The sequence below is a fragment of the Oerskovia sp. Root22 genome, assembly GCF_001429135.1.
GTDB classification, from domain to species: Bacteria; Actinomycetota; Actinomycetes; order Actinomycetales; family Cellulomonadaceae; genus Oerskovia; species Oerskovia enterophila.
Genome location: NZ_LMIL01000010.1, coordinates 1 through 115,343 on the forward strand (window position 1 = coordinate 1; position 115,343 = coordinate 115,343).

Genomic DNA, 115,343 nt, shown 5'->3' on the forward strand with positions numbered 1-115,343 from the left:
AATTGGCATTAACTATCAAGCACACTGTTGAGTTCTCAAGCAACCGACACGCACCGACTCCAACCCGTTTCCAGGCCTTCACTCGGGGCAACTTCTCTAATCTACCAGACTCTTTCCGGCTTCTCAACCCACCGTTTCCGGTGAAGAAGATCTACCTGAGCCGACCTCCCAGGCGATCATCGAGCGACGCACGAGTGCCTCGTCAAGATCTTCAGGGTGGTCACCCGGGGGTTCCAGCCACTTCGCGGCGGCTCCGAGGAGCTTCGCAGTGGTGTCTGTTCCTCCCTGCCGGGCTGACTTCGAGAACATTACGTGGTGCGCCTCGGCTCCGTCAACTCCGTCCGGCTCGGCACCCCGTCGCCCCCTCCCCCTGCCCCGGGCGGGCGGCACGCAGGGGCGAGCGTCCGCGGCGCCGGTGGCTCACGGCCGGCCCGCCTGCATCACGGACCGGACGGCGCCGATCGCGCGGACCGGAACGAGACCTTGTCCCCCGGTCGGAGCTGTGCCGCGGTGTCGAGAGCATCCGCAGCGACCACCGCGATCACCGGGTAGCCGCCCGTGACGGGATGGTCCCGCAGGAACAGCACGAGGTTCCCGTCGGGCGGGACCTGGATCGCGCCGGGCACGAGTCCCTCGCTCGGCAGCTCACCGCCGCGACGGTGGATCGTCGGGCCCGAGAGGCGCAGCCCCACGCGGTTGCTCGCGTTCGAGACCTCGAACTCGCCCGCCAGCAGCGCGGCCCAGGCGTCGCCGCCGAACCAGTCGGAACGCAGCCCCGCACGCACTTCCAGGGCGACCCCCACGTCGCTCGTCGCCGAGGGTACGAGCCCTGCGGGCACCAGGTCGACGACCGGCAGGGCGGAGGGCAGCGGCCCGATCGCCACGAGGTCACCCGCGCGCAGCGGGGCCGGGCCGAGCTCGGCAAGGACGTCGTACGAGCGCGACCCGAGCACCGCAGACGCGGCGAACCCGCCACGCACACCGACGTACGTACGCGTTCCACGGACGGGGAAGCCCAGCCTCAGTACCGATCCGGGCCGCGCGAGGAGCAGCGCCTGCATCCCCACCGGCGTCCCGTCGAGCGTCGCGGGCGCCGGTGCTCCCGCGAGGGCGAACGTCGCCCGTTCGTGGAACCGCACGGCGAGCCCCCCGAGCGTCACCTCGAGCACGGCCGCCGACTCGTCGTTCGCGAGCAGCCGGTTCACCAGGCGGAGGGCGCCCCGGTCCGTGGCACCCGACCGCCCGACGCCCGCGGCGGACCACCCCGGGCGTCCCCCGTCCTCGATCAGCGTGAGGAGCCCGGGCGCGAGGACCTCGACACCGCGCGGCTCGTGGTGCCCGACCGGGGCGGTCCGCTCGGCGGCGCCAGGACTGCCGTGCACGGGTGCGTCCTGGAGGGATCGCCCCAGGCCACCGGCCCCGGCACGGACGACACCGACACCGACACCGACACCGACACCGAGGTGATCACGGCCCCGCACCGGTCCGTCACCGTCATCACCGCCGTCACCACCGACCCTGATCCCGTCCCCCTCGGACGCAGCGCCCGGCCCGTCGTCGTCCAGCCGCTCGACCGCACGGAACCGCACCCTCGTGCCCGCGGTGAGCAGTGCCGGCGGGTCGCGGTCGACGTCGAAGAGCTCGACGTCCGTCCGCCCGAGCAGGCGCCAACCGCCCGGCGTCGCACGCGGGTAGACCGCCGTGAGGTCCCCTGCGAGCGCGACCGACCCCGCGGGCACGCGCGTCCTGGGCGTCGCGAGGCGGGGTGCGGCGATGGCCGGGTCCACCTCGCTCAGGTACCCGAAGCCCGGCATGAAGCCGCCGAACGCGACGACGTACTCGCGTCCCGTGTGGCGTGCGACGACCTCGGCGACCGACAGGCCGGACCACGCGGCGACGTCGGGCAGGTCCTCCCCGTCGTAGACGACGGGGATCTCGACGACCGCGGCCTCTCCCGGGCCCACGTCCGCCCCCGGCGCCACGCCGCCCGGTCCGCCGGCGTGCGAGGCGACGCCCGTCCCCCCCTCCGCGCGTCGGGCGACCGGGGCCCAGGCCGCGCGGACCTCACCCTCGACGCGGCCCAGGTCCGCGGTGGTCGCCACGTCGTCGAGCAGCACGAGGACCGTGCGCGCCGCGGGCACGACGTCCGCGACGCCCTGCACGCGCCGCGCCCGCAGCGCGGCGGCGAGCGCGTGGACCTCGTCGAGCCCGGGCAGGTCGACCATGAGCGCCCGGTCGCCGTAGGGGCGCACCGGCAACCGGCTCGTCCCGTCCGCCGTGCCGCTCGTGGTCGCTCCGTTCGTCGCGGTCTCCCCCGCACGGTCCGCCGGCGTGCCACCGAGCCGCGACCCACCGGCACCGGTCGGCCTGCTCATCCGCCGAACCGCTGCACGACGACACCGCTCGCCTCGAGCGTCCGGCGCACCTCGGTCAGGAGCGCGACCGCCCCGGGGGTGTCGGAGTGGATGCACACCGAGTCGGCCTCGACCGCGATCTCGCTGCCGTCGGCCGCCACCACCACGCCCTCGGTCACGAGGCGCAGCGCACGCTCGGCGACCTCGGCCGGGTCGTGCAGGACCGCACCCGGGGTGCCCCTCGGCACGAGCGACCCGTCGGGCGCGTAGCCACGATCGGCGAAGACCTCGTGCACTACGGGCAGCCCCGCCTCCCGGGCGAGCCGCAGCACCGCCGAGCCGGACATCCCGACGACCGGGAGCGTCGGGTCGTATCCCGCGACCGCGTCCACCACGGCGCGCGCCTGCTCCTCGTGCCGGACGATCGCGTTGTAGAGCGCGCCGTGCGGCTTGACGTACCGGACCCGGTCCCCCGCCAGGCGCGCGAACGCGTCGAGAGCACCGAGCTGGTACACGACGTCGGCCGTCAGGTCCGCGGGAGCCACGGCGAGGAAGCGGCGCCCGAAGCCCGCGAGGTCGCGGTACGCGACGTGCGCGCCGATGCTCACGCCCCGCTCGACGGCGGCGCGTGTCACGGCGCGCATGATCATCGGGTCCCCGGCATGGAACCCGCACGCGACGTTCGCGCTGGTCACGAGGTCGAGCAGGGCGTCGTCGTCCGCGAGCGCCCACGGCCCGAACCCCTCGCCCAGGTCCGCGTTGAGGTCGATGCGGCGCGCGTCGGGCGCCGTGAGGTGTGCCATGTCCCCATCATCGCCGAGAACGCGTGCGCCCAGCAGGGTCCTCGACAGGTGTCCCGCGGGCCTCGGACGACCCTGCGGGGGTCCTGAGCACGGCTGTCGGCCGTGACCTTCGTGGTCACGACCGGCTGTGCCCCGGGTTCGTCCGGCCCCGGTGGCCCTCGTCCTTGCGCTGGGAAGTGTCCTCAGGCCATCGAGGGTTCGGCGTCGACCAGGTCCGCACGGATCTCCTCACGCAGCTGGGGCGTGGGTTCGTGTCCGTGCTTGCTGATCATGTGGTCGTACGCGGCGTCGAGGACTTCCTCCTCCTCGCCGGCGATCGTCAGCGTGCAGTTGATCTCGCTGGGCGTGGTCCGGCAGTCGACCATCTTCCTCATGTGTTCTCACCTCCCCTCACGCGGGTCCCGTCGTCGGGGCTCCGGGCGGGGCGGCGTCCGTGGGCTGGGCGGGCGACGTCTCCGGTGCTTCCACCGTCCTCCGTGCGGGGCGAGGTGTCAACGGACGGCAGCGCTGCGGGCGTGGGGCACGCGCAGCACGCAGGCCCGACGGCGGAGCGCACCTCCCGCTCGTCGGTGCGCCCGGGTAGATTGCCGCGGGTGACGACCTCCCTGCGCCTCGCGACCCCCGACGACGCCGAGCGCCTCGCGGCGCTGGCCGCGATCACCTTCCCCCTCGCGTGCCCGCCCGGTTCCGACCCCGCGGCCGTCGCCGAGCACATCCGGACCCAGCTCTCCCCGGCACGCTTCGTGGCCTGGGCGAAGAGCGCCGACCACGCGCTGCTCCTGGCCGAGGTCAGCGTCCCCAGCCCCGGTACCGGCGACAGCAGCGCAGGACGCGCCGACACCGCCTCGGACTCCCGTCTCGTCGGCTACGCCCTGCTCGTGCGCGGCGTGCCCGACGACCAGGACATCGTGGCGGTCGTCGGCGACGAGCCCACGGTCGAGCTCTCCAAGATCTACGTGCACCCCGATTCCCAGGGCACGCGGGTCGCGAGCGACCTCATGCGGGCCGCGCTCGACGCGGCACCGGGTCTCGTCGCGGACCGCGCGGTGTGGCTCGGCACCAACGGGGAGAACGCCCGGGCGCAGGCCTTCTACCGCAAGCACGGCTTCGCGGTCGCGGGCTCGCGGACCTACGTCGTGGGCGGCGAGTCGCACGACGACGTCGTGATGGTCCGCCCGCTCGGCTGAGCCACCGCGCGGCGCGCGTCGCGCACCGAGGTGGGCGACGTCGTCGGGCGACGGGACGACGGACGGGGCGGGACCCCGAAGGATCCCGCCCCGCCCGCTGCTGCGGTCGACCGGTCGGCGACGCCGCCCGTCACTCTCTCGACGGTCCGGCTGATCGACCGGTCACCCGGTCACCCGCAGCTCGCGGCCCCGTAGGCGACGTCGAAGGTCGTCGTCCGACCCCCGGCCGTCGCGGTGACCTGTGCGACCCCTGCCTCCACCGCGCCGGCACGCGCGCTGAAGGACTGGTGCGCGGACTTCCCCGGCGCGACGCCGAGGAAGGTCTTGGTGCCGAACGGCGTCGTGACGACGATGTCCGCGGGGACGTCCTCGTCGTTGACCACACGGACCGAGACGTTGGCGGTCCGCCCCACGCACTGGGACCTGACCGTCGTGGTGACCTCGACCTCGGGCTCCGGCTCGGCCGTCAGGTCCTTGACCTGGACGTTGCGGAACGAGACGTCGTCACCGTTGCCGTGGTTCTGCAGCCCGATGTAGCCGGACGACAGGTCGCGCGACGGTGCGGTCGAGGTGAAGTCGTTGATCAGGGTCCCGTTGAGGAAGACCCGGATCCGCTGCCCCTCGACCGTGATCTCGTACGAGTTCCACTCCCCCGGCGCCTTGAGGACGGCGTCGCGGGCCGCGAGGTCGGCGCTCTGGAACGTGTAGATCGCACCGGTCGTGCGGTCGTCGGCGTCCGTCGCGTCGATCTGGATCTCGTAGCCCTGGTTGACCGCGACCCACGGGTCGTTGCCCGGGTCGGGGAACCCGACGAAGACGCCCGAGTTGTCGTCCCCGGCCATCTTCCAGTCGAGCGTGAGGCTGTAGGCCTCGAGCTCCTCGGGGTACCAGAGCAGGCCCATGCCCCCGGTGGACAGCATGGAGCAGTCCTCCTGGAGCTCGAACCCGCCCGGCCCGGCCATCTTCCAGCCGGCGAGCGACTCGGCCGTGCCGTCGAAGAGCATGCGGTAGCCCTCCGCGGGCGTGGCCGGCTCGCAGACCTCGGGCTCGTCCTCGACGAACGTGACGTCGCTGAACGCGACCGTCGTGGGAGCCGTCTGGTTCTTGCCGAGCGCGAAAGGCCCCGGCGCGATCCCTGCGAGCGTGTCGTTCGTGACCGGTGCGAGGTCCGTCCAGGTGACGCCGTCGAGCGACCAGGAGCCCGTGAAGGTGTCCTGGTCGCGCGTCAGGCGCACGTGGTACGTCTTGTCGGCCTCGCGGGGCAGGTCGGACACGCCGGGCTGCGGGTCCTGGACCACGTCGCCCTTCTCGCTGCGCGCCTCGAAGCCCACGGTCCCGGCAGCCGCGCCGTTGTGGATCACGCCCACCTTGACGTAGTTGGCCTGGTCCTTGAAGACCATGAGGCCGCCCTGGTGGTAGTTCTGCGTGAGGTCGGACGTGATGGTCGTCTCGACCGTCCACCGGTCACCCGTGACGATCTTGTTGCGCAGGATGTTCGGCACGGTCGAGTTGGTCGCGCCGAACACGTCGTCGTCCGTGGTGGTCAGGCGCAGCGCGCCGTCGCTCACCGCGAGCTTGGACGCGTCGGGGTTGACGACGTACCAGCGGCACGCGTCGAGCTCGGTGCCCTCGAACGTGTCGCTCGCCGTCGTGCCCTCGCACGTGGGCGGCGTGGTGCCGTCCACGAGACGCACGTAGTCGAACGCGACGTCGATCTGCGCCGCGCCCGCGAGCTTGCCGAGCGCGAAGACGCCGACCCCGGCGTCCTGGGCCGCCGGGTTCTTCACGCCGCCCGGCAGCGCTGCCCAGGTCTGGCCGTTGTCGACCGAGACCTGGCCCGTGAACGTGTCACCGGCACGGGACAGCCGCAGCTGGTACTCGCCGTAGACCGGCTTGGCGAGGTTGTCGATCCCCGGCTGCGGGTTCTGCGTGACGTCCCCGACCTCGCTGCGCAGCTCTGCGCGCACCGCGCCGTCGTCGTTGCCGACCACGTCGAGCTTCACGTAGTTCTTCTCGTCGAGGTAGACGATGACACCGCCCTGCTGGGCCGACCGGACGAGCGGCGCCGTGAACGACGTCTCCACGGTCCAGGTGTCGCCCGGCTGGTCGGTCGTGACGATGTTGGGCACGGGCGAGTTCGCCGTGCCGTAGAAGTCGTCGTCGGTCGTGGTGACGACCCACTTGCCGTCGCGCACCTCGGCGAGGTCCGGGCGGTAGTTGTGGACGTCCCAGCGGCACGCGTCGATCGACGCGCCGAGGAACTCGTCCTCCGGCCCGCGCTGCGGGTCGGGCTCGGTGCACTCGAGCGCGCCGAACGTCGTCACCTTCACGGTGCCCGACGCCGAGGCGCCGGCCGGGTCGGTCACGGTCACCTTGGCCGTGAACGCGCCGCCCGTGGTGTAGGTGTGCGCGACCTGGGCACCGGTCCCGGTGCCGCCGTCGCCGAAGTCCCACGCGTAGGTGAGGTCGTCGCCGTCCGCGTCGGTCGCCGTGGCCGTGAAGGTCACGTCGAGCGGGGCGTCGCCCGTGGTGGGCGTGCCCGTGACCGCCGTGAGCCTCGGTGCCACGTTGTTCGCCGCCCCCTTGCCCGCGAAGTGGAGCGAGTCGACGTCGAACATGTCTCCCGTGCCCCCCGACGCCGAGCGCGCGACGAAGAACAACGTGTTCGTGCCGCCCGGGTCCGTGATCGGCACGACGTCGGACGACGCGTGAGTCTCCCAGCTGCCCGTCGAACCCATCGTGATGGTCCCGAGGAGCGGACCGTCCGCCGCTCCGACGCGGACGTCGATCAGGCCGCCCGCGTTGCCCGACGTGTAGCGCGCCGAGATGCCCGTGATGTCCTTGAGGTTCATCCGGTCGAACGCGAACCAGTCGCCCGGGGCGATGTAGCCGAGCTGCTTGGCGCCCTCGGCCGCGGCCTTGTCGACGACCTGGACACCCTGCTGGGCCGTGAAGTACTCGGCCTGCTTGGTGCGCGTGTGCAGGACGGCCTCGTCGTCGCCGGTCAACGAGGGCACGCCCTCGGCTCCGCCGTCGGTGTACGTCGCGTTGACGACCCCGAAGATGTTGGCGTCGAGACCGTGGCCCTCGTCCTTGACCGTCGTGAGGACGCCCTCGCAACCGGTCGCGCTCGAGAGCGGGTGCCCGTGGTTGTCGTGGCCGAGGATGTACTCGACGACGACGTTGTCACAGTCGACCTCTGTCCCGTCCTCGGCGTCCGTGACCGTGACCTTGAACGGCACCTGGTCGCCGAAGTCGAAGAACTGCCCGTCCTGCGGCAGCTCGAGCGTCACCACGGGGGCGGTGTTGCCGACCGTGATCGTCGTGGTCGCGACGCCCGTCTTGCCGTCGGGGGCCGTGACCGTGAGACGGGCCGTGTACTGGCCCTTGGCGGTGTACGTGTGCGTCACGACGGGCTCGGTCGAGTCGACCGTGCCGTCCGAGTCCACGTCCCACGCGTACGTGAGCGGCAGGTTTTCAGGGTGCTGGGAGGCAGATCCGTCGAGGACGACCTCGAGCGGCACGCCGCCGTTGGTCACCGACGCCTCGATCTCGGCGACCGGGGACCGTGAGCCCTTGACGTAGTCGATGCGGTAGACCGCGGAGTCCGCGGCGCCGCCGAAGTAGCCGCTGCCGTAGTCGAGCACGTACAGCGAGCCGTCCGGGCCGAACTCGAGGTTCATGGGCCGACGGATGTTCAGCCCGGTCAGCGCCGGGGCGAAGCCGGCAGGGCTGCCGTCCTCGTTGAGCACGGCCTCCTTGATCCAGCGCCGCTCCCACTCGTACAGCAGGGGCTTGCCGTCGTAGTACTGCGGGAACTTGGTCTCCGAGACGAGCTCGGGGTCGTAGTTGTAGACCACGGCGCCCATGGGCGACTCACCGCCCGAGCCGAAGGCCGGGACGTTGCCGCCGTCGTAGGGCTGCCAGGCGGCGATGGCCGGCGGCAGGTCCACGAGGCCCGTGTTGTTCGGGCTCGTGTTCTTGGGGGCGCTGCAGTCGAACGCCGCGCCCGAGGTGCCCGTCGCGAAGTCGTAGTCGACGTAGGGGACGTTGTCCCCCACGCAGTACGGCCAGCCGTAGTTGCCGGGCTCGGTGATGACGTTGAACTCGACCGATCCACCGGGGCCGCGGTTCGGGTTCGCCGCGCCCGCGTCGGGCCCGTAGTCACCGAGGTGCACGTAGCCCGTAGCCTTGTCGACCGAGAACCGGAAGGGGTTGCGGAAGCCCATCGCGTAGATCTCGGGGCGGGTCTTGTCCGTCCCGGGAGCGAAGAGGTTGCCCTCCGGGACCGTGTACGTCCCGTCGTCCTTCATGGTGATGCGCAGGAGCTTGCCCCGCAGGTCGTTGGTGTTGCCCGACGAGCGCTGCGCGTCGTAGGCCGGGTTGCGCGTCGCCCGCTCGTCGATCGGCGTGTAGCCGTCCGAGGCGAACGGGTTCGTGTCGTCGCCCGTCGACAGGTAGAGGTTGCCCTCGGCGTCGAAGTCGATCTCACCACCGGCGTGGCAGCACGTGCCGCGCGAGGCCTCGACCTCGAGGATCTTCTTCTCGCTCGCCAGGTCGATCGTGTTCTGGTCCGTGAGCGTGAAGCGCGAGAGCTGGTTGTAGCCGTCGAAGGCCTCGAACGACTCGGGGCCGGTCCCGTTCTCCGGGGCGTCGCCCGCGGGCGTGCTCAGCCGCGGTGCGTAGTAGAGGTAGACCCAGCGGTTCTCGGCGAAGTCCGGGTCGACCGCGACCCCCTGGAGGCCGTCCTCGTCGTGCGAGTACACCGGGATGGTGCCCGCGAGAGAGGTCGTCGCGTCCGCGGTCGTGTACCAGACCCGGCCGTCGCGCGAGGTGTGCAGGACGTCGCCCTCGGGCAGGACCGCGAGCGCGATCGGCTCGCCGGTCTTCTCGGCGCCCTTCGCGAGCGTGATCTGCTCGTACGAGCTCTCGACCGTCGCGCCGCACTCGGCGTCGACCGCGCCCGCGGCGGTCTGGATCCCGCCCAGGAGGTGCTGGACGAACGCCGGGTCGCTGTACGACTCCTGCGTGTGGCCACCGCCCGTGTACCAGGAGCGGCCGCCAGCCACGTCCTGGCACCAGGCCGTCGGGTGGTCGGCACCCATCGCGCCACCGCCCGGCGAGTACGTCGCCTCGTCGAGGGTCGCGAGCACGTGCACGTCCCCGCGCGGGTTCTCGCGGAAGTTGTACCACTCGTCGTACCGCTCCCACGTCGCCGGCAGGTGCGCGGTCGAGGGGTGGTCCTTGTCCGCGACCACGACGTTCGCGGTCTGGTTCTGCGGGTGGGCCGAGAAGTACGCGCCCACGAGCTCGCCGTACCAGGGCCAGTCGTACTCGGTGTCGGACGCGGCGTGCACGCCCGCGTAGCCGCCGCCGTCCGCGATGTAGGCCTCGAACGCGGCCTGCTGCTCGCCGTTGAGCACGTCGCCGGTCGTCGAGAGCCAGACGACGGCGTCGTAGCCCGCGAGGTTCTCCTCGGTGAACGCCCCGGCGTCCTCGGTCGCGGTCACGGCGAAGTGGTTGTCCACGCCGAGCTGCTTGATGGTCGCGATCCCGGCCGGGATCGCGTCGTGCCGGAACCCGGCGGTCTTGGAGAAGACGAGCACGGAGAACTCGTCGTGGGCGGCGGCGGGTGTCGCCGTCAGGGCCAGGGTCGGGGCAGCGAGGGTCAGCGCCAGGAGCGCGCTCACCCCTGCCCGTCTCCTTCGGTGTCGTACGGTCACAGCTTTCTCCCTTGAAAGTCGATCGTCGTCCTCGGCGGCGGCCTGGCCGTCCGCCGGTCCTGCGTCCCCGCCTCACCTCCTCCTGCGCGCGGTGCTCCTGGGTGCCCGCCGGGACTCGGCCCACCCGCAGGTGGTCCCGGCGGGCACCGGTCTAGTGGTCGCTCTCCCCCAGGCTCGCGGCGCCGTCGCCCGCGTCGTCCGGGTGGAGCGGGAGGAACACGTGGACGTGCCCCTGGTCTGCGGCGACGCTCAGGTCGTCGAGCTGGGTCGCGGCCATGCTCCACGTGTCCGCGGCGCGCAGGCGCAGGTCGGCCGCGAGCGCCAGGAGCTGCGCCCGGGCCGGCTCGGGCGACCCCTCGGCGAGCTCGAGCGTGTCGAGCGCGTCACCCAGCAGCGCGATCGAGACGCCCAGCCCGTTGCGCGTGACGTTGTACCCCGACGCGCCCGTCGGGAGGGCCTCGGCCTCGGTCGTCAGGGCCGCGAGCTGGTCCCGCCACGCGGCGAGCTGCTCAGGGGTCGCCGGGGTCCCGGGCGCGCCGTCGAGCGGCAGTGCCGCGGACAGCTCGTGCATGGTCGGCACGAGCCTCTCCTGGGCGGAGACCGCGAAGTCGGTCACGACGCCCAGGTTCTCGGCGTCGCGCGCCACCTCGGCGGCCTCGAGCTCGGCCACGCGCGCGGGGTCGACGGCGTACGCGCCGGACGCTCCGTCGTCGGGCCCTCGCGTCACGGCCCAGACGACCGCCACGACGACCGCCGCGACCACCGCGAGGGCGGCGACCACGAGCCACGCGCGACGAGCGCGCGAGAGGTTCCACGGCCACCGGGCGCTCGCGCGCTCCGGTGGCCGCTGCTGGGGACGGCCGGCACCGTCCCCGGACCGGGGTCCCGCTCCCCGAGCGGTCGCCGACCGGGCTGCGAGGTCCGCCTTGCTGCGTCGTGCTGCGGTCTTCTGCGCCACGGGTCGGTTCCTGTCTGTCGGGGGCGGGAGGTTCGTGCCGGCGCGGGCGCCCGGCACGAAGACGGAGGTTGATGCGGGTGTACGGAAGAGGCCTGCCGGGAGACCGGGCAGGGAAGCGCTGTCAGAGCCGTACGCCGTCGGGCCGTCACGGGCGGGACGACGTGCGCGGCAGGCGCCGCCCCCGAGGGGGCGACGCCTGCCGTTCGTGCATCAGCCGCAGGAAGCAGCCGCGTAGTCGACCGTGTACGTCGACGTCCGGTCCCCGATCGTCGTGGTGACCGTGACGGAACCCGCCTCGATCGCCCCGAGACGCGAGCTGAACGTCTGCGACGCGGACTTGCCCGGAGCGACACCCGTGAAGGTCTTCGTCCCGAACGGCGTGCTCACCTTGATCGTCGCGGGCGCGTCGTCGGTGTTGACGACCCGCACGTTGACGAGCACCTTGCCTGCGGTGCACTGGGTCTTGGCCACGACCTCGGCCGAGACCCCGCCCTCGACCGCGGGCACCGAGAGGGTGAGCGGCTCGCTCACGTTCCCGGCGACGTCGACCGCGCGGTACGAGACCTCGACGGCCCCGTCCCCGACCACGAGCGGCTCGCCGTACGTGAGCCACTCGCCCTCGGCCGTGTCGGCGAGACGGTACTCGACCCGCTCGACACCCGAACCTGCGTCGGCGCCCGCGAGGGTCACCGTGCGCTCGGCGAGCTCGGCCGTGGCCGTCGGCACCGTGGCGTCGATCTTGACCACGTGGGCGACCTCCTCGGAGACGTTGCCCGCCTCGTCGGACGCCCGGAAGGCGAGCGTGTGCTCCCCGTCCGTCGTGAGCGCCACGCCGGCCGTGTACGGGGCCCAGTCGCCGTCGGCGACCTTGACCTCGATCGACGGCGTCTGCGAGACGTCGTCGGTGGCCGTCGCGGAGACCGTCACGGCCCCGGTGTTCCAGCCGGACGCGCCGGCTGCCGGGTCCTGGGCGACGGTCACGACCGGCGCCTGCGTGTCCTCGTCACCCGTGGTGACGTGGAACCAGTCGAACGCCACCGTGACCGGGACCTCCTGCTCGGGGCCGATGGCCACGAGACCGAAGGACGTGAGTGCCGCGTCGTTCGTGACGGGCGCCCCGAGGGACGTCCAGTTCACGCCGCCGTCGCTGACCCAGCCCTGGTAGGTGTTGCCCACCTTCTCCATGCGCAGGTACCAGTAGCCCGACTCGGTGGTGTCGGCGATCTCGAGCTGGCGGTTGCCGCCGCTCGAGGCCGCGTTCTTCTCCGACGCGAGCTCGGCACCCAGGTTCAGCGGGGTGCCCGGCTGGTTCTTGGCGACCACGTCGAGCTTGACGTAGTTGTCGTCGTCGCCGTACGCCATCAGACCCGCGTACTGCCAACGGTGCAGCAGCGGAGCATTGAAGCGGGTCTCCGCGACCCAGTCGCCCTCGGGGGCAGCCTGGAGCACGAAGTTGCGCGGGCTGACCGGGTTGTTGTTGTTGATGTCACCCGGCTGGGTGGTGATGCGCAGCTCGCCACCGGCGACCTCGACCTTCGAGGCGTCGTAGCGGACCACGTTGTTCCAGCGGCAGCCGTCGAGCGAGGTGCCGTCGAACTCGTCAGAAGGAACCCGCGTGCCGTCGTCCGTCGAGTCCGGCGTGACCTTGAACCAGTCGACCAGCGCGACCGAGTCGGCCGTGCCCGTGTCGCCCGCGGCGATGACGCCGAAGGTCGCGTTCGCCTTGACCGGGGCAGAGCCCGCGATCGCGGTCCACGTCTGGCCGTCCGCCGAGTACGCAGCCGTGATGGCCGTACCCGTCGAGGTCAGCTTGAGGTACACCGACGACGGGAAGCTCGCGGCGACGTCCGTCTGGCCGTGCCACGTGCGCGCACCGCCGGTCTCGGTCTGGAACTCGAGGAAACGAGCCCCGCTCTGGTTCTTCGTGAACGCGAACTTGGTGTACTCGTTGTCGTTCACGTGCACGAGGAGACCCGCGTGCTGCCAGTGCCGTGCGAGCGGGACCTCGACCTTGGTCTGGATCTCCCACGCCCCGGCAGGTGCCGGCTGACCCAGGTAGCTGATCGGGCCCGGGACCGCCTCGTTGATGTCGCCCTGGACGACGGGCAGGACCGCCTTGCCGTCCACGACGGTGATCGACTTCCCGGGTGCGGTGCGCACCACGGTCCAGCGACCGGTGTTGATCGACGGGGCGTCGAACTCGTCGGACTTCTGCGCCGCGCACTGCGGCGGCGTGCCCGTACCCGGCTCGGTCGGGTCGACCGGGTCGTCGTCGAACGTGAAGTCCTGGAACTCGACCGCGCTCGTGCTCGAGCTGTGCGCCGTCACGAACAGGCCGACGTCCTGGACCGACGCCGCACCCGGCAGGGACACCGGGTCGCCGATCTGGGTGAAGTTCTCGCCGTCCTTGCTCCACGACGCCGTGTACAGGTCGCCGTCACGCTCGATCCGCACCCACGCGGGGTAGCTCGTCGAGCTCGCCGCGGACGACGTCACGAGCTGCCCCGCGGCGTTGCCGCGCAGCCACTCGAAACCACCGTTCGGACGGATGCCCAGGGCCGCGTAGCCCGGCGACTTGCCCGGCTGCGTCACGTCGTTGCGGACGATGAGACCCGCCTTGGCGGACCCGTTGGGGTTGCCCTGGCTGTTGACCTTGACCGTCGCGGACCACTTCTCGTCCGCACCGGCCTCCTTGTAGATGGCCGAGTACTCGTCGGTGCCCTGCCACATGTTGGCACCCGCAGACGTCACGAGGTACTTGCCCTCGGACAGCTGCTCGAACGTGCCGTTCGCGTTGGTGTAGGTCTTCATGCCGGCGAACAGGTCACCGACCTGCGCCATGACGATGCGGGACTTCGTGGTGAGGCCCTTGTCGTTCGTGGCGACCGCGGTCAGCTTGTAGTAGTTGTCCGCCGTCACGTTCCACGTCGTCGTGTACGGCGCGGACGTGTCCGTGCCGATCGACTGGCCGTTGACGAAGAACTCGACCTGCGTGACCGTGTTCTCGGCGTCCGTCGCGTCTGCCGAGACCGTGATCTCGCCCTGCTCGAGCTGGACGCCCGCCTCGGGGGCGGTCACGACGACCTCGGGACGGGTCGTGGCCGAGATGCCCTTGCCGTGCGCCTCGATGAAGTTCAGGCGACGCTCGCCCGCACCGGGGAACACGACGTACAGGGTGAAGCTCTCGCCCGGGTCCGCCACGTCGACGCGCACGTCGGTGAAGGTCCCCAGCCCGGTCTCCGGGACGGAGGCCGTGGCGAGGAGCTCGCCGTCGGGAGCGTCACGACGCAGCTCGACGGTGCCCGCCTGGGCTGCCGAGACGCGCAGCGACAGCGCACTGATCTGGTGGAGGTTGAACGGGTCGTACGAGGACCAGGCCCCGTCCTTGCCCGTGATGACCGAACCGCCGCCCTCGACGTCCCGGCTCGGGAGCTGGGTCGTGCCCTGCGAGGCCGTCTGGAACTCGGCCTCACGCTTCTTGCCGAACACCAGCGTCGTGTCGGAGCCGGTCAGCGCGGGCACGCCGCCCTCGCCGCCACCGTCGGTGTAGCGGGCGTCGAGCACGTAGAAGACGTTCATGTCCTCGCCGTGCCCGCCGCCGAGGCCGGTCTCGACCGAGCCCGTCGTGCCGTGGAGCGGCTCGGACGGGTGCGCGTGCGCGTCGTGACCGAGGGCCGGCTGGATGATGACGTTCTCGTCGACGATCGAGGCGTCCTCGGCGTCGGTGACCGAGACGTCCCAGTCGATCCGGTCGCCGAAGTCGAAGAACGACCCGGTCGGCGGCAGGTTGAAGTCGACCTCGGGGCGCGTGTTGCCCACCGTGATCGGCGCCGTGGCGGTACCGACCTTGCCCGAGGGGTCCTTGACCGTGAGGCGGGCGTCGAACACGCCGTTCTCGGTGTAGGTGTGGGTCGGCTTGGCCTCGGTCGAGTCCGTCGTGCCGTCACCGTCGAAGTCCCACGCGTACGTGAGCGCCTCGTTCTCGGGGTCCGTGCTCGCCGAGCCGTCGAACGTGACGGTCAGCGGGGCCGTGCCCGAGTCCGGCGTGGCGGCCGGCTTGGCCACCGGGGAGCGCGAACCGGAGATGTAGTCGATGCGGTGCAGGCCCGAGTTCGGGTTGTCACGGCCGAAGCCGCCGCCCCAGTCGAGCACGTAGAGCGCGCCCTCGGGGCCGAACGTCGAGTCGATCGGAGCGAGGAACTGCTCGTTCGACAGGAAGGGGTTGACCTTCTCGACCGCTGCGCCCTGCGGCGTCGCGTCCTTGAGGTCGATCGAGTACATCTTGTTGCGTGCCCACTCGTAGAAGAAGGGCTTGCCGTCGTAGTACTCCGGGAACTTGGTGTCCGACACGAGGTCGGCGTCGTAGCTGTAGAACGGACCACCCATGGGTGCGAGACCGCCACCGGCGTTGATGACGCCGGGGGCCGAGGTGCGCTGGTAGCCGTAGTACATGTCCGCGGGCTGGGCCGGCGGGAGCTGCGTCAGACCCGTGTTGAGGATCGAGTCGTTGACCGGGTTGGCGCAGTCGAAGAAGGCGCCGACCGTGACCGGGTTGGTGCGGTAGTCGACGTCGCGGAAGGGCTCGTTCTTGCCCATGCACAGGGGCCAGCCGAAGAAGCCCGGCTCCTGGATGTAGTTCCACTCGGCGATGCCCGCAGGGCCGCGGTTCGCGAGGTTGTCGGAACCGTTGTCGGGCGAGTAGTCGGCCACGCCGAGGTTGCCCGTGGCGGGGTCGATCGTGAACCGGAACGGGTTGCGGAAGCCCATGGCGTAGATCTCGGGCAGCGTCTTCTCGGTGCCCGGGGCGAACAGGTTGCCCTCGGGGATCGTGTACGTGCCGTCGGCCTCGGGGTGGATGCGGAGCACCTTGCCGCGCAGGTCGTTGGTGTTGGCCGACGTCGCGCGGGCGTCGTGCTGCTGCCCCGGGCGCTCGGAGATCGGCGCGTAGCCGCCCGAGGGCTCGGAGTGCGGGTTCACGTCGTCGCCCACGCCGATGTACAGGTCACCGGTGCGGTCGTCGAAGATCAGGCTGCCACCGGTGTGACCCGGCTCGTCGGGCAGACGCCCGGCCGGGACCTCGATGAGGACCTTCTCCGACGCCGGGTCGATCACGGTGCCACCGGGACCGCCGTCGGTCACGGTGAAGCGCGAGATCCGGTTGAAGAAGTTCGCCGGGTCGGAGTCGTTGGCGCTGGCCGGCGAGTAGTACTGGTACAGGTACCCGTTGGTCGCGAAGTCCTTGTCGAGCGCGATGCCGAGCAGGCCGTCCTCACCGCCGGAGTACACGGGGATGGTGATCGCGGTCGAGGTGTTCTGGGTGCGCGGGTCGTAGACGCGGATCTGACCGCGCACGAGCTCGGTGAAGAACACGCGGCCGTCGGGAGCGACGTCCATGCCGAACGGTGCGCTCGTGTTCGTGTCGAGCGCGACCTTCTCGAACTGGCCCCAGTCGGTGCCGCCGCAGTCGCCCGCGACCTGGCCGGACGCCCACTGGACGCCGCCCACGATGTGCTGGACCAGGTCCGGCTCACCGGTGAAGTGCGCACCGAAGTGGCCCATGCCGGTCATCCAGGCGCGGCCGCCGTCGTAGGGCTTGCACCACGAGATCGGGTGGTCGGCGCCCATCTTGTTGCCGCCGGCGTCGTAGGTCGACTCGTCCATCGTGGCGAGCACGTGCGCGCTGCCGCGGACGTTGGCCGAGTAGTTGTACCACTCGTCCGCGCGGTTCCAGCGCTGGTCGAGGTGGCTGGTCGAGGGGTGGACGCGGTCCTCGACGCGGACCGTGCCGGGCAGGCCGGGGCTGTTGCCCGTGGCCGCGTGACCGGGCATGAGCGCCCCGATCATGTCGTCCCACCAGCCGTAGTTCCCGCGCATGTCGGTCGCGTTGTGGATCGCGACGATGCCGCCGCCGGCCTGCTGGTAGCGCTCGAGCGCGGCCTTCTGGTCGGCGTTCCACGGGTCGCCCGACGTCTGGAACATCACCAGCGCGTCGTACTCCGCCAGGCCCGCGTCGGTGAACACCGAGGAGTCCTCGGTGTGGTCGGACGCGATGCCGACGTCGGCGAACGCGGCCTCGAGCACCGGGGTGCCCTGCGTGATCGCCTCGGAGTGCCGGAACTGGGTCGTCTTGGTGAAGATGAGGACCTTGCGGTCGTCACCGGGTTCGTGTGGTCCGTCGTGGGCAGCTGCCATGGTCACGGGCGCGAGGGTGAACGCCAGTGCTCCGATGGTCAGCGCCGCGACGGCTCTTCCCCGCAGGGGAAGTCGCGCAGCCTTCATGTGTCTTGCCTCCAGGGCAGTCGGCACGTGGTTTGCGTGCCCTGTTCGTCGGTGAACGGGGCGCACGTGCTGTGAAGAGATACGTCGTCCCACGGCGTGCCGGCGCCGTCGGTGTTCCTACCGATCGATCAGCCGCGCATCAGTCCTTTCAGGAAGTCCAGGCCATCGACTGCGATGGCGTCCTGGGTGGGGGCGAGCGGACGCCAGATCGAGGCGGCCGTCGCGATGGTCGCGTTGTCGGCGGTGAACGACTCGATGCACAGGGAGCCGTCGTAGCCCGTGGCGTCGAGCGCGCCGAGGAACGCGTGCCAGTCGAGGTGGTCGCTGCCGGGGGCCCCGCGGTCGTTGCCGCAGACCTGCACGTGCGCGATCCGGTCCCCGGCGCGCGTCACTGCGGCCGCCAGGTCCGTCTCCTCGATGTTCATGTGGTAGATGTCGAGCATCAGCCCGATCCCGGCCGACGGCAGCGGCGCGACGACCGCGAGCCCCTGGTCGACCGTGTTGACGAGGCTCGTCTCGTAGCGGTTGAGCGGCTCGAGGCCGATCCGTACGCCCGCGGCCATCGCGTGGTCGACGACGGGGGCGAGGTGCTCGACCAGCTCGGCGTTGGCCGCCTCGCGCTGGGCGGGGGTCAGCCGCCACGTGCGCCCGACGGACGCGTACGCGGGTCCGCCGATCACGCCCGAGCCCACGGTGGCCGCCATGTCGATCACCTGGCGCAGGTAGTCCTGGGTCCGGCGGACCGTGCCGGCGTCGGCCGCGACGAGCTCGCGGCCGGGGCCCATGACGAGGGACACCGACGCACCGAGGCCGTTGTCCGCGAGGACTCGCGCGGCCTGCTGCGGGTTCCAGTCGGTCACGTCCTCGACGGGCAGCTCGAGGACGTCGAATCCCCACCCGGCGACGCGCGGTGCGATCTCGCGGAGGGAGCCGTCGGTCAGGGGTGAGGTCCACACCCAGGTGTTGACCCCGAGGGGGCGCGTGCGAGCCACGTTGCTCTCTTTCGTCGGTGGGTGCGTCACCCGGGTGCCCGACGCCGGAGCTCGCCCTCGCGCGGAGGGCGGGCTACGTCGTCGGGCACCGTGGGTGGGACGTGCGGGTCGTGCTCGGGTGGGCCGTGCCCGGCCCTCGAGCTGGTCGAGGGGCCGAGCCGCGGGCTACCCGTGGTGCGGTCGGGCCGTCGCTGGGGTCAGCGGTCGGTCCAGGCCTCGGGGTAGCCGGGCAGGTCCTCGCCACCGAACTTGGCGTAGTGCAGCGACGGCATGTCCTTGTTGGCCTCGAGGTAGGCGTCCAGGTCCTCGCCCGTGATGGGCGACTGCGGCAGGACCCACTCGGCCGGGACCTGCTCGCCGTTCCAGATCTTCTGGGCTGCGAGGATCGGGGTGCGCCACTGGAAGTTGGAGTACACCGCACCCAGGGCGGTCATGTCCGTCTCCTGCCACTTGCGCATGAAGCTCAGCTCGTCCTCGCCCATGAACACGGGGTAGGGCTTGCCGGCGTCCTCGAACGCCTCGACCGCCGCGACGGCGCCGTCGCCGGCGTCCATCCANCCAGCGCGGTCATGTCCGTCTCCTGCCACTTGCGCAKGAAGCTCAGCTCGTCCTCGCCCATGAACACGGGGTAGGGCTTGCCGGCGTCCTCGAACGCCTCGACCGCCGCGACGGCGCCGTCGCCGGCGTCCATCCAGATGCCGTCCACGTCACCGCGCTGCAGGTACTGCGTCACGATGTCCTTGATCTTGGCGCCGTCACCACCGGTGAACTCCTGGCCCACGACCTCGATCTCGCTCTCGGAGAAGATCTTGTCCGCGGCGGCCCANGTCACGATGTCCTTGATCTTGGCGCCGTCACCACCGGTGAACTCCTGGCCCACGACCTCGATCTCGCTCTCGGAGAAGATCTTGTCCGCGGCGGCCCAACGGTTCTCGAGCACGTCGACACCGGGGAGGATGCGCAGCGCCAGGACCTTCGAGCCGGGCTCGAGGTTCTCGACGAGGAACTCGGCGCCGTCGGCGCCGTAGGCGTAGCCACCGATCGGGTGGATGTAGGTGACCATGCAGTCGGAGTTSACGCCGCGGTCGAACACGATCACGGGCTTGCCGCTCTCGCACGCCGCCTCGACCGCCGGGGTCAGGGTCGCGGTGGTCGAGGGCGAGATGATGATCGCGTCGCAGTCACCGGCCTCGACGAACGCCTGGATGTCGGWGATCTGCTTGTTGTCGTCGTCGGCCGCGTCCGAGACGCGGAACTCCGAGATCTCGCCCGAGGCCTTGAGGACCTCGACCTGCTGCTGCATCGTGATGAAGNGGTCGAGGGCGAGATGATGATCGCGTCGCAGTCACCGGCCTCGACGAACGCCTGGATGTCGGAGATCTGCTTGTTGTCGTCGTCGGCCGCGTCCGAGACGCGGAACTCCGAGATCTCGCCCGAGGCCTTGAGGACCTCGACCTGCTGCTGCATCGTGATGAACCCCGTGACACGCCACGGGTTGGAGACCGAGGCGTTGGAGAAGCAGAGCTTCTTGCCCCCCTCCTTCGCGTACTGCGCGGTGTCCACGAACTCGGGGTCGATCGCCTGCAGCCACGGCTGGTCGGCCGGGCCCTCGGGGACCGCCGAGCGCTGCGCGAGCTGGCGCTCGTAGTCGGCCTGCACGAACNTACTCGGGGTCGATCGCCTGCAGCCACGGCTGGTCGGCCGGGCCCTCGGGGACCGCCGAGCGCTGCGCGAGCTGGCGCTCGTAGTCGGCCTGCACGAACCACTGGCTGTTCGCACCGGACTCGTTGGACTCCTCCGTGGACTCCTCGGTGGCCGCGGCACCCGCGTCCGGGGTGTCGGCGGGCGCGTCGGTGGTGCACGCAGCGGTGAACAGCAGTGCCGCGGTCGCGGCCCCTGCCATGAGAACTCGAGAGCGTCGCATGTTCCTTCTCCTGATGATCGAGAGACTTCTTTGTCCTGCCGTCGCAGCGGGTGCGACGACCTGTCGGGGACGGATCTGTGTGGCGTTCCGGGGGGTGACCGGAGGACTAGGGCGCTGCTGGCTGGGGCTCCTTGGGGACGGTGGGTTCGGGGACCCCTGCCGGGGTGGTCGGGGCGCTCGGAGACGCTGCCTTGGACTTGCGCGGCATCGCGGCGTAGGCCACGGCCGCGATGATGATCACGCCCTGGACCGCGGGGCGGATCGTCGACGGCAGGCTGAGCTGGTTGAAGAGCGTGAACAGCGCCTCGAGGGTCAGCGCGCCGGCCATGGCCGCGACGACCGACCCACGGCCGCCACCCAACACCACGCCGCCCAGGACGACCGCCGTGATCGCCATGAACTCGAGCCCCTCGCCGACCTGGGCCGTCACACCGGCGTAGCCGCCGATGAGGATGCCCGCGACCGTGGCCATGAAGCCCGAGAACAGGAAGGCGCGCGTGCGCACCCACCAGACCGAGGCGCCCGAGTAGGAGGCCGCCACGTCGTTGTCACCGGTCGCGACGAGCGTGCGACCGTACGGGCGACGCATGACGATCACGGCGACGACGCCGAGGACGAGCGTGATGAGCACCGCGTACGGCACCTGGAACTGACCGGGCGTGTCCGGGAACCCGCCGCGCCCCCACTGGCGGAAGCCCTCGGTCAGGGAGCCCGTGGGCGCCCCACCGGTCCAGAGGCGGATCGCCCCGTAGAGGACGAGCATCATGCCGAGCGTCGTGATGAACGACGGGACCTTGAGCAACGTGACGATCAGACCGTTGATCAGCCCGATCCCCAGGCCGAAGAGGACCATCAACCCGATCACGGGCCAGGTCATGGACTCCTCGCCGTCGATGAGCTTGGCCGCGATGACGACCTGCGCCCCCACGAGCGAGCCCACCGAGAGGTCGAACTCCCCGGAGACGATCACGAAGTACTGGCCGATCGCCAGGACGATCAGCGGCGCCGCCTTCTTGAGGAAGGCCATGAGCGACATGGGCTCGCCGAACGACGGGTTCATCACGAGGATCGCGACGAAGACGACGATCAGCAGGGCGTAGACGGTCCAGGAGCTGCCCGACGTGGCGCGCTGCACCAGGCGGGAGAAGCCGCTGGGCGAAGACCCCGGCTGCGGTGCGCCGGACGCGCCGGTGCCGCTCGGCGTGGTCGCGGACGTGCTCGCGGTCATCGGGTGGCCTCCTTGCCGGACGAGGTGGACGTGGACGGGGCGGACGTGGACGTGGAGCCCGGAGGGGCCTGCCCGCCCCGCGCGCCGCCAGGACGGACGGACTGGGCCAGTGCCCGGAACCTCGCCCTGCTGCTCGCGGGGTCGATCTGACGACGGGCGTACATCGCGACCGCGGCGATGATGATCGCGCCGCGCAGGACGTCCTTGAAGAACGGGCTGACGTCGAGGACGTTGAACACCGTGTCGAGCGAGGCGAGGATCAGGACACCCGCGATCGTGCCCATGATCGAGCCGCGCCCACCCATGAGCAGGGTCCCGCCGAGCACGACGGCCGCGATCGAGTTGAGGTCATAGCCGTAGGTGTAGACCAGCGCGTTGCCCGTGCCGAAGCGAGCCGCGATGAGGAGACCGGCGACGCCCGCGCACAGCGAGCACAGGACGTGGGCCAGGATGATCGACCGGTCGGTGCGGATGCCCGAGAGCCGGGCGACGTCGATGTTCCCGCCGACCGCGAACATGTGATAGCCGGGGCGGGTGCGGGTCAGCAGGACCACACCGAGCACCATGACGACCGCGAGCACGATGACCGAGATCGGCACCGGGCCGATGCGCGTGTAGCCGAAGGACTGGAACGCCTTGGGGATCTCGCCCGACGGGCCCTTGTACTGGGTGTCGAGGTAGCCCTTGATGATGAGGCCGACGCCGAGCGTCGCGATGAACGAGTTCACGCGGAGCTTGGAGATCACCAGGCCGTTGACCAGGCCGACTCCCGCGGCGACCGCGAGGGCCGCGACCACGCCGAGCCAGATGCGCGACGGGTCACCGGCCATGGTCGTGGCGGCGACGAGCGACGACCAGGCCACGACGTAGCCGACCGACAGGTCGAGCGACTTGCAGAGGATCACGAACGTCTGCCCGATCGCGACGAAGCCCAGCAGGCTCGTCTGCGACAGCAGGTAGAACAGGTTGCCCTGGCTGAAGAAGTTGCCGCCCTGGGCCGCGACCAGTCCTGCCGAGATCACGAGGATCCCGACGAGGGCGAGGTAGACGATCCCCGTCGAGCCGAGCCGGCGCCGGCGCGGGCCGGAGGTCGACTTCGCGCTCCCCGTCGAGGGCGAGGCGGTGCTCACCGCGGTGCTCATTGGTCCTCCTGGGTGGTGTCGCGCTGCGCGTGCCGGGGTGAGGCGGGCTCTCCGCCGGGCAGCACGGACTGGGGTGCGCGGGCTGCGTTGCCCACGGGTACGTCGAGGGCGGAGAGGTCGACCTCGACGTGCTCCGAGGTGTCCCCCGCCCCGGTGGCCATCGCCATGATGGTCTCCTCGTCGCTGCCCGCGGGAAGCTCCCCGGCCAGGCGGCCGTCGCGCATCACGAGGATGCGGTCGGCCATGGCGACGACCTCGGGGAGCTCCGAGGAGATGAGCAGGATCGCGACCCCGCGAGCCGTGAGGGTCCGCATGAGGTCGTAGACCGCACGCTTGGCGCCGACGTCGATCCCTCGCGTGGGCTCGTCGAGCACGATCACCGAGGGGTCGGTCACGAGCCACTTGGCGAGGACGACCTTCTGCTGGTTGCCACCCGAGAGGTACTGCACCTCGGCGTCCTTGGAGCGCGAGACCAGGTCGAGCGACGAGAGGATGCCGGGGATCGCCTTGGCGCGGCGGTCGGAGGACCCCGGGGTCACGGAGTCGAGCACGAGCCGCGCGTTCGCGGAGATCGACTGCTCGAGCGCGAGCCCCTCGGCCTTGCGGTCCTCGGTCACGAGCGCCAGGCCCTTGCGGACCGCCTCGCGGGCCGAGGAGACCGTGACGGGCTTGCCGTCGAGCAGGATCGTGCCGCGCGTGAAGGGGGCGACGCCGAACACGCCGTGCGCGATCTCGGTGCGGCCGCTGCCCTGGAGGCCCGCGAGCGCGACGATCTCGCCCGCACGGACCTCGAGGTCGATCCCGTCGACCTGGGTGTTGCCCGCGCCCTCGAGCGCGAGCTTGACCGCGCCGGGCACCGTGCCGGGGTCCTTGTCCGGGTAGTAGCCCGCGAACTCACGCCCGACCATGGTCCGCACCAGGCGGTCCGGGGTGATGTCGGCCGTCGCGGTCGTCAGCACGAAGTCGCCGTCCTTGAGCACCGTGATGGTGTCGCAGAGGTCGAAGATCTCCTTGAGCCGGTGCGAGACGTAGAGGATCGCGACGCCGCGCGCCCTCAGCTGCTCGACGAGCGCATAGAGGAGCTCGACCTCCTGGTCGGCGAGCGCGGCCGTGGGCTCGTCCATCGAGATGATGCGCGCGTCGTAGGAGACGGCCTTGACGATCTCCACGATCTGCTGCTCGGCGACGGACAGCGAGCCGACCCGCATCCAGGACGCGAGGCCGTGCAGGCCGAGGTCCGCGAGCAGGGCGTCGGTGTCACGGGCCATGCGCCCTGCGTCGACGATCCCGAGCCGGCGGGGCTCCCGGCCGAGGTAGACGTTCTCGGCGACCGTGCGCTCGGGCAGGAGGTTGAACTCCTGGAAGACGGTCGAGACGCCGGCGGCCTGGGCCGCGAGCGGCGAGGCGAACGCGACGGGCTTCCCGTCGAGCTCCATGGTGCCCGAGTCGGGCTTGTGGACCCCGGCGATGATCTTCATGAGCGTGGACTTGCCGGCGCCGTTCTCCCCGACGAGCGCGTGGACCTCACCGGGCCGCACGTCGAGGTCGATGCCGCGCAGGACCGAGTTGCCGAAGAAGACCTTGCCGATGCCCCGCAGCTGCAGGATGGGCGCGCCCGTGGTGCTCGCGCCTCCCGCTGCCGTCGATGCGGTCATGCTCCTACCTCCACCCAGGTGCCGGTGCGTGCGGATCGGGCGACGGCCTCGGCGAGGTGCGCGGCCCGGAGCCCGTCGGCGAACGTGGGCAGCCCGTCGGGCGTCTGCCCGTTGATGGCCGCCGCGGTGTCGCCGACGAGGGCGTTGAAGCAGTCCTGGTATCCCTGCGGGTGTCCCGCGGGGAGCCGGGAGTAGCGGGCAGCCTCGGGCGAGAGGGCCTCGGGGTTGCGGATGAGCAGGCGGCTCGTGTCGCGGCGACCCTCCCAGAGGGTCTCGGGACCCTCCTGGTCGAACGCGAGCGTCGACTCGGAGCCCGAGATCTCGAGGAAGAGCCGGTTCTTGCGGCCGGCCGAGACCTGGCTGATGACCGCCGAGCCGAGCGCCCCGCCGTCGGTCTCGTACTGCAGGGTCACGGCGTCCTCGGTGCGGACCGCGGCGGGGCGCCCGTCGGCGCCCGTGCGCTCGGCGTTGATCGTCGCGGTCTGCGCGACGAGCCGCACGATGCGCTGGCCCGTCGTGAACTCGAGGAGGTCGCAGAAGTGCGAGCCGATGTCCCCGAACGCGCGGCTCGCGCCGCCGAGCGCGGGGTCGACGCGCCAGTTGTCGTCGCTGGCCCGCAGGAGCCAGTCCTGGAGGTAGGAGCCGTGCACGAGGCTGATGGTGCCGACCGCGCCGCTGCGGACCCGGGCGCGAGCCTCGCGGACCATGGGGTGGAAGCGGTAGGCGAAGGGCACGACGGCGACGCGGCCGTCCGCGGCTGCGGCCTCCTCGGCGAGACCGGCGAGGGCTACCGCGCCCTCGAGGTCCATCGCGAGGGGCTTCTCGCACACCACGTGCTTGCCCGCGGCCAGCGCTGCCGTGGCGAGCGGGACGTGCAGGAAGTTGGGGGTGCAGATGTGCACCACGTCGATGTCCGGGTCGTCGATGAGCTCCTGCGACGTGGCCGCGTACCCCAGCGCCCCGAGGTCGGCGGCGGCCTCTCGCGCCCCCGGTGCGTCGATGCCGGCGACCGAGACGAGGTCTCCCCCGGCCGTGCGGATCGCGCGGGCGTGGACCTCGCCGATGAACCCGGTCCCGATGATCCCTGCGCGGTAGCCCGCGGCGGGCAGTCGGCTCGGGAGCAGGTCGCTCGCGGGGTGGACAAGAACTGGGGTGGTCGCGGCGTCCACGACGGCACGGCCGTTCAGGGAGGACGGCTCCGTCCTGGTGGTGGGGGCGCTGACAGCCCCGTGGTCCCGCGCGACTTCTTCGGCTCGCATGTCCCATACCGTAGGGCCGACTTATGTCGAGCGTCAAGCAAAAGCCGAATGTTGGATGTCACCGTTAGGTAACTCCATCGGTTAAACAATTGCCGAGGCCTACTGTCGTGCGGTGGAACCGTGACGCACAGCGTGCCGGGACGTTCTGAGCCCGGGTGCCGAACCCTGTCCAGGGCACGCAGGAAGGGCGCCCTCCCTGGTGGGAGGACGCCCTTCTGGTGCTCGTGTGCTGCCTGCTCCTGCGTGCTCCGGCCTACTCCTTGGTCGAGAACGCCGCGTCGAACGCCGCGTCGGGAGCCTCGAACGCGTACTGCTTGACGAACGCCAGGGCCTCGGGCGCGCCCACGAGGCGGTCCATGCCCGCGTCCTCCCACTCGACCGAGATCGGGCCGTCGTACCCGATGCTGTTGAGCATCCGGAAGCTGTCCTCCCACGGGACGTCCCCGTGGCCCGTCGAGATGAAGTCCCACCCACGACGCGGGTCGGCCCAGGCCAGGTGCGAGCCGAGACGGCCGTTGCGGCCGTTGTGCATGCGCTTTTTGGTGTCCTTGCAGTCCACGTGGTAGATCCGGTCCTGGAAGTCCCAGAGGAACCCCACCGGGTCCAGGTCCTGCCAGACCATGTGGCTCGGGTCCCAGTTCAGGCCGAAGGCCTCGCGGTGGCCGATCGCCTCGAGCGTGCGGACCGTCGTCCAGTAGTCGTACGCGATCTCGCTCGGGTGGACCTCGTGCGCGAAGCGGACCCCGACCTCGTCGAACACGTCGAGGATCGGGTTCCAGCGGTCCGCGAAGTCCTGGTAGCCCGCGTCGATCATGGCCTGCGACGCCGGCGGGAACATCGCCACGTACTTCCAGATCGAGGACCCCGTGAAGCCGACGACCGTCTTGACGCCCAGCTTCGCCGCGAGACGCGCCGTGTTCTTCATCTCCTCGGCCGCGCGCTGACGCACGCCCTCGGGGTCACCGTCGCCCCACACCCGGTCCGAGAGGATGTCGCGGTGACGCTGGTCGATCGGGTCGTCGCACACCGCCTGTCCCTTGAGGTGGTTCGAGATGGCGTAGACCTTGAGCCCGTGCGCCTCGAGCAGCGCGAGCTTGCCCGCGACGTACTCGTCGTCGTCCCAGCGCCAGGGGTCCAGGTGGTCGCCCCAGCAGGCGATCTCCAGACCGTCGTAGCCCCAGCCGGACGCGAGGCGTACGACCTCCTCGAAGGGCAGGTCGGCCCACTGGCCGGTGAAGAGGGTGATCGGTCGTGCCATGTCGGTGTCTCCTTCGTTCCGTCGTGCTGCGGGTGCGCCCTGGTGCGGCGTGCACCCGGGTGCGCTGTGGTGGGCTGTGGTGCGGCGTGCTCGGTGGTCACCGCCGCGCCTGGGTTCAGGGGCGCTTGGCCGCCGTGGCCCGACGGCGGAGCACCAGCACGGCTCCGGCGGCAGCGAGCAGCACGACCGCACCGACGACGATCGCGGTCGTCGGGACACCGGTCCCGTCGTCCTCGCTCGTCGCCGAGGCCTCGTCGCCCTGGCCGGCGGCGTCCGCCTCCGTACCGGCGTCCTCCGCGGGAGCGGGCGGGGCCGCCGGGGGGACCACGTCGATCTGCGTCGTCGCGGTCGTCGCGACGGGCGTCGTGGTCGTCGCGGTCACGGTCCAGTTGCCCTCGCCCAGGACGTCCGGGGCGGACGTGTACCAGCCGACGCCCTCGGAGGCCGAGGAGAGCTGGATCGGGCCGACCTCGGTGCCCTCCGCGGAGACCGCGGTGACCATGACGTCGACGATCTCCTCGACGGGGTGCCCGTCGGTCTTGTACGTCACGTTGACCGACACCCCGCCGGCACCGTCGCCGCCGATCGACAGGATGATCTCCCCGCCGTGGGCGCTCGCGGGGGCTGCGCCGAGCACCGAGGCGAGCAGCAGGACGGCCCCTGCCAGGACCGCACGCAGCGCGTGCGAGAAGGGGCGGGGGCGTGGGGTACGCGTCCGGTCGGGACCGGAGCTCCGGTTCGCCTGCTGAGTCATGTCGCTCATCACCTCGTCGTGAAAGAAAGGGGTCGTGCGTCGGGCTGCGCGGCCCGGCGGGCCGCGCGGTGGTGCTGGTCCTGCGGGTGGTGCTGGTCGTACGGTAGGTGGCTCCCGGCACCAGCCGGAGCACCGGGTTCCGGTGCCGGGAGCCGGCACCTCCTCGTCGTCGACGCGGAAGTGCCAGACGTGCTGACGAGCCTCGGCCATGGTGCCGACGTCCCGGCCGAAGGGTCGTCGACGCCACACGTCGGTCGAGGCTCCTCAGCCCGCCCGTCAGGGGCGGTGGGGCCGCGGTTCACCGCGGCCCCACCGGTGATCGGTCAGCCGCAGCTCGCCGCGGCGTGGTCGATCGTGTACGTGCTGGTCCTCCCCTCGGCGTCGGTCACCGTGACGGTGACCTGACCGGCCTCGATCGACGCTGCACGGGTCGCGAACGACTGGTGGGCGGACTTGCCCGCCGCCACGCCCGTGAAGGTCTTGGTGCCGTAGGCCGAGCGCACCACGATCGTGACCGGGGCGTCGCCCGTGTTGACCGCGGTGACGCCGAGCGTCACCCGGTTCGCCACGCACTTCGGTGCGGCCGTGACGGTCGCGGGGACCAGCTCACCTGCCGGCACCTCGAGCGAGGAGGCCGTGACGTTCCCGGCCGCGTCCGTGGCCCGGTAGGCGAGGGTCGCCGCGGCGTCGCCGACGGCGACCGGTGCCTCGTACGCGACCCAGGTCGTGCCGTCGAGCGAGTACTCGACCGACGCGATCCCCGAGACGTCGTCCGTGGCCGTGATCTCCACCGTGCGGTCCTCGCGCAGCGTCGCCGCCGCGGTCGGTCCGTCGCCGTCGATCTTGACCGCCACGTCGGCGCCCGTCACGTTCTCGGTGCCGGCCGAGGCCCGCACCTTGATCGTGTGCTCACCCGGTGCGTCCACGACCACGGGGGCCGTGTACTCGGCCCACGCTCCGCCGTCGAGCTGGTACTCGCGGTAGACCTGCTGGCCCGCCGCACCGCCCGTGGTGGCGACCGTGACGGTCACCGGACCGGTCCACCAGCCGTTCGCGCCCGACGGCGAGGCCGGGTCGAGCGACCCGCTCACCGTGAGCGGCTCGGCCTGGGGTCCCACGACGCGGAAGTACTCGAACGTCGCGGTCGCGGAGGCCTTCTGGCCCGCCCCGAGGGCGTAGAGACCGATCTTCGCGTCCGCCAGACCGGGGTTGGTCACCTTCTGGGTGATCTCGGTCCAGGTCACGCCGTCGGCGCTGTAGGACCCCGTGAACGTCGTGCCCACCTTGGCCATGCGCAGCCACCAGACACCCTGCGTCAGGCTGTTGACGTTGGGCTGCGGGTTGAGGACGGTCGAGCCGGCCTCGCTGCGCATCTCGATCCCGCGGTCGATCGCCGCGCCGGGCTGGTTCTTCGTGATGAAGTCCAGCTTGACGTAGTTGTCGTCGTCGCCGTAGAGGATCAGACCACCCTGCTGGTACTGCTGGTCGAACGTCGAGCCGTCGACCTTGGTCTCGACTGTCCAGTCACCTGCCGGCTGGTCCTGCAGGACGATGTTCGGCACGTCGGTGTTGCCCGTACCGAAGATGTCCGTCGGGGTCGTGTCGATCTCGAGCTTGCCACCGGCCACCCGGAGGCCCGACGCGTCAGGACGGACCACGGAGCTCCAGCGGCAGCCGTCGAGCGACGTGCCCTCGAACTCGTCGTCCGGCCCGGCCGCGGTGGCCGTGTCGTCCGGCGTGATGTGGAACCAGTCGAACTTCGCGTCGACCACGTCCGGGACGGAACCGTCGTTCGCGAACGCGACGAGCCCGATCTTCGGGTTCACGAGCCCGTGCAGCGACTTGGTCTCCGACATGGCCGTGAAGTCCAGGCCGTCGGCCGAGTAGTACGCCCGCAGGTTCGACCCGTCGCTCGTGTAGCGCACGTAGAACGTGTCCGGGAAGTCCGTCGTGATGTTCACGTTGGATGCCGCGACCTCGTTCGGCGCGCCGTTCTCCTCGCGGATGAACTGGAAGACGCGCGAGTTCGGGTTGGCCCCGGTCCCGCGGCCCTGGATGACCATCTTGGCGTAGTTGTCCCCGTCGCCCCACAGGAGCAGACCGGCCTGCTGGTACTGCGCGCGTGCCGGGAAGGTGACCTTGGTGGTCGCCGTCCACGGACCCGAGGGCAGGTCCTGCAGGACGATGTTGGACACCGGTCCCTCGCCCTGGCCGTAGAAGTCCGCCTTGCTCGCGGGGATCACCAGGTGACCGTCCGCGACCGCGAGCTTCTGGTCCCGACGGATGATCGTGGACCAGCGGTCCTCGTCCACCGCGGTGCCCGTGAAGTCGTCCGAGCGGCCCGAGAAGCACATGACCGGACCGGACTCGTTGACCTTGATGTTCACGTACTTGACCGTGTAGGCGCCGCCCGCGTCGGTCACGCGGACCTGCAGACGGTAGGTGCCCGCCGCGGTGTACGTGTGCGAGAACTCGGGGCCGCCGTCGACGAACCCGCCGCCCAGCCCGTCGTCCCACGCGTAGACCAGGTCGGAGGCCTCGCCGTCGGGGTCGGAGCCCGTCGCGGTCGCGGTGACCGTCAGCGGGGCCGAGCCGACCAGGGTGGGCACGTCGAGCTCGACGTCGGGACGGATGTTGTCCGTGACGCCGCGGCCGTCGATGTCCATCCAGTTGACGTTGATGCCGCCCGAGAGCAGGACGAAGTAGAGCGTCCCGCTGCCTTCCGGCACGTTCGTGAGCGGCGTCGAGACGTCGCGGTAGACCTGCCAGTCCCCCGTGTTCGGCACGGTGATCCGGCCGACCTCGGGGCCGTCCGGTGCGTCCCAACGCAGCGAGACCACGCCGTTCGCGTTGGGCGAGGCGACGCGCAGGCTGATGGCCTCGACGTTCGTCAGGCTCACGGGCTCGTGCGCCCACCAGTCACCGGGCTCGATGTAGCCCAGGTTCTGACCGCCGCCCGCGGAGTCCGCGGTGGTCTCCTTCTGGACGCCGGGGGTGCCGCTGGTCCCGATCGAGGTCTCGCGACCCGTCGAGGTGTAGAACTCCGACTGGACGCGCTTGGGCTGGAGCACCTGGAGCGCGTTGCCCGTGAGGGGCACGCCGGCCTCGCCGCCGTCGTCGGTGTAGGAGCCCTCGATGACCCAGAAGATGTTCGACTCGATGCCGTGACCCTCGTCGCGGGCGGTCTGGAGGACCCCCTCGCAGCCGTACAGCTCCTCCATGGGGTGAGCGTGCGAGTCGTGTCCGAGCGAGGTGCGCAGCGCGACCGACGAGCAGTCGACGTCGCCGTCGGGGTCCTCGACCGTGATCCGGTAGCGGACCTGGTCGCCCCACTCGAAGAACCCGCCGTTGTCCGGGAACTCGATCTTCACCGTGGGCGCCTGGTTGCCGACGACCACCGTGACGTTGGCGACGGCGAACTTGCCCTTGCTGTCGGTCGCGGTGAGCTGGGCGGTGTAGGAGCCGTTCTCGGTGTAGGTGTGGGTCGGGTTCGCCTCGGTCGAGGGCGCGGAGCCGTCGCCGAACGTCCACTGGAGGGCGATCGGTTCGCCCGCCGGGTGACGCGTCCCCTCGGAGGAGAACTGGACCGTCAGGGGAGCCGCACCGCTCGTCACGTCCGCACGGGCGTGAGCGATCGGCGAGGGGTCGCCCTGGACGTAGTTGACCTTGTAGACCGCGCTCGAGTCGTTGTTGCCGCCGAAGCCGGAGCCCCAGTCGATCACGTACAGCGCGCCGTCGGGCCCGAAGTCGAAGTCCATGGGGCGGTCGAACCCGTTGGACGGGTCGAGCACGCCCGGCATGATCCGGTTGATGTCGACGATCTGGTCACGCTTCTCGCCGTCGAGCTGGATCGAGAACATCGTGCCGTGGTTCCACTCGCCGAACAGCGCCTTGCCGTCCCAGTACGCGGGCCACTTCACGTCGGAGTCGAGCTCGGGGTCGAACTCGTAGACGGGGCCGCCCATGGGCGCACCGCCGCCCCCGATCTCGGGGAACTGCGGGTTGGCCGCGCCGGTGTACCAGATCTCGGCGGCGATGGCGGCCGGGAGCTTCTGGATGCCCGTGTTGTTGGGCGAGTCGTTGGTCGTGCCTGCCGCGCAGTCGAACGACGCACCGGACTGGCCGGTCGCGAAGTTGTAGTCGACGTACGACGTGTTGGCGCCCGTGCAGTACGGCCAGCCGTAGAAGCCCGGCTCGCTCACGACGTTCCACTCGACCGCGCCGCGAGGACCGCGAGCGGGGTCGGCCGCACCCGAGTCAGGACCGTAGTCGCCGACCAGGACGTTCCCGGACGCGTTGTCGATACCGATGCGGAACGGGTTGCGGAAGCCCATGGCGTAGATCTCGGGCCGTGTCTTGTCCGTGCCCGGGGCGAACATGTTGCCCTCGGGGATCGAGTACGTGCCGTCGTCCTCGGGCGTGATGCGCAGAACCTTGCCGCGCAGGTCGTTCGAGTTCGCCGAGGAGCCCTGGGCATCGTAGTTCTTGCGGCCGGGACGCTCGTCGGTCGGCGTGAAGCCGCCGGACTCGAACGGGTTGGTGTTGTCGCCCGTCGCGAGGATCAGGTTGCCGTCCTCGTCGAAGATCATGTCTCCGCCCGCGTGGCAGCACGTGTCGCGCTGCGTGGTCACGGTCAGGAGCTTCTTCTCGCTCGTGGGGTCGAACGTCCTCGACGCGGTGTCGTAGGTGTAGCGCGAGATCCGGTTGTGCGGGCCGTCCGACCCTACGTTCGCGGGCGACCAGTAGGCGTAGAGCCAGCCGTTCGTCGCGAAGTCCGGGTCGAGCACCAGGCCCAGCAGCCCGTCCTCGTTGGCCTGCGTCACGTTGAGGCTGAGCGCCGTCGTCGTGACGTTGGCGTCGTGGTCGATGCGGCGGACGCGACCGTCACGCTCGGCGTAGAACACCGTGCCGTCGGGCGCGACGTCGAGCATCATGGGGTTGCTCGTGTCCTCGTCGAGCGCGACGCGCTCGAAGCTCGCGCTCTGCGTCGCGTTGCAGTCCGAGTCGACGACGCCCGCGGCGGTCTGGATGCCGCCCAGCAGGTGCTCGACGAATCCCGGCTCGGTGTAGCTGGCCTGGGTGTGCCCGCCACCGGTGTACCAGGAACGGCCGCCCTCGTAGGTCTGGCACCACGCGATCGGGTGGTCCGAACCCATCTTCGCGCTGCCCGCGTCGTAGGAGGTCTCGTCGAGGCTCGCGAGCACGTGGACCGTGTCGCGCGGGCTCGTGCGGAAGTTGTACCACTCGTCGTGGCGGTCCCAGCGTGAGGGCAGGTGAGCGGTCGAGGGGTGGACGCCGTCCTCGACCTTGATCGTGGCGTCCTGGTTCTGCGGGTGCCCCGAGAAGTAGGCGCCCACGAGGCCGCCGTACCAGGACCAGTCGTACTCGGTGTCGGACGCCGCGTGCACGCCGGCGTAGCCGCCGCCGTTCGCGATGTACCGCTCGAACGAGGCCTGCTGCTCGGTGTTGAGCACGTCCCCGGTCGTCGAGAGCCAGATCACGACCTCGTACTGCGCGAGGTTCTCGTCGTTGAAGGCGGCCGCGTCCTCGGTGACGTCGACCGTGAAGCCGTTCTCGGTCCCGAGCTTCTCGATCGCGGCGATGCCCGCCGGGATCGCGTCGTGCCGGAACCCGGCGGTCTTGGAGAAGATCAGCGCGTCGAAGGGGGCCGCGGCGGCCTCCTGGGGCACCACGACGGACGTGGTGGCGGACTGGGCGGCACCGGGGGTGGCGGCGAACGCCGCCGCCCCGGTCGCCATGGACAGTGGGAGCGCCACCGCGGTAGCGGCGACGGCCGCGACCGTGCGCATCGTTGCGCGCGGGGCTCTCCAGAGCACGTTTCTCACCTAGGACTCCTTGTGATGATGGGACAAGGGTGCTGCGCTCCGGGGTGTCGACGGCTTCGGCCGTGACCCGTCGTCACCGGTGGCGGACCTGCTCCGCCGGGCACCGTGCACCACGTCGCGCGTCGGCGCGTGGCCCCCGCTCGTGGCGGGTCGAGGGACCTCCTCTCAGATCTGCTGCCAGTCGCTGTCGGACGCAGCGCTGCGCTCGACGGCTTCGAGGATTCGCTGGACGGCCAGGCCGTCGGCGAAGGACGGGGTGGGCTGGGTGCCGGCCGCGACGTCGCGCACGAGGTCGACGGCCTGGTGCGTGAACGCGTGCTCGTACCCGAGCCCGTGACCGGCGGGCCACCAGCTCGCGATGTACGCGTGCTGCGGCTCGGTCACGACGATGCGCCGGAAGCCCGCGACCTGCGCGTCGTCCGAGGCGTCGAAGAAGTGGAGGACGTTCATGTCCTCGAAGTCGAACGCGACCGACCCGCGCGACCCGTTGATCTCGAGGCGGATCGCGTTCTTGCGGCCGTAGGCGAAACGGGTGGCCTCGAAGACCCCGAGCCCGCCGCCCGTCAGCCGCGCGAGGAAGACCGCGGCGTCGTCGACCGTGACGGGGCCCTTCTCGGTGCCCCCCGTGCCGGACAGGCCCGAGAAGTCCGTGGCGATCGGCCGCTCGTCGACGAACGTCTCGAGGATGCCCGAGACCCCCGTGATCGACTCGCCCGTGATGAACTGCGCGAGGTCGATGATGTGTGCGCCGATGTCGCCCAGGGCACCCGAGCCGGCCTTCGTCTTGTCGAGGCGCCACGAGAGCGGCACGTTCTCGTCGGCGATCCAGTCCTGGAGGTACTGGGCACGTACGTGGCGGATCGTGCCGATCCTGCCGTCCGCCACGAGCTGGCGGGCGAGCTGGACCGCGGGGACCCGACGGTAGGTGAAGCCCACCGTGGAGAGCACGCCACGCGCGGCGGCGGCCTCGGCGGCCGCGACCATGAGCTCGGCCTCGGCGACCGTGTTGGCCAGCGGCTTCTCGCACAGGACGTGCTTGCCCGCCTCGAGCGCCGCGATCGCGATCTCGGCGTGCGTGTCGCCCGGTGTGCAGATGTCGACCAGGTCGACGTCGTCGCGCGCCACGAGCTTGCGCCAGTCCGTCTCGACGTCGTCCCAGCCGAGCTTGTGCGCAGCCGCCGTGACGGCTGCGGTGTTGCGGCCGGCCAGCACGCGCATCTCGGGCGCGAGCGGCAGGTCGAAGAACCGCGGTGCGGTGCGCCATCCCTGCGAGTGGGCAGCCCCCATGAACGAGTACCCGACCATGCCGATCCCGAGGGTCGGGTGACCGTTTTCTGCCATCTCAGGCACTTCCTTTCGTGGTGGACGTCGCGGCGGGGCGCCCGCCGGGGCGCTGCGCCCCGCCGGCGACGTCAGGGGTGGGTCGTGCTCAGGACTCGAAGGCCGACGGCAGGTACTCGTCGACGTTGTCCTTGGTCACGACCGGCGCGAAGAGCTGGATCTGACGCGGCACGCCGATCGAGGCGAGGTCGCTCATCGACTTGCCGTGCTCGATCAGACGGGCCAGCTTGATGCCGTCGGCCGCCTGGGTCGAGGGGTAGATGACCGTCGCCTGGAGGACGGTGTCGTCGGCCTCGATCGAGCGCATGACGTTCGCCGAGCCGGCACCGCCGACCATGAAGAACTCGTCACGGCCCGCGTTGTCGATCGCCGCGAGGACGCCGACGCCCTGGTCGTCGTCGTGGTTCCAGATCGCGTCGATCTTGGGTGCGGCCTGGAGCAGGTTGGCAGCGGCCTGCTCGCCGCCCTGGACCGTGAAGTCTGCCGCGACGCGGTTGTTGACCTCGAGCCCGCAGCCCTCGAGCGCGTCGGCGAAGCCCTTGCTGCGGTCCTGGGTCAGGGGCAGCGAGTCGATCCCGGCGATCTCCGCGACGACCGCGTCCTTGTTGTCGCCCAGCTGCTCGCAGATGTAGGTGCCGGCGCTCACGCCCATGCCGTAGTTGTCGCCGAGGACCGTCGAGCGGGCCGCGAACGGGCTCGAGAACTCGCGGTCGACGTTGATGACCGTGATGCCGGCCTCCATGGCCTGGGTCGCGACCTCGGTGAGGGCCGCGCCGTCGAACGGGAGGATGACGATCGCGTCGACGCCGTCGTTGATGAACGTCTCGATCTGGCTGATCTGGAGGTTGACGTCGTTGGTGCCCTCGGCGACCTTGAGGTCGACGTCGTCGTACTTGGCGGCCTCTGCCTGGGCGGCCTTGGTGATGGCACCCATCCAGCCGTGGTCGGCGGCGGGGGCCGAGAAGCCGATGACGACCTTCTCGCCCGAGGCGTCGTTGTCCGACGACGCGCCCGGGGCTGCGGCAGCGGCGCTGGTCTCCGCGGGGGCCGGCGTGTTCGAGGTGCAGGCCGAGGCGAACAGCGCGACCGAGGTGAGCGCGACGGTCGCGAGGGCCAGGCGGCGTGGCATCGGGGTACGGGTACGAGCGGACATGAGGATCTCCCTTGATTCTGGTCCTGCTGGTGCTGGTTGGGACGTGCTGGACGTGCTGGGGGTCCGGCCCCGCGGGGCGGGGTCGTCGTGCGGTGGTGCGGTGCGAGAAGTCCCGACGGCGGGGCTAGTCGGATCTGGTGCGCGAGGCGAAGCGCTGCTGGAGGAGCACGGCGACCACGATGATCACGCCCTTCGCCACGTTCTGCGCCGAGGTCGACATGTTGTTGAGCGTGAAGATGTTGGTCAGCGTCATGAAGATCAGGACGCCGAACACCGTGCCGACGATCGTCCCGCGGCCGCCCACGAGGAGCGTCCCGCCGACGACGACGGCCGCGATGACGTCGAGCTCGTAGAACAGGCCGTTCGTCGAGGACCCGGCTGTGGTGCGGCCGAGCATCATGACCGCGGCGATGCCGGCCGTGAAGCCCACGAGGCAGTAGAGGTACATGAGGTGGCGCTTGACCTTGATGCCCGCGAGGCGGGCGGCCTCGGGGTTGCCGCCGACCGCGATGGTGCGTCGGCCGAACGTCGTGCGGTTGAGGAGGATCCACCCCGCGACCGCGACCACGACGAACATCCACACGAGGACCGGGATCCCGATGAAGTCGGCGCGGAAGAAGGTGAGGAAGGGCTTGACCGTGACGATCTGGGTCTGCCGGTTGGAGATCATCTCGGCGAGCCCTCGGGCGCCGACCATCATGGCGAGGGTCGCCATGAACGCGACGACCTTGCCGTAGGCGATGAGGACGCCGTTGACGAGACCGCAGACCGTACCGACCGCGAGGGCCGTGCCGACCATGACGATCCAGTGGGTGTCAGCGGCCATGGTCTGGGTCGCGAGCGTGCTGGCCCAGACAGTCGACAGGCCCATGACGGAGCCGACCGAGAGGTCGATGCCCCCTGCCGTGATGACGAAGGTCATGCCGATGCTCAGGACGCCGATCACAGCGGCCATGCGGAGGATCGTCAGGACGTTGTCGATGCTCGCGAACCGCTCTCCGGCCGTGACGTAGCCGACGATGCAGAGCGCCACGAGGGCGAGGACCAGGCCGATGTTCCGACCCATCGATCCATTGAACAAATTCCGGCGCGCCGACGCGGGACCGGACGAACCGGAGCTCCCGGCGTGCGCCGACCCGTCCACGACAGTTGCGGTGGACACCTCCTGCTCGCTCACGCGGCACTTCCTTCCATGACGAGGTCGAGCACACCGTGCTCGTCGATCGAATCTGCTGGTCCCTGGTGGACGACGCGGCCCTCCGAGATCACGAGGACGCGGTCTGACAGACCGAGCACCTCGTCGATCTCGCTCGAGACCACGAGGACCGCAGCCCCCGAGGCCGCGAGGTCGCGGATGAGGTTGTAGATCTCGGCGCGCGCCCCGACGTCGACGCCACGGGTGGGCTCGTCGAGCAGCAGGACGCGGCAGCCGCGGACGAGCCAGCGCGCCAGGAGCGCCTTCTGCTGGTTCCCGCCGGACAGCGTCCGCGCGTGCCGCTCGACCCCGGCGGGCCGCAGGTCGAGCGAGACCGCCTGCTCCTGCGCGGCCGACTTCTCGGCCTGCTCGTCGAGGAACCCGCTCTTGGCGAAGCGCCCGAACGTCGAGAGCGTGATGTTGCGGTACACGGGCTCGTCGAGGAGGAGCCCCTGGCTCTTGCGCTCCTCGGGGCACAGGCCGATGCCTGCGTCGACCGCCGCGGCGACCGATCCGGCCCGGAGCTTCGCGCCCCCGACCGTGACGGTCCCCTCGGTCGGGCGGCGCGCGCCGTAGACGGTCTCGAGGATCTCGGAGCGGCCCGAGCCGACGAGACCGGCGAAGCCGACGACCTCGCCCGCACGCACCTCGAAGGAAACGTCCGAGAACTCGCCCTTGAGGCCGAGCGACTCGACTGCGAGCAGCACCTCGGCCTCCTCGGCGACCGGCTCGCGGGCCGGGAAGACGTTGTCGACCGCGCGGCCCGTCATGAGCTTGATGAGCTCGGCGGTGGGCGTCTGCGCGACCTGGAGGTTCTGAGCGACCGTGCGCCCGTCCTTGAGGACGGTGATCCGGTCGCCGATCTGCCGGATCTCCTCGAGCCGGTGCGAGATGTAGACGATCGCGACGCCGCTCGACGTGAGCTCCTGGACCACGCGGAAGAGGTTCTCGACCTCTTCGCTGTCGAGCACCGCGGAGGGCTCGTCCATGACGATGACCCGCGCGTCGTGCGAGAGGGCACGGGCCATGGACACGATCTGCTTGCCCGCGGCGGACAGCTCCCCCACCTCACGGTGGGGCGAGATCTCGGGGTGCCCGAGCCGCTTCATGAGCGCGCGGGTGTTCTTGGCGACGAGGCGCCGGTTGGAGAAGCCGACGGTCGACAGCTCGTGCCCCAGGTAGATGTTCTCGGCGACGGTCAGACCGTCGACGACGTCGAGCTCCTGGTACATGGTGGCGACGCCGAGCTTGAGCGCGGCGACGGGGTGAGGGATGGTGACGGGCTCCCCGTCGATGAGGATCTGCCCCTCGTTGGGCTGGTGTGCACCGGCGAGCACCTTGATGAGGGTCGACTTGCCGGCACCGTTCTGCCCGAGGAGGCAGTGCACCTCTCCGGGGAGGATGTCGAGATCGACGCCGTCGAGTGCTCGGGCGCCGGGAAACTGCTTGACGATGCTCCGCATCTGCAGGAGCGGCCTGGTGGGCTGAGGGTCTGCGTTGACCATGTGAGAGAAACTAGCCGACCTTTTGACGAGCGTCAATCAGAAGGTCTCGATCTTTTGCTTCGTTACCGACCCGTGACCAGCAAAAGTGGGCGCGAGGGTGCGGCGCGCCGGCCGAGACTCTGACTCACGTCCGGCCGCGCGAGCAGGCCGGGACGAGTCGATCAGGAGAGGCAACAAGGGCAGAATGTCGGGGTTCTCACGCTACTGACAGGGGGAGGTGCGAGACTCCGTCCGCCGCGGCGTCGCTGCCGCGGCAAACCACACGCTAGGTCGGCTTCTGTCGATCGTCAAGCAAAAGCCGAAGATCGCAGTACGCTAGAGAGCGCCACCACTGCGTAGTAACGAGAGGCTCCGTGATACATCGTGCCCACCGAGGAACTGCTGAAGTTCGCCCCACGCCCCACAGGCGCCGGGGACATGTTCCAGCTGCTCCGCGACGGCCAACCCCGGACACGGGCTGACCTCGCAGCGATCACCGGGCAGGCGCGGTCCACGATCGCCGCCCGCATCGACCTGCTGATGGCCTCGGGGCTCATCGCGCCCGCGGGCGAGGCGAGCTCGACCGGTGGGCGCCCCCCGGTGACCTTCGCCTTCAGCCCCGGTGCACGGATCGTCCTCGCGGTGGACCTCGGCGCGACGCACGCGCGCCTCGCGGTCACGGACCTCGCCTCGAACGTCCTCGCCGAGATCGACGCACCCCTGTCGATCTCCGAGGGACCGGAGACGGTCCTCGCCTGGGTCGCGGAGACGGGTGAGAAGCTCATCGCCGCGGCAGGACGCGACCTCAAGGACCTCGTGAGCGTCGGCGTCGGTCTGCCCGGACCGGTCGAGCACTCGACCGGCCGGCCCATCAACCCGCCCATCATGCCCGCGTGGGACGACGTCGACGTCCCCGCGATCCTGGGCAAGACCTTCGACGCCTCGGTCCTCGTGGACAACGACGTCAACATCATGGCGCTCGGCGAGCACCGCACGGCCTGGCCCACGGTCAGCGACATGCTCTTCGTCAAGGTCGCCACGGGCATCGGCGCGGGCGTCATCTCGGACGGCGAGCTCCGCCGCGGCGCCCAGGGGGCCGCGGGCGACATCGGCCACATCGCCGTCCCCAACGCGACCGACACGCCCTGCCGGTGCGGCAACATCGGCTGCCTCGAGGCCGTCGCGAGCGGCCAGGCCATCGCCGGCGCGCTCAAGAAGGAGGGCCTCGAAGCCCTCAACAGCGGCGACGTCGTCACGCTCGTGCGCGGCGGCGACCTCATGGCGAGCCACGCCGTCCGTCAGGCCGGTCGCGACATCGGGGCCGTCCTGGCAGCGTGCGTGAGCCTGCTCAACCCCTCCATGATCGTGGTCGGCGGCATCATCGCGGAGGCCGGGGAGCACCTGATCGCGGGCATCCGCGAGATCGTCTACCAGCGCTCGCTCCCCCTCGCCACGCAGCACCTGCGCATCGTCACGTCGCAGGCGCGCGGGCAGGCGGGCGTGCTCGGTGCAAGCGCCATGGCGATCGATCACGTACTGTCTCCCGCAGCGATCGATGCCCTGATCGCGTGAGCGCCAACGGAGGACTCATGAGCGTGCCGGACCGTCGGGCCCTGATCGTCCGGGGAGGATGGCCAGGCCACTCCCCCGAGGAGAGCACCGACCTCTTCCTCCCCTTCCTCGAGGAGTCGGGCTTCGACGTCGACGTCGAGTCCTCGCTCGAGGTCTATGCCGACGCCGAGTACATGGCGGGCGTCGACCTGATCGTCCAGTCCTGGACCATGGGCGAGATCCTGCCCGACGAGATGCGCGGTCTGCGCGAGGCCGTGACCAACGGCGCCGGTCTCGCCGGCTGGCACGGCGGGATCATCGACTCGTTCCGGATGGCCACGGACTACCTCCAGATGCTCGGTGGGCAGTTCGCCGCCCACCCCGGCGACCTGGTCGAGCACACCGTGGAGGTCCTGCCCGAGCACGCGGACCATCCGCTCGTGGCCGGCCTCGGCCCGTTCCACCTGAACTCCGAGCAGTACTGGGTGCTCGCGGACTCGCTCAACGAGGTCCTCGCGACCACCACGATCCAGCCCACGGCCGACTCGCCGTGGCGCTCGCCCGTGGTGTCGCCGTCGATCTGGACCCGGCAGTGGGGCGCGGGCAAGATCTTCGTGTGCGCTCCGGGTCACCAGCTCTCGGACCTCGAGAGCCCGGACCTGCGCACCGTGATCGAGCGCGGCCTGCTGTGGGCCAGCCGGTGAGGCACCGCCTCTCCTGAGCACCGACGCGAACGGTCGGCACCCCTTCCGGGCTGCCGACCGTTCGTGCGTCCTGCCCGACGCCGGAGCGCACCCTCGCCGTGCGGGTGCGCCCGGGCGCGTGGCCGAACCGGTCGCGACCTACCAGGCGCGCGCGACCGCGGCGTGCAGCTCGAGCAGGGGCGCGGTGCGCTCGCTCGGGCCGCGCCCGAACCCGCACTCGGTCCCGACGCCGATCTCGCGCTCGCCCAGGACCTGCGCCGCGGCCGCGAGGCGGCGCAGCGCACCCTCCTGGCCGTCCTCGTGGTGGACCACACCCAGGTAGAGCTCGGTCGCCGGGTCGATCGCGAGGTCGGCGAGCGGCGCGACGTACTCGACGTCGTCGCGCTCGATCGGCACGGGCAGGTGGAACCAGTCGATCTCGCGAGTCACGGTCGTGGCGAGCCCGTTCGCGACCTCGACGAGCCGGCGCGCGTCGGCGGGCTCGACGAAGTGCTTCTCGGCCACGTCGCCGTAGCAGAGGTGGAACCCGAGCTCGACGCCCGCCGGGACCGCGGAGGCCACTCGGGCCGCGCGCGCGACGCACCCGGCGAGCACCTCGTCGGAGTCGACCGCGAACCACGCCTGCGCGGGTCCGGCCCCGAGGTTAGCGCCCTCGACGAGCGCGAACTCGCTCGCGAGGTCGAGCTGGATCGCCAGGTCCTCGGCGGGGACGGCCGCGACGATCGCCTCGATCTCGCGCAGCATCGCCGCCTCGTAGGCCGTGTGGACGGCCGCACGCGCGTCGGGCACGGCGAACGCCACGACCGGGGCGAGCGGCGTGGGCAGGCAGACCTGGAAGCGGGTCCCGGCCGGGATGACGCCCTCGTCGCGCAGTCGCGCGAAGTCCGCGTACGAGGACGTCGCGGCCGCCGCGTAGCCCAGCTCGCCGAACGTCAGGTCTCCCGGGGCGACCGAGCCGTCGAGCACGTGCGGGCGCACGTCGAACCCGGCGACGATCACGGGGTCGATCGGGAGGCGCGCCAGGCCGGGCACGGCCTCGAAGCGCGCGCCCTGGAACAGGATCCAGTGGAACCTCTCGCCGACCTCGCCGTCGGGGATCCGCCGGAGGTGGGTGCCCGCGTGCGCGGCGACGGTGCGGAACGTGTCCTCGGCGGTGGGGAGGTTCACGGAGCCCACGAGGTGGGCGCCACGCACGAGCGTCGAGGTGTCGGCGGGCGCGACGAGGTCAGGGATCAGGTCCTGGGTCATGGTCGCCATCGTAGGCGCGGGCAACGATCGGACGGCGGGACGTTCATCCCTCGGGCCCGCTCGTGTGGCAGCATCGCGCGGATGACCGTGCCGTCGCCCTTCAGCGGGCTGCTCGCCTATCCGATCACTCCCCTGGACCAGGCCTCGGGCGCCCCGGACCTGGGAGCGCTGGCGGGCCTCGTGGCGGGCGCGGTACGCGCAGGGGTCGACGGCGTCACGGTCCTCGCGTCGTCGGGCGCGGGCACGTCGTTCTCCCCCGAGGAGCGCGCCGCGGTCGTGGGCACGGCCGTCCGGGCCGCGCGCGACGCCGGGCCGGGCCGCTCGGGGAGCCGGGCCGGGCCGCTCGGGGAGCCGGGTCCCGGTGCACGTCGCGGTCGCGGCCGCGTCGGCCGCCGAGACCGTACGGAACGCCGTCGCCGCGCAGGCGGGCGGCGCCGACGGGCTCGTGCTCACGCCCTTCTCGTACGTCCCGCTGGTCGACGACGAGGTCGTGGCCCTGTTCGAGGCCGTGGCCGCCGAGACGGACCTGCCCGTGTGCTTCTACAACCGGCCTGCTCAGAGCGGGTACGACGCGACCCCCGAGGTCCTGGCTCATCTGGCGCGCCACGCCCGGCTCCGGGGACTCAAGGACCCGGCCGGGAGGGAGGGCGTGAGCACTCGTCTGGACGAGGTCCGGGCCGCGGTCGACGACGAGGCGTTCGCGGTCGGGCTGAGCGGGGACCTCGCGATGACCGAGGGGGCCTTCACCACCCTGCCTGCGAGCGATGCCTGGCACACCGGGGTCGCGGCCCTCGTGCCCGCCGAGTACGCCAGGCTGCGCCGGGCGCACGTCGAGGGTCGTCCCCTCGATGCGGTCGCCGAGCGCTCGTGGCTCCTCGCCCTGGCCCGCGAGCTCGGACGGCTGCGCCCCGTCGCGGGGCTCCACGCGCTCGCCGAGCTGCTGGGCGTGCCGACCGGACCTCCTCGCGGACCGCTCCTGGCGACTCCGCCCGAGCAGACCGCGGGCCTGCGGACCGCGCTGTCGCGCCGTCCGGCCGCGGGGTCGGGGGCCACGGGGCCGGTTTCCTCCGGACCGAGCGCCACGGACGCCACGAGGTAGAGGCCTCCCGTCGAGGGAGAGGCCTCGAGCCCTCTACCTCGACGAAACCCCTCTGTCTCGACGCATCCCCGGGCCGTCAGTCGGCGTCGGTCCCCTCGCTGCCGTCAGTGCCGTCAGTGCCGTCGGGAGCGCCCGCCTCCTCGGCCCGCGCGTCGCCCACCGCCTCGGGCCCACCCGCGAGGAGAGCCACGAACCCGGCCTCGTCGAGGATCCGCAGGCCCAGGTCCCGGGCCTTGGTCTCCTTGGAGCCCGCGTTCTCGCCCACGACCACGTAGTCGGTCTTCTTGGACACCGAGCCCGAGGCCTTGCCGCCCGCCGCGAGGATCGCCTCCTTGGCACCGTCGCGCGAGAACCCTTCGAGGCCCCCGGTGACCACGACGGTCAGGCCCGCGAGCGGGCCGGTCGGCTGCTGGCGCGCGCCGGGACCGGGGTGGCCCGGGGTCTCGAACCGGACCCCGTCCTTCCTCCATGTCTCGACGATCTCCTGGTGCCAGTCCACGTCGAACCAGGCCAGCACCTCGTCGGCGATGACCGGTCCGACCCCCTCGACCGCGGCGAGCTCGTCGCGGCTCGCCGACCGGATCGCGTCGAGCGAACCGAACCACTCCGCGAGCGCCCGGGCGGCGACCGGCCCGACGTGGCGGATGTTGAGGCTCACCAGGATGCGCCACAGGTCCTTGGTCCTCGCGACGCGCAGCTCGTCCACGAGCGTCTGCGCGGTGGTCGACGGGCCGTACACCGGGAAGTCCTTGCGGACGCCCGCGGCTCGACGCTCGGCGGGCGTCGCGTCCTCGAAGCCGGGCGGGTAGGTGCGGGCGGCGACCTTCTGGAACGGCCGGACGACCTTGGCCAGCAGCACCGAGCCGTCGGACATCTCCACCTCGCCCGACTCCCCCACCCCTTCGAACGGCCGGGGCAGCCCGGTCTCCGGGTCGCGGACGACCACGCGGATCGGTGCGAGCTGGTCGACCGTGAGCCCGAACAGGTTCTTCTCGGTGCGCAGCGGCGGATCCGCGGGCTCGTAGGGCTGCGTGAGCGCGGCCGCGGTGACCTCGCCCAGCGCCTCGATGTCGAGGCCGCCGCGCGAACCGATGTGCTCGACCCGCCCGCGGACCTGCGCCGGGCAGCTCTCGGCGTTGGGGCAGCGCAGGTCGACGTCGCCCTCCTTCATGGGGCGCAGCGGCGTGCCGCACTCGGGGCACTCGGCGGGCATGACGAACTCCGTACGCTGCACGCCGTCCTCGCGCAGCGCGACGACCGGCCCGAGGATCTCCGGGATGACGTCTCCGGCCTTGCGCAGCACCACGACGTCGCCGATCAGGACGCCCTTGGCGCGCACGACGTCCTGGTTGTGGAGCGTCGCCTGACGCACGGTGCTGCCCGCGACGAGCACGGGCTCCATGACGGCGTACGGGGTTGCCCGTCCGGTCCGCCCGACCCCGACCTGGATCGCGAGCAGGCGCGTGTTGACCTCCTCGGGCGGGTACTTGTACGCGATGGCCCACCGGGGCGCGCGGCTCGTCGCGCCCAGCCTGCGCTGGAGCGCGAGCTCGTCGACCTTGACGACGATCCCGTCGAGCTCGTGCTCGATGCTGTGCCGGTGCTCGCCGAAGTACGCGATCATCTCCTGCACGCCCGCGAGCCCGTCGACGACCCGGTTGTGCGGCGAGACGGGGACACCCCACTGCTCGAACAGCGCGTAGGCGTCCGACTGGCGCGCGAGCTCGGCGTGCTCGCCCTCGTCCCACTGGAGCGCCCCGACGCCGTGCGCGTACATGCGCAGGTTGCGGCTCGCGGTCACGGCCGGGTCCTTCTGGCGCAGGGAGCCGGCCGCGGTGTTGCGCGGGTTGGCGTACGGTGCCTGCCCGGCCGCGACGAGCGCCTCGTTGAGGGCCGCGAAGTCCTCGACGCCCAGGAAGACCTCGCCCCGGACCTCGATCACCGCGGGGTGCGTGGCCGGGTCGCCCGCGAGCTGCTGCGGGATGGTCGTGATGGTCCGGACGTTGGCCGTGACGTCCTCGCCCGTGCGCCCGTCGCCTCGCGTCGCGGCCCGCACCAGGCGCCCCCGCTCGTACAGCAGCGCGATCGCGAGGCCGTCGATCTTGACCTCGCACAGGTACTCCACGGAGGCCTCTGGCGAGACGCCCAGGTCGCGGTGCACGCGGGCGGCCCACGCGGCGAGGTCCTCCTCGGAGAACGCGTTGTCGAGCGAGAGCATGCGCTCGAGGTGCTCGACGGTCGCGAAGCCCGTCGCGGCCCGTCCGCCGACCCGCTGCGTGGGCGACTCGGGGGTCTGGAGCGCGGGGTGGGCCGCCTCGAGCGCCTCGAGCTCGCGCATGCGCGCGTCGTACTCGGCGTCCGACGACACAGGCGCGTCGGCCTCGTAGTAGGCCCGCTGGTCGGCCTCGACCTGGGCCACGAGCTCGGCCCAGCGGCGCTGGGCGTCGGCCTCCTCCCGGGCGCCGAGCGCAGGAGAAGCGTGGGGCTGGGAAGCCGTGGCGAGGTCGCCGGGGACCTCCGGGGCGGCGTCGGCAAGGGTCGCGGGGCGCGGCGGGGTGGCGTCGTTCACGTGCCCATCATCGCGTGGACCGCCCACACCCGCTCGGGCCTGCGCGTCCTGCCCGACGACGTCGCTCACCACACGGTCCCTGCCCACCACGCGAGGCGCGTGCGCCGCAGGGGGTCGCTGCGGCGTCGGGCGGTCACTCCCCCGGCCCCCTCCCGGGCGCGGGAGCCGCGGAGGGCGCCCGGCGCCGTCGGGCCCACCGAACAGAGCAGCGCCCCGCGCTGGAGGACGCGGGGCGCTGCGTGCGGGACAGAGGCCAAGGGGGGAAGCCTCGGTCCCGGGTGGGTGGCGCCACCCGGCAGGACGCGCCACCCGACCGTGACCCGTACCGCTCGGGTCGACGTCGGGCTACCGGCGTCCGGGCTGCTCCCCGGACGCCGGTGCCCAGATCACTCCGAGGTCTCGGCGGCCGCGGCGAGCGCGAGCGCCTCCTCGGTGGCCTTGCGCTCGGCACGGACCTCTTCGCGGCTCGTGCCGTAGTAGGCCGCGACCATGATGTCCTTCATGTCCTCGAGCATCGGCAGGCGAGGGTTGGCCGGGGCGCACTGGTCCTCGTAGGCCCGCATCGCCAGGGCGTCCAGCCCCCCGATGAACTCGCGCTCCGAGACACCCTGCTCCTTGAACGAGTGCTCGATCCCGACCTTGGCCCGCAGCTCCTCCACGGCCCGGGCGTACGACTCGACGGCCTGCTCGGGCGTCGAGGCCGGCAGCCCCAGGTGCTTGGCGATCTGCTGGTAGCGCTCGTGCGCGATGTACTTCTCGGCCTTGGGCCAGCCCGTGACCTTGGTCGGGATCTGCCCGTTGTAGCGGATCGCGTGCGGCAGGAAGATCGCGTTCGTGCGGCCGTGGACCAGGCCGAACGACGAGCCGACCGTGTGGGCCATCGCGTGGACGATCCCGAGGAACGCGCTGCCGAACGCCATGCCCGCGATCGTGGCCGCGTTGTGCATCTTCTCGCGGGCCTCGGGGGCTGCCGCCCCCTGCGTGACCGAGGCCTCGATGTGCTCGAAGACCAGCTTGATCGCGTGCAGCGCCAGGCCGTCCGTGAAGTCGTTCGCGTAGACCGACACGTAGGCCTCGGTCGCGTGCGTCAGGGCGTCGAAGCCCGAGTCGGCCGCGAGCTTGGCCGGCATGGTCGCGGTCAGGACCGGGTCGATGATCGCGACCGACGGGGTCAGCGCGTAGTCGGCGAGGGGGTACTTGTACCCGGTCGCGTGGTCCGTGATGACCGCGAACGGCGTGACCTCCGAGCCCGTGCCCGACGAGGTCGGGATGCAGACCAGCTTGGCCAGGTCACCGAGCGTGGGGAACTTGAACGCGCGCTTGCGGACGTCGAAGAACTTCTCGCGCAGGTCCGAGAACGCCATCTCCGGGTGCTCGTACTTGAGCCACATGACCTTGGCCGCGTCCATGGGCGACCCGCCGCCGATCGCGACGATCGTGTCGGGCTTGAAGTCGCGCATCATCTCCGCGCCCTTCTCGACCGTCTCGACGCTCGGCTCGGGCTCGACCTGGTCCATGATCTGGATCGAGACCTTGTTGGGACGGCGCCCCAGGACGTCGAGGACCTTGTCCACGATGCCGATCTGGCTCATGACCTTGTCCGTGACGATGGTGACGCGCTCGACGTCGGGCATCTGGGCCAGGTACTGGATCGAGTTCGGCTCGAAGTAGGTCTTCGGCGGGATCTTGAACCACTGCATGTTGTTGTTCCGGCGTCCGATCCGCTTGACGTTGATGAGGTTGACCGCCGACACGTTGTTCGACACCGAGTTGTGCCCGTACGAGCCGCACCCGAGGGTCAGCGACGGGATCAGCGCGTTGTAGATGTCGCCGATGCCGCCGAGGGCCGACGGCTGGTTCCACAGGATGCGCACGGCCTTGACGCGCTGGCCGAACTCCTCCGCGATGTCCTTGTCCTCGGTGTGGATCGCACCCGAGTGACCCAGGCCGTCGAACTCGACCATCTGCTCGGCGAGCGAGATGCCGTGGTCGGTCGACTGGGCGCGCAGCACCGCGAGGACGGGGCTGAGCTTCTCGCGCGTCAGGGGCTCGGCGGGACCGACCTCGGCGCACTCGGCCAGGATGATCGAGGTGCCGTCCGGGACGGTGAAGCCCGCCTGCTCGGCGATCCACTGGGGGCTCTTGCCCACGATCGAGGCGTTGAGCTTGGCTCCCGCGCAGTTCGCGCCGCCGGCCTCGACGCCGAAGATGAAGCGCTCGAGCTTGGCCTTCTCCTCGGGGGTCGCGAGGTAGGCGTGCATGTGGGCGAACTCGGCCAGGGCCTCGTCGTAGATCTCGGTGTCGAGGATGACGGCCTGCTCCGAGGCGCACACCATGCCGTTGTCGAAGCCCTTGGACAGGACCACGTCGTTGACCGCGCGGCCGAGCTTGGCGCTCTTCTCGATGTAGGCCGGGACGTTGCCCGCGCCGACGCCCAGGGCGGGCTTGCCCGCCGAGTAGGCGGCGCGGACCATCGCGTTGCCGCCCGTGGCGAGGATGAGCGAGACGCCGTCGTGGTTCATGAGCGCCGAGGTGGCCTCGAGCGAGGGCTGCTCGACCCACTGGATGCAGTCCACGGGGGCGCCCTCGGCGACCGCGGCGTCCCGCACGATGCGGGCTGCGGCGACCGAGCACTTCTGGGCGCTGGGGTGGAACGCGAAGATGATGGGGTTGCGCGTCTTGAGCGCGATGAGGGCCTTGAAGATCGCGGTCGAGGTCGGGTTCGTCACCGGGGTGATGCCCGCGACCACGCCGACCGGCTCGGCGATCTCGACGATGCCCGTGAGGTCGTCGCGGCCGATCACGCCGACCGTCTTGAGATTGGCCATCGAGTTCGGCACGTGCTCGCACGCGAAGATGTTCTTGGTGGCCTTGTCCTCGAAGACTCCGCGCCCGGTCTCCTCGACCGCGAGCTGCGCGAGGCGGCCGTGCTCGTGGAGGGCCGCGACGGACGCCTTCTTCACGATGCGGTCGATGTCCTCCTGGGTGAAGGCGTCGTACTGCTTGAGCGCCTTGAGGCCCCGGTCGACGAGGGCGTCGATCTCGGTGACTCCGGCGAGGGCCTTGCTCGTGCTGCTCACGTTGGTAGCTCCTCCAGTGACCCGAGCGGCCGGGTCTGCGTGGTGTCTTTCCCTTGCTTGTGAATACTTTCACAAGGTACGGATAGATGCAAGAGGCCTCGATGGATGTGGCACGGGCCACAGTCACCGCCCCCTGTCGGGTCGTCCCTGCCGGGACGACCCGTCGGACCGGTCACCTAGGGTGTTGGCATGAGTGCTGAGAACGCCGTGACCGACACGCCCACCGCACCGCCGACCACGCCGCACGACCCGTACCTGTGGCTCGAGGAGGTCGAGGGCCGCGAGGCCATGACCTGGGTCCAGGGACGCAACGCCGAGACCGCCGCGACCATCGAGGCCACGAACGAGTTCGCCGCGACCGAGCAGGCGATCCGCGAGGTCCTCGACTCCGACGACAAGATCCCCGACGTGTCCCGGATCGGCGAGCACTACTACAACTTCTGGCGCGACGCCCAGCACGAGCGCGGCGTCTGGCGCCGCACGACGCTCGACTCCTACCGCACCGACCACCCCGCGTGGGAGCTCGTGCTCGACCTCGACGCGCTGGGTGAGGCCGAGGACCAGAGCTGGGTCTGGCACGGCGCGAGCGTGCTGCGCCCCGAGCCCGGCCAGGAGTGGCGCCACGCCCTGATCGACCTGTCCCCCGGCGGCTCCGACGCCGACGTCACGCGCGAGTTCGACCTCGTGACCAAGACCTTCGTCGCGCCTGAGGACGGCGGGTTCCTGCGCGAGGAGTCCAAGGGCGGGCTCGGCTGGATCGACGCGGACACGGTCTACGTCTACACCGACTTCGGTCCCGGCTCCATGACCCCGTCGGGGTACCCCCGCGTCGTCAAGCGCTGGCACCGCGGCACGCCCGTGACCGAGGCGACCGTCGTGTACGAGGGTGAACCCGAGGACATGTACATCATGGGCTGGCGCACGCACTCCCCCGGCTTCGAGCGCGACTTCGTGGGCCGCTCGATCGCCTTCTACGACAGCGAGACGTACCTCGTCCAGGACGCGGGCACCCCCGACGAGAAGCTCGTCAAGATCGACGTCCCGCGCTCGGCCGAGGTCGGCGTCAAGCGCGAGTGGATGCTCGTCGAGCTCCGCGACGACTGGACGGTCGACGGCGCCACCTACCTGGCCGGCTCGCTGCTCGCGACGCGCTTCGAGGACTTCCTCGCAGGGGCCCGCGGCTTCACGGTCCTGTTCGAGCCCACGCCCTCCACCTCGCTCGCAGGCGCCACGTGGACCGCGCACCACCTCGTGGTCAACGTCCTCGAGGACGTCAAGAACCGCCTGCACGTGCTGACCCCGCCGCCTCTCGCCGAGGGCCCGGACGTCCTCTGGACCCGCAGCGAGCTACCGGGCCTGCCGACCATCGGCACGGTCGTCGTGGGCGCGGTCGACTCCGAGGAGAGCGACGACGTCTGGCTCGTCACGACCGACTACCTCACGCCCTCGACGCTCTCGCTCCTGAGCGTGGGCGCGGGCACCGCCCCCGAGGTCCTCAAGTCGAGCCCGGCGTTCTTCGACGCGCAGGGCCTGGTCATCGACCAGCACTTCGCGGTGTCCGACGACGGCACGCGCGTCCCGTACTTCGTCGTCGGGCGCGAGGACCTCGTCCGGCCCGGGGCCGGTGCAGGCTCGAGCGGCGCCCCCGAGGCCGCTGACGGGGCGACCGCCGCGACCGGCGCACGCCCGGGCGCGGCCCCCACGCTGCTCTACGGGTACGGCGGCTTCGAGGTCTCCCTGACCCCGGGCTACTCCGGGACGCTGGGCCGCGCATGGCTCGCGGACGGCGGCGTCTACGTCGTCGCGAACATCCGCGGCGGCGGCGAGTACGGACCGGCCTGGCACCAGGCGGCCCTCAAGGCCAAGCGCCACAAGGCGTACGAGGACTTCGCGGCCGTCGCGCGCGACCTCGTCGCCCGCGGGATCACGACCCCCGAGCACCTGGGCATGGAAGGACGCAGCAACGGCGGGCTCCTGGCGGGCAACATGCTCACGCAGTACCCCGAGCTCTTCGGCGCCGTGATCGTGGGCGTCCCGCTGCTCGACATGCTCCGTTACACGCGCCTGCTCGCGGGCGCGTCCTGGGCCGCCGAGTACGGCGACCCCGACGACCCCGCGCAGTGGGAGTTCATCAGGACGTTCTCGCCGTACCACCTGTTCGACGCCGAGCGCGAGTACCCGCCCGTGCTCTTCACGACGTCGACCAAGGACGACCGCGTGCACCCCGGGCACGCGCGCAAGCTCGCCGCGAAGATGCTCGCGGCCGGCAAGGACGTGACGTACTACGAGAACGTCGAGGGCGGGCACGGCGGCGCGGCCAACAACGCGCAGGCCGCGCACATGGCCGCGATCCACTACCGCTTCCTGCGGGAGCAGCTCGGCTGACGTACGAGCACCGACGCCGAGAGGGCGGGTCCAGGTGGACCCGCCCTCTCGGCGTCTGCGGGCGGTCGGTGACGGCCGCGCCGGCCGACCCGCGCTACGAGTGCGGCACCTGGGCCGTGATGAGCGTCCCGTCCTCGCGGCGGTTGCCCGTCAGGTCGCGCAGGCTCGGGGTGCCGTGGAGCACGGGCCCCTGGCCGTCGAGCGCGACCGTGACGGTCTCGCTCGCACCGACGTGCACGGCCTCGCCCCGCACGAGCACGTCCGCTCCCTCACCCGTCTCGCACACGAGCTCGATCGCGTCGACCGTGACCGTGACCTTGAGCCGGGAGCCGCGCAGCGTGACCCGGAACGTCAGGGACTCCCACTCCTGGGGCAGGCGCGGGTCGAAGCTGATGCGCCCGCAGTCGTCGCGCATCCCGCCGAACCCGAACGCGAGCGCCGACCAGGTGCCGCCCGCCGAGGCGACGTGCACGCCGTCGGCCGCGTTGGCGTGCCGGTTCTCGAGGTCGACGAGCAGCGACGACGTGAAGTACTCGAGCGCGAGCTCGTGGTACCCGACCTCGGCCGCGATGATCGACTGGACGACGCCCGACAGGGTCGAGTCGCCCGTGGTCAACGGGTCGTAGTACTCGAAGTCGGCGAGCTTCTCCTCGGGTGTGAACTCCGCCCCCTGGAGGAACAGCGCGAGCACCACGTCGGCCTGCTTGAGGACCTGGTAGCGGTAGATCACGAGCGGGTGGTAGTGCAGCAGCAGGGGTCGCTTGTCCGCCGGGGTGCCCGCGAGGTCCCAGATCTCCCGCTCGAGGAAGTGCGAGTCCTGCGGGTGGATGCCCAGGTGCTCGGCGAACGGGATCGACATGTGCTTCGCGGCCCGCTCCCACTCGGCGGTCTCCTCCTCGCTCACCCCGAGCCGGATCGCCAGCGCCTGGTACTCGTGCGGGGCGTCGCGCCGCATGGTCTCGAGCGTCTCCGCGGCGACCCGCAGGTTGAAGCGGGCCATGACGTTGGTGAAGAGGTTGTCGTTGACGACCGTCGTGTACTCGTCGGGTCCCGTGACCCCGTGGATGTGGAAGTAGTCGTCGCCGTTGACCCGCCAGAACCCCAGGTCGGCCCACATGCGCGCGGTCTCGACGAGGATGTCGACGCCCTCGCGCTCGAGGAAGTCGAGGTCGCCCGAGGCCCGCACATACTGCATGACGGCATAGGTCACGTCGGCGTCGATGTGGTACTGCGCGGTGCCCGCGGCGTAGTACGCCGAGGCCTCCTCGCCGTTGATCGTGCGCCACGGGAACAGCGCGCCCTGCTGCGAGAGCTGGCCCGCGCGACGGCGGGCGGCGTCGAGCATCTGGTAGCGGAAGCGCAGCGCGTTGCGCGCGTACCGCGGGCTCGTGTACGTCAGGAACGGGAGCACGTAGATCTCGGTGTCCCAGAAGTAGTGCCCGCCGTACCCGGAGCCCGTGAGCCCCTTGGCGGGCACGCCGTTGCCCTCGGCGCGGGCCGTGGCCTGGGCGAGCTGGTAGATGTTCCAGCGCACGGCCTGCTGCACCTCGAGCTGCCCGGGGATCTCGACGTCCGAGCGCGCCCAGAACTCGTCGAGCCACTCACGCTGCTCGGCGTGCTGGAACGCGATGCCCTCCTCGCGCACGCGGTCGAGCGTGCGACGGCAGCGGTCGATGAGCTCGATCGCTGGCACGCCACGCGACGTGTGGTAGGCCACGGTCTTGGTCAGACGCACGGGCTTGCCCGGCTCGGCCTGGATCCGGTAGACGTGCTTGGCCAGGTCCTCGTCCACCTGGGTGCGCACGTCGTAGGTGTTCTCGGTCACCAGGTCGTCGTCCGCGGCGACCGCGAGCGTCATGCCCGAGTTTGTGCAGCGGTAGGAGAGCACGAGCCGCTGGTCGTCGCCCCACTGCGCCTGCGGCTGGAGCACGCGCTCGGTGAACTGGTTGGCCTTGCGCGGGTCGAAGCCCTGCCCCATCGCGGCCGAGGGGACGTGGTACTCGTCCTGCCCGTCCTGGCGGTTGAGGATCTGCGACGAGATCGCGATGGGCGCCGGGTCGTCGAGCATGGTGACCTCGAACGTGAGCACGGCCAGGTGCCGCTCGACGAACGAGACCATGCGCTCGGACTTCACGAGCACGCGCTTGCCTGACGGCGTGCGCCACAGGAGCTCGCGGCGCAGCACGCCGTCGGCCATGTCGAGCGAACGGTCGTAGGTGATCAGGTCCGCGACGGGCAGCAGGAGCGGCTCGTCGTCGACGTAGAGGCGGATGATCTTGACGTCGGGGACGTTGACGATCGTCTGCCCGACCTCGGCGAACCCGTAGGCCTCCTCGGCGTGGTGGATGCGCCAGGTCTCGTGGAAACCGTTGATGAAGGTCCCCTGCGTGTGGGACTCGCGGCCCTCCTCGACGTTCCCGCGCATGCCGAGGTACCCGTTGGCGACCGAGAACAGCGTCTCGGTCACCCCGAGGTCGTGCGCGGCGTACCGGCTCTCGGTGAGCTTCCACGGGTCGGCCGGGAAACGGCTGCGGTCGATCGTGCCGTCGAAGCCGTGCTCGAACCCGCCCATCAGCGGACCTCCTCGCGGGCCGGGCGGTCGAGGACCGTCGCGTCGAGCTCGCCCAGGTCGCTCACGACGAGGTCCGCGCCGTGCTCGGTCAGGGCGTCGGCCCCGACCCCACGGTCCACGCCGAGCACGAGGCCGAAGTCGCCCGCCGCCCCGGCCTGGACGCCCGAGATCGCGTCCTCGACGACGACCGCCGCGGTCGTGGGCACGCCCAGCAGCTCGGCCGCGTACTCGTAGGTCGCGGGCGACGGCTTGCCGTCGAGGCCGTGCGCGGCCGCGACCGTGCCGTCGACGACGACCTCGAAACGGTCCGCGATCCCGGCCGCGGCCAGGACCGACGGCGCGTTGCGCGAGGACGAGACCACCGCGACCTGGGCCCCGGCGGCCGTCACGGCGTCGAGAAAGGCGATCGAGCCGGGGTACGGGGAGATGCCCTCCTCGACGAACATGCGGTTCACGATCTCGTTCTTCTTGTTGCCCAGCGCGCACACCGTGCCCTCGCCGGGCGCGTCGTCGATCGTGCCCCAGGGCAGCTCGATCCCGCGCGAGGCGAGGAAGGTCGCGACCCCGTCGAAGCGCGGCTTGCCGTCGATGTGCGCGAAGTAGTCCGCCGACGTGTACGGCGCGACCCCCCGCTCGACGCACAGGGGCGCGAACAGGCGCTCCCAGGCGCGCATGTGGACCTCGGCCGTCGGGGTCAGGACCCCGTCGAGGTCGAAGAGGACGGCGTGCAGAGCGGGCATCGCGCTCCTTCGGGAGAGTGGACGGACGAGGGAGCGCCGCGAGTTCGGCACCACTCTCCGAGCCTACGCACCGCGGGCCGTCACGGCGAAAACGAACCGGCGCAGCGGACGAACGGCAGCCCGGCTGCCGAACCCACCGTCCGGGCCACGGCAGGCCCGCGCCGCTCAGTCCTGTGCCCGCTCCGCGAGCATCTCCGCGACCCGCCCCAGGTTCCCGAGCATCGCGCGGTTCTCGTCGGTGCTCCCGAGCCGGCTCCCCGACCCCAGCCCCACGCCCCCGGCGCGAGGCGCTGCAAGGAGCGTGACGTCGTCGAGCCCCGAGGCCGGGAGACCGATCCGGCGCCACGGGACCGTCACGAGCGACGCGAGCTCGCCGAGGTTCGGCCCCGAGCACTGCGAGACCTTCGCGGGCGGCAGGCCTGCCCAGACACCGGTGCCGCGCTCGACCGCGCGCGCGACCAGCTCCCAGCCCTTCTCGTCCCAGCCCGTGCCGCGCGCGGCCAGGTCGAGGCCCACGGCGTCGGCGCCTGCGAGCACCACGGGCGCGATGCCCACCCAGGCGGGCCCCACGTGCACGACGCTGCGCGCCCCCCAGCCGCGCACGGCGTCCAGGACCCCGGTGAGGCCCTCGACGATGTCCGGTCCTTCGACCGCACGCAGGCGCGAGTACCCCGAGAAGGTCGGCAGCACGCCCGCGTTGATCTGCCCCAGGAGCGGCTCGGACACCTGGACCACGAGCTCGGCGCCGGGCACCTGACGCTGCACCTCGTCGAGGTGCGCGCGCAGCCCGACGGCGAGCGAGCCCGCCAGGTCGGCCGCCGCACCGCGGTCCGAGAGCACGCGGTCGCCCCGCGCGAGGTAGAGCTCGGCCGCGAGCGTCCACGGCCCGACGACCGACACCGCGAGCGGTCCGGAGTACCCGTGGCCCGCGATCGCGAGCGCGCCGAGGTCCTCGCGCAGGAACGCCTGCGCGCGCCGCTCGTCCATGCCGGGCCGGTCGGCGAGCTTCCAGCCGTGCGGGCCGATCTCGACGGGCAGGTCGGCGAGCAGGGTCGCGGTGCGCCCCACGCCGTCGGACCCCGGCCCCCGCTGGGGCAGGCGCACGAGGAACGGGACGGGCGTGACCCCCGTGGGCACCTCGGCGAGGTCCCCGAAGATCATCTGCTGCGCCTCGAGCACGTCGGTGCCCTCACCGCCCGGCCACGGTCCGTGCCCGCTGACTGACGTCATGACGTGAGCTCCTTGCTGTGATGTGTCGTGCCGAGAAACTGCTCTGCCGGCCGCGCTGCACGGTCCGTGGGGGGGGTATCGCGAGGATCTCACCCGCGCATCACCCGCACGAACCCTTGCGGCAGCCCTCTCTCCGAGTGAAGGGTGATGAGTATGCACCACAGACCGTGACGACGCGGTGGCCGTTGGACGACCCCGCCGGACGAGCGAGGCGGACATGAGAAGCAATCACGAGGCAGAGCCCTCGGTCGGCACGGCCCACGAGGCCGCCGCGACCAACAAGGCCACCGCGATCACCGTGCACACCCAGGCGATCCCGGGGAACCACGCGCAGGCCCTGGCGGCGCTGGTCGCCGCCGACTTCCACAACCACGACCCGGCCCCTGGGTCCTCGGGCGGGCTCGAGGGGCTCGTCGCGACCATGCACTGGTTCTCCGACGCGTTCTCCGACCAGCACGTCGAGGTCCTGCACGCCGTGGCCGAGGGCGACCTGGTCGCGCTGCACGTCGCGTTCAGCGCCCGGCACACCGGCTACTTCCGGGGCCTGGCCCCCACGGGCCGTCACTTCACGGTCCGCGAGATGCACATGCTGCGGTTCGCGGACGGCCGCGAGGCCGAGCACTGGGCGGTGCGCGACGACGCGTGGCTCGTGCGCGAGCTGAGCGAGCACCCCGTGGTGCCCACGAGCGCGGTCCTCGCCGCGACCCAGCCGGGCGCGGCCGTGGGGAGCGTCGTGCCCGTCGCGGTCTGACCCGCACCGCGCCGTCGAGCCACGCCGGGCTCAGCCCGCGAGGCTCGTGGCGCGCGCGGCCCGGTAGGCCCGCTGCACGGTCGACTGCCCGATCACGCGCGTGCCCTGGTACACGACGAGGGACTGCCCCGCGGCCACGCCGCGCAGCGTCTCGCCCGTGAGCTCGACCTCCATGCCGGCGCCCTGCGCGGACGCCGCACCGGTCGGGTCCTCGGGCGCTCCCGCCCCAGGCCCGACGACGGCGCGCACCCGGGCCGGGACCGGTACCCCGTGGGCACGCACCTGCACGGTCGCCTCGAACCAGTCCGACGCCGCGGAGGTCGACGCGTCCCAGCCCGCGCCCGCGAGGACGTCGTCCGCGAGCCACACCGACCGGTCCCCCACGATCCGGTCGACCGTGAGCAGCTCGGCGGGCCCCACGACGACGCGGTTGGAGACCGGCTCGACCTCGAGCACGTAGCGCGGCTTGCCGTCGGCCGCCGGACGGCCCAGGGCCAGACCCTTGCGCTGGCCGACCGTGAACGCGTACGCACCCTCGTGCTCGCCCAGGACCTCGCCCTCGGTGTCGACGATCTCGCCCGTGCGCGCGCCCAGGCGAGACTTCAGGAATCCCTGGGTGTCGCCGTCGGACACGAAGCAGATGTCGTACGAGTCGGGCTTGTTCGAGACCGACAGCCCGCGCCGCTCGGCCTCCTCGCGCACCTCGTCCTTGGACGCGAAGCCCCCCAGCGGGAAGATCGAGCGGGCCAGCCGCTCTGGCCCCATGACCGCGAGCACGTACGACTGGTCCTTGGCCTCGTTGGGCGAGCGGTGCAGCTCGTGGACCGTCCGGGTCACGGGCTCGCCGTCCGGCCCGGGCTCCGTGACCTCGCGCGTGAGGACCTGCGCGTAGTGCCCCGTCGCGACCGCGTCGAACCCGAGCGCGGTCGCCTTGTCGAGCAGCGCCTCGAACTTGATGTGCTCGTTGCAGCGCACGCACGGGTTGGGCGTGCGCCCGGCCTCGTACTCGGACAGGAAGTCGGCGACGACCGTGTCCTCGAAGCGCTCCGAGAGGTCCCACACGTAGTACGGGATGCCCAGGACGTCGGCCGCACGCCGCGCGTCGCCCGCGTCCTCGATCGAGCAGCAGCCGCGCGACCCGGCGCGGAACTGCTCGCGGTTGCGGGACAGCGCCATGTGCACGCCGACCACCTCGTGGCCGGCCTCGACGGCCAGTGCGGCCGCGACGGCGGAGTCCACCCCGCCGGACATCGCTGCCAGGACTCTCATGCGGGCCTCCTCGTGGTGCTCGTGGTGGTGCTCCGGCCTGCGCCCGCCGAGGACGCGAGACCTGCGGCCTGCGCGCGCGCCACGACCTGTGGCAACGCGTCCAGGAGCCGTTGCACGTCGGCGTGCGTCGACGTCGCGCCGAGCGAGAACCGCAGCGCACCGCGCGCGTCCTCCTCGGGAACGCCCATCGCGAGCAGGACGTGCGAGGGCTGCGGGACCCCGGCCTGGCACGCCGACCCCGTCGACGTCTGCACGCCCGCCGAGTCCAGCAGGTACAGCAGCGAGTCGCCCTCGCAGCCGGGGAACGTGAAGTGGGCGTTGCCGGGCAGGCGCCGCGACGGGTCGACCAGGGGGTCCGGCCCGCGCAGGACCGCGTCGGGGACGGCCGCGCGCACGCCGCGCACCAGCTCGTCGCGCAGCCCGGCCAGGTGCTCGGCCCGCTCGGCGCGCGCCCCGACCGCCTCGGTCACCGCGACCGCGAACGACCGGATGGCAGGGGTGTCGAGCGTGCCCGACCGCACACCCCGCTCCTGCCCGCCGCCGTGCAGCACGGGCGTGAGCGGCAGGCCACGCTTGGCGAGCAGTGCCCCCACGCCCACCGGGCCGCCGAGCTTGTGGCCCGTGAGGGTCAGGGCGTCGAGCCCGCTCGCGGCGAAGTCGACCGGGACCTGGCCCACGGCCTGCACCGCGTCGGAGTGCACGGGGATCCCGTAGGGGCGCGCGATCTGCACGACCTCCTGGACGGGCTGGATCGTCCCGACCTCGTTGTTGGCCCACATGACCGAGATGAGCGCGACCTCGTCCCCCTTGGTCGCGAGCTCGGCCCGCAGGGCGTCCAGGTCGAGGCGTCCCTCGTCGTCGACGGGCAGCAGCACGATCTCCGCGCCCGTGTGCTCGGCCATCCAGAACGCCGGGTCGAGCACCGCGTGGTGCTCGACCGCCGAGACGAGGATGCGCCGCCGTCGGGGCTCGGTCGTGCGACGCCCCCAGAACAGGCCCTTGACCGCGAGGTTGTCCGACTCGGTGCCGCCCGCGGTGAAGATCACCTCGCTGGGGCGCGCGCCGAGCGCCGCTGCCACGGCCTCGCGCGACTCCTCGACGACACGGCGCGCAGCCCGGCCCGCCGAGTGCAGCGAGGACGGGTTGCCGGTCGCCGTCAGCTCCGCGACGAACGCGTCGATCGCCGCCGGCGACATGGGGGTCGTCGCGGCGTGGTCGAGGTAGGCGCCGGCGCCGGGCGCGGCAGGGGTGGAGGTCATGGGGCGATCACAGTCGTCCAGTCTACGAAGGGTTCCTGGGGCTCGCTGTCACGGGGCTCGTGGGGCCGTCGGCCGACCCGTGGGATGGCGCTGGACAGCCCAGGAAAACGCGATATCTTGACAGATGCCCGATCGCTCTCGGATCCAGGTCCCCGGCTCGTTCCACGCCGCGGACCGCACCCGGGACGCCTTCGCGCGGTTCCCCCCTCAGACTCCCCTCCTCACCTTGTGAGAGTGCTACGCCCCATGCCCGACGACGTCGCGACCACCGCCGTGGTCCGCTCACCGGAGGACCCGCGCGCCCACGCGAGCGACCGGCTGCGCTGGGCGCAGCTCCCCGCCGAGCTGCGCGACGAGATCGAGGCGACCATGAACGCCCGGGTCGTGGAGGAGATCAGCGTCGTGAGCGGGTTCAGCCCGGGCATGGGCTCGCTCGTGCGTCTCTCGACGGGCGACCAGGTCTTCCTCAAGGCTGCCCGCACGCTCGACGCGCCCGAGTCCGCGGACCTGCACCGGGCCGAGGCCAAGATCTCGGTGCGCCTGCCCGCGGCCGTCCCCATGCCGCGCTTCCTGTGGGGCCACGGGGACGGTGACTGGATCGTGCTCGCGTACGAGGCGATCGACGGCTACCCGCCCCGCATCCCGTGGGACCCCGCGGTGCTCGGTCGCGTGCTCGACACGCTCGACGACCTCGCGCGCGTCCCGGGCGCGCGCCAGATCCCCCTGCCACCCGCGGGTCCCCAGCTCGCGTCGGCCACGATCGGCTGGGGCCGCGTCCAGCGCGAGCCGTACCCGCACCTCGAGCACGTCTCGCCCTGGGCCGCACAGCACCTCGACCGGCTCGTCGAGACCGAGCTGGGCGTGCTCGTCGCGTGCGAGGGCGAGTCGATCGTGCACGGCGACATGCGGGCCCAGAACCTCGCCGTGACCGACGACCACGTCTACGTCCTCGACTGGCCCCACGCCATGCGCGGGGCAGCCTGGCTCGACCTCGCGCACCTGCTCGTCACGGTCGGCGCACAGGGCGTCGAGGGAGTGTTCGAGCCCGTCGACGTCGAGATCCCGTGCGACGGCGGGCCGCCCCTCGTGCACTGGGACGACGCCGAGCGCGCCGGGGCCTGGCTCACGGCCGTGTTCGACGACCACCCGCTGGGTGCCGAGGTGCACCCCGAGGACCTGCGCTCGATCGTCGGCGGGTACGCAGGATTCTCCCTGGACACCGCGCGCCGCCCCGCTCCCCCGGGCAGGCCGTGGCTCCCGGAGAGGGCCATGGGCCAGGCGCTCGCAGGCCTCGCCTGGCTCGAGCACCTGGGACTCTGACCCGCTCCTGGGGCCTTGCTCCGCCGTCGGGCCCGGGTGACGGGGTTCCGCAGCACTCCCCGGACGCGCGGACGCCCCGGCAGGCGAGCCTGCCGGGGCGTCCGTGGTCCGTGCGAGCGGTCAGCCCTTGTGCTCCCGGATGACCTTCGCCGCCTGCGGCAGGACCTCCGCGAGGTCGCCGACGACCGCGAAGTCGGCGATCTCGAACAGCGGGCAGTCCGAGTCGTTGTTGACCGCGACGATGACCTGCGAGGCCTGCATGCCACCGCGGTGGTGCGGTGCCCCCGAGATGCCCGCGCCGATGTACAGGCGCGGCGCGATCGTCACGCCGGTCTGGCCGATGAACGTGTCGAACCAGCCCTCGTAGACCGCGTCGCGGGTTGCGCCCACGGCCGCGCCGAGCGCGTCCGCGAGCTCCTCGACCGGCGCGAAGTCACCGTCGGTGCCGCGCCCGCCGGCCACGACCGTGGCGGCCTCTGCGAGGCTCGGACGCCCGCCCTCGACGACCGGCTTCTCCTCGCGCGAGACGACCGTGACCCGCGTGGCCGAGGCCGGGACCTCGACGGGGAACCCGATGACCTCGGTCGCGACCGAGGTCTCGGCAGGCTCCGGCACGACCGAGTTGGCGCGGACCGTGAAGACCGCGACGTCCGTCGAGACCTCGCACGAGGTGTCCCACGAGCCCGCGAAGACCCGCTTGTGGCCCACGGCCTTGCCGTCCTCGGCACTGACCGCGGCCGCGTCGATCACGAGGCCCGCGCCGAGCTCGTACGCGAGGCGGGCAGCCGCCTCCTTGTTGGGGAACGTCGCCGAGAGCAGCACGACGTCGGCGTTCGCGCGGCGCACCGCGGTCGCGAGCGTCTGCGAGACGACGGCCGTCAGGTGCTCGGCGCCGGGGCTCAGGGACGTGGGCAGCTCGGCCTGGAGGACCGTGTCGACGCCGTAGGCGCCGAGCTGGGCGAGCGTCGTGACGCTCGGGCTGCCGAGCGCCACGGCCTTGGGGCGCCCGAGGCTGCGGGCGATGGTGAGGAGCTCGAGGGCCGCGGAGCGCAGCTGCGTCTCCGGGGAGTCGAGCAGGACGAGGACGTTGGTGGTCACGGTGTTCCCTCTCAGACCAGCTCGTTGCGGATGAGGAACTCGGCCAGCGCCCGGCCGCCCTCGCCCTTGTCGACGACGACCTCGACCTCGGGGCGCGGCGGGCGGGGCGTGGCGCTGAGGACGTGCGTGCGCGCACCGGCGTCGCCCACCGTGGCGGGGTCGACGCCCAGGTCCGCGAGGTCCCAGACTTCGATCGGCTGCGTGCGCGCGGCCATGATGAGCTTGAAGTTCGGGAAGCGCGGCCAGTTCGCGTGGTCCGTCACGGAGACCACGGCGGGCAGCGGCGCCGAGAGCACCTCGAGCGCGTCGTCGAGCTCGCGCGTGACCTGGGCGGTCCGCGCCTGAGCGTCGACCTCGAGCTTGCCCGCGAGCGTGAGCTGCGGCAGGTCGAGCTCGGCGGCGAGCAGCACCGGGACGACGGACCCCAGCCCGTCGAGCGCGGCCATGCCCGTGACGACCAGGTCGACCGGGCCCTCCTCCTCGAGCTTGCGGATCGCGGCGGCCAGGGTGCTGACCGTCCCGAAGTAGTCCGAGCCCGCGAGCGCCTCGTCGCTCACGCGCACCCCGCGTCCGACGCCCATCTGGTACGCCTTGCGGATCGCGGTGTCGGCCTCGGGGCCGGCCATGGTCAGGACGACGACCTCGGAGGACGCCTGCTCGTCCTCGGGCAGCGACTCGACGATCTTCAGGGCTGCCTCGATCGCGTTCTCGTCGAGCTCGTTGAGCGTCCCCTCCTCCGACGAGCGCACGACGCGGCCCTCGTCGAATCGGCGGTCGGCGTGGATATCGGGAACATACTTGACGGCGACGACGATCCTCATCGTGATGAGCTCCGTGGGTGGGCGACGGTGGACCCGGGACGAACCCGCACGCCAGGCCCCTTGCGAGGACGCGGCACAGTCGAAACCCTACCGGGCAGGGCGCCGCAGCCGGGTGAGATCTTGCGCACGACCACGTGCTGAGCACGAACCGTCCACGACCGGGCGTCACAATGGAGGGGTGCAAGCGCTTGCCCCCACCCCCCGCCCCCGCCCCTCGCACGGTCCGGTCCCGCCGTTCGGCGTCCACCTCGCCGGAGACGGCGTCGACGTGGCCGTGCTCGCGTCGCACGCGAGCGCCGTCGACCTGTGCCTGCTCGACGTCTCCCCCGACGGCGAGATCCACGAGAGGCGCGTCGCGCTCGACGGGCCGAGCTACGGCGTCTGGCACGCCCGTGTGCCCGGGGTGCGCGAGGGCCAGCGCTACGGCTTCCGCGCCCACGGCCCCTGGGACCCTGCGGCCGGGCTCCGGTACAACCCCGCGAAGCTGCTCCTCGACCCGTACGCGCGCGGGCTCGTGGGCGAGCTCGACGAGGACCCCTCGACGCGCGGGCACGTGACCGAGCGCGACGCGTCGGGCGTGCTCGTCGGCGACCCGGAGGGCCCGGCCGACCCGCGCGACTCCGCGGCCCACGTGCCGCACTCGGTCGTCGTGGCCCCGCGCACGAACCACCCGCCCGTGCGCCGCCCGCAGGTCCCCTGGGCCGACACCGTGCTGTACGAGGCGCACGTGCGCGGCCTGACCATGCAGCTCGAGGCCGTGCCCGAGCCCCTGCGCGGCACCTACGCGGGGCTCGCGCACCCTGCCACGATCGCTCACCTGCGGGACCTGGGTGTCACGACGATCGAGCTCCTGCCGATCCACGCGTTCCTGTCCGAGCCGCACCTCGTGGCCCAGGGCCTCACCAACTACTGGGGCTACTCGACGGCTGGGTTCTTCGCGCCGCACGCGCCCTACGCGACGCGCGACGCGCAGGAGGCCGGGCCGGGCGCCGTGGTCGACGAGGTCCGCGGCATGGTCCACCTGCTGCACGAGGCCGGGATCGAGGTCGTGCTCGACGTGGTGCACAACCACACGTGCGAGGGCGGGGTCGACGGGCCTCACCTGTCGTGGCGCGGCCTCGACAATCCCGTCCACTACCTGCACGACGGCGCGACGCCCGCCCGGCTGGCGGACGTCACCGGGACGGGCAACAGCCTCGACTTCCGGCGTGCCCGCGTGGTGCAGGCGACGCTCGACTCGTTGCGGTACTGGGCGCAGGAGATCGGGGTCGACGGCTTCCGGTTCGACCTCGCGGTGACCCTGGGCCGGGGGCCCGGCGGGTTCGACCCCGACCACCCGTTCCTCGTCGCGCTCCAGACCGACCCCGTGCTGAACGGGCTCAAGCTGATCGCCGAACCGTGGGACGTGGGCCCGGGCGGCTGGCGGACCGGGCAGTTCCCGGCCCCCCTGGCCGAGTGGAACGACCGCTTCCGCGGGGCCGTGCGCCAGTTCTGGCTCGCCGACCCCCGCGAGGCCTCGCACGGGCGTCTCGGCCAGGGCGTGCGCGAGCTCGCGACCCGCCTGGCAGGGTCCGCGGACCTGTTCGGTCACAGCGACCCGCCGCTGATGCGCGGACCGGTCGCATCGATCAACTTCGTGACGGCCCACGACGGCTTCACGCTCGCCGACCTCGTCGCCTACGAGCACAAGCACAACGAGGCCAACGGCGAGGGCAACCGGGACGGCAGCGACGACAACCGGTCCTGGAACCACGGCATCGAGGGGCGGCTGTCGGACGAGGACGCCACGATCCGAGGGCTCGAGCACGAGGGCTTCGAACCCGGGCTCGTGATCGCTCCCCTGCGGCGACGCTCGATCCGCAACCTCATGGCCACGCAGATCCTGGCGGCCGGCACGCCCATGCTCACGGCGGGCGACGAGATGGGCCGCACCCAGCGGGGCAACAACAACGCCTACTGCCAGGACGGGCCGCTGTCCTGGGTGAGCTGGGACCTGTCGCCCTGGCGCAAGGACCTGCTCGCGACCACGACCCACCTGCTGGCGCTGCGCCGAGAGCACGCCGCGCTGCGCAGCGACGCGTTCTTCCACGGCAGGCCGCGGCATGCCGCCGAGGACGCCGTGCCGGACCTCGCCTGGTTCGACGCGGCGGGGCGCCCCCTCGACCACGACGCCTGGCACGACCCCGGCTTCCGGGTCCTGCAGATGCTGCGCACGGGCCCGGGCGAGGGGGACAAGGACGTGCTCGTCGTGGTCAACGGGGCGCTCGACACGGTCGAGGTCACGCCGGCTGCGGTCCCGGGTCGGGGCGAGGACAGGGCAGCGGGATGCGCCTGGGAGCTCGCGTGGGACTCCGACTGGGAGCACCCGACCGAGGGCGAGCACGGGGTGGACGGCCTCGAGGACGGCGGGGGCGGCGAGGGCACGGCCTCCGCCGACCGGGCTCCGGCCGACCGGGCTCCGGCCGACCAGGCCGACCAGGCCGACCCTGCCGACTCGCCGTCCGTCCTGCTCGAGCCCCTCAGCATGCAGGTCTACGTCTCGGCCGAGCGCCCCTGAGGCCACCGAGGTAGAGGGCTGGCGTCGAGGTAGAGGTCCTGGGACCACTACCTCGACGCCTGGCCTCTACCTCGCGACCGGGCGCGGGGTCTAGTCTCTGCGCATGAGTGACAACGACGTCAGCATCCCCGACCCGACCGCACCGCGTCCCGCCCCCGGGAGCGCTCCCAGTCCCGGAGCGACCGACTCCGCCGAGGTCATCGTCGTCGGCGCGGGCCTGTCCGGGCTCGTCGCCGCGACCGAGCTCACCGCGGCGGGCCGTCACGTGATCCTCCTCGACCAGGAGCCCGCCGCGAGCCTGGGCGGGCAGGCCTTCTGGTCCTTCGGCGGGCTGTTCCTGGTCGACTCGCCCGAGCAGCGCCGCATGGGGGTCAAGGACACCCCCGAGCTCGCCCTCGACGACTGGCTCGGCTCGGCGCAGTTCGCGTCGGGGGCCGCGGAGGGCACGGGGCCGGACCGCTGGGGCTACGCCTGGGCCCGGGGTTTCGTGGACTTCGCCGCGGGGGACATGCGCTCGTGGCTGCACGGCAAGGGCGTGCGCTGGTTCCCGCTCGTCCAGTGGGCCGAGCGCGGCGGCTACCCCGCGGGCGGGCACGGTAACAGCGTGCCGCGGTTCCACGTCACGTGGGGCACCGGTCCGGGCATCCTCGAGCCCTTCGTCCGCGCGGCCCTCGACGCCAGGGAGGCCGGGCTGCTCGACATCCGCTTCCGGCACCGCGTGACCGAGCTCGTGGTGACCGACGGCGCCGTCACCGGGGTCCGGGCCGAGATCCTGGCCGACGACCCGGTCGAGCGCGGCGTGCCCTCGGTGCGCGACGTCGTGGGCGAGGTCGAGCTGTCGGCGAGCGCCGTCGTCGTCTCCTCCGGGGGGATCGGCGCGAATCACGACCTGGTCCGCGCCAACTGGCCCGCGGGTGCGGGCGTACTGCCCGAGCGCATGCTCTCGGGCGTCCCCGACTCGACCGACGGGCTCATGCTCGGCGTCACGCGTGACGCCGGCGCGGCCCTGGTCCACGAGGACCGCATGTGGCACTACCCCGAGGGCATCGCGAACCACTCGCCCGTGTGGACCCACCACGGCATCCGTATCCTGCCCGGACCCTCGTCGCTGTGGGTCGACGCGCACGGTCACCGGTTGCCCGCCCCGCTGTTCCCCGGGTTCGACGCGCTGGGCTCGCTCCAGCACGTCACGGGCCGCGCCGACGACCACTCCTGGTTCGTGCTCAACAAGGCCATCATGGAGAGCGAGTTCGCGCTCTCGGGCTCGGAGCAGAATCCCGACCTGACCGGCCGGAGCGTGCGGCTGCTGGCCCAGCGGGTGCTGCCCGGGGCGGTCGGGCCGGTCGCCCGGTTCGCGGCCGAGTCCCCCGAGTTCGTGTGGGGCGCGAACCCGACCGAGCTCGCCGCCGGGATGAACGCCCTGACCGACGCGACCCCCGGCTCGCAGGGGCACATCGACGCGGTCGAGCTCGAGCGGCTGGTCCGGCTGCGCGACGACCAGGTGCGCTCGGGCCTCGGCAAGGACCACCAGGTCGTCGCGACCGCGATGGCCCGCAAGTTCTTCGTGGACCGGGTCATCCGCGTCTCCCCGCCGCGCCCGCTCACGACGCCCAAGGACGGGCCCATGCTCGCCGTGCGGCTCTCGGTCCTGACCCGCAAGACGCTCGGCGGCCTGCACACCGACACCGACGGTCGCGTGCTGCGCCCTGACGGCTCGGTGTTCGAGGGCCTGTACGCCGCGGGCGAGGCCGCGGGGTTCGGGGGCGGGGGCGTGCACGGCCACCGGGCGCTCGAGGGGACGTTCCTCGGCGGGTGCCTGTTCTCGGGGCGGACGGTGGGGCGCGCGCTCGCGCGGAGCCTGTAGGTCCGGGGGCGGCCGCACGTCCGGCGAGGAAGGACCGCGCCCGTCACCAGTCCGCGGGCATCTGCACCGGGTCGCCCGGGCTCACGCGCGACGCGCGCAGCCCGGGCACCTCGAGCAGCGCCGCGACGAGCTCCTCGCTGCCCCCGAGGTCGGTGGCCACGGTGTCGAGCTCGGTGCACACGAACCAGGACCGGTCCTGCGGCCACCACAACGTGGGCGACTGGTGGAGCGACGCGAACGCGGCGGCCTGCGCGAGCGGCCCGTGCCACAGGTGGTAGGCGCGGTGCGGCAGCTCGAGCATCGGCGCCGCGGGGCGCTCGACCTGGTGCGCGGCCCGCAGCGCGCGCACCCGGGCCTCGGCCTGCGCCTGCGCGAGCGCGAACGAGGACCCCGGCGCGTCCCCCTCGCCCACGTCGTCGATCCCGAACGAGAGCAGGGCGAACGACGTCGAGTCCTCGGGCCGTGCCGCGTGGTCATACAGCCACCCGTACCCGGTCCACAGCGCGAAGTGGCACAGCTGGTCGCCCGTGAACGGCGCGAGGGCGTCGATCAGCAGATCCATCTGCTCGGGTCCCGACTCGTCGCTCCGACCCAGGTAGAGCGACCCGACCCCTTCCTCCTCCTCGGCCCACGCGGGCACGTCGGGGATGCGCGCGTACGCGGCGTAGCCCGACGGGACGCACGACCCGACGGTCCCCCACTCCCCCAGCCGGGGTCGGATCCAGTCGCCGGCCGACGCGTCGTCGTCCCACGCGACCCCGCCGAAGGGCGGGGGGAGGTCGGGGAGGTGAGCGACGTCGTCGGGCATGAGGCGAACGTAGCCGCGGCGAGGCCGCCCGGCCAGCGGACCGGGCTGCCGGTACGCTCCCGGCATGAACCTGCCCGACGGCGCCGCTCCCCCCGGTCCCCCGGCCGGCGGTCCGGGAACGGCCGAGCTCGACGTCGCCGGCTGCGAACGCGTCCTGCGACGCAACGGTCTGCCCCTGCTCCTCGAGGACCACTCGGCGCGCCGCGACGTGTTCGGCCGGTCGGCCCCCTTCCTCGTCGTCGTGCTGCTGCTCGAGCTCACGGGCGCCGTGAACGGCGGGTGGACGTGGTGGGGCAACCTGCTCGCCGTGGCCGGCGGCGCGGTGCTGATCGCCGCGGCCTACGTGGGGCTCAACGTGCTGCGCGGCAGGCACTGGTCGACGCTGCCGCAGGACGTCGGCGGGCCCGAGCTCGCGTTCTTCGTGCTCGTGCCGGCCGTGCTGCCCGCGGTGTTCGGGGGCGAGTGGGGGGCCGCGCTCGTCACGGCCGGCGGGAACCTGCTGCTCCTGGGGCTCGTGTGGGTCGTGGTCGCGTACGGCGTCGGCTCGTCGCTGTGGTGGGGGCTCGCGCGCATCGTCGACGAGCTCGGGGCGTCGCTCGTGCGGCTCGTGCGGCTCCTGCCGCTGCTGATGGTCTTCTCCCTCGTCCTGTTCTACAACGCCGAGGTGTGGCAGGTCTTCAGCCGGACCGGCGGGGCCGCGGGCGTGATCCTGGGGACGTTCTTCGCCGGGCTCATCGTGCTGTTCGTGGGGCTGCGCCTGCCGACCGAGGCCCGGAACGCCCTGCGCGCGGCCGCCGACGGGGTGCCGGGGGCCGCGGCGCTCCCGCCGCTGACCCGCAGCCAGCGGTTCAACGTGGCCGCGATGATCGGCGTCTCCCAGCTCCTGCAGGTGCTCGTGGTCAGCGCCGGCATGGGGCTCTTCTTCGTCGCGCTCGGCACACTGACCGTGACGCCCGAGGTCATGGACCTGTGGGGCATCGACGGGCAGCGCGTGCTGCTCACGTTCGACCTGTCGGGGAGCCCGCTCGTGGTCACGCAGACCCTCGTGCGGGTGTCGGTCGCGATCGCGACGTTCACTGGCTTGTACTACGCGATCTCGGTCCAGGTCGACGCGGTGTACCGCGAGGAGTTCGTCGAGGGGATCGGGGAGCAGCTGCGGGAGGTGCTTGCGACGAGGGTGCGGTACCTGGGGCTGCTCGGGGGCGCTTCTGCGTCGAGGCGCGAGGCAGAGGGCTGACGTCGAGGGTGACGTGTTCCGTCGAGATAGAACCTACTGCGTGAGGTAGAACGCGCTGCGTACTACTTCGACCAGGACGTTCTACTTCGCCCCCCGGTTGTCCACAGATACCCAGTCGCCCCACCCCATGCCTTCGATCACGGGCACGCTGAGCAACATGGCACGACCAGAAACCACTCGTCAGGTCCCGCCCGCGCTGCGCTACGAACCGGCGACCCGGGCTCGGCTCGAGAGGAGCCGACGCGCCGGACAGGTGGTGCGTGTCCGCCCAGGGGTCTACCTGCCGCTCCCGACCGGCGAGGGGCACGCACGGCGACGCGAGGCCGAGGTGCTCGCGAGCGTGCGAGGAGTCGTGGAGAGGCTCGCCACCTCCTACTGGCTGAGCCACGAGACAGCAGCCCTCCTGTGGGGGTGCTGGACCTGGCGGCTGGGGCGGCTGGTCCATGTGACACAGCTTGCGAATCCCAGCGTGCGCCGCGACTCCGACCCGGCCACCCGACGGCACTGGACGGCTTTGCCAGAGCGTGACCGGCACGACCTGGACGGTATCCCGGTCACCTCTCTGGAGCGGACCGTGGTCGACTGCGCTCGTTCGCTGCGGCCGTCCAGCGCCCTGGTCGTCGCCGACTCTGCGCTGCGTCTCGGTGCCGACGTCCGGCTGCTCGACCAGATCCTCGACGAGTCGGCAGGAAAGCGCGGGGTGATCCAGGCGAGGCAGGTCCTCCAGCTTGCCGATGCCCGGTCGGAGTCCCCCGGTGAGACCCTCGTGCGCTGGTTTGCTCTCGACGCCGGCCTCCCGCCGCTCGTCCCCCAGTTCTGCGTCAAGACCTGGCGCGGCGAGTTCCGGCTCGACCTCGCCTGGCCCGAGCTTCGCGTCGGGCTCGAGTTCGACGGCGTGGTCAAGTACGCCGGTGGTATGGGCGACCCTGCAGGACGCCTGCTCGCCGAGAAGAAGCGCGAGGACGCGCTTCGAGAGGCAGGGTGGACGATCCTTCGCGTGACCTGGGAGGACCTGAAGGATCCAGAACGCCTCGTGGGTCGGCTCCGTGCGGCCAGACGGCTGGCTCGCGAACGTGCGAGGTAGAACGCGCCGCGTGAAGTAGAACGTAGGGGGTTCTACCTCGCGCAGCGCGTTCTATCTCGACAGCGTTCTACCTCGGCAGCACAGCCGGTCAGGCGTTCGCGACCAGCCCCAGCTCCGCGACGCTCGCGAGCCCCTCGTGCTGGGGGACGATCCGCACGGTGTACCCGAACGGACCCGACGCCTCCAGCCGCACCGACCCGGCGAACGCCGCCCGCCCCGCCTCGTACGTCTCGGCGAGCTCGAGCGGCTCGGCCGTGAAGGTCTCGATCACGTCGGCCTCGGTCACGCGACCGTGGACCACCTGGACCTCGACGTCGCCGGGCTGCAGGTCGCCGAGCGACACGTAGGCCTTGACCGTCAGGAGGTCGCCGACCTGCGGGACCTCGCGGATGCCGCTCGACTCGACGTGGTCCACCCGGACGCGCGACCAGTCGCCGCGCACGTGCTGCTTCCACGCCGCGAGCTCGCGAGCGGGCTCGAAGCCCGGGGCGTTGAGCGTGCGCCCGGCGACCGCCGCGGGCCCGTACAGGCGGTGCACGTAGTCGGCGACCATGCGCGTGGCCTGAACCTTGGGGCCCAGGGTCGCGAGCGTGTGCCGCACCATCTGGAGCCAGCGCCCCGGCACGCCCTGCTCGTCGCGGTCGTAGAAGCGCGCGGCGACCTGGGTCTCGATGAGGTCGTAGAGCGCGGCCGCCTCGAGGTCGTCACGACGCTCGGTGTCCTCGACGCCGTCCGCCGTGGGGATGGCCCAGCCGTTCTCGCCGTCGTACCACTCGTCCCACCACCCGTCGAGGATGGACAGGTTGAGCCCGCCGTTGAGCGCGGACTTCATGCCCGACGTGCCGCTCGCCTCGAGCGGGCGCAGCGGGTTGTTGAGCCACACGTCGCAGCCCGGGTAGAGCGACTGCGCCATGCCGATGTCGTAGTTCGGCAGGAACACGATGCGCCCACGCACGTCGGCCTCGTCCGTGAACCGGACGAGCTGCTGGATGAGCCGCTTGCCCTGGTCGTCGGCGGGGTGGGACTTGCCGGCGACGATGAGCTGGACGGGCCGCTCGGGGTCGAGCAGCAGCGAGCGCAGGCGCTCGGGGTCGCGCAGCATGAGCGTGAGCCGCTTGTAGGTGGGCACGCGGCGCGCGAACCCGATGGTCAGGACGTCGGGCGAGAGTGCGTCGTCGACCCAGCCGAGCTCGGCGGGGCTGGCCCCGCGCTCGCGCCAGGACCTGCGCAGCCGGTTGCGGGCCTCGTCGACGAGCTGCCCGCGCAGCTCGCGGCGCATGTCCCACAGCTCGGCGTCGGTCACCGCGTCGGGGTTCAGCCAGCCCGACGACGCGGCGTCGGCCGTGAGCTCGTCGAGCCCCAGCTTCTCGGCCTCGAGCGCAGCCATCCTGGGGTCGACCCACGTGGGTGAGTGCACGCCGTTGGTCACCGACGTGATGGGGACCTCGCGCGAGTCGAAGCCCGGCCACAGCCCGTTGAACATGCCGCGCGAGACCTCGCCGTGCAGGAGCGAGACGCCGTTCGCGCGCCCGCCCAGGCGCAGGCCCATGACGGCCATGTTGAAGACCGTCGGGTCCCCGCCGTCGTAGTCCTCGGCGCCGAGCGAGAGGACCTGCTCGACATCGATGCCGGGGATCTGGTTGTCCCCGCCGAAGTACTGCGAGACGAGGTCCCGGCCGAACCGGTCGATGCCCGCGGGCACGGGCGTGTGGGTCGTGAAGACCGTCGCGGCCCGTACGGCCTCGAGGGCCGCGTCGAACGTGAGGCCCGCGCCCGTGACGAGCTCGCGGATGCGCTCGACGCCCAGGAACCCGGCGTGCCCCTCGTTGGTGTGGTAGACCTCGGGCTCGGGGGCCCCCGTCAGCCGTGACCACAGGCGCAGCGCGCGCACACCGCCCACGCCGAGCAGCAGCTCCTGCTGGAGCCGGTGCTCGCCGCCGCCGCCGTAGAGGCGGTCGGTGACCTTGCGGGCGGCCTCGTCGTTGCCCGGCACGTTGGAGTCGAGCAGCAGCAGCGGCACACGGCCGACCGCCGCGACCCACACGTGCGCGTGCAGGACGCGCCCGCCGGGCAGGTCGATCGAGACGCGCGCGGGGGTGCCGTCGTCCTCGCGCAGGATGGTCAGCGGCAGCCCGTCCGGGTCGAGCAGCGGGTAGGTCTCGACCTGCCAGCCGTCGCGTGTGAGGGACTGGCGGAAGTAGCCCGCGCCGTAGAGCAGCCCGACGCCGACGATGGGCACGCCCAGGTCGGACGCGCTCTTGAGGTGGTCGCCCGCGAGGATGCCGAGCCCGCCCGAGTACTGCGGCAGCACCGAGGTGATGCCGTACTCCGGGGAGAAGTAGGCGATCGCCGCAGGGAGCGCCTCGCCCCCCGCGACCTGCTGCTGGTACCACAGTGGGTCCTGGAGGTACCGGTGCAGGTCCGCTGCGGCCGCGCGCACGCGCTCGACGAAGCCGTGGTCGGCTGCGAGCGCCGCGAGCCGGTCCGGCCCGAGCGCTCCCAGCAGCGCCACGGGGTCGCGCTTCACGGAGTCCCACAGCTGCGGGTCGATCCCGGAGAAGAGCTCGCGCGTGGGGGCGTGCCAGGACCAGCGCAGGTTGAGGGACAGCTCGTCGAGGTCGTGCAGCTCGGCGGGCAGGACGGTGCGGACGGTGAAACGTCTGATCGCTCTCACGGGTCCGACAGTACGCAACAGTCGGTCGCGGCACACCCCCTGCCCACCACCTCTCTGTAACGCTTGCATGAACTTTCACCCGCCTGTCGGGCGACGAGCGGGTGGAGGTTCGGCGCCACACCCGCTCTGTGGGTGCCGCTCACGGCCCACGCTCGATACCTTGTGCAGGTGCCTGAGAACCTCGCGACCCCCGCGACCGCCCGCCCGAACGCGTCCGCCGTCGCCTCCACGACCGCGTCCCCCCGCAGGACGAGCACGGTGCCCCCTACGGCGCCCCGCCCGGTCCCCCCGGTGGCTCCCCGGCAGGCTCCCCCGATCGCGCCGGCCGCCCCGATCGGTCGCATCCCGGTCCTCGACGTCTCCCCCGTCGTCGAGGGCGGGCGCTGGCCCGCCAAGGCCGCGGTCGGCGAGGTCGTCCCGGTCGAGGCCACGGTGTTCCGCGAGGGGCACGACGCGGTCGCGGCGACCGCGGTGCTCGTCGCCCCGGACGGCAGCGACCACTCGTGGGCGCACATGGTCGACGTGGCCCCGGGCCTCGACCGCTTCCGCGCGACGCTCTCGCCCGACGCCCCGGGCGCCTGGTCGTTCCGCGTCGAGGCGTGGTCCGACCCGTACGGCACCTGGGCGCACGACGCCGCGATCAAGGTCGCGGCGGGCATCGACGTCGAGCTCATGCTCGCCGAGGGCGTCGCGCTCTTCGAGCGCATCACGGCCCTGGCGGGGCTGAGCCCGCAGGACGCGAAGACCCTGCACGACGGCGCAGCCGCCCTCGCGGACCCGTCTCGCCCCTCGCCGGCTCGTCTCGCGGCGGCCCTGTCGCCCGAGGTGCGCGACGCCCTGGCCCGCATCCCGCTGCGGGACTTCGTGACGCCGTCGGGCACGTACCCGCTCGTGGTGGACCGGCCGCTCGCCCTCGCCGGGGCCTGGTACGAGATGTTCCCCCGCTCCGAGGGCGCGCGACGCCTCAAGGACGGGACCTGGCGGTCGGGCACGTTCACGAGCGCCGCGCGGCGCCTGCCCGCGATCGCCGCCATGGGCTTCGACGTGGTCTACCTGACGCCCGTGCACCCCATCGGCACCGCGCACCGCAAGGGTCGCAACAACTCGCTCACCGCGCTCCCGGGCGACCCGGGGTCGCCCTACGCGATCGGCTCGAAGGACGGCGGGCACGACGCGATCCACCCCGAGCTCGGCAGCGAGCGGACCTTCAAGGCCTTCGTGAAGGAGGCCCGCCGCCTGGGCATGGAGGTCGCGCTCGACCTCGCGCTCCAGTGCTCGCCCGACCACCCCTGGGTCACCGAGCACCCCGAGTGGTTCACGACGCGCGTCGACGGCTCGATCGCCTACGCCGAGAACCCGCCCAAGAAGTACCAGGACATCTACCCGCTGAACTTCGACAACGACCCGGCGGGCATCTACGCCGAGGTGCTGCGCGTCGTGCGGGTCTGGATCGCGCGCGGTGTCACGGCGTTCCGGGTCGACAACCCGCACACCAAGCCGCTCGAGTTCTGGGAGTGGCTGCTGGCCGAGGTCCGCGCCACCCACCCGGAGGTGATCTTCCTGTCGGAGGCGTTCACCAAGCCCGCGATGATGCTCACGCTCGCGCACATCGGGTTCCACCAGTCGTACACGTACTTCACGTGGCGCAACGAGAAGACCGAGCTCGCGGAGTACCTCGCCGAGGTCTCGGGGCCGGCCGGCTCCTCCATGCGTCCGAGCTTCTGGCCCACGACGCACGACATCCTGCCGCCGTACCTGCAGCACGGCGGCGTCGCCGGGTTCGCGGTGCGGGCCGTGCTCGCGGCCCTCGGCTCGCCCACCTGGGGGATCTACTCGGGCTACGAGCTCGTCGAGAACGTGCCGCGCCCCGGCGTCGAGGAGCAGATCGACAACGAGAAGTACGAGTACAAGCCGCGCGACTGGGCGCTCGCGGAGGAGATCGGCATCTCGACCCTCCTCACGCGGCTCAACGAGGTGCGCCGCGAGCACCCCGCGCTGCGTCAGCTCCGCAACCTCACGATCCACCCCACGAGCAACGACCAGGTCCTCGCGTTCTCGCGTCACCTGCCGGCGCGCGTGTCCCCGGCCGGGACGCCCGAGCCCGCGGACACCGTGATCGTGGTCGTCAACCTGGACCCGTGGGGCACGCAGGAGTCCATGGTCCACCTCGACCTCGCGGCGCTGGGCGTGCCGGCCGAGCACGGGCAGTTCGTCGCGCACGACCTCCTGAGCGGTACCTCGTACGGGTGGGGGCAGGACGTGTACGTGCGGCTCGTGCCGCAGGAGCAGGTCGCGCACGTCATCCACGTGGGCGCGCCGTGACGGCGCCCCCGTACCTGTCGTCCCCCGGGGGCCAGGGGCCGTCCGCCACGTCGGGCGGAGTGCCGGGCGGCACCTCGGGCGGTGCCGCCCGGGACGGGCACGCCGCCGGCCCGGCTCCCGTCGCGCCCGCGACGGCCCCTGCTCCCCTGCCCGTGGGCGCACTGCCTCCCCAGCGACAGCCGGCCGCGCCCCTGGCGCAGCGCGGGGGCCTGTCCGACGACCCCTCCTGGTACCGGACCGCGGTGTTCTACGAGGTCCTGGTCCGCGCGTTCTCGGACTCGTCGGGCGACGGCTCGGGCGACCTGCGCGGGCTCATCGAGCGGCTCGACTACCTCCAGTGGCTCGGGATCGACGCCCTGTGGCTGCCGCCGTTCTACCCCTCGCCCCTGCGCGACGGCGGGTACGACGTGGCCGACTACACCGCGATCGCGGGCCAGTACGGCTCCATGTCCGACTTCACCGAGCTCATCGCCGAGGCCCACTCGCGCGGCATCCGGATCGTGATCGACCTGGTCATGAACCACACGAGCGACCAGCACCCGTGGTTCCAGGCCTCGCGCGCCGACCCCGAGGGCCCCTACGGCGACTTCTACGTGTGGAGCGACGACAACACGCGCTACCAGGACGCGCGCATCATCTTCGTGGACACCGAGACGAGCAACTGGACGTTCGACCCGGTGCGGCGCCAGTACTTCTGGCACCGGTTCTTCTCGCACCAGCCGGACCTCAACTTCGAGAACTCGCGCGTCGCGGACGCCATGCTCGACGTGACGCGGTTCTGGCTGCAGGTGGGCGTGGACGGGTTCCGGCTCGACGCGGTCCCGTACCTGTTCGAGGCCGAGGGCACCAACTGCGAGAACCTGCCCGAGACGCACCGGTTCCTGCGGCGCGTGCGCGAGATGGTCGACACCGAGTTCCCCGGCCGGATCATCCTCGCCGAGGCCAACCAGTGGCCCGCGGAGGTCGTGGACTACTTCGGCACCGAGGAGGAGCCGGAGTGCCACATGTGCTTCCACTTCCCCGTGATGCCGCGCATCTACTACGCGATCAAGGACCAGCGGGCCAACCAGATCGTGGACATCCTGCGCGACACCCCGCCCATCCCGGCGGGCGCCCAGTGGAGCACGTTCCTGCGCAACCACGACGAGCTCACGCTCGAGATGGTCTCGACCGAGGAGCGCGCGTCGATGTACGGGTGGTACGCCCAGGACCCGCGCATGCGCGCGAACGTCGGCATCCGCCGCCGCCTGGCCCCGCTCCTGGACAACTCGCGCAAGGAGATCGAGCTCGCGCACGCGCTGCTCCTGTCGCTGCCCGGCAGCCCGTGCCTGTACTACGGCGACGAGATCGGGATGGGCGACAACATCTGGCTGCCCGACCGCGACGCGGTCCGCACGCCCATGCAGTGGACGCCGGACCGCAACGCGGGCTTCTCGACGGCCGACCCGGGCAAGCTCTACCTGCCGCCGATCCAGTCGCTCGTGCACCACTACGGCTACGTCAACGTCGAGGGCCAGCTCGCACAGCCCACGTCGCTGCTGCACTGGGTCCACGGGATGCTCGCGGTGCGCCGCCTGCACCCCGCGTTCGGCGACGGCGCGCAGGTCACGCTCAGCACCGACAACGACGCGGTGCTCGCGTTCCTGCGCCGCAACGAGGCCGAGACGATCCTGTGCGTCGCGAACCTCGCGTCCACGGCGCGCACCGCCACGATCCACCTGCCCGAGCACGCGGGGGCGACGCTCACCGACGTGTTCGGCGGGGCACCGTTCCCCCCGGTGGGCGAGGACGGCGACGTCGTGATGACATGGGGGTCGAGGGACTTCTACTGGCTCACGGTGTCGTAGATGCCGACGTCGACGGTGTCGTAGGGACCGGGCCGGCAGCCCTCGCCCGGACGGCAGAAGGAGCTGACGTGGTGCCGAAGACCGTCTCGTCCCCGCCCGTCGCGTCCCGCCACGGACCGCTCGGGTCGCCGCAGCGCGCCCCGGTGCCCGACGCGCGCCTGCTGGGGCTGCTCGACGCATGGCTGCCGGCCCAGCGCTGGTACCCCGTCAAGGGGCTCGCGGTGCGCCACGTCCCGTGGCTGAGCTACGCGCTCACCGATCGCTGCACGCTGCACCTGCTGCGCGTCGTGGGCGAGGGCCTCGACCTCGTGATCCAGGTCCCGCTCGTGCTCACGCCCGCGGGTCGGCTCGCGGCCTCGGGCGAGCCGGCCTCTCCCGACGCCGGGCCCGCCACGGGCGCCCAGGACCCGGCTCGCACGCCCCTGCCGGGCTTGGTCGGCTTCGTCCCGGGCCCGCCCGCCCGGCCCGGGGACCCGCTCGGCGCGCCGCTCGCGGTGCACGACGGCGCCACGCACCCCGACCTGTGGGTGGCCCTCCTCGCGGCGCTCGAGCCGGCTGAGGGTGACCGTGCGGGAGGACCGGGCGAGAGCCCGGACCTGGCCGGGGCCCGGACGGTCGGCGGCGAGCAGTCCAACACGTCGGTGATCCTGCCCGGCGTCGTGGGGGGCTCGATCCTCAAGATCCTGCGGACGGTCGCGATCGGCAAGCACCCCGACGTCGTGGTCCCGGACGCGCTCGCGCGGGTCGGGTGGACCGGCGTCCCTCGCCCGCTCGGCTGGGTCGAGGCCTCGTGGGACGCGGTCGACGTCCCCGGCCGACCCGCCGGGCCGGGCGCGCCGGGCCCAGGGCCGGCGGCCGGGCAGGCCGGGGCGACCGCACGGACGGCGCACCTCGCGATCCTCAGCGAGCTCGTGACCGACGCCCAGGACGGGTTCGAGCTCGCGTGCGCCTACGCGTCCCAGGACCGGTCGTTCGCCGATCTCGCGGCCGACCTCGGCGCGACGCTCGCGAGCATGCACGGCGCGCTGCGCGTGGCCCTGCCGACCGGGCCACCGCTCGAGGCGGGCTGGCTGCTGGGCGACCTGCGCCGTCGGGCCCGTGAGGCCTGCGCGGGCTCGATCCCGCTCGCACGGCGTGCCCCGCTCGTCGAGGCGTTCCTCGACCAGGTCGGCGAACGCCTGGCGCGCGACGACGCTCCCCCGCCCCTGCTCCAGGCGATCCACGGTGACATGCACCTGGGCCAGGCGCTGCACGCGCGCGGCGACGGCTGGAAGATCCTCGACTTCGAGGGCGAGCCCCTGCGGCCCGTGTCCGAGCGCACGCGCCCGGACCTGCCGCTGCGCGACGTCGCGGGGATCGTGCGCTCGCTCGACTACGCGGCGGCGGTCGGCGGTGCCCGCTCACCTCGCTGGACGACGACGGCGCGCACCGCGTTCGTCGAGGGCTACCGGCGGGCCGTGGGCGAGGACGACGGGACGGCCGGGCTCTCGCTCGCGACGACCGAGGCCCTGCTGCGGGCGCTCGTCCTCGACAAGGCCCTGTACGAGGTCGTGTACGAGTCGCGCAACCGGCCCGCGTGGGAGCCGATCCCGCTCACGGCCGTGGACCGGCTGCTGGGCGGGCGGTAGGCAGGGCAACGCACGACGCCCGTTCCCCGGTGTCGCCGCACGCACCGGTGCGACCGGGAGCGACGCGCCCCGAGGCATGATGGTGCCGCGGTTCGACGACGATCCCTCACCCTTGGAGCCACCCGTGACCTCGGCCCCCGCCTCCCCCACCCCGACGGCGCTCGACGGCGACACGTCTCCCCTGCGGAGCCTCGAGCGCCGCGAGCTGCACACGGGCTGGACCGTGCGGGCCGTGGCCGGCCCTGTCCCGGCCCACCTCGCCGCACGCCTCGACGCCCCGGTCCCCGCGACCGTCCCCGGCACGGTGCACACCGACCTCGTCACGGCCGGGATCGTCCCCGACCCCTACCTCGACGACAACGAGCACGTGCTCGCCTGGATCGGTCGCTGCGACTGGGAGTACCGCACGACCTTCGAGTGGTCCCCGGACGGCCACGAGCGCCACGACCTGGTCGCCGACGGGCTCGACACCGTCGCCGCCGTGAGCCTCAACGGATACCTGCTCGCCGAGACCGCGAACCAGCACCGCACCTACCGCCTGCCGGTCGACGAGCACCTGCGACCGGGCACCAACGAGCTCGTCGTCCGGTTCGCCTCGCCGCTCGCGTACGCCGCGGCGCAGAGCGTGGCCATGAGCTACCGCCCGCACACCAATCCCCACCCGTTCAACGCGATCCGCAAGATGGCGTGCAGCTTCGGGTGGGACTGGGGCCTGGAGACCGCGACGTCAGGCATCTGGCGTCCCCTCGCGCTCGAGGCGTGGTCGGGCGCCCGGCTCGCGGCCGTGCGGCCCGTGGCGACGGTCGAGGGCTCGGCGCACACACCGCCCGCTGCCGACGCCCCGGTCGCGGCACGCCTCGCCGTCCACGTCGACCTCGAGCACGCGGTGCGCGCCGAGGGGAGCGGCGGCGCGGCCGTCGAGATGCCTGCTGCCGTCGACGTCCGGGTCGCGGTCCACGTCGCGGGTCTCGTGACGACCGCCCTGGTCCCGGCGGGTGCCACGTCCGCGGTCGTCGACGTCGACCTCCCGGCCGTGCGGCGCTGGTGGCCGCGCGGGTTCGGCGAGCAGCCCCTGTACGAGGTCACGGTCGAGCTCCTGGCCGACGCCGGCGGCTCCGTCGTCGTCGCCCCCTTCCCGACGACCGAGCCGACCACCTCCCCGGCTGCCGCCGCACCGCGCGAACCGCGCGCCGTCGTCGGGCCCCTCGACGTGCGACGCCACCGCGTGGGCTTCCGCACCGTCCGCCTCGAGATGGAGCCCGACGAGCACGACGGAGAGCCCGGCACGTCCTTCCGGTTCGTCGTCAACGACCAGCCCGTGTTCGTGCGCGGCGCCAACTGGATCCCTGACGACGCGTTCCCGCACCGCGTCACGCGCGAGCGGTACGCCGCGCGGATCGCCCAGGCCGAGCAGGCGAACATCAACCTGTTGCGGGTCTGGGGCGGCGGGATCTACGAGGCCGACGACTTCTACGACCTGTGCGACGAGCGCGGCATCCTCACGTGGCAGGACTTCCTGTTCGCGTGCGCGGCCTACGCCGAGGAGGACGAGGCCGAGGTCCGTGACAACGTGGTCCGCCTGGCCCCGCACCCGAGCCTCGTGCTGTGGAACGGCAACAACGAGAACCTGTGGGGCTTCCACGACTGGGACTGGCAGCCGCGCCTCCAGGGCCGCACGTGGGGCCTGGGCTACTACACCGGGCTGCTGCCCGCGCTGCTCGCGGAGCTCGACCCGGGCCGCCCCTACACGCCGGGCAGCCCGTGGTCGGGGACGCTCGAGCTGCACCCCAACCTCGACGCGCACGGCTCGGTGCACCTGTGGGACGCGTGGAACCGCCAGGGCTACGAGGTGTACCGCGACCACGTCGCGCGCTTCGTCGCCGAGTTCGGCTGGCAGGGCCCGCCCACCTGGTCGACGCTGCGCGACGCCCTGTCGGACGACCCGCTCACGCCCGAGTCGCCCGGGATGCTCGTGCACCAGAAGGCCGCGCAGGGCAACGACAAGCTGACCGACGGCCTGCTCCCCCACTTCGCGCTGCCCGACGACATGGACGACTGGCACTGGGCCATGTCCCTCAACCAGGCGAACGCCCTGACGGTCGGGATCGAGCACCTTCGCTCGTGGAGCCCGGTCTGCATGGGCTCTGTCGTCTGGCAGCTCAACGACTGCTGGCCCGTCACGTCGTGGGCCGCGGTCGACGGCGCGGGTCGCGCCAAGCCGTTGCTGTCCGCGCTCCGGCACGCGTACCGGGACCGCCTGGTCACGCTCCAGCCCCGCAGGCCCGACGGCGGCGCACCCGTCCCCGGTGGCCCCTCGGTCCTCGCGGTGGTCGTCGTCAACGACTCGCCCGACGCCTGGGGCGGGACGCTCGTCCAGCGCCGCGTGCGCTACGACGGGACGGTCCTCGCGGAGACGAGCGCCGTCGTCGGGCTGGCGCCGCGCGAGACGCGCACGCTCCTGCTGCCCGACGACGTCGCGACGGCCGCGAGCGCGCGCGACGAGCTGGTCGTCGCGACCCTGGGCGACGAGCTCGGGCTGTGGTTCTTCGCCGAGCCGCGCGACAGCGCGCTCACCGGCTCCGGCCCGGACGCCTCGGTGCGGGTGCTGGAGCGGGCGGGCGACCCGCCGCTCCCCGTGCCCGGGTCCCTGCGGACCGCCGCCCGCTCGACCGGACCCGCGCACCGCTACGAGGTCGCCGTCACGGCCCGCGAGCTCACGCGCGACGTCGCGCTGCTGGCCGACAAGGTGCACCCCGACGCGACCGTGGACGACCAGCTCGTGACGCTCCTGCCCGGCGAGAGCGTCACGTTCACCGTGACCTCCCCCGCGGCCCTCGACACCGACGCACTGGTCGCCCGCAGCGTGCTGCGCTCGGCCAACCAGCTCGTCCCGGGCACCGGCACCCCGCGCGGTGACGCGTGACTCCACCCGCCGACCGCGACCCTGACCGCAGCCTCTCGACCCCCGCGCCGCCCCTCGGCCCGGGTGAACCCGGGCCGCCGCGACGGCGGCGCGGCGCGGGGAGTGCACAAGCAGCCCGGCGACGTGGAAAGGTTGGGCCATGACCGGGTCATCGACACCTCCGAGCTCCCTCCCACCGCTCCCCGTCGTCCCTGCCGATCCCGCGGCGCTCGCGGCCGTCGCGCAGGGACGGTCCTTCGACCCGCACGGGGTCCTCGGCCCGCACCTGACGGCCGTCCCGCTCCCCGGCGGCCGCACCGGCGGCGCGGCCACGGTGCGCGTCCTGCGCCCGCTCGCCGACGAGGTCACGATCGTGACCCTTGACGGCGAGTTCGCCGCGACGCACGAGCAGGACGGGATCTGGGTCGCGGTCGTGCCCGCCGCGGTCGACGAGCCGCTCGGCGCCGACGCCCAGGCGGCGCCCGTGCTGCACGCCCCGGACTACCGGGTCCGCGCGCGCTACGGCGAGACCACGACCCTCCAGGACGACCCCTACCGGTTCCTCCCGACCCTCGGCGAGGTCGACCAGCACCTGCTGCGCGAAGGCCGCCACGAGGAGCTGTGGACGGTCCTGGGTGCCAACCCCACGACCTACCCGAGCGTCCTGGGCGAGCCCGGCTCCCCCGGCACCACGAGCGGCACCGCGTTCGCGGTCTGGGCCCCCAACGCGCGCGCCGTGCGCGTCATCGGCGACTTCAACCACTGGCAGGGCACGACGCACGCCCTGCGCGCTCTGGGCGACACCGGGGTCTGGGAGCTGTTCGTGCCCGGGATCGGCCCCGGCACGCTCTACAAGTACGAGATCCTCACCCCTGGCGGGACGTGGCTCCAGAAGGCCGACCCCCTGGCCAAGGGCACGCAGGTCCCGCCCGCGAACGCGAGCGTCGTGGTCGAGTCCCGGCACGAGTGGACCGACGCCGAGTGGATCGCCGAGCGCACGGCCCGCGACCCGCACACCGGTCCCGTGAGCATCTACGAGGTGCACCTGGGCTCCTGGCGGCAGGGGCTGAGCTACCGCGAGCTCGCGGAGCAGCTCACCGCGTACGTCCTCGAGACGGGGTTCACGCACGTCGAGCTCATGCCCGTGGCCGAGCACCCCTACGGCGGCTCGTGGGGCTACCAGGTCACGAGCTACTACGCCCCGACCTCGCGGTTCGGGCACCCCGACGACTTCCGCCACCTCGTCGACACGCTGCACCGCGCCGGGATCGGCGTGATCCTCGACTGGGTCCCCGCCCACTTCCCCAAGGACGAGTGGGCGCTCGCGCGGTTCGACGGCACCCCGCTCTACGAGCACCCCGACCCGCTGCGCGGTGAGCAGCCCGACTGGGGCACGTACGTGTTCGACTTCGGGCGCAACGAGGTGCGCAACTTCCTCGTCGCCAACGCGACCTACTGGTTCGAGGAGTTCCACGTCGACGCGCTGCGCGTCGACGCCGTCGCCTCGATGCTCTACCTCGACTACTCGCGCAACCCCGGCCAGTGGCACCCCAACGTGCACGGCGGGCGCGAGAACCTCGAGGCCATCGCGTTCCTGCAGGAGACCAACGCGACGGCCTACCGCCGCACGCCCGGCGTCATGATGATCGCCGAGGAGTCCACGGCCTGGCCGGGCGTGACGCGCCCCACCGACGCGGGCGGCCTCGGGTTCGGGCTCAAGTGGAACATGGGCTGGATGAACGACTCCCTGCGCTACGTCGCCGAGGAGCCCATCAACCGGCGCTACCACCACCACGAGATCACGTTCTCGATGGTCTACGCCTACTCCGAGCAGTTCGTCCTGCCCATCAGCCACGACGAGGTCGTGCACGGCAAGGGCTCGCTCTACGGCAAGATGCCCGGCGACGACTGGCAGAAGCGGGCGGGCGTCCGCTCGTTCCTCGCCTACCAGTGGTCCCACCCCGGCAAGCAGCTGCTCTTCATGGGCTGCGAGATCGCGCAGCACGCCGAGTGGAACGAGGCCGCGAGCCTCGACTGGGCGGGGCTCGGCGACCCCGGCAAGGCCGGGGTGCAGCGCCTCGTGCGCGACCTCAACGACCTCTACCGGCGCACGCCCGCCCTCTGGGCGCTCGACCACGACCCGGCGGGCTTCGAGTGGCTCGACGCCGAGGACGCCGACCACAACGTCCTGGCGTTCCTGCGTCGCGACGGGGCCGGGAACCAGGTCGCCGTCGTCGTGAACTTCGCGGGGACCCCCCACGAGGGCTACCGCCTCGCCCTGCCGCACGGCGGGCGCTGGCGAGAGGTCCTCAACACGGATGCCGAGGTCTACGGCGGCTCGGGGGTCGGCAACCTCGGCGAGGTCGAGTCCGAGCCGCGGCCCTGGAAGGGACGCGCGTCCTCGGTCGTCCTGCGCGTGCCACCGCTCGGGGCGCTCTACCTCGAGCCCGTCCCGACCGACTGAGCCCAACCCGCTCGCGGGGCCGCGTCGGCGCTCCGGCGAGCTCCGGTCGGGTGGCTCCCTGAACGACGAAGGGCCTCGGCACGCGACGCGTGCCGAGGCCCTTCGAGGTCGTCAGTACAGGTTGATCGCCAGGAGCTGGCGTGCCTTGCCGACGCGTGGGTCGGTGGGGCCGAGGATCTCGAAGTAGTCGACGAGGCGCAGGCGCAGCGTCTCCTTGTCCTCGGCGCTCGCGCCGGGCAGGAGGTCGAGCAGACGACCGAACGCGTCCTCGACCTTGCCGCCCAGCATGTCCATGTCCGCGACGTCGAGCTGCGCGGCGAGGTCGCTGGGCCTCGCGGCGGCCGCCTCGCGCGTCGCCTGGAGGTCGAGGTCGCGCGTGCGGCGCAGCAGGCCCACCTGTGCCAGGCCGGCGGCCGCGAGGTGGTCCCGCGGGTCTTGCTTGATGGCCTTCTGGTACGCCGCGACGGCGGCCTCGAGGTCGTCGCGCTCGATCGCGTCGAACGCCTCCTGGTGCAGCGGCGGGAGCTCGGGCTCGGGCTCCGCAGCCACCTCTGCGTCGGGGTTCGGTGCCCCCTGCGCGGGAGCACGGCCCGTGACGCCGTTGCCCTCGGCGATCTGCAGCACCTGCTGCAGGACCGCGCGGACCTGGTCGCCTGCGGCGGCACCCTGGAAGAGCGGGACCGGCTGGCCCCCGACGATCGCCACGACCGTCGGGACGCTCTCGACCTGGAAGGCCGCGGCGATCTGCGGGTAGGTCTGGGCGTCGACGCGGCCCAGGAGGAAGCGGCCCGCGAACTCCTCCGCGATCGCCCCCAGCTCGGTGCCGAGCTGCGCGTTCGCCTGGTCGGTCGGGATCCACAGCAGGACCACGACCGGGTACTGCGTGGAGTCCTGGACGAGCTGCGGGAACGTCTCCTCGGTCACGTCGACGACGTAGCCGCCGGCCTCGGGCGCACCGCCGGGCGTCCCGGGCGGGGGCGCCGACGGACGGTTCAGGGACGACAGGTCGACGGCGCCGCGCACGTCGAAGTTCGGCTGCTGGCTCGGTTGGCTCATGCGCTCATCCTAAGGAAGATCGGGCTGCCGCGACGCGGCGGCTCGGCGAGGGGGTCCGACGACGACCGGCGGTCGCCGAGGTCCGACGGCGACAGGGCTGCATGCCCCGACCTGCCGGACCTCGGCACCGACCTACGAGGTCGCGACAGACGTGACGATGTTCTCCATGCCGAGCACCTGGACGCCCGTGGTGGCGTCGGCCGGCGGGATGTACATCGCGACCATGGTCGTGTAACCCACGTTGAGGACGTTGGTCGGAGGAGTCGCCCCGAAGAGGGCCTTCTCCGTCTCGGTGCCGGGCGTGATCTTCGCGCCCTCCTCCGCGGTGCGGGTCTCGAGTGCCGTCATCGCGGCCATGACCATCGCTCCGCCGTCGGCCGTGCGCACCGCGCGCGCCTCGTCCGGCGTGGGCGTGAACGTCATGGTCTGCGTGCCCGCCGCCGTGGCGAGCGGTGCCGCCTGCGTCTCCGCGTTGGTCGCGACCCAGGCACGCAGCGGGTCGTCGGCGAACGAGGCTGCGAAGCCCGAGCCCGCCCCCAGGTTGAGGACGTCGGCGTACTGCGCGACGGCGTCCGTGGGCGTCATGAGGAGCGACGGGTCGTCGAGCGGGACGGACTCGCTGCCCACCGCGGAACCCGCGAAGCTCGGCAGCTTGACGCTCGGGAACAGGCGCACCCAGGCCCACAGCTTGTACGGGTCGCGCGCCGTTGACTGCTCGTACCCGAGGAGCCGCGGGGACTGGAGGTCCTCGGGCTGCTCGGTCACGGCGTAGGCCTGCCGGGGCCAGGAGTCGGTCGTCGTGATGATGTCCTGCTGGACGGCCGTGGGCAGGACCGTCACCAGGTCGCCGTTGCCGCGGGCCGCGGCCACGCCGAGCTGGCTGGTGCGCAGCGACAGCGCGGGCCCCGTGAGCCGGGTGGCGAGCTGGGAGGGGTCGCTGTTCGCGTTGGCCGCCTCGAGGGTCGCGCCGACGGCCTCACGGACCTCGGCCATCTGCTCGACGGTCAGCGCGGGCTCTGCGCTCGCCGAGCTGTCGTCGACGGTGGGGGTGGGAACGGGCGACGTGCAGCCTGCGAGCAGGATCGCGCCGAGGACGGCGCCGGCCACCGCGGCCGTGCGGGCCGTGGAGCGGCGGGAGTTGCGCTGGCTCATCGGTCTCCTCCGGTCGAGTCGGGGTTCTGGGTCTGGTCGTTCTCGTCGGACGCGGCGGGCTGGGCGGCCTGCGTCTGGCCGAAGCCCCACGCCTGGCGCCACGCGTCGGCTCGGGCGGTGGCCGAGCTGCCACCGGCGGATCCGGCGTCCTTCTCGGCCGAGGGGCCGGGGACGACCGGCTGTGCGGCCGTGGCGTTCTTCTCGCGTCGCACGACCGGGATCTGACCTGTCATCCATCGATTCCGCGGACGCTGTGCCCGCGCGTCCTCCTGGGCGCGGCGCTCGGCCTCGAGACGATCCCTCTCGGCCTTCTCGCGTAGCTCACGGCGAGTGAGGGTCCCGGTCGCGCCGGTCTGGGCGGGCGGTTCCGGCGCGATCGTCTGTGGCTGCCCGTCGGACTCGGTCGACGTCGCCACGCGGCCGGGCCATCCGGCGTCGGCGCGACGCTCGGTCGGTGCGGCTGGGCTGGTGTCCCCGGTGCCGCTCGTGCTCTCCGGCGCCCCGGAGCCGGTACCGGTGCGAGCCGTCCGACTCTTGCCCTTCGTGCGGCTCTTCTTCTTGCTGCCGCCGCCGTTCGTGTCCTTGTCCTTCTTACCACCCATGAACGAGAGGACACCGATGGCCAGCCCGGCGACCAGGAGCAGCGAGCCACCCGCGATCCCCGGCCACTGCCATGGGGTCGAGACCTCACGGGCCCAGGTCAGGGTCACCACGGGGCTCGCCGGGTCCTCGCCGGTGCCGGCCGCGAGCAGGCTCCAACGGCCCGGACGGTCGGACCAGCGCAGGCTGACCTCTCCCGCACCGGCAGCCTCGGCGAACCACATGTCGGAGCCGGCGGGGTCCACGCCCACGGCGGGCGCCTCGGCCGTGGCATCCGCAGCGGCGTCGCCCTCCGCGGGTGCCTCACCCTCTGCGGGGGCTTCCCCCTCGGCAGGCGCCTCACCCTCTGTGGGGGCTTCCCCCTCGGCAGGCGCCTCACCCTCTGCGGGGGCTTCCCCCTCAGCAGGAGCCTCACCCTCTGCGGGGGCTTCCTCCTCGGCGGGCGTCGTCGTGGCGACCGACTTCGTCGCGAGCGTGTCCCAGTCGGTGAGGCCCGTGATGACGGAGTGCGCGTCCGTGCCGACCCACCCGGTGACATCGACGTCGCGCCCGATCACGAGCGTGACGGGCTTCCCGTCCGCTGTCTTCGCCGTGACGGTCACGTCACCGTCGACCAGGTCGAGGACCCCGGGCTCCGAGACGACCAGCGGCGACGAGCCGTCGGCAGCGGCCGTCGCGACGACCGTCTCGCTCTCGCGCCAGAGGGTCGCAGAGGCGACTCCTGTGCCGATCCCTACCAGGCCGAGCACGATCAGGCCGGCGGCCAGGATTCGTTGAAGCACCGAGTTTCCCTTCGTCATGGACATTCCACAATAGAGGCGAACGCCTGCTGGATTCGAAAGTTCGCCGGATGGCGACGATCGCCGCAGACCCTTCACGAAGTCCCCGCGACACCGTGACGCTACCCATTCCGGGTATTCAGGACACAGTTGGGCCACGTATCCTGGGTGACGATCCACAGGTCGGGCGACCCGGTACCCCCACCGAACGATACGTCCCGACAACAGCGCTGGCGTGGACCAGCCCGAAGCGGAAGGTCGACCCGTGTCCGACGAACGCACACTGTTCCCCATCACCATGCGCGGCTACGACCGCATCATGGTGGAAGGCCAGCTGGCCAAGCTCGAGAAGGACCTCGAGGCGGCCCGTCACCGGGCCGAGTCCGCCGACGCCCGGGCTGTGCAGCTCACGTCGGACCTCCAGGACGCTCAGCGCCAGCTGCGCGAGTCCGACCGCCCCTCCTACTCGGGACTGGGGTCGCGCATCGAGCAGCTCCTGCGTTCCGCCGAGGAGCAGTCGGCCGACATCCTGGCCCAGGCCAACGCCCAGGCCGTCGACATCATGTCGCGCGCCAAGGTCGCGGGGGGCCAGATCCGCTCGCGCGCCGAGAACGAGGTCGCCGAGCTGCTCTCGGGCGCTCGTCGCGAGGCCGAGGAGATCCGGTCCACGGCCGCCTCGGAGACCGAGAGCACCCTGGTCGGCGCGCAGCGCCGTGCGGAGGAGTTCGTGGGTTCCGCCGAGCGCGAGGCCGCCCGCATCCAGAGCGCCCTGAACACCGAGGAGAGCGAGCGCCGGTCGAGCCTCGAGCGCGAGCTGGGCACCCTGCGCGCCCAGGTCGAGCGCGAGACCACCGAGCTGCGCGTCGCGACCGAGCGCGAGACGGCCGAGCTGCGCGCCCGCGTCGCCGCCGAGACGGCCGCGATGCGAGAGGCTGCCGAGCGCGAGACCACCGAGCTGCGCGAGACCACGCGTCGCGAGGCCGAGCGCCAGGTCGCCGAGGCCAAGCGTGCGGCGTCCGAGGCCGCGAACGCCGTGACCTCCGAGATGGAGGAGCTGCGCGAGAAGGCGCGGACCGCCCTGGCCGAGGCCGAGCTCGACATCGCCCGCCGCCGCGAGGAGGCCGAGCTGGAGAGCGCGCAGCGCCACCAGACGGCCAAGGAGGAGACCGAGAAGCTCGTCGCGACGGCCGAGGCGCACGCGTCCGACGCCGAGCACCGCGTGGTCACGGCTCTCGAGCAGGCCGAGAAGGTCCGCACCGAGTCCGACGACTACGTCAAGGAGGTCATCGCGACCGCGCGGCACAACGCGGACCGCGTGGTCGCCGAGGCGCGCGAGTTCGCCGAGCAGACCGTCGGGGACGCCAAGGCCGAGGCCGAGCAGCAGCGGGCGGCCGCACAGCGTCAGCTCGAGGACCTCACGCGTCAGCACGAGTCGATCAACACCTACCTCGACGAGCTGCGCGGGCTGCTCGGCGACGGCGAGGGCGGCGCGGCCAAGTCCAAGGCGGCTCCCGCCGTGGCCATCGCGGGCACCCCGGCGCAGCGCGCTCGCGCCGCGAACCTCATGACCGCGGAGTTCCCGCAGGTCGAGGTCGAGGGCGAGGAAGGTGGGGACACCTCGTCCTCGAAGTCCTCGGATTCCTCCGCCTCCGCGAAGGCCTGAGCACGGCCATGACGCACGACGGCGACGACACCGGGAGCCTGCCCGGGTCGTCGCCGTCGTCTGCTCCTGGCCCGCTCGGCTCCGCAGCCAGCACGCCCGGCACGGCTGCGACGAACGACGCCGGCGGCACCGCCGACGCGCTCGGCGGCACCACAGAGCGAGCCGCGAGCAGCACCACGCCCGACGACGTCGCGGCCTGGCGTGCTCAGCGCACCGAGGCGGCGGCTCACCAGGCGAACGAGCTCGAGCGTCGCCGCGCGCTGGAGGCTGCCGAGGCCGCCGAGCTGCTCCGCGAGTTCGTCGCCGAGGCCGAGCGTCGCGGCATCGCCCCGGTCCTGCTCCAGGCCCGCTCGTACGCGGGGGACGCGACGTACCGCACCAAGACGCTCGGCTGGTACCTGCGCAAGAACCGGACGCTCGCCGTCGGTACCGACGCGTCGTTCTACATCCTCAGCGTCCAGGGCGGGCTCTCGGCCCGGCTCCGCGGTGCGACCCTCGTCCCGTCGGACCCGCCGCTCGTGCTCGGCAAGGGCGGGCGCGACGGCGAGTCCATCTCGCTCGCGGACGCGATCGAGCTGGTGCTCGACCGCGGCTGACGGCCCGGCAACGATCGCCGGACCACGGCCAAGGACACGGCCGGACCACGGGACACCTCCCGCAGCCCGGCCTGCAGTGCCAGGTCCCGGACGTCAGTCCCGGGCGACGGCCCAGAGGTCACCGATCGCGTTGGCGACCGCCGGTGCGTCCTCGACCGCGCTCATGTGCCCCGCGGCGGGCACCACGACGAGCGTCGCCCCGGGGGCTGCGGCGACCAGGTGCTCGGCCGCCTCGATCGGGGTGAGCGTGTCCTCCTCGCCCACGACCACGGCCACCGGGCCCGCGAAGCGGGCCAGCACCTCGGTGCGGTCCGGGCGGGCGGCCATGGCACGCTGGGCCCACGCGACGCCGTCGGGCCGCTGGGAACGGATCCACTCCTCGAGGCGAGCCGTCAGACCACGGCGCGCGACCTTGCTCGTCGCGCCCAGCAGCGCTCCCGGCATCCCGAGGACCGCGTCGACCGTGCGGCTCTCGCTGACCGCGTCCGCGATGCGCAGGCGGTTCGCACGGGCCGCGTCGTCGTCGGCCGTCGACTTGGTGTCCACGAGGCCCAGTGCCACCACGAAGTCCGCATGGCGCTCGGCCGCGGCGAGCGCCACGTAGCCTCCCATCGACATGCCCACGACCACGGCGCGCTCGATCCCGGCGGCGCGGGCCGAGGCGACCACGGCGTCGGCTGCGGCCTCGATCGAGGGCGGCTCTCCACCGAGCGGGCTCTCGCCCAGGCCCGGGAGGTCGACCGCGAGGACCGTGATGCCGCTCGGCAGCGCCGCGGCGGCGTCCTCCCACATGCGGTGGTCGAGCGGGAAGCCGTGCACGAGCAGCACGGGAAGCCCGTGCCCCTCGCGCAGGGTGTGCAGGGCGAGGTGCGGGGTGGTGGTCATGGTGTCTGTCCTGTCGTCGTCGGCTGGACGTGCGTGCGGCTCGCGTCGTACGAGGCCTGGTCGGAGGCTTCGGTGTCGGTGCCCGTCTCGGTCTGCGCGTCCCACGTCGTGGGGAGCGGCACCGGGAATCCGGGGCGGACGTGGGAGACGATCTCGTCGAGGACCCGGCGCACCGACGGCTCCCCCACCCACAGGTGCTTGGCGCCCTCGACCGCGATGACCTCGGCCTGGGGCACGCGCGCGAACCGGCGGCGGGCCTCCTCGGGGCGCAGGTAGTCGTCGAGCTCGGGGACCAGCACCACGAGCGGCTTGCCGAACGCGGCCCACCGGTCCAGGTCCTCGTCGGTCGCGCGGTGCAGGGGCGGGGAGAGCAGGATCGCGCCCTCGATGCCGGGGTCCGTGCCGTGCTTGAGGACGAGCTCGGTCCCGAACGACCACCCCACGAGCCACCGGTGGGGCAGGTCGTGGAACTCGGCCAGCTCGATCGCCGCAGCGACGTCGAAGCGCTCGGCCTCGCCGCCGTCGAACGTGCCCTCGCTCGTGCCGCGCGGCGACGACGTGCCGCGCGTGTTGAAGCGCAGCACCGCGAGGTCCGCGAGCGCTGGCAGGCGCCACGCGGCCTTGCGGTAGACGTGGGAGTCCATGTAGCCGCCGTGCGTGGGCAGCGGGTGCAGGGTGATCAAGGTGCCCGACGGCGCAGCGTGCGCCGGGAGCGCGAGCTCGCCCACGAGCGTCAGGCCGTCGGCGGTGTGGAGCTCGACGTCCTCGCGGCGGGCCGGCAGGACCGTGAGCGAGCGGATCGGGGCGCCGTGCTCGGCGGGCTTGCCCTCGGGGGCCGTGGGCACCTCCGGGGACGGCGCTGCGGGCGCGGCTGGACGGTCGGTCGCGGGGTCAGGACTGTGCGCGTTCATCACGACCGAGCCTAGCCGGGGTCTCCCTCAGCGGCGCCGGGCGCGCGCCTCCCAGCACCCCGTGTGCCAGTGGCGGCGGTCCTCGAGCGCGGACTGCGCGCCGAACATCGAGTCCTTGGCCCACGCGACGACGTGGCTCGTCCCGGCGGGGACGTTCTGCCGGCATCCCGGGCACACGTACGACTTGTCGCTCTGCCGGACGGTGCGGACGGTCCACTCGCCGTCGGGCCCGGACTCGGACCGCATGCCGCCCAGGGCACGGTTGAGGTCGAGCGGAGGGGGTTCCGCTCCCCAGGGACGACGGCGTGAGGGACGTTTCGAGGGCACAGTTCCATTGTCCACGGTTGCGACAGCGACGAGTGCTCGCGGTCGCGACAGCGACGGGCGCGTACAGGTTGCGACAGCGACAAGCACCCGCGTCCGTTTTCAGCACACTCCCAGAGAGTGCGGCTAGAGTTGCGGGGCCCGCCACTCCCGTGCTCGTCGCCGTGTTCACTCCCGGTCGTGCGCGGACACCCCCGAACGAAGGATCCTTGTGAAGCTCCGTACCTCTCGCGGCCTCGTCGCGATCGCCCTGGGTACCGCCCTCGTCCTGTCCGGTTGTGCGTCCGGAGACGGCGGGAGCGCCAGCCCGTCCCCCAGCGAGTCGGCACCGGCAGACACCGGCGTGGCAGCCCCCACGGCGGAGGACATCGCCGCGGTCGAGTCCATCAAGGTCACCGGTGACATCGGCACCGAGCCCACCGCGACGTTCGAGAAGCCCTTCACCGTCTCCACGGCCACGGCCCGCGTCGACGTCGAGGGAACGGGCGAGGACCTCGAAGAGGGGCAGCAGCTCACCATGAAGTCGGTCGTCTACTCCGGCGAGACCGCCGAGGTCCTCGGCTCGATGTGGGGCGACGAGAGCCAGGTGGACACCATCACGCTGGGCGACCCGTCGCTGTACCCGGTGCTCAACGAGGTCCTCACGGGCCAGAAGGTCGGCACGCGGTTCATCTTCGCCGCGCCCGGCCAGGACGGCAAGACGAGCATCTCCATCGTCGAGGTGACCGGCGCCAAGAGCATCCCGGAGCGCGCCGAGGGCGAGGCCGTGACGCCGGCTGACGGCCTGCCGGTCGTCACCCTGGACGACACCGGCAAGCCCAGCATCGACATCCCCGAGGGCTACGCCGACCCGACCGAGCTCGTCGTGCAGACGCTCATCAAGGGCACCGGCCCCGAGGTCACGGCTGACCAGACGATCACGGCGCACTACACGGGTTGGACCCTCGACGGCGAGCCCTTCGACTCGTCGTGGGAGAAGGGCGCTCCCGCGAGCTTCCCGCTGACGGGCGTCATCCAGGGCTGGACCGAAGGCCTTGCTGGACAGACCGTCGGCAGCCAGGTGCTGCTCGTCATCCCCGCCGCCATGGGCTACGGCGCCGAGGCCAGCGAGTCGAACCCGCTCGCGGGCAAGACCCTCGTGTTCGTCGTGGACATCCTGGACGCTTCCTGATCCACCTGCCTTCCTGACGGCTGAGCCGTCGGGGGGCCGTCGGATCGTCGAAGGGCCACCTCCCGCTCGCGGGAGGTGGCCCTTCTCGCGTGCTGGACGGTGACGTCCGGTACGAGCCGTTGGGCAGGCCACCTCACAGGGGCTGCCCCTAGGCTCTGTCCATGAGCACAGAGCGCGAAGTCATGACGTGGGAGCTGTTCGGCACCGCGTCCAGGCAGCTGGCCGAGCAGGTGGTCGCGGGCGGCTTCCAGCCCGACGTCGTGGTCGCGATCGCCCGCGGCGGGCTGCTGCCCGGCGGGGCCGTGGCCTACGCGCTGGGCACCAAGGGCGTAGGAACGCTCAACGTGGAGTTCTACACGGACATCGGTCAGACGCTCGCGGACCCCCGCGTCCTTCCCCCGCTCATGGACACGTCGGAGCTCCCGGGGTCCAAGGTCCTCGTGGTCGACGACGTCGCGGACTCGGGCCGGACGCTCGCCCTGGTCATGGACCTGCTCGCCGAGCACGGCACCGAGGCGCGCTCGGCCGTGCTGTACACCAAGCCGCGCACGATCCTCCAGCCGGACTTCTCCTGGAAGGAGACCGACCGGTGGATCACGTTCCCGTGGTCGGCCGAGCCTCCGGTCGAGGGCGCGCTGGCGCGGCCGAACGACTGAGCCCCTGACCTTTCGGCAGCACGGATCACCGCCGCCGGTTCGCCGGCCGCGCTGGTCGGGCCCTGCCGACGCCACCGATCCTGGGTATGACGGACGCCCCGCCGCTCCTTCCGGAGTTGCGGGGCGTCCGTCGTTCGATCGTCGTCAGCCCATGAGTGCGGTGCTGACGGGCGGGATCAGAAGTCCCAGTCGTCGTCCTCGGTGTTCACGGCCTTGCCGATCACGTAGGACGAGCCCGAGCCGGAGAAGAAGTCGTGGTTCTCGTCGGCGTTCGGGGACAGTGCGGACAGGATCGCCGGGTTGACGTCGGTCTCGTCCTTGGGGAACAGCGCCTCGTAGCCCAGGTTCATGAGGGCCTTGTTGGCGTTGTAGCGCAGGAACTTCTTGACGTCCTCGGTGAGGCCCACGCCGTCGTAGAGGTCAGCGGTGTACTGGACCTCGTTCTCGTAGAGCTCGAACAGGAGCTCGTACGTGTAGGCCTTCATCTCGTCACGCTCCTCGGGGCTGAGCTTCTCGAGCCCCTTCTGGAACTTGTAGCCGATGTAGTACCCGTGCACGGCCTCGTCGCGGATGATCAGGCGGATCAGGTCGGCCGTGTTGGTGAGCTTGGCGCGGCTCGACCAGTACATGGGCAGGTAGAAGCCCGAGTAGAACAGGAAGGACTCGAGCAGCGTGCTCGCGACCTTGCGCTTGAGCGGCGAGTCGCCCTTGTAGTACTCCATGACGATCTCGGCCTTGCGCTGGAGGTTGGGGTTCTCCTCCGACCAGCGGAACGCCTCGTCGATCTCGCGCGTCGAGCACAGCGTCGAGAAGATCGACGAGTAGCTCTTGGCGTGCACGGACTCCATGAAGGCGATGTTCGTGTACACGGCCTCCTCGTGCGGGGTGATCGCGTCAGGGATGAGCGACACGGCGCCCACGGTGCCCTGGATGGTGTCCAGGAGCGTGAGGCCGGTGAAGACGCGCATGGTGAGCGTCTTCTCCTCCTCGGTGAGCGTGGCCCAGCTCTGGATGTCGTTCGAGACCGGCACCTTCTCGGGGAGCCAGAAGTTCCCGACGAGACGGTCCCAGACCTCGGCGTCCTTGTCGTCGTCGAGACGGTTCCAGTTGATCGCGGACACGCGATCGATGAGCTTGAGCTTTCCAGTGGGTGACATGTCGTTCTTCTTCTTTCTCAGCACGGTGCCTGCGACGAGACGAAAGGTCCTGCGGGCGGCGGGAACGGGAGGGGCGCCGGTCGTGGTCGGGCCTGGCGGGGGCCGCGAGGCACGAGCGGCCCGGGAAGACCGGCGCCCCTCCCGTGGACGTCGCCGTCAGGCGACGAGGGCAATCACAGCATGCAGGAGACGCAACCCTCCACCTCGGTGCCCTCGAGCGCGAGCTGGCGCAGGCGGATGTAGTACAGGGTCTTGATGCCCTTGCGCCATGCGTAGATCTGCGCGCGGTTGACGTCGCGCGTGGTCGCGGTGTCCTTGAAGAACAGCGTGAGGCTCAGGCCCTGGTCCACGTGCTGCGTCGCCGCGGCGTACGTGTCGATGATCTTCTCGTAGCCGATCTCGTACGCGTCCTGGTAGTACTCCAGGTTGTCGTTCGTCAGGTACGGCGCCGGGTAGTAGACGCGCCCGATCTTGCCTTCCTTGCGGATCTCGATCTTGGCGGCGACCGGGTGGATCGACGACGTCGAGTTGTTGATGTAGCTGATCGAACCGGTCGGCGGGACCGCCTGGAGGTTCTGGTTGTAGATGCCGTGCTCCTTGACGGACGCGGCCAGCGCCTTCCAGTCCTCCTGCGTGGGGATGTGCACGCCGGCGGTCTCGAAGAGCTCCTTGACGCGCGGCGTCGCGGGCTCCCACACCTGGTCCGTGTACTTCGCGAAGTACTCGCCCGAGGCGTAGGTCGAGTCCTCGAACCCGCCGAACGCGCGGCCCCGCTCGATCGCGAGGCGGTTGCTCGCCGCGATCGCGTGGTAGGCCACCGTGTAGAAGTAGATGTTCGTGAAGTCGATGCCCTCTTCGGAGCCATAGAACACGCGCTCGCGAGCGAGGTACCCGTGCAGGTTCATCTGGCCGAGGCCGATCGCGTGGCCCGACTCGTTGGCGCGCTTGATCGACGGGACGGACTCGATGCTCGTCTGGTCGGACACGGCCGTCAGAGCACGGATCGCGGTGTCGATGGTCTTGGCGAAGTCCGGCGAGTCCATCGTCTTGGCGATGTTGAGCGAGCCGAGGTTGCACGAGATGTCGCGGCCGACGTGGTCGTACGACAGGTCCTCGTTGAACGTCGAGGGCGTCGAGACCTGGAGGATCTCCGAGCACAGGTTCGAGTGCGTGATGCGGCCCTTGATGGGGTTCGCCTTGTTGACCGTGTCCTCGAACATGACGTACGGGTAGCCGGACTCGAACTGCAGCTCGGCGAGGGTCTGGAAGAACTCGCGCGCCTTGATCTTCGTCTTGCGGATGCGTGCGTCGTCGACCATCTCGTCGTACTTCTCGGTGACCGAGATGTCGGCGAAGGGCTTTCCGTAGACGCGCTCGACGTCGTACGGCGAGAACAGGTACATGTCCTCGTTCTTCTTCGCCAGGTCGAACGTGATGTCGGGGATGACCACGCCGAGCGACAGCGTCTTGATGCGGATCTTCTCGTCGGCGTTCTCACGCTTGGTGTCGAGGAAACGCATGATGTCGGGGTGGTGCGCGTGCAGGTAGACCGCGCCGGCGCCCTGGCGGGCACCGAGCTGGTTCGCGTAGGAGAAGGAGTCCTCGAGGAGCTTCATCACGGGGATGACGCCCGAGGACTGGTTCTCGATGTGCTTGATCGGGGCGCCGTGCTCACGGATGTTGCTCAGGAGCAGGGCCACGCCGCCGCCGCGCTTGGAGAGCTGCAGCGCGGAGTTGATGCCGCGTGCGATGGACTCCATGTTGTCCTCGATGCGCAGCAGGAAGCAGGACACGGGCTCGCCGCGCTGCGCCTTGCCGATGTTGAGGAACGTGGGGGTCGCGGGCTGGAAGCGACCGGCGACGATCTCCTCGACGATGTCGAGCGCCGTCTGCTCGTTGCCGTCCGCCAGGCCGAGGGCGACCATCGACACACGGTCCTCGAAGCGCTCGAGGTACCGCTTGCCGTCGAACGTCTTGAGCGTGTACGAGGTGTAGTACTTGAACGCGCCGAGGAACGTGTCGAAGCGGAACTTCTTGGAGTAGGCGAACTCGAACAGCGTCTTGACGAAGTCGCGGTCGTACTTGTCGAGGACCGCGGGGTCGTAGTACTTGTTCTCGACCAGGTACTCGAGCTTCTCCTCCAGGCTGTGGAAGAAGACCGTGTTCTGGTTCACGTGCTGCAGGAAGTACTGGCGCGCTGCCTGGCGGTCCTTGTCGAACTGGATCTCGCCGTCGGGGCCGTACAGGTTGAGCATCGCGTTGAGCGCGTGGTAGTCGAGCTCGACGCCCGCCGCCACCGTGCTCACGCTGGAATCCGTGACTGTCGTTGCCAAAATCGTCCCAATCCGTCGCGGACGCGCTCGACGTCCTCGGCTGTTCCCAGAAGTTCGAAGGCGTACAGGTAGGGCACCTGGCACTTCGAGGAGATGATGTCGCCGGCGATGCAGTAGGCCTCGCCGAAGTTGGTGTTGCCCGCGGCGATGACGCCGCGGATCAACGACCGGTTGTGTGAGTCGTTCAAGAACTTGATGACCTGGCGGGGCACCGCCCCGCCCTCGTTGCCGCCGCCGTACGTCGGGATCATCAGGACGTAGGGCTCGTCGACCCGCAGGAACTCGTCCTTGGGTCGCAGCGGGATGCGGTGGACCGTGTAGCCACGGTCCTCGAGGCCCAGTCGCTGGACGAACCGGTGGGTGTTGTCCGACGCGCTGGAGAAATAGACGAGCGATCCCATGTCACACCTCGCAGCGGGGACCGGTGGGACGAGCTGTTCAGGCGACGGGAGCGACCTTCGTCGCGAGAGCGTTGATCTGGTCGGGGCGGAAGCCCGACCAGTGCTCGTCGCCCGCGATGACGACGGGTGCCTGCAGGTAGCCGAGGCCGCGCACGAGCTCGAGTGCCTCGGCGTCCTGGCTGATGTCCACGACGGAGTACTCGATGCCCTTCTTGTCGAGGGCGCGGTACGTCGCGTCGCACTGAACGCAAGCCGGCTTGCTGTAGACCGTGATGCTCATCTGGTCAGTCTCCTCGGGTAGGGGATCGAGCTTCCAGCGGGGGCGCTCAGGCCGACTCCCTGCTGGGGTCCTGACCTCGAAGAACGCTGATGGAACTACGACCGTGTGTTTTGCCGGGGAGGCGATCGCTCCCTGGTGTTGACCACTATACCTAGTGGGCGGGTTCCGCGCTCGGCACTAGATGTCGTGGTCGGACGATCTTCGCCGCCTCCTCCTCGAGACGCGTCGAAGTGTGCTACAAGCACGGATCCATCCTCCCAGGAGGCACTGACACTCCCCCGGATGCACCCCGTCGTCCACCGGTACAGGAGCCCGCGAACGGCTTGTCCGAGCGGCCCCGAGGACTTCTCCACAGCTTGTGGAAGCCCTCCGTCCACATGCTGTGCAGTGCGCACGAAGAGGTCCGGAGCGCCGGTCGGCCCCGCGGTGACGCGGGGAACGACCGACCTCCGAACCAGACAAGCCGGACACGTTTTCCCCCGCGTGTCATGTTCCGTCGGCGTGTCGCGCCGCGACCGTGACAGGTGCGAGATAGATCACCGGCGACGTCGACCGCTGTCAGCCGACCTCCGCCACCCCGGGGAGCAGCGAGGTCGTCGCGAGCCGGCGGTACCAGTGCGCCGAGTCCTTCCACGTGCGCTCGAGCGTGTCGTAGTCGACGCGGATGATCCCGAACCGACGGTCGTAGCCGTAGCCCCACTCGAAGTTGTCGAGCAGCGACCACGCGAAGTACCCGCGCACGTCGGCCCCCGCGTCGATCGCAGCACCCACCGCGTCGATGTGGTCGTGCAGGTAGGCGACACGACGCTCGTCGTGGACCCGCGCGGTCCCGTCGGCGTCGACCGTGACCTCGTCGTCGAACGCCGCACCGTTCTCGGTGACCATGAGGGGCTGGCCCGGGTACGCCCGGTGCACCGAGAGGAGCAGCTCGGTCATCCCGGCAGGCTCGATGTTCCAGCCCATCGCGGTGTACGGGCCCGCCTGCGTCACGAACTCGACGTCCTCGACCCCGATCCACGGGCTGTGGCTCGATGCGCCGTGGCCGTCGTTCTCCGCGCGCTCGCCGTCGCCCGCGAAGTGGCGGACCTTGGTCGTCGAGTAGTAGTTGATGCCGAGCACGGACAGCGGCTGCCGGACGATCTCGAGGTCGCCGTCCTGGACGAACGACCAGTCGGTCACGTGCGCGGTGTCGGCGAGCAGGTCGGCCGGGTAGGCGCCGTCGAGCAGCGGGCCGAGGAACGCCCGGTTGGCGAGCCCGTCGATCTTCCGGACCGCGTCCAGGTCGGCCTCCGACGTGGGGTCGTCGGGCCGGATCACGTGCAGGTTGAGCGTCACGGACGTCATGGTGTCGTTGCCCAGCTCGTCGCGGATCGCGAGGCACGCGAGCCCGTGGGCGAGGTTGAGGTGGTGCACGGCCGCGAGCGCCGCGACGGGCTCGGTGCGTCCCGGGGCGTGCACGCCCGAGCCGTAGCCGAGGTAGGCCGAGCACCACGGCTCGTTGAGCGTGGTCCACACGTCGATCCGGTCGCCGAGCTCGCGGGCCATGCGGCGCGCGTACTCGGCGAACGCGTGCGCGGTCTCGCGGTTCGCCCAGCCGCCGCGGTCCTCGAGCTCCTGCGGGAGGTCCCAGTGGTAGAGCGTGACGACGGGCTTGACGCCCGCCTCGAGCAGCGCGTCGACGAGGCGCGAGTAGAACGCGATGCCCTCGGGGTTGAACTCTCCGGTGCCGCCGGGCTGCACGCGCGACCAGGAGATCGAGAACCGGTAGGCGCCGAGCCCGAGGTCCTTGATGTGCTGCACGTCCTCGGCCCACCGGTGGTAGTGGTCGTCGGCGACGTCGCCCGTGTCGCCGTTCAGGGTGCGGCCAGGGGTGTGGGAGTAGGTGTCCCAGATGGACGGTCCGCGCCCACCCTCGGCGGCGGCGCCCTCGATCTGGTAGGCGGCGGTGGCCGACCCCCAGAGGAAGTCGGTCGGGAAGGCGCGGGGCGCGGGGGCCTGGACGGGGTCGGCATGGGTGGCGACGTTGCTCACGGTGTTCCTTCGGTGGTTCTGGGATGGACGGTCCGTGCAAGCGTGGGAGCGCTCTCACGTATCGATTCGATCAGGGTACCCACGCGCGGGGGCGACGTCGAGGCCCAGGGTGAGCGGCGCCGTCGGGCAGGGCGCTTCCTGCCCGACGGCGCCACTCACCTCTCCCCTCGCCCACAGCGGCGGGAGGAGCGTCAGACGGACAGCTCGACGCTCCCTGCCCCCTCGGCGCGGACGACGTGCTCGCCGAGCTGGACGGCCCACGGCGCGCGGGCGTCGCTGGACGTGACCGTGATCCTCGCGCCCTCGCGGCGCGTGCGGAACGTCGTCGGGTCGCCCGTCTCGGACGGGACCGTGGTCGTCGAGTCGTGTCCGTCGGGCAGCTCGAACAGGCGCAGGGTCACGCCGTCGGCCCACTCGTAGTCCGGGCGGTCCGTGCGTGCACCCACGGGCAGCACCGTGCCCGGGCGGACCAGGAGCGGCAGCGAGTCGAACCCGTGCCTCTCGGCGACCCACCGAGGTCCGGAGACCGTGCTCCCGTCGAGGAGGTTCGTCCACGTCCCCTCCGGGACGTAGACCTCGACGTCGCCCTCGGCCGTGAAGACCGGGGCCACGAGCAGCGAACCGCCCAGCATGTACTGCGTGTCGACACCGAAGCCCCCGCGGTCGTGGGGGAACTCGAGCACCATGGGCCGCATCATCGAGATCCCGTCCCGGTGCGCCTCCTCCGCGACCCCCGCCAGGTACGGCATGAGCGAGAGCTTGAGACGCGTGAACCTCCGGGTGACGTCGACCGCCTCCTCGTCGAACGCCCACGGCACGCGCACCGAGTCCGAGCCGTGCAGACGGCTGTGGGAGGACAGGAGCCCGAAAGCCAACCACCTCTTGAAGACCCCCGCGTCCGGGACCCCCTCGAAGCCGCCGATGTCATGGCTCCAGTACCCGAACCCGGACATCGCGAGCGAGAGCCCCCCACGCAGCGACTCGGCCATCGACGCGTACGTCGAGTCGCAGTCGCCGCCCCAGTGGACGGGGAGCTGCTGGCCCCCCGCGGTGGCCGACCGCGCGAACAGCACCGCGTCCCCCTCGCCCCGCTCGCGCTCGAGGAGCCGGAAGACGGCCTCGTTGTAGAGCTGTGCGTAGTAGTTGTGCATCTTCGCGGGGTCGGACCCGTCGGACCAGACGACGTCGTCGACCGGGACACGCTCGCCGAAGTCGGTCTTGAAGCAGTCGACCCCCTGGTCGAGCAGGCCCTTGAGCTTGCCCAGGTACCACTCGGTCGCGTCGGGGTTCGTGAAGTCGACCAGGCCCATGCCCGCCTGCCACTTGTCCCACTGCCACACTCCACCGTCGGCCGTCCGGAGCAGGTAACCTGCCGCCCGCGCCTCCTCGAACAGCGGCGAGCGCTGGGCGACGTACGGGTTGATCCACACGCAGATCTTGAGGCCCTTGTCCTTGAGCCGGCTCAGCATGCCCTCGGGGTCGGGGAACGTGCGGGGGTCCCACTCGAAGTCGACCCACTGGTACTCGCGCATCCAGAAGCAGTCGAAGTGGAAGACCGACAGCGGCAGGTCCCGCTCGGCCATCCCGTCGATGAACCCGCTCACGGTCTGCTCGTCGTAGCTCGTCGTGAAGGACGTCGTGAGCCACAGCCCGAACGACCAGCCCGGGACGCGCGCGGGGCGCCCCGTCAGCGCGGTGTACCGCGTCAGCACGTCCTTGGGCGTGGGCCCCGCGACCAGGTAGTACTGGAGCGCCTGCCCCTCGACCGAGAACTGGGCACGCGTGTTGATCTCCGAGGCCACCTCGAACGACACGAGCTCCGGGTGGTCGACGAACACGCCGTAGCCTCGGCTGCTGACGTAGAACGGCACGTTCTTGTACGCCTGCTCGCTCGAGGTCCCACCGTCGGCGTTCCAGACGTCGACAGTCTGGCCGTTCTTCGCGAACGGCCCGAACCGCTCCCCCAGCCCGTACAGCTGCTCGCCCGGGGCGAGGCTGAGCTGCTCGTGCACGTAGTGGGCGCCCCCGTGCGCGGCGTCGGCCTGCACCGAGCCGACCGCCTTGTGCAGGCTCGACGTCACGACCCGCCCGTCCTGCTCGACGTCGACGCGCCACCCACCCTTCCGGTGCACGCGCACCGCGAGCGGCCCGGAGCGCAGGACCCCGTGGATCTCGTCGACCGAGACCTCCGGCCGGAAGCCCTCCTCGTGGTGCAGCTCGAAACGCGGTCCCCGGTCGATCCCGCCCCGGTGGTGCTCGATCCGGACGCCGATCACGCCCGGCGCGGGCGACGAGTAGGTGATCGTCAGGAGGGGCCGGTTGAGCGTGTCACCACGACGCCGGATCACAGCGGTCGGGGCGTACACCGTCAGGGTGCCCGCCTCGGGGTCGGCGCGGACGTCGTCTACCTGGGCCGGGTGCAGCGGCGAGAAGCCGTCGCGGACCTGCCAGTAGCCGTCGGTGAACTTCATGGTTGCTCGGTTCCTTCGGGATAGGTGCGGTCACTTCACGGCGCCGGCCGTGACGCCTCGCGTCAGGGTGCGCTGGAAGATGAGGAAGAAGATGACGGCGGGGACGAGCGAGACCAGGGCGCCCGCGTTGGTCGTCGTGGCGTCCATCATCCGGTCGCCCTGGAGCGAGGCCAGCGCGATGGGGATCGTCTGGGTCGCGTTCGTGGTGAGCATGACCAGCGGGATGAAGAACTCGTTCCAGGTCCAGATGAAGAAGAAGATCATCAGGACCGAGAGCGTGGGACGGACGACCGGGAAGACGATCTTCCACAGGATCTGCCAGCGGGAGGCGCCGTCGAGCGCGGCTGCCTCCAGGAGCGCGGGCGGGAACGTCCCCAGCACCGACGAGAGGAGGTACGTGCCGAACGCCGACTGGATGACCGTGAAGATGATGATCACGGACCACTGCGAGTTCGAGAGCCCCACCTGCTGCGCCATGGTGAACAGCGGGTAGACCAGCGCCTCCTGCGGGAGCATGTTCGCGAGCAGGAACAGCATGATGATCCACAGCCTGCCCTTGACCCTGCCCACGCCGATCGCGTAGGCGTTGAGCAGCGAGAGCAACGTGCCCCCGATCGCGACCGCGGCCGAGATCCAGATCGAGTTGAGCAGCTTCTGCGGGAAGTCGACCCGCTCCCAGAACGCGACGACGCCGTCGAGGTACAGGTGCGTGGGCAGGCTCAGCGGCCCGTCCTGCGAGTACTCGGCCGGAGACTTGAACGCGTTGAGCAGCATGATGACGAACGGCGCGAGCATGAGCAGCGCGAACAGGCCTGCCGCTGCGAGCACGAACCAGCGCGTGACACCCCGGTGGTGGCGCTGGTCGGGACGGGTCGACCGGAGGACCTGGGCCTCCTGCGGCTTCTCGACGGACGGGTTCAGCGTGTCGGTGGCCATCAGCGGCCTCCCTCTTCACGGCGCTCGGCGCGGGCCTGCAGGGCGAGGATGACCAGGGCGACCACGACGATCACCAGGGTCAGGACGGTCGACACGGCAGCGCCGTAGCCGACCTTCGACTTGTCGAAGAAGTTGAGGTACGAGTAGTAGCTGGGCACGAGGGTCGAGCTCTCGGGGCCGCCGCGGGTCAGCACGTAGATCGGTCCGAACACCTTGAGCGCCGCGACCGTGCACGTCAGGACGACGACGAAGGTCTCGGGGCGGATCTGCGGCATCGTGATCGCGCCGAAGCGGCGCCACCACCCCGCACCGTCGAGCTCGGCAGCCTCGTACAGCTCCGGGTCGACCCGCTGCAGCGCCGACATGAAGATCACGACCGGGTAGCCGATCTGGACCCAGACCAGAACCGCCATGACCGTGGGCAGGGCGGTGGTCGTGGACCCCAGCCAGTTCGGCGGGCTGTCGATGCCGATCGAGCGCAGGATCACGTTGAGCGCTCCGGTCTGGGAGTTGAGGATCCAGTTCCACAGCACGCCTGCCACGGCGACGGGCAGGATCTGCGGCAGGTAGTACGTCGCCCGCAGGAAGGCCGCGACACCCCCTCCGAACCGCCGTCCGAGGTAGTCGAACAGCACGGCCGCGAGCACGAGGCCGATCAGCGTCGGGACCACGACCATCGCGAGGATCATCGCGACCGAGTTCCGGAACGAGGTCCAGAACTGCTCGTCTGCCATCAGGGCGGAGTAGTTGTCGAGCCCGATGAACTTCATCGGGGCCATGCCGCCCTTCCACTTGAAGAGGCTGTAGTACACGTTCATGCCGAACGGGATCAGGATGACCACCGTGAACGCGACCGCTCCCGGGATCAGGTAGGGCAGATAGCCCACCCAGCGGGGTCTGCTGCGCCGCGAGCGCGCGGCTCCTGCTCGCTCGACCGCGGGGGCCGGCGTCTTGACAGTGCTCATGGACTTTCCTCGTCGCTCGTGATCGTTCCTCGTCGTCGGGTCCCGGACCCGACGGGCGGTCGCCCGCCCGTCGGGGCACCGGCCCGCTGATCAGTCCTCGAGCAGGTCCGCCTTGCCCTCCTCGTACGGGCCGGACAGCCCGTCGAGCACCTCGGCCGGGGTCTTGGACTTGTTGACGAGCGACTGGAGCTGGCTCACGAGCACGTCGTAGTAGCCTGCGACGGGCCAGTCGGGGTAGAACGCGAGGCCGTCGGCGGCCAGGATGTCGTTGAAGTTCTGGGTCAGCGCCTGGGTGCGCTCGTCGGTGATCGCCGAGACGTCACCGGCGACCGGGAGGCCGCCCGCCTCGCCCAGGATGTTCTGCACCTCGGGCCGCAGCGTGATGTCGATGAACTCCTCGGCGAGCGACTTCGAGTCCGCGTTCGTCGGCACGACCCACAGGTTGCCCGACGAGCCCACCTGGAGCGTGTTGCCCGGGAAGTTGAACTGGCCCCAGTCGGCGTCCATCTCCTCGACGATGCGTCCGAACCACCACGAGCCGGAGACCATCATCGGGTAGGTGCCGTTGATGAACGAGACGCCCATGTCCTCGGCCGTCAGAGCTGCCGAGTCGGAGGCGATGTAGCCCTTGTCGATCCAGTCGGCCAGGGTCTCGGTGGCCTGGGTCATCTCGGGGCCCTGGAAGTCGACGTCACCGTCGAAGAGCTGGTAGGAGTCGACGAACTCCTGGTCGGCGTTCGCGAGGACGAGCTCGTACCAGAGCTGGCCGAGCGGGTACTCGGCGCCGGCCTCGGCGAGCGGCGTGATGCCCGCGGCCTGGAAGGTCGCCATCGCGGTCTCGAGCTCGGCGAGCGTCGTGGGGATCTCGAGCCCGTGCTGCGCGAACATGTCCTTGTTGTAGTAGACGCCGACGAACTCGCCGTAGTTCGGCACCCCGTACCAGTCGCCCGATCCCATGAGGCCGTTCTCGTCGTACGTCGCGGTCGTCTGGAGCGAGCCGCTGAGCGTGGTGTCCCAGCCCCGCTCCTTCGCCGCATCGGTCAGCGGCGTGAGCAGCCCCTGCGAGGCGAGCTGACCCGCGGTCGCGTTGCCCTTGTTGTACTCCATGACGTCGGGCACGTCGTCGCCCGTGAGCACGATCTTGGCGTTCTTCTGGATCTGCTCGAACGTCTGCTTCTCGACGACCACCTCGACGTCGGGGTTCTCGTCCTCGAAGATCTCGATCGCCCGTGCCCAGGCCTGACCCATGGCCGACTCGTCGGACTCGTAGTGCCAGATCGTGAGGGTCTTGTCGTCGGAGTCGCCGCCGCTGCCCCCTCCTCCGGCGCACCCGGCCAGGGCGAGTGGGAGCGCTACCAAGGCAGCGACAAGAGGCTTCCGTGCACGCAACATGACTTTCTCCTCATCATTGAGCGTCGGCGTCGGCGCCGATCGTCTGGTCCTGCACCGGCGAGGCCGGCGGTCGTGCCCCTCGGCGACGGCCGAGGGCGTGACCCCGTCCCGCTGGTCGGGCCGGGGGTCGGGGTCGAGCACCCGGGGTCAGGTCCCCCGGACAGGGGCGGGGCCGACGCTCGCGCCGGCCTCGAGGTCGCACGTGACCAGGACGGGCGCGTGCGCCCGACCGGCATCGTCGATCCGTGCAACCAAGGACTGCACCCCGAGGCGCCCGAGCTCAGCGCCCGGCGCATGCATCGTGGTCAAGGGTGGCGTGCTCATCGCTCCCACCCCGGGGGAGCTCACGATCCCCAGCACCGAGACGTCGGTCGGGACCGCGAGACCGCGTGCCTGCAGGCCGGACATGACACCGAACGTCGCGATCTCGTTCATCGTGACGAACGCGGTGAGCAACGGGTCCTGCTCGAGCAGCTCGCCGACCGCCGAGCGCCCGGCCTCGGCCGTCTCGTCGCACAGGAGGTCGCGACCCACGAGCCCACGGCGCTCCATGGCCGCGACGAACCCTTCGCCTGCACGCAGGGTCGGACCGTAGCCCGCCGCGGCACTCTCGGCCGAGTGGTTAATGAAGGCGATGTGACGATGGCCGAGCACAACGAGGTGATCGACCGCCGCCTCGGTGGTCGCGGCGAAATCGATGTCGACGTACGGGCGGCCCTCCAGCTCTCGCGTCCGCCCGATCATCGTGTAGGGCACGCCTGCCTCGTGGAGCACCTCGACCCGTGGGTCGTCGAGACGGACCTCCATGAGGAGGACGCCGTCGGCCATCCCCTGCTGGGTCAGGTCGCGGATCCCTGTCGCCTCGTGCGCCGCGAAAGGCCAGAGCACCAGGTGGTAGCCGGCCTCGCGAGCCGCTGCGGTGGCACCCGTGACGAACTCCGCGACCGTGCCGCCGATCCCCGTCTCGGTCGCAGGGAAGATCAGCGCGAGCACGTGGCTGCGGCGCGAGGCGAGCCCACGGGCCATGGCGTTGCGGCGGTAGCCGAGGTCGCTCATGGCCGCCTCGATCCGAGCGCGCGTCTCGTCGGAGATCTTGCGTGTCCCGTTGAGCGCGTACGACACCGTGCTGAGCGACACGTTCGCTCGGGCGGCAACGTCCTGCATCGTCACCATCTCGCCACCTCCTCGTGGTCGGCTCCCTCAGGGGAGAATCTGTCGAAGCGCTTCGTCGAAGCGCTTCGATGAATACGAGTATTGACTGAACTATTGCGATCCGTCAACCCTGCCCGTGACAGACCGGCGGCCCGGCCCCGAGCGATCGCTCGGGGCCGGGCGTCAACCTGCGTCAGTCGGTCACCAGCGCTCCCCCGCGCCACACCGCGAGGGGCGTCAGGTCGGCGTCGGCCACGACGACGTCGGCACGTCGCCCGGCCTCCAGCGCTCCGATGTCCGAGCGCCCCAGGACGCCCGCGGGCGTGCAGGAGGCAGCCTTGACCGCGTCGACCAACGGGATGCCGAAACTGGTCGTCGCCCGCACCACGTCGAGCAGGTGGAACGTGCCGCCCGCGATCGAGCCCTCGGGCGTGCCGTCGTCGAGCCGCGCGACGCCGTCCGCGACCGTCACGGCCATGGGGCCGAGCTGATAGGTGCCGTCGGGCATGCCCGCGGCGGCCATGGCGTCCGTGACGAGCACGATCGCGTCGGGCCCCACGAGCTCGAACACGCTGCGCACGGTCCCGGCCGCGAGGTGGGTGCCGTCTGCCACGAGCTCGACCACGAGCTCTCCGCGCGCCGCGGCCGCCAGGCACGCCGCGACGGGGCCAGGCGCCCGGTGGTGCAGGGGACGCATGCCGTTGAACAGGTGCGTCGCGGTCAGGCGCGGCGCGGGGCCTACCGGCTCGCCCGCCGCGGCCAGCGCTGCTCGACGCGCCGCGAGGGCCGCGACCCCCTCGACGATCGCCGCGTCCGTCTGCTCGGACGAGGCGTCGGTGTGCCCGATCGACGGGACCGCGCCGACCTCGACGAGCGCCTCGACGACACCCCCGGGACCGGTGTTCCCCGGGACCTCGGGCGCGAACGTCATGGTGCGGAAGTGTCCACGCCCGGCCTCCGCGATGGCCCGGACCAGCTCGACGTCTCCCGCGAGCATGTCGTGCGGGTTCTGGGCGCCGCACCGCACCTCCGACAGGAACGGTCCTTCGAGGTGGATGCCTGCGATCTCACCGGCGTCGCCCAGGTCGGCGAGCGTCGCGACCCGGCGCAGGAGCGTCTCGCGCTCGGCCGTCACGAGCGAGGCGACGAGGCTCGTCGTCCCGTGACGCCGGTGCTCGCGCACCGCGACGAGCGCCTGCTCCGCGTCCTCGGCGTCAGGGAAGCTCGCTCCGCCGCCGCCGTGGTTGTGCAGCTCGACGAGCCCCGGCAGGACGACCTGACCGTCGACGGGAGCGTCGGCCGCGTCGACCTCGGCGCCGTACCCGGCGGCAGCCGCGTCGCGACGGTCACCGACCCACGCGATCGTCGCCCCGTCGAGGACGACGACGCCGTCCTCGACGACCTCCTGCGGGGTGACCACGCGCCCGCGCAGGGCGGAGCGGGCGGCTCCTGCGGACGACGGGACGATGGGCTGCGGGGCGGCGTTCGACGTCATGTCCTCATTCTTGCGCACTTCGTTCGGACGACGCACGAATGGTCACCGGACCTGCCGGTCAGCGGTCGAGGACCGAGACGGCCCGTCAGCCCTCACGCAGGAGCCTGCGTGCCGCCCGGGCGAGGTGCGCGATGTACAGCCGCTGGAACGTCGGGACGAACAGACGCAGAGCCGAGACCCAGCGGACCGCGGGGTTGCTGAAGACGTCGACCACGAACCACACGTCCCCGGCGGCGTCCCGCTCGACCACGAACGCCTCCTCGCCCACGAACACGTGGCCGGGCAGGGTCCCGTAGCCGAACCCGATGCGCTGCTCCTCGCGCTCGACCCACACGATCTCGCAGGGCTCGTCGAGCCGCACCCTGCCCACGCCGAGCCGCGTGACGACACGGCCCCCCGGCTCCGCGACCGGGGCCGACGTCTCGATCCGCACGTGGGCGGCCGCGTGCACCTGCCAGGTCAGGAGCTGCTCGCCCAGGCGTCCGAGCTCCGCGACCGTGCAGGGCCGCTCGGACAGCCGGTGGCGCAGGCGGAGGTGGGCGTACCCTGCGGGCAGCTCCGGGGCGCGCGTCGCACCCACCTCTGGGTAGGTCGTGCGGCTCTGCGTCATGCCTGTCTCCGTCCTGGGGTCCTGCTGGGTCTGTGTGGCCGGATGGCCGTTCCTTGCAGCGCGGGGCCTGCGGGCCCCCTGCGCTCGATCCGCTCCCCCGCCGCGCCCCGGACCGCTCGGAGCCCCAGCAGCGTGCACAGCGCGAACCCGACCGCGTTGGCCACGCCGTGCGTCGCCGCCATCTGCCCGATGCTCGGGTGGGGCAGCCCCGTCGCCTCACCCACTGCCCACCACATCGCGAGCAGCATCGAGCAGGCCACCGCGACGGACCCGGTGACGAGCAGTCCTCGCGCCCAGCCCCGGGCCGCGAGCCCGAGGACGGCCCACGCGGTGCACCACAGCGCCCCCGTCAGCACGAGCGCGCCGACCAGCTCGACCGCGTCACCCACGAAGTAGCCCACGAGCACGAGCCCCGTGCCGACCGGGACGCCCCACGCGCCCGCTCGCGCGGCGCGGCCCCGGTCCGGGGCCCGGTGGGTGTCGGAAGTGTCCGGGTCGCGGGGGTCGTCGTGCCCGGCACCTTGCCCGGCGACGAGCCCCGCGACCAGGGCCGCGGCGAACCCCGCGAAGAGCATGTGCGGGACCGTCAGCGCGAGGTAGGTCCCCGAGAAGCCGAGCAGCCCCCAGCCGCCGCGGTCGGCGAGCATCGCGGCGGCACCGACGCTCGGCAGGGCGAGCGCCACGCCGACGGCGAGCCGCACGCCGAGCGGGCGTGGCGCCGTCGGGCCGGGGAGCGCCGCGCGGACCGCGGCGACGAGCAGCACCGCCGATCCCACGAGGAAGGGAGCGGTCGCGACCTGCGCCCACAGCCCGTGCGGGAGCCACGCCCCGGCGGCGGCCGCCGCCCCGGCAACGGGCCACCACGGCCCGCCCGCCCCGGGCACGACGCGAGGCCCGAGCAGCGACAGCCCGAGCGGGAGGACCACGACGAGCCCGAACGCGACCACGAGGTCCACGAGCAGGGCGGTCGATGCGGACACCTCAGCCTCGAAGGGACGACGTCAGGCGCAGGACGTCGTCGACGACCCCGCGGGCGACCGGGAGACGGGACAGGCGCACGAGCTTGCCCACGATCGGGCTCGCCCCTGCGACCAGGCGCCGCGTGCGCGCTGTGCCCGACGACGAGTCCTGGACCCAGAAGAGCGTCACCCCGAGCTGGGCGAACCACAGCAGCTCGGGGAGCTGCGCCCGCAGGGAGGGGGGCACCGCGGGCGAGGCGCCGGCCACGAGGTCCTCGAAGATCCCGAGCGAGAGCTCGCGAGCCTCGCGCGACGCCTCGCTGAACGGGTTGGCGGCCGCGCCCGGCCGGATCGCGACCGAGACGAACTCCGCGCCGAACGAGTGGTAGGGCGCGAAGACGTCGATCGACGCGTCGAGCACGCGGCGCAGCCGGTCGGTGAGGGACCCGCCCTGCGCGAGGATCTCGTCGGCGGCGACCCGGTGCGCACGCAGGACGTCGAGGTAGAGCTCCTGGACCAGGTGGTCCTTGGACGGGAAGTAGTAGTAGGCGTTGCCCGTGCTCACGCCCGCCGCGGACGCGATGGACCGCATGGTCGTGGCCTCGTAGCCCTGCTCGCGCAGCATCGCGAGGGCCACCCCGAGGACCTTGGCCCGGGTCTCCTCCGACTTGGGGGTGGGGCTCACGAGGTCGCCCCGGTCGCTGTGCGCGGGTTTTTGAACATGTTCAAAAATGTAGCACGAGAGAAGCCCGCACACCGCGCGGGTGTGCGGGCTCCGGGTCAGAAGAGGCGCGAGTCCACGTCGTCGACCCCGCGCATCGCGTCGTAGTCCAGGACCAGGCAGCCGATCCCCCGGTCGGTCGCCAGGACGCGCGCCTGCGGCTTGATCTCCTGCGCCGCGAACACGCCGCGCACGGGGGCCAGCAGAGGGTCGCGGTTCAGCAGGTCGAGGTACCGCGTGAGCTGCTCGACGCCGTCGATGTCTCCGCGGCGCTTGATCTCGACCGCGACCGTCGCGCCGTCCTTGTCACGGGCCAGGATGTCGACCGGACCGATCGCCGTGGGGTACTCCCGGCGGATCAGGGTGTGCCCCGTCCCGAGGAGCTGGATCTGCGCCGCGAGCATCTCCTGCAGGTGGGCCTCGACGCCGTCCTTGATGAGACCCGGGTCGATCCCGAGGTCGTGAGCCGAGTCGTGCAGGACCTCGTGCAGCTCGATCTCGAGGCGGTCGTCGCTCTTGGCGTGCTGAACCGCCCAGACCTGGGTCACGCCGCGCTCGCGTGCCGTCTCGTCGGGCTCGGTGACCGCCATGGAGCACGGAGGGCTCATCCAGTTCAGCGGCTTGTACGAGCCGCCGTCCGAGTGCAGGAGCACGCTGCCGTCCGCCTTGACGAGCAGCACACGGGTCGCGAGCGGGAGATGGGCCGAGAGCCGACCCGTGTAGTGGGCCGAGCACTGGGCAACCACGAGACGCACGAAGAACTCCTCAGACCGGGATGACGCAAGACCGGGGACGACGACGGAGAGCGACGCTGGCACAGCGCCGACCGGGACGGACGGGTGAGCCACCAGCTCACGGGGTGCGGCGCCGGCGGGATGGACGAGAGCGAGGCGACGCCGGGCCGGAGGGGCAGACGAGCCGCTGCCGGACAGCCAGGCTACGGCCAGGCCCTCAGACGACCACGCCGCGACGCCCGGGAGGGGCCGCCTCGAGCCACGATGCCAGACCCGCGTAGGCACCGCTCGACATGAGCAGCTCGAACCGTGTGCCCTCGTACGAGCACTCGACCAGGAAGAGGTCGCGATCAGGGGCCTCGACGGGGCGACGGGACACGATCACGAGGTCCTGGCGGCGCCAGGACCTCGCGGGGCGCAGGGACAAGGACCAGCAGCGCCACCAGTCGATGCGTCCGACGCCGTAGTGCGCGATGCCGAGCGACCACGAGGCCTGCTCGGCGCCCGCCGGGCGGGCGCTGCACTCGAACGAGCCGACCCGGTGGGCGATGGCCCGAAGACGCAACGCCCCCAGCCCGACCACGACCAGGACCACCAGAAGGAGTCCGATCGCGATCCAGGCGGGGAGCGGCACGTGTGCTACCTGGTCCCGTCAGTGGCCGGAGACGGCGGAGGCGTCGAGCACCTCGGCGTCGTCGACCACGAGCATGACCTGGTTGGAGTCCACCGAGAGGAAGCCGCCGGTGACCTTGACGGCGATCTTCTCGCCGGAGACCCCGGTGATCCGGACGGTGCCCGCCTCCAGGACGGACAGGACCGGTGAGTGGTCCGCGAGGATCCCGATCTCACCGTCGGCGGCCGGCGCGCTCACTGCGCGCGCGGTCCCGGACCAGATCTTGCGGTCCGCCGCCACGAGGTCGACGTTCAGTTGTGCCACTTGAACTCCTTCATGTCGGTGCACGGGTCTGACGAAGCGCGCCGCGTGCTCGGCCGGTGGGCCGAGCGCGCGGCGCGCTCACGTCGAATCAGACGCCGTACTCCTTCTGGATGCGGGCCCAGTTGCGCTCGAGGTCCTCGAGGCCACCGATGTTGAAGAACGCCTGCTCCGAGATGTGGTCGAACTCGCCGTCCGCGATCTTCTTGAACGCCTCGATGGTCTCCGTCAGCGGAACCGTCGAACCCACGACACCCGTGAACTTCTCGGCCATGTAGGTGTTCTGCGAGAGGAACTGCTGGATGCGGCGCGCACGCGCCACGACCGTCTTGTCCTCCTCGGAGAGCTCGTCCACACCGAGGATCGCGATGATGTCCTGGAGCTCCTTGTTGCGCTGCAGGATCGACTTGACGCGCGTCGCGACGTCGTAGTGCTCCTGGCCCACGTAACGCGGGTCGAGGATGCGCGACGACGAGGTCAGCGGGTCGATCGCCGGGTACAGACCCTTCGAGGCGATCTCACGCGAGAGCTCGGTGGTCGCGTCCAGGTGGGCGAACGTGGTCGCCGGCGCCGGGTCGGTGTAGTCGTCGGCAGGGACGTAGATCGCCTGGAGCGACGTGATCGAGTGACCACGCGTCGAGGTGATGCGCTCCTGGAGCAGACCCATCTCGTCGGCCAGGTTCGGCTGGTAGCCCACCGCGGAGGGCATGCGCCCGAGCAGCGTGGAGACCTCGGAACCGGCCTGCGTGAAGCGGAAGATGTTGTCGATGAAGAGCAGCACGTCCTGCTTCTGGACGTCACGGAAGTACTCCGCCATGGTGAGCGCGGAGAGCGCGACGCGAAGACGCGTGCCCGGCGGCTCGTCCATCTGGCCGAAGACGAGTGCCGTCTTGTCGAAGACGCCTGCCTCCTCCATCTCGACGATCAGGTCGTTGCCCTCACGCGTGCGCTCGCCGACACCGGCGAACACCGAGACACCACCGTGGTTCTGCGCCACACGCTGGATCATCTCCTGGATGAGGACCGTCTTGCCGACGCCCGCACCACCGAAGAGGCCGATCTTCCCACCCTGCACGTACGGCGTCAGGAGGTCGATCGACTTGATGCCGGTCTCGAACATGTTGGTCTTCGACTCGAGCTGGTCGAATGCCGGGGGCTTGCGGTGGATGGGCCAGCGCTCGGTGATCTCGAGCTTCTCGCCCTCCGCGAGGTTGAGCACGTCACCGGTCACGTTGAACACGTGGCCCTTGGTGACGTCGCCCACGGGGACGCTGATCGGCGCGCCCGTGTCGGTGACGACCGCGCCACGGACCAGGCCGTCGGTCGGCTTGAGGGCGATCGCACGGATGAGCGAGTCACCCAGGTGCTGTGCGACCTCGAGGGTCAGTCGGAAGGACTTCTCCCCCTCGCCCTGGCCGGACAGGTCGATGTCCACGGTCAGTGCGTTGTAGATCTCGGGGATGGCGTCGGACGGGAACTCGATGTCGACGACGGGGCCGATCACGCGGGCGACACGGCCCACGCCGGGTCCGCTCTGGTGCTCGACCTGGGCTTCCACGGTGGTGGCGGTCATTACTGGCCTCGCTTCGCAGGGCCGGAGAGAGCTCCGGCAGGTTCGGTGCAGGTGATGGAGATCGACGTGTTCGTCGTGCGGTACCTCACGACGCCGCCAGGGCGTCGGCACCCGAGACGATCTCGCTGATCTCCTGGGTGATGTCGGCCTGTCGTGCCTGGTTCGCAAGTCGCGTGTACATGCGGACCAGGTCCTCGGCGTTGTCCGTCGCGGTGTGCATCGCGCGCTGGCGGGCGGCCAGCTCCGACGCGGCCGCCTGCAGCAGGCAGCTGTAGATGCGGCTGCGCACGTAGCGCGGCAGCAGTGCGTCGAGGACGGCCTCGGACGAGGGCTCGAAGTCGTACAGCGGGAGCACGTCGTGCTGGCCCGCAGGAGCGACACCCTCGACGACCTCGAGAGGGAGCATCCGCACGACCCGGGGACGCTGCGTCACCATGTTCACGAACTGCGTGTACACGATGTGCAGCTCACCGACGCCACCCTCGTCCGCGGGGGCGAGGAACGCCTCCAGCAGGGTGTCGGCGATGTCGCGGGCGACGTCGGCAGTAGGTGCGTCCGAACCGCCGGTCCACGACTGGGCGAGCTCACGGTGACGGAACGTGTAGTAGGTCACGGCGCGACGCCCGGCGGCGTAGAGCGCGACCTCCTTGCCCTCGTGCGTGAGGCGCTCGACGAGCCGCTCCGTCTCGCGGATGATCGACGCCGAGTAGGCGCCGGCCATGCCGCGGTCCGAGGCGACCACGAGCACCGCGACACGGTTCGTGTCGGTGCGCTCGGACGTCAGCGGGTGCCGCGTCGTGGAGTGCGTCGCGACCGCCGAGACCGCCTGCGTGATCGCCTGGGCGTACGGGCCGGCCTCGGCGGACCGGGCGCGGGCGCGCCCGATCCTCGACGCCGCGATGAGCTCCTGCGCGCGGAACATCTTCTTCAGGGACTGCGTCGACTTGATCCGCTGCTTGTAGACGCGCTGGGATCCGGCCATGTCAGGCCTTCTTCTGCCGGACGATCTGCTCCTGCTCGACGACGACGCCCTCTTCCTCGTCAGCGTCTCCACCGATGAGCGGCGAACCGTCGCCCTTGAGGAAGCCGTTGCGGAAGTCGTCGATGCCCTGAGCGAGCGCAGACTCGACCTCGTCCGAGAGCTTGCCGGTCGAGGCGATCGTGCCGAGCACGTCCGTGTTGCGGCGCAGGTGGTCGAGCAGCTCGCTCTCGAAGCGGCGCACGTCCTCGAGCGGAACGTCGTCCAGCTTGCCCTTGGTGCCGGCCCAGATCGAGGCGACCTGGTCCTCGACCGGGTACGGCGAGTACTGACCCTGCTTGAGGAGCTCCATGAGGCGAGCGCCACGGGTCAGCTGGCCGCGCGAGGCCGCGTCGAGGTCCGAGGCGAACATCGCGAAGGCCTCGAGCGAGCGGTACTGGGCGAGCTCGAGCTTGAGCGTGCCGGAGACCTGCTTCATGGCCTTGACCTGTGCGGCACCGCCGACTCGGGAGACCGAGATGCCGACGTCGACAGCGGGGCGCTGGTCGGCGTTGAAGAGGTCCGACTGGAGGAAGATCTGGCCGTCGGTGATCGAGATGACGTTGGTCGGGATGTACGCCGACACGTCGTTCGCCTTGGTCTCGATGACGGGCAGGCCCGTCATGGAGCCCGCACCGAGCTCGTCCGAGAGCTTCGCACAACGCTCGAGCAGACGGGAGTGCAGGTAGAAGACGTCACCGGGGTACGCCTCGCGGCCCGGCGGGCGGCGGAGGAGCAGCGACACGGCACGGTAGGCCTCGGCCTGCTTC

The 115,343-nt window shown here is 71.6% G+C and carries 75 protein-coding genes and 4 pseudogenes (1 of these 79 running past the window's edge); 21 read left to right on the forward strand and 58 right to left on the reverse strand.

Going from position 1 to position 115,343, the window contains the following annotated elements:
* Window positions 1-440 precede the first annotated feature (440 nt).
* From ASE15_RS13855 to ASE15_RS13865, 3 genes are all read right to left on the reverse strand, one after another.
* Complete coding sequence (locus tag ASE15_RS13855) at window positions 441-2,375, reverse strand: urea amidolyase family protein (protein WP_056763874.1); 1,935 nt, start codon at window positions 2,373-2,375, stop codon at window positions 441-443.
* Window positions 2,372-3,157, reverse strand: coding sequence for a LamB/YcsF family protein (locus ASE15_RS13860; protein WP_056763876.1), 786 nt, complete (start codon window positions 3,155-3,157; stop codon window positions 2,372-2,374). Before ASE15_RS13860 ends, ASE15_RS13855 begins: the two co-directional genes overlap by 4 nt.
* A gap of 182 nt (window positions 3,158-3,339) precedes the next feature.
* Window positions 3,340-3,531, reverse strand: a complete 192-nt coding sequence (locus tag ASE15_RS13865; RefSeq protein WP_056646374.1) for a DUF1059 domain-containing protein — start codon at window positions 3,529-3,531, stop codon at window positions 3,340-3,342.
* 219 nt (window positions 3,532-3,750) lie between these two features.
* Between ASE15_RS13865 and ASE15_RS13870 the strand changes: the two genes are divergently transcribed.
* Complete coding sequence (locus ASE15_RS13870) at window positions 3,751-4,344, forward strand: N-acetyltransferase (protein WP_056763882.1); 594 nt, start codon at window positions 3,751-3,753, stop codon at window positions 4,342-4,344.
* Between the two features lie 170 nt (window positions 4,345-4,514).
* Here the strand turns inward: ASE15_RS13870 and ASE15_RS21220 are convergent, their stop codons facing one another.
* The 17 genes and pseudogenes from ASE15_RS21220 to ASE15_RS13960 form a co-directional block, all read right to left on the reverse strand.
* Window positions 4,515-10,034, reverse strand: a complete 5,520-nt coding sequence (locus ASE15_RS21220; RefSeq protein WP_082618454.1) for a ThuA domain-containing protein — start codon at window positions 10,032-10,034, stop codon at window positions 4,515-4,517.
* 184 nt (window positions 10,035-10,218) lie between these two features.
* The gene (locus ASE15_RS13880) at window positions 10,219-11,025 is read right to left on the reverse strand and encodes a hypothetical protein (RefSeq protein WP_056763885.1); all 807 of its coding nucleotides are present in this window, start codon (window positions 11,023-11,025) and stop codon (window positions 10,219-10,221) included.
* Window positions 11,026-11,235: 210 nt separating this feature from the next.
* On the reverse strand, window positions 11,236-17,217 hold the full coding sequence (locus ASE15_RS13885; RefSeq protein WP_235534461.1) for a ThuA domain-containing protein: 5,982 nt from the start codon (window positions 17,215-17,217) through the stop codon (window positions 11,236-11,238).
* Between the two features lie 215 nt (window positions 17,218-17,432).
* Entirely contained in the window at window positions 17,433-18,296 is an 864-nt protein-coding gene (locus ASE15_RS13890; protein WP_056763889.1) for a sugar phosphate isomerase/epimerase, read from the reverse strand.
* Between the two features lie 197 nt (window positions 18,297-18,493).
* Window positions 18,494-18,853 (reverse strand): annotated as a pseudogene (locus ASE15_RS13895) (ABC transporter substrate-binding protein); the annotation flags it as partial.
* Window positions 18,854-19,123: 270 nt separating this feature from the next.
* A pseudogene (locus ASE15_RS21525) lies at window positions 19,124-19,609 on the reverse strand (substrate-binding domain-containing protein); the annotation flags it as partial.
* 717 nt (window positions 19,610-20,326) lie between these two features.
* Window positions 20,327-21,448 carry an ABC transporter permease gene (locus ASE15_RS13910; RefSeq protein WP_056646354.1) on the reverse strand — a complete coding sequence of 374 codons (1,122 nt, stop codon included), beginning with the start codon at window positions 21,446-21,448 and terminating at the stop codon, window positions 20,327-20,329.
* Window positions 21,445-22,590, reverse strand: a complete 1,146-nt coding sequence (locus tag ASE15_RS13915; RefSeq protein WP_082608495.1) for an ABC transporter permease — start codon at window positions 22,588-22,590, stop codon at window positions 21,445-21,447. The genes ASE15_RS13910 and ASE15_RS13915 overlap by 4 nt, the downstream gene beginning before the upstream one ends.
* On the reverse strand, window positions 22,587-24,245 hold the full coding sequence (locus ASE15_RS13920; protein ID WP_056763896.1) for a sugar ABC transporter ATP-binding protein: 1,659 nt from the start codon (window positions 24,243-24,245) through the stop codon (window positions 22,587-22,589). Before ASE15_RS13920 ends, ASE15_RS13915 begins: the two co-directional genes overlap by 4 nt.
* Window positions 24,242-25,504, reverse strand: a complete 1,263-nt coding sequence (locus ASE15_RS13925; protein ID WP_082618455.1) for a Gfo/Idh/MocA family protein — start codon at window positions 25,502-25,504, stop codon at window positions 24,242-24,244. The genes ASE15_RS13920 and ASE15_RS13925 overlap by 4 nt, the downstream gene beginning before the upstream one ends.
* Before the next feature lie 253 nt (window positions 25,505-25,757).
* Entirely contained in the window at window positions 25,758-26,762 is a 1,005-nt protein-coding gene (locus ASE15_RS13930; RefSeq protein ID WP_056646348.1) for a sugar phosphate isomerase/epimerase, read from the reverse strand.
* A 115-nt stretch (window positions 26,763-26,877) separates the two neighbouring features.
* Window positions 26,878-27,525 carry a hypothetical protein gene (locus tag ASE15_RS13935; RefSeq protein ID WP_056646345.1) on the reverse strand — a complete coding sequence of 216 codons (648 nt, stop codon included), beginning with the start codon at window positions 27,523-27,525 and terminating at the stop codon, window positions 26,878-26,880.
* 314 nt (window positions 27,526-27,839) lie between these two features.
* Window positions 27,840-33,362 carry a ThuA domain-containing protein gene (locus ASE15_RS13940; protein ID WP_235534429.1) on the reverse strand — a complete coding sequence of 1,841 codons (5,523 nt, stop codon included), beginning with the start codon at window positions 33,360-33,362 and terminating at the stop codon, window positions 27,840-27,842.
* Window positions 33,363-33,527: 165 nt separating this feature from the next.
* On the reverse strand, window positions 33,528-34,703 hold the full coding sequence (locus ASE15_RS13945; protein ID WP_056763898.1) for a Gfo/Idh/MocA family protein: 1,176 nt from the start codon (window positions 34,701-34,703) through the stop codon (window positions 33,528-33,530).
* An 88-nt stretch (window positions 34,704-34,791) separates the two neighbouring features.
* Window positions 34,792-35,856, reverse strand: coding sequence for a substrate-binding domain-containing protein (locus tag ASE15_RS13950; protein WP_056763900.1), 1,065 nt, complete (start codon window positions 35,854-35,856; stop codon window positions 34,792-34,794).
* 124 nt (window positions 35,857-35,980) lie between these two features.
* Window positions 35,981-37,033: an ABC transporter permease gene (locus ASE15_RS13955; RefSeq protein ID WP_369800613.1), complete on the reverse strand. Its 1,053-nt coding sequence runs from the start codon at window positions 37,031-37,033 to the stop codon at window positions 35,981-35,983.
* Window positions 37,030-38,556 carry a sugar ABC transporter ATP-binding protein gene (locus ASE15_RS13960; RefSeq protein ID WP_056763903.1) on the reverse strand — a complete coding sequence of 509 codons (1,527 nt, stop codon included), beginning with the start codon at window positions 38,554-38,556 and terminating at the stop codon, window positions 37,030-37,032. The genes ASE15_RS13955 and ASE15_RS13960 overlap by 4 nt, the downstream gene beginning before the upstream one ends.
* Window positions 38,557-38,973: 417 nt before the next feature.
* Here ASE15_RS13960 and ASE15_RS13965 point away from each other — a divergent pair, with 417 nt between their 5' ends.
* Both ASE15_RS13965 and ASE15_RS13970 read left to right on the forward strand, forming a co-directional pair.
* A complete protein-coding gene (locus ASE15_RS13965) occupies window positions 38,974-40,107 on the forward strand; it encodes an ROK family protein (protein WP_056646836.1) in 1,134 nt (377 codons plus the stop codon).
* Window positions 40,108-40,124: 17 nt separating this feature from the next.
* Window positions 40,125-40,790 (forward strand): ThuA domain-containing protein, encoded by a 666-nt coding sequence (locus tag ASE15_RS13970; RefSeq protein WP_056646333.1) that lies wholly within the window; start codon window positions 40,125-40,127, stop codon window positions 40,788-40,790.
* Between the two features lie 138 nt (window positions 40,791-40,928).
* On the opposite strand, the gene ASE15_RS13975 is transcribed toward ASE15_RS13970, so the two are convergent.
* On the reverse strand, window positions 40,929-42,038 hold the full coding sequence (locus ASE15_RS13975) for a hypothetical protein (protein ID WP_056764191.1): 1,110 nt from the start codon (window positions 42,036-42,038) through the stop codon (window positions 40,929-40,931).
* An 81-nt stretch (window positions 42,039-42,119) separates the two neighbouring features.
* Here ASE15_RS13975 and ASE15_RS21880 point away from each other — a divergent pair.
* Window positions 42,120-42,326 (forward strand): annotated as a pseudogene (locus tag ASE15_RS21880) (dihydrodipicolinate synthase family protein); the annotation flags it as partial.
* Between the two features lie 70 nt (window positions 42,327-42,396).
* Window positions 42,397-43,137, forward strand: a pseudogene (locus tag ASE15_RS13980) (dihydrodipicolinate synthase family protein); the annotation flags it as partial.
* A 76-nt stretch (window positions 43,138-43,213) separates the two neighbouring features.
* On the opposite strand, the gene ligA reads toward ASE15_RS13980, so the two are convergent.
* Together ligA and adhE are read right to left on the reverse strand one after the other, a co-directional pair.
* A complete protein-coding gene (gene ligA / locus ASE15_RS13985; protein WP_082618459.1) occupies window positions 43,214-45,706 on the reverse strand; it encodes an NAD-dependent DNA ligase LigA in 2,493 nt (830 codons plus the stop codon).
* A gap of 386 nt (window positions 45,707-46,092) precedes the next feature.
* Entirely contained in the window at window positions 46,093-48,786 is a 2,694-nt protein-coding gene (adhE, locus tag ASE15_RS13990; RefSeq protein ID WP_056646327.1) for a bifunctional acetaldehyde-CoA/alcohol dehydrogenase, read from the reverse strand.
* Between the two features lie 189 nt (window positions 48,787-48,975).
* Between adhE and ASE15_RS13995 the strand changes: the two genes are divergently transcribed.
* Entirely contained in the window at window positions 48,976-51,171 is a 2,196-nt protein-coding gene (locus ASE15_RS13995; RefSeq protein WP_056763907.1) for a prolyl oligopeptidase family protein, read from the forward strand.
* A gap of 94 nt (window positions 51,172-51,265) precedes the next feature.
* Here the strand turns inward: ASE15_RS13995 and ASE15_RS14000 are convergent, their stop codons facing one another.
* The 3 genes from ASE15_RS14000 to ASE15_RS14010 all read right to left on the reverse strand — a co-directional run bounded on the left by ASE15_RS14000 (window position 51,266) and on the right by ASE15_RS14010 (window position 55,713).
* Window positions 51,266-53,743, reverse strand: a complete 2,478-nt coding sequence (locus tag ASE15_RS14000) for a glycoside hydrolase family 65 protein (protein ID WP_056763909.1) — start codon at window positions 53,741-53,743, stop codon at window positions 51,266-51,268.
* A complete protein-coding gene (locus tag ASE15_RS14005; protein WP_056763911.1) occupies window positions 53,743-54,483 on the reverse strand; it encodes an HAD family phosphatase in 741 nt (246 codons plus the stop codon). Before ASE15_RS14005 ends, ASE15_RS14000 begins: the two co-directional genes overlap by 1 nt.
* 165 nt (window positions 54,484-54,648) lie before the next feature.
* Entirely contained in the window at window positions 54,649-55,713 is a 1,065-nt protein-coding gene (locus ASE15_RS14010) for a hypothetical protein (protein WP_056763913.1), read from the reverse strand.
* Between the two features lie 217 nt (window positions 55,714-55,930).
* Between ASE15_RS14010 and ASE15_RS14015 the strand changes: the two genes are divergently transcribed.
* Window positions 55,931-56,464 carry an ester cyclase gene (locus ASE15_RS14015; protein WP_056763915.1) on the forward strand — a complete coding sequence of 178 codons (534 nt, stop codon included), beginning with the start codon at window positions 55,931-55,933 and terminating at the stop codon, window positions 56,462-56,464.
* Window positions 56,465-56,494: 30 nt separating this feature from the next.
* Here ASE15_RS14015 and mnmA read toward each other — a convergent pair whose 3' ends face one another.
* Window positions 56,495-57,733, reverse strand: a complete 1,239-nt coding sequence (gene mnmA, locus ASE15_RS14020) for a tRNA 2-thiouridine(34) synthase MnmA (protein WP_056763917.1) — start codon at window positions 57,731-57,733, stop codon at window positions 56,495-56,497.
* The gene (locus tag ASE15_RS14025) at window positions 57,730-58,992 is read right to left on the reverse strand and encodes a cysteine desulfurase family protein (RefSeq protein WP_056763919.1); all 1,263 of its coding nucleotides are present in this window, start codon (window positions 58,990-58,992) and stop codon (window positions 57,730-57,732) included. The genes mnmA and ASE15_RS14025 overlap by 4 nt, the downstream gene beginning before the upstream one ends.
* 246 nt (window positions 58,993-59,238) lie before the next feature.
* Between ASE15_RS14025 and ASE15_RS14030 the strand changes: the two genes are divergently transcribed.
* On the forward strand, window positions 59,239-60,312 hold the full coding sequence (locus ASE15_RS14030) for a phosphotransferase family protein (protein ID WP_056763921.1): 1,074 nt from the start codon (window positions 59,239-59,241) through the stop codon (window positions 60,310-60,312).
* Window positions 60,313-60,432: 120 nt separating this feature from the next.
* Here ASE15_RS14030 and ASE15_RS14035 read toward each other — a convergent pair whose 3' ends face one another.
* Window positions 60,433-61,410, reverse strand: a complete 978-nt coding sequence (locus ASE15_RS14035) for an electron transfer flavoprotein subunit alpha/FixB family protein (RefSeq protein WP_056763923.1) — start codon at window positions 61,408-61,410, stop codon at window positions 60,433-60,435.
* A gap of 11 nt (window positions 61,411-61,421) precedes the next feature.
* Window positions 61,422-62,231, reverse strand: a complete 810-nt coding sequence (locus tag ASE15_RS14040) for an electron transfer flavoprotein subunit beta/FixA family protein (protein WP_056763925.1) — start codon at window positions 62,229-62,231, stop codon at window positions 61,422-61,424.
* A 178-nt stretch (window positions 62,232-62,409) separates the two neighbouring features.
* On the opposite strand from ASE15_RS14040, the gene glgX reads away from it, so the two are divergent.
* The gene (gene glgX, locus ASE15_RS14045; RefSeq protein ID WP_056763927.1) at window positions 62,410-64,788 is read left to right on the forward strand and encodes a glycogen debranching protein GlgX; all 2,379 of its coding nucleotides are present in this window, start codon (window positions 62,410-62,412) and stop codon (window positions 64,786-64,788) included.
* A 103-nt stretch (window positions 64,789-64,891) separates the two neighbouring features.
* On the forward strand, window positions 64,892-66,652 hold the full coding sequence (locus ASE15_RS14050; RefSeq protein ID WP_082618460.1) for an FAD-binding dehydrogenase: 1,761 nt from the start codon (window positions 64,892-64,894) through the stop codon (window positions 66,650-66,652).
* A 43-nt stretch (window positions 66,653-66,695) separates the two neighbouring features.
* Here the strand turns inward: ASE15_RS14050 and ASE15_RS14055 are convergent, their stop codons facing one another.
* A complete protein-coding gene (locus ASE15_RS14055; RefSeq protein ID WP_056763929.1) occupies window positions 66,696-67,460 on the reverse strand; it encodes a hypothetical protein in 765 nt (254 codons plus the stop codon).
* 64 nt (window positions 67,461-67,524) lie between these two features.
* On the opposite strand from ASE15_RS14055, the gene ASE15_RS14060 reads away from it, so the two are divergent.
* Together ASE15_RS14060 and ASE15_RS14065 are read left to right on the forward strand one after the other, a co-directional pair.
* Complete coding sequence (locus ASE15_RS14060; protein ID WP_056763932.1) at window positions 67,525-68,697, forward strand: hypothetical protein; 1,173 nt, start codon at window positions 67,525-67,527, stop codon at window positions 68,695-68,697.
* Window positions 68,698-68,854: 157 nt separating this feature from the next.
* Window positions 68,855-69,781 carry a hypothetical protein gene (locus ASE15_RS14065; RefSeq protein WP_157257368.1) on the forward strand — a complete coding sequence of 309 codons (927 nt, stop codon included), beginning with the start codon at window positions 68,855-68,857 and terminating at the stop codon, window positions 69,779-69,781.
* Window positions 69,782-69,869: 88 nt separating this feature from the next.
* On the opposite strand, the gene glgP is transcribed toward ASE15_RS14065, so the two are convergent.
* Window positions 69,870-72,455, reverse strand: a complete 2,586-nt coding sequence (glgP, locus tag ASE15_RS14070; protein WP_056763937.1) for an alpha-glucan family phosphorylase — start codon at window positions 72,453-72,455, stop codon at window positions 69,870-69,872.
* A gap of 168 nt (window positions 72,456-72,623) precedes the next feature.
* Between glgP and ASE15_RS14075 the strand changes: the two genes are divergently transcribed.
* The 5 genes from ASE15_RS14075 to glgB all read left to right on the forward strand — a co-directional run bounded on the left by ASE15_RS14075 (window position 72,624) and on the right by glgB (window position 83,618).
* Window positions 72,624-74,777, forward strand: a complete 2,154-nt coding sequence (locus ASE15_RS14075) for an alpha-1,4-glucan--maltose-1-phosphate maltosyltransferase (protein WP_082618496.1) — start codon at window positions 72,624-72,626, stop codon at window positions 74,775-74,777.
* Between the two features lie 146 nt (window positions 74,778-74,923).
* The gene (gene treS, locus ASE15_RS14080) at window positions 74,924-76,624 is read left to right on the forward strand and encodes a maltose alpha-D-glucosyltransferase (protein ID WP_056646824.1); all 1,701 of its coding nucleotides are present in this window, start codon (window positions 74,924-74,926) and stop codon (window positions 76,622-76,624) included.
* Between the two features lie 68 nt (window positions 76,625-76,692).
* The gene (locus ASE15_RS14085; RefSeq protein WP_056763940.1) at window positions 76,693-78,252 is read left to right on the forward strand and encodes a hypothetical protein; all 1,560 of its coding nucleotides are present in this window, start codon (window positions 76,693-76,695) and stop codon (window positions 78,250-78,252) included.
* Between the two features lie 124 nt (window positions 78,253-78,376).
* A complete protein-coding gene (locus ASE15_RS14090) occupies window positions 78,377-81,175 on the forward strand; it encodes a glycoside hydrolase family 2 protein (protein ID WP_235534431.1) in 2,799 nt (932 codons plus the stop codon).
* A 139-nt stretch (window positions 81,176-81,314) separates the two neighbouring features.
* On the forward strand, window positions 81,315-83,618 hold the full coding sequence (gene glgB / locus ASE15_RS14095; protein WP_056763943.1) for a 1,4-alpha-glucan branching protein GlgB: 2,304 nt from the start codon (window positions 81,315-81,317) through the stop codon (window positions 83,616-83,618).
* Between the two features lie 111 nt (window positions 83,619-83,729).
* Here glgB and ASE15_RS14100 read toward each other — a convergent pair whose 3' ends face one another.
* The 3 genes from ASE15_RS14100 to ASE15_RS14110 form a co-directional block, all read right to left on the reverse strand.
* Complete coding sequence (locus ASE15_RS14100) at window positions 83,730-84,674, reverse strand: tetratricopeptide repeat protein (protein ID WP_056763945.1); 945 nt, start codon at window positions 84,672-84,674, stop codon at window positions 83,730-83,732.
* Between the two features lie 132 nt (window positions 84,675-84,806).
* On the reverse strand, window positions 84,807-85,826 hold the full coding sequence (locus tag ASE15_RS14105) for a hypothetical protein (protein WP_056646261.1): 1,020 nt from the start codon (window positions 85,824-85,826) through the stop codon (window positions 84,807-84,809).
* Window positions 85,823-87,226: a hypothetical protein gene (locus ASE15_RS14110; RefSeq protein WP_056763948.1), complete on the reverse strand. Its 1,404-nt coding sequence runs from the start codon at window positions 87,224-87,226 to the stop codon at window positions 85,823-85,825. Before ASE15_RS14110 ends, ASE15_RS14105 begins: the two co-directional genes overlap by 4 nt.
* 244 nt (window positions 87,227-87,470) lie before the next feature.
* Between ASE15_RS14110 and ASE15_RS14115 the strand changes: the two genes are divergently transcribed.
* Both ASE15_RS14115 and ASE15_RS14120 read left to right on the forward strand, forming a co-directional pair.
* Window positions 87,471-88,868, forward strand: coding sequence for a hypothetical protein (locus tag ASE15_RS14115; protein ID WP_056763951.1), 1,398 nt, complete (start codon window positions 87,471-87,473; stop codon window positions 88,866-88,868).
* A gap of 8 nt (window positions 88,869-88,876) precedes the next feature.
* Complete coding sequence (locus ASE15_RS14120) at window positions 88,877-89,464, forward strand: hypothetical protein (protein ID WP_200960554.1); 588 nt, start codon at window positions 88,877-88,879, stop codon at window positions 89,462-89,464.
* A 93-nt stretch (window positions 89,465-89,557) separates the two neighbouring features.
* On the opposite strand, the gene ASE15_RS14125 is transcribed toward ASE15_RS14120, so the two are convergent.
* The 3 genes from ASE15_RS14125 to ASE15_RS14135 are packed head-to-tail and all read right to left on the reverse strand — an operon-like array spanning window position 89,558 to window position 91,587.
* A complete protein-coding gene (locus ASE15_RS14125) occupies window positions 89,558-90,349 on the reverse strand; it encodes an alpha/beta fold hydrolase (protein WP_056646251.1) in 792 nt (263 codons plus the stop codon).
* Entirely contained in the window at window positions 90,346-91,260 is a 915-nt protein-coding gene (locus tag ASE15_RS14130; protein WP_235534433.1) for an alpha/beta hydrolase, read from the reverse strand. Before ASE15_RS14130 ends, ASE15_RS14125 begins: the two co-directional genes overlap by 4 nt.
* Window positions 91,261-91,287: 27 nt before the next feature.
* Entirely contained in the window at window positions 91,288-91,587 is a 300-nt protein-coding gene (locus ASE15_RS14135) for a hypothetical protein (RefSeq protein ID WP_056646246.1), read from the reverse strand.
* Between the two features lie 340 nt (window positions 91,588-91,927).
* Here ASE15_RS14135 and ASE15_RS14140 point away from each other — a divergent pair, with 340 nt between their 5' ends.
* Both ASE15_RS14140 and ASE15_RS14145 read left to right on the forward strand, forming a co-directional pair.
* Window positions 91,928-92,755 carry an FKBP-type peptidyl-prolyl cis-trans isomerase gene (locus tag ASE15_RS14140; protein WP_235534434.1) on the forward strand — a complete coding sequence of 276 codons (828 nt, stop codon included), beginning with the start codon at window positions 91,928-91,930 and terminating at the stop codon, window positions 92,753-92,755.
* 161 nt (window positions 92,756-92,916) lie between these two features.
* On the forward strand, window positions 92,917-93,411 hold the full coding sequence (locus ASE15_RS14145) for a phosphoribosyltransferase (RefSeq protein WP_056646240.1): 495 nt from the start codon (window positions 92,917-92,919) through the stop codon (window positions 93,409-93,411).
* A 176-nt stretch (window positions 93,412-93,587) separates the two neighbouring features.
* Here the strand turns inward: ASE15_RS14145 and nrdF are convergent, their stop codons facing one another.
* From nrdF to atpA, 20 genes are all read right to left on the reverse strand, one after another.
* Entirely contained in the window at window positions 93,588-94,568 is a 981-nt protein-coding gene (gene nrdF, locus ASE15_RS14150) for a class 1b ribonucleoside-diphosphate reductase subunit beta (RefSeq protein ID WP_056763957.1), read from the reverse strand.
* Window positions 94,569-94,741: 173 nt separating this feature from the next.
* Window positions 94,742-96,901, reverse strand: a complete 2,160-nt coding sequence (nrdE, locus tag ASE15_RS14155) for a class 1b ribonucleoside-diphosphate reductase subunit alpha (RefSeq protein ID WP_369800615.1) — start codon at window positions 96,899-96,901, stop codon at window positions 94,742-94,744.
* A complete protein-coding gene (gene nrdI, locus ASE15_RS14160; protein WP_056763959.1) occupies window positions 96,871-97,302 on the reverse strand; it encodes a class Ib ribonucleoside-diphosphate reductase assembly flavoprotein NrdI in 432 nt (143 codons plus the stop codon). Before nrdI ends, nrdE begins: the two co-directional genes overlap by 31 nt.
* Window positions 97,303-97,339: 37 nt before the next feature.
* Window positions 97,340-97,582 carry a glutaredoxin-like protein NrdH gene (nrdH, locus tag ASE15_RS14165; RefSeq protein ID WP_056646227.1) on the reverse strand — a complete coding sequence of 81 codons (243 nt, stop codon included), beginning with the start codon at window positions 97,580-97,582 and terminating at the stop codon, window positions 97,340-97,342.
* Window positions 97,583-98,140: 558 nt separating this feature from the next.
* A complete protein-coding gene (locus ASE15_RS14170; RefSeq protein ID WP_056763961.1) occupies window positions 98,141-99,613 on the reverse strand; it encodes a GH1 family beta-glucosidase in 1,473 nt (490 codons plus the stop codon).
* 191 nt (window positions 99,614-99,804) lie between these two features.
* Window positions 99,805-102,084: an alpha-xylosidase gene (gene yicI, locus ASE15_RS14175; RefSeq protein ID WP_056763963.1), complete on the reverse strand. Its 2,280-nt coding sequence runs from the start codon at window positions 102,082-102,084 to the stop codon at window positions 99,805-99,807.
* 30 nt (window positions 102,085-102,114) lie between these two features.
* Window positions 102,115-103,020, reverse strand: a complete 906-nt coding sequence (locus ASE15_RS14180) for a carbohydrate ABC transporter permease (protein ID WP_056646218.1) — start codon at window positions 103,018-103,020, stop codon at window positions 102,115-102,117.
* Entirely contained in the window at window positions 103,020-103,985 is a 966-nt protein-coding gene (locus ASE15_RS14185) for a carbohydrate ABC transporter permease (RefSeq protein ID WP_082618461.1), read from the reverse strand. The genes ASE15_RS14180 and ASE15_RS14185 overlap by 1 nt, the downstream gene beginning before the upstream one ends.
* Before the next feature lie 90 nt (window positions 103,986-104,075).
* Window positions 104,076-105,344, reverse strand: a complete 1,269-nt coding sequence (locus ASE15_RS14190) for an ABC transporter substrate-binding protein (RefSeq protein ID WP_369800616.1) — start codon at window positions 105,342-105,344, stop codon at window positions 104,076-104,078.
* Between the two features lie 180 nt (window positions 105,345-105,524).
* Window positions 105,525-106,550: a LacI family DNA-binding transcriptional regulator gene (locus tag ASE15_RS14195; RefSeq protein ID WP_056763966.1), complete on the reverse strand. Its 1,026-nt coding sequence runs from the start codon at window positions 106,548-106,550 to the stop codon at window positions 105,525-105,527.
* A gap of 172 nt (window positions 106,551-106,722) precedes the next feature.
* Complete coding sequence (locus ASE15_RS14200; protein ID WP_056646208.1) at window positions 106,723-108,024, reverse strand: N-acetylglucosamine-6-phosphate deacetylase; 1,302 nt, start codon at window positions 108,022-108,024, stop codon at window positions 106,723-106,725.
* An 85-nt stretch (window positions 108,025-108,109) separates the two neighbouring features.
* Window positions 108,110-108,634 carry a DUF1990 family protein gene (locus ASE15_RS14205; RefSeq protein WP_056646205.1) on the reverse strand — a complete coding sequence of 175 codons (525 nt, stop codon included), beginning with the start codon at window positions 108,632-108,634 and terminating at the stop codon, window positions 108,110-108,112.
* Window positions 108,631-109,614: a YndJ family protein gene (locus ASE15_RS14210; RefSeq protein ID WP_056763968.1), complete on the reverse strand. Its 984-nt coding sequence runs from the start codon at window positions 109,612-109,614 to the stop codon at window positions 108,631-108,633. The genes ASE15_RS14205 and ASE15_RS14210 overlap by 4 nt, the downstream gene beginning before the upstream one ends.
* Before the next feature lies 1 nt (window position 109,615).
* Window positions 109,616-110,278: a TetR/AcrR family transcriptional regulator gene (locus tag ASE15_RS14215; RefSeq protein WP_082618462.1), complete on the reverse strand. Its 663-nt coding sequence runs from the start codon at window positions 110,276-110,278 to the stop codon at window positions 109,616-109,618.
* Between the two features lie 95 nt (window positions 110,279-110,373).
* Window positions 110,374-111,069 carry an endonuclease NucS gene (nucS, locus tag ASE15_RS14220; RefSeq protein ID WP_056646199.1) on the reverse strand — a complete coding sequence of 232 codons (696 nt, stop codon included), beginning with the start codon at window positions 111,067-111,069 and terminating at the stop codon, window positions 110,374-110,376.
* Between the two features lie 196 nt (window positions 111,070-111,265).
* Entirely contained in the window at window positions 111,266-111,682 is a 417-nt protein-coding gene (locus ASE15_RS14225; RefSeq protein WP_056646196.1) for a DUF2550 domain-containing protein, read from the reverse strand.
* Window positions 111,683-111,700: 18 nt separating this feature from the next.
* Window positions 111,701-111,985 carry a F0F1 ATP synthase subunit epsilon gene (locus tag ASE15_RS14230; protein WP_056646193.1) on the reverse strand — a complete coding sequence of 95 codons (285 nt, stop codon included), beginning with the start codon at window positions 111,983-111,985 and terminating at the stop codon, window positions 111,701-111,703.
* 88 nt (window positions 111,986-112,073) lie between these two features.
* Window positions 112,074-113,555, reverse strand: a complete 1,482-nt coding sequence (gene atpD, locus ASE15_RS14235) for a F0F1 ATP synthase subunit beta (protein ID WP_056646189.1) — start codon at window positions 113,553-113,555, stop codon at window positions 112,074-112,076.
* An 85-nt stretch (window positions 113,556-113,640) separates the two neighbouring features.
* Window positions 113,641-114,537: a F0F1 ATP synthase subunit gamma gene (locus tag ASE15_RS14240; RefSeq protein WP_056646186.1), complete on the reverse strand. Its 897-nt coding sequence runs from the start codon at window positions 114,535-114,537 to the stop codon at window positions 113,641-113,643.
* 1 nt (window position 114,538) lies between these two features.
* On the reverse strand, window positions 114,539-115,343 hold the end of the coding sequence (gene atpA, locus ASE15_RS14245; protein ID WP_056646183.1) for a F0F1 ATP synthase subunit alpha. It continues 827 nt past the right edge of the window; the window shows 805 of its 1,632 coding nt (coding positions 828-1,632); the start codon falls outside the window, past its right edge — the gene reads right to left on this strand; the stop codon is at window positions 114,539-114,541.

What these genes read in the sequence shown, in the direction of transcription:
- ASE15_RS14185 (WP_082618461.1), bottom strand. Translation starts at nt 103,985, where the DNA reads ATGAGCACTGTCAAGACGCCGGCCCCCGCGGTCGAGCGAGCAGGAGCC.
- ASE15_RS13860 (WP_056763876.1), bottom strand. Translation starts at nt 3,157, where the DNA reads ATGGCACACCTCACGGCGCCCGACGCGCGCCGCATCGACCTCAACGCG.
- ASE15_RS14100 (WP_056763945.1), bottom strand. Translation starts at nt 84,674, where the DNA reads ATGAGCCAACCGAGCCAGCAGCCGAACTTCGACGTGCGCGGCGCCGTC.
- ASE15_RS13925 (WP_082618455.1), bottom strand. Translation starts at nt 25,504, where the DNA reads ATGCGAGCCGAAGAAGTCGCGCGGGACCACGGGGCTGTCAGCGCCCCC.
- ASE15_RS13970 (WP_056646333.1), top strand. Translation starts at nt 40,125, where the DNA reads ATGAGCGTGCCGGACCGTCGGGCCCTGATCGTCCGGGGAGGATGGCCA.
- ASE15_RS13945 (WP_056763898.1), bottom strand. Translation starts at nt 34,703, where the DNA reads ATGGCAGAAAACGGTCACCCGACCCTCGGGATCGGCATGGTCGGGTAC.
- ASE15_RS14010 (WP_056763913.1), bottom strand. Translation starts at nt 55,713, where the DNA reads ATGACGTCAGTCAGCGGGCACGGACCGTGGCCGGGCGGTGAGGGCACC.
- ASE15_RS14125 (WP_056646251.1), bottom strand. Translation starts at nt 90,349, where the DNA reads ATGACCACCACCCCGCACCTCGCCCTGCACACCCTGCGCGAGGGGCAC.
- ASE15_RS13960 (WP_056763903.1), bottom strand. Translation starts at nt 38,556, where the DNA reads ATGGTCAACGCAGACCCTCAGCCCACCAGGCCGCTCCTGCAGATGCGG.
- glgB (WP_056763943.1), top strand. Translation starts at nt 81,315, where the DNA reads ATGACCGGGTCATCGACACCTCCGAGCTCCCTCCCACCGCTCCCCGTC.
- ASE15_RS13935 (WP_056646345.1), bottom strand. Translation starts at nt 27,525, where the DNA reads ATGAGCGACATGACTCAGCAGGCGAACCGGAGCTCCGGTCCCGACCGG.
- ASE15_RS14180 (WP_056646218.1), bottom strand. Translation starts at nt 103,020, where the DNA reads ATGGCCACCGACACGCTGAACCCGTCCGTCGAGAAGCCGCAGGAGGCC.
- nrdI (WP_056763959.1), bottom strand. Translation starts at nt 97,302, where the DNA reads ATGGGATCGCTCGTCTATTTCTCCAGCGCGTCGGACAACACCCACCGG.
- nrdF (WP_056763957.1), bottom strand. Translation starts at nt 94,568, where the DNA reads ATGTCACCCACTGGAAAGCTCAAGCTCATCGATCGCGTGTCCGCGATC.
- ASE15_RS14195 (WP_056763966.1), bottom strand. Translation starts at nt 106,550, where the DNA reads ATGGTGACGATGCAGGACGTTGCCGCCCGAGCGAACGTGTCGCTCAGC.
- yicI (WP_056763963.1), bottom strand. Translation starts at nt 102,084, where the DNA reads ATGAAGTTCACCGACGGCTACTGGCAGGTCCGCGACGGCTTCTCGCCG.
- ASE15_RS13975 (WP_056764191.1), bottom strand. Translation starts at nt 42,038, where the DNA reads ATGACCCAGGACCTGATCCCTGACCTCGTCGCGCCCGCCGACACCTCG.
- ASE15_RS13855 (WP_056763874.1), bottom strand. Translation starts at nt 2,375, where the DNA reads ATGAGCAGGCCGACCGGTGCCGGTGGGTCGCGGCTCGGTGGCACGCCG.
- ASE15_RS14240 (WP_056646186.1), bottom strand. Translation starts at nt 114,537, where the DNA reads ATGGCCGGATCCCAGCGCGTCTACAAGCAGCGGATCAAGTCGACGCAG.
- ASE15_RS14055 (WP_056763929.1), bottom strand. Translation starts at nt 67,460, where the DNA reads ATGCCCGACGACGTCGCTCACCTCCCCGACCTCCCCCCGCCCTTCGGC.
- ASE15_RS14205 (WP_056646205.1), bottom strand. Translation starts at nt 108,634, where the DNA reads ATGACGCAGAGCCGCACGACCTACCCAGAGGTGGGTGCGACGCGCGCC.
- ASE15_RS13910 (WP_056646354.1), bottom strand. Translation starts at nt 21,448, where the DNA reads ATGACCGCGAGCACGTCCGCGACCACGCCGAGCGGCACCGGCGCGTCC.
- ASE15_RS13865 (WP_056646374.1), bottom strand. Translation starts at nt 3,531, where the DNA reads ATGAGGAAGATGGTCGACTGCCGGACCACGCCCAGCGAGATCAACTGC.
- atpD (WP_056646189.1), bottom strand. Translation starts at nt 113,555, where the DNA reads ATGACCGCCACCACCGTGGAAGCCCAGGTCGAGCACCAGAGCGGACCC.
- ASE15_RS14105 (WP_056646261.1), bottom strand. Translation starts at nt 85,826, where the DNA reads ATGAGCCAGCGCAACTCCCGCCGCTCCACGGCCCGCACGGCCGCGGTG.
- ASE15_RS14110 (WP_056763948.1), bottom strand. Translation starts at nt 87,226, where the DNA reads ATGACGAAGGGAAACTCGGTGCTTCAACGAATCCTGGCCGCCGGCCTG.
- ASE15_RS14120 (WP_200960554.1), top strand. Translation starts at nt 88,877, where the DNA reads ATGACGCACGACGGCGACGACACCGGGAGCCTGCCCGGGTCGTCGCCG.
- ASE15_RS14200 (WP_056646208.1), bottom strand. Translation starts at nt 108,024, where the DNA reads ATGACGTCGAACGCCGCCCCGCAGCCCATCGTCCCGTCGTCCGCAGGA.
- ASE15_RS14060 (WP_056763932.1), top strand. Translation starts at nt 67,525, where the DNA reads ATGAACCTGCCCGACGGCGCCGCTCCCCCCGGTCCCCCGGCCGGCGGT.
- ASE15_RS13920 (WP_056763896.1), bottom strand. Translation starts at nt 24,245, where the DNA reads ATGACCGCATCGACGGCAGCGGGAGGCGCGAGCACCACGGGCGCGCCC.
- ASE15_RS13930 (WP_056646348.1), bottom strand. Translation starts at nt 26,762, where the DNA reads ATGGCACGACCGATCACCCTCTTCACCGGCCAGTGGGCCGACCTGCCC.
- ASE15_RS14005 (WP_056763911.1), bottom strand. Translation starts at nt 54,483, where the DNA reads ATGCCCGCTCTGCACGCCGTCCTCTTCGACCTCGACGGGGTCCTGACC.
- ASE15_RS13885 (WP_235534461.1), bottom strand. Translation starts at nt 17,217, where the DNA reads ATGGCAGCTGCCCACGACGGACCACACGAACCCGGTGACGACCGCAAG.
- ASE15_RS14050 (WP_082618460.1), top strand. Translation starts at nt 64,892, where the DNA reads ATGAGTGACAACGACGTCAGCATCCCCGACCCGACCGCACCGCGTCCC.
- ASE15_RS14015 (WP_056763915.1), top strand. Translation starts at nt 55,931, where the DNA reads ATGAGAAGCAATCACGAGGCAGAGCCCTCGGTCGGCACGGCCCACGAG.
- ASE15_RS14025 (WP_056763919.1), bottom strand. Translation starts at nt 58,992, where the DNA reads ATGACCTCCACCCCTGCCGCGCCCGGCGCCGGCGCCTACCTCGACCAC.
- ASE15_RS14040 (WP_056763925.1), bottom strand. Translation starts at nt 62,231, where the DNA reads ATGAGGATCGTCGTCGCCGTCAAGTATGTTCCCGATATCCACGCCGAC.
- ASE15_RS14065 (WP_157257368.1), top strand. Translation starts at nt 68,855, where the DNA reads ATGGCACGACCAGAAACCACTCGTCAGGTCCCGCCCGCGCTGCGCTAC.
- nrdH (WP_056646227.1), bottom strand. Translation starts at nt 97,582, where the DNA reads ATGAGCATCACGGTCTACAGCAAGCCGGCTTGCGTTCAGTGCGACGCG.
- ASE15_RS13950 (WP_056763900.1), bottom strand. Translation starts at nt 35,856, where the DNA reads ATGTCCGCTCGTACCCGTACCCCGATGCCACGCCGCCTGGCCCTCGCG.
- ASE15_RS14145 (WP_056646240.1), top strand. Translation starts at nt 92,917, where the DNA reads ATGAGCACAGAGCGCGAAGTCATGACGTGGGAGCTGTTCGGCACCGCG.
- ASE15_RS13995 (WP_056763907.1), top strand. Translation starts at nt 48,976, where the DNA reads ATGAGTGCTGAGAACGCCGTGACCGACACGCCCACCGCACCGCCGACC.
- ASE15_RS14130 (WP_235534433.1), bottom strand. Translation starts at nt 91,260, where the DNA reads ATGAACGCGCACAGTCCTGACCCCGCGACCGACCGTCCAGCCGCGCCC.
- ASE15_RS13965 (WP_056646836.1), top strand. Translation starts at nt 38,974, where the DNA reads ATGTTCCAGCTGCTCCGCGACGGCCAACCCCGGACACGGGCTGACCTC.
- mnmA (WP_056763917.1), bottom strand. Translation starts at nt 57,733, where the DNA reads ATGAGAGTCCTGGCAGCGATGTCCGGCGGGGTGGACTCCGCCGTCGCG.
- ASE15_RS14000 (WP_056763909.1), bottom strand. Translation starts at nt 53,743, where the DNA reads ATGGGCGGGTTCGAGCACGGCTTCGACGGCACGATCGACCGCAGCCGT.
- ASE15_RS13915 (WP_082608495.1), bottom strand. Translation starts at nt 22,590, where the DNA reads ATGAGCACCGCGGTGAGCACCGCCTCGCCCTCGACGGGGAGCGCGAAG.
- ASE15_RS14030 (WP_056763921.1), top strand. Translation starts at nt 59,239, where the DNA reads ATGCCCGACGACGTCGCGACCACCGCCGTGGTCCGCTCACCGGAGGAC.